Annotated in this window: 109 protein-coding genes and 8 pseudogenes (2 of these 117 cut by a window edge); 75 read left to right on the forward strand and 42 right to left on the reverse strand. The window is 57.9% G+C overall.

What is annotated here, in order from left to right; genetic code table 11:
• The 13 genes from FX984_RS02890 to FX984_RS02950 form a co-directional block, all read left to right on the forward strand.
• On the forward strand, nt 1–1,439 hold the 3' portion of the coding sequence (locus FX984_RS02890; RefSeq protein WP_027606652.1) for a methyl-accepting chemotaxis protein. Its footprint begins 187 nt before the window's first position; the window shows 1,439 of its 1,626 coding nt (coding positions 188–1,626); the start codon falls outside the window, past its left edge; the stop codon is at nt 1,437–1,439.
• A 208-nt stretch (nt 1,440–1,647) separates the two neighbouring features.
• Nucleotides 1,648–2,664, forward strand: a complete 1,017-nt coding sequence (locus FX984_RS02895; RefSeq protein ID WP_146476302.1) for an iron ABC transporter substrate-binding protein — start codon at nt 1,648–1,650, stop codon at nt 2,662–2,664.
• Nucleotides 2,665–2,667: 3 nt separating this feature from the next.
• Complete coding sequence (locus FX984_RS02900; RefSeq protein WP_391564224.1) at nt 2,668–4,266, forward strand: ABC transporter permease; 1,599 nt, start codon at nt 2,668–2,670, stop codon at nt 4,264–4,266.
• A complete protein-coding gene (locus tag FX984_RS02905) occupies nt 4,263–5,309 on the forward strand; it encodes an ABC transporter ATP-binding protein (protein ID WP_027606655.1) in 1,047 nt (348 codons plus the stop codon). The genes FX984_RS02900 and FX984_RS02905 overlap by 4 nt, the downstream gene beginning before the upstream one ends.
• An 82-nt stretch (nt 5,310–5,391) precedes the next feature.
• On the forward strand, nt 5,392–6,156 hold the full coding sequence (locus FX984_RS02910; protein ID WP_027606656.1) for a COG4705 family protein: 765 nt from the start codon (nt 5,392–5,394) through the stop codon (nt 6,154–6,156).
• 25 nt (nt 6,157–6,181) lie between these two features.
• A complete protein-coding gene (locus FX984_RS02915) occupies nt 6,182–6,613 on the forward strand; it encodes a hypothetical protein (RefSeq protein WP_027606657.1) in 432 nt (143 codons plus the stop codon).
• A gap of 91 nt (nt 6,614–6,704) precedes the next feature.
• Complete coding sequence (locus tag FX984_RS02920) at nt 6,705–7,370, forward strand: response regulator (RefSeq protein ID WP_027606658.1); 666 nt, start codon at nt 6,705–6,707, stop codon at nt 7,368–7,370.
• Complete coding sequence (locus tag FX984_RS02925) at nt 7,346–8,701, forward strand: ATP-binding protein (protein ID WP_027606659.1); 1,356 nt, start codon at nt 7,346–7,348, stop codon at nt 8,699–8,701. The genes FX984_RS02920 and FX984_RS02925 overlap by 25 nt, the downstream gene beginning before the upstream one ends.
• The gene (locus FX984_RS02930) at nt 8,698–9,042 is read left to right on the forward strand and encodes a cysteine hydrolase family protein (RefSeq protein WP_223841593.1); all 345 of its coding nucleotides are present in this window, start codon (nt 8,698–8,700) and stop codon (nt 9,040–9,042) included. Before FX984_RS02925 ends, FX984_RS02930 begins: the two co-directional genes overlap by 4 nt.
• A gap of 284 nt (nt 9,043–9,326) precedes the next feature.
• Entirely contained in the window at nt 9,327–10,178 is an 852-nt protein-coding gene (locus FX984_RS02935) for a sugar phosphate isomerase/epimerase family protein (protein ID WP_146476301.1), read from the forward strand.
• A 13-nt stretch (nt 10,179–10,191) separates the two neighbouring features.
• On the forward strand, nt 10,192–11,244 hold the full coding sequence (locus FX984_RS02940) for an isopenicillin N synthase family dioxygenase (RefSeq protein ID WP_146476300.1): 1,053 nt from the start codon (nt 10,192–10,194) through the stop codon (nt 11,242–11,244).
• A 77-nt stretch (nt 11,245–11,321) separates the two neighbouring features.
• Entirely contained in the window at nt 11,322–12,125 is an 804-nt protein-coding gene (locus FX984_RS02945; RefSeq protein ID WP_027606662.1) for an ABC transporter substrate-binding protein, read from the forward strand.
• A gap of 106 nt (nt 12,126–12,231) precedes the next feature.
• Nucleotides 12,232–13,740: an amino acid ABC transporter permease/ATP-binding protein gene (locus FX984_RS02950; protein ID WP_146476299.1), complete on the forward strand. Its 1,509-nt coding sequence runs from the start codon at nt 12,232–12,234 to the stop codon at nt 13,738–13,740.
• 67 nt (nt 13,741–13,807) lie between these two features.
• Here the strand turns inward: FX984_RS02950 and gbdR are convergent, their stop codons facing one another.
• The 6 genes from gbdR to FX984_RS02980 form a co-directional block, all read right to left on the reverse strand.
• Nucleotides 13,808–14,887: a choline metabolism transcriptional regulator GbdR gene (gene gbdR / locus FX984_RS02955; protein WP_146476298.1), complete on the reverse strand. Its 1,080-nt coding sequence runs from the start codon at nt 14,885–14,887 to the stop codon at nt 13,808–13,810.
• Entirely contained in the window at nt 14,884–16,293 is a 1,410-nt protein-coding gene (gene gabP, locus FX984_RS02960) for a GABA permease (protein ID WP_146476297.1), read from the reverse strand. The genes gbdR and gabP overlap by 4 nt, the downstream gene beginning before the upstream one ends.
• Before the next feature lie 164 nt (nt 16,294–16,457).
• Nucleotides 16,458–17,306: an alpha/beta fold hydrolase gene (locus tag FX984_RS02965; RefSeq protein ID WP_065946946.1), complete on the reverse strand. Its 849-nt coding sequence runs from the start codon at nt 17,304–17,306 to the stop codon at nt 16,458–16,460.
• A 12-nt stretch (nt 17,307–17,318) separates the two neighbouring features.
• Complete coding sequence (locus FX984_RS02970) at nt 17,319–18,611, reverse strand: NAD(P)/FAD-dependent oxidoreductase (protein WP_146476296.1); 1,293 nt, start codon at nt 18,609–18,611, stop codon at nt 17,319–17,321.
• A 57-nt stretch (nt 18,612–18,668) separates the two neighbouring features.
• Nucleotides 18,669–19,091, reverse strand: a complete 423-nt coding sequence (locus tag FX984_RS02975; RefSeq protein WP_098479432.1) for a RidA family protein — start codon at nt 19,089–19,091, stop codon at nt 18,669–18,671.
• 35 nt (nt 19,092–19,126) lie between these two features.
• Entirely contained in the window at nt 19,127–20,266 is a 1,140-nt protein-coding gene (locus FX984_RS02980) for an ornithine cyclodeaminase family protein (protein WP_146476295.1), read from the reverse strand.
• Nucleotides 20,267–20,452: 186 nt separating this feature from the next.
• On the opposite strand from FX984_RS02980, the gene FX984_RS02985 reads away from it, so the two are divergent.
• The 5 genes from FX984_RS02985 to FX984_RS03005 all read left to right on the forward strand — a co-directional run bounded on the left by FX984_RS02985 (nt 20,453) and on the right by FX984_RS03005 (nt 24,784).
• The gene (locus FX984_RS02985; RefSeq protein WP_146476294.1) at nt 20,453–21,280 is read left to right on the forward strand and encodes a helix-turn-helix domain-containing protein; all 828 of its coding nucleotides are present in this window, start codon (nt 20,453–20,455) and stop codon (nt 21,278–21,280) included.
• A 146-nt stretch (nt 21,281–21,426) separates the two neighbouring features.
• Complete coding sequence (locus FX984_RS02990; RefSeq protein WP_146476293.1) at nt 21,427–22,173, forward strand: response regulator; 747 nt, start codon at nt 21,427–21,429, stop codon at nt 22,171–22,173.
• Nucleotides 22,170–23,246 (forward strand): ATP-binding protein, encoded by a 1,077-nt coding sequence (locus FX984_RS02995; protein ID WP_092357172.1) that lies wholly within the window; start codon nt 22,170–22,172, stop codon nt 23,244–23,246. Before FX984_RS02990 ends, FX984_RS02995 begins: the two co-directional genes overlap by 4 nt.
• Before the next feature lie 24 nt (nt 23,247–23,270).
• Nucleotides 23,271–23,891 carry a hypothetical protein gene (locus FX984_RS32990; RefSeq protein WP_315898995.1) on the forward strand — a complete coding sequence of 207 codons (621 nt, stop codon included), beginning with the start codon at nt 23,271–23,273 and terminating at the stop codon, nt 23,889–23,891.
• Nucleotides 23,864–24,784: an ABC transporter six-transmembrane domain-containing protein gene (locus FX984_RS03005; protein ID WP_027606673.1), complete on the forward strand. Its 921-nt coding sequence runs from the start codon at nt 23,864–23,866 to the stop codon at nt 24,782–24,784. The genes FX984_RS32990 and FX984_RS03005 overlap by 28 nt, the downstream gene beginning before the upstream one ends.
• Nucleotides 24,785–24,796: 12 nt before the next feature.
• Here FX984_RS03005 and FX984_RS03010 read toward each other — a convergent pair.
• Together FX984_RS03010 and FX984_RS03015 are read right to left on the reverse strand one after the other, a co-directional pair.
• Nucleotides 24,797–24,901, reverse strand: a pseudogene (locus tag FX984_RS03010) (helix-turn-helix domain-containing protein); the annotation flags it as partial.
• Between the two features lie 594 nt (nt 24,902–25,495).
• The gene (locus FX984_RS03015) at nt 25,496–25,696 is read right to left on the reverse strand and encodes a hypothetical protein (RefSeq protein ID WP_154905228.1); all 201 of its coding nucleotides are present in this window, start codon (nt 25,694–25,696) and stop codon (nt 25,496–25,498) included.
• Nucleotides 25,697–25,966: 270 nt separating this feature from the next.
• Between FX984_RS03015 and FX984_RS03020 the strand changes: the two genes are divergently transcribed.
• Nucleotides 25,967–26,278, forward strand: coding sequence for a hypothetical protein (locus FX984_RS03020; protein WP_154905229.1), 312 nt, complete (start codon nt 25,967–25,969; stop codon nt 26,276–26,278).
• Between the two features lie 21 nt (nt 26,279–26,299).
• Here the strand turns inward: FX984_RS03020 and FX984_RS03025 are convergent, their stop codons facing one another.
• From FX984_RS03025 to FX984_RS03050, 6 genes and pseudogenes are all read right to left on the reverse strand, one after another.
• The gene (locus FX984_RS03025; protein ID WP_223841594.1) at nt 26,300–27,838 is read right to left on the reverse strand and encodes an adenylate/guanylate cyclase domain-containing protein; all 1,539 of its coding nucleotides are present in this window, start codon (nt 27,836–27,838) and stop codon (nt 26,300–26,302) included.
• A 10-nt stretch (nt 27,839–27,848) separates the two neighbouring features.
• Nucleotides 27,849–28,160, reverse strand: a pseudogene (locus FX984_RS33095) (zinc ribbon domain-containing protein); the annotation flags it as partial.
• Nucleotides 28,161–28,182: 22 nt separating this feature from the next.
• On the reverse strand, nt 28,183–28,467 hold the full coding sequence (locus FX984_RS03035; RefSeq protein ID WP_223841595.1) for a hypothetical protein: 285 nt from the start codon (nt 28,465–28,467) through the stop codon (nt 28,183–28,185).
• Between the two features lie 257 nt (nt 28,468–28,724).
• Nucleotides 28,725–29,588, reverse strand: a complete 864-nt coding sequence (locus FX984_RS03040; protein WP_154905231.1) for an enoyl-CoA hydratase/isomerase family protein — start codon at nt 29,586–29,588, stop codon at nt 28,725–28,727.
• 26 nt (nt 29,589–29,614) lie between these two features.
• Nucleotides 29,615–30,601 carry an acrylyl-CoA reductase (NADPH) gene (gene acuI, locus FX984_RS03045; protein WP_154905232.1) on the reverse strand — a complete coding sequence of 329 codons (987 nt, stop codon included), beginning with the start codon at nt 30,599–30,601 and terminating at the stop codon, nt 29,615–29,617.
• A gap of 145 nt (nt 30,602–30,746) precedes the next feature.
• Nucleotides 30,747–31,328 carry a TetR/AcrR family transcriptional regulator gene (locus FX984_RS03050; protein WP_154905233.1) on the reverse strand — a complete coding sequence of 194 codons (582 nt, stop codon included), beginning with the start codon at nt 31,326–31,328 and terminating at the stop codon, nt 30,747–30,749.
• A 417-nt stretch (nt 31,329–31,745) separates the two neighbouring features.
• Here FX984_RS03050 and FX984_RS03055 point away from each other — a divergent pair, with 417 nt between their 5' ends.
• The 3 genes from FX984_RS03055 to FX984_RS03065 all read left to right on the forward strand — a co-directional run bounded on the left by FX984_RS03055 (nt 31,746) and on the right by FX984_RS03065 (nt 35,097).
• A complete protein-coding gene (locus FX984_RS03055; protein ID WP_154905234.1) occupies nt 31,746–32,357 on the forward strand; it encodes a TetR/AcrR family transcriptional regulator in 612 nt (203 codons plus the stop codon).
• A 580-nt stretch (nt 32,358–32,937) separates the two neighbouring features.
• Entirely contained in the window at nt 32,938–34,479 is a 1,542-nt protein-coding gene (gene katB / locus FX984_RS03060) for a catalase KatB (RefSeq protein ID WP_154905235.1), read from the forward strand.
• Between the two features lie 75 nt (nt 34,480–34,554).
• A complete protein-coding gene (locus tag FX984_RS03065; RefSeq protein WP_154905236.1) occupies nt 34,555–35,097 on the forward strand; it encodes an ankyrin repeat domain-containing protein in 543 nt (180 codons plus the stop codon).
• Nucleotides 35,098–35,483: 386 nt separating this feature from the next.
• On the opposite strand, the gene FX984_RS32870 is transcribed toward FX984_RS03065, so the two are convergent.
• The 4 genes from FX984_RS32870 to FX984_RS03090 form a co-directional block, all read right to left on the reverse strand.
• Nucleotides 35,484–35,657: a zinc-binding dehydrogenase gene (locus FX984_RS32870; RefSeq protein ID WP_223841596.1), complete on the reverse strand. Its 174-nt coding sequence runs from the start codon at nt 35,655–35,657 to the stop codon at nt 35,484–35,486.
• A gap of 944 nt (nt 35,658–36,601) precedes the next feature.
• Nucleotides 36,602–37,465 (reverse strand): alpha/beta fold hydrolase, encoded by an 864-nt coding sequence (locus FX984_RS03080; RefSeq protein ID WP_154905237.1) that lies wholly within the window; start codon nt 37,463–37,465, stop codon nt 36,602–36,604.
• Between the two features lie 112 nt (nt 37,466–37,577).
• Nucleotides 37,578–38,366, reverse strand: coding sequence for an SDR family NAD(P)-dependent oxidoreductase (locus FX984_RS03085; RefSeq protein WP_154905238.1), 789 nt, complete (start codon nt 38,364–38,366; stop codon nt 37,578–37,580).
• Nucleotides 38,367–38,435: 69 nt separating this feature from the next.
• Complete coding sequence (locus tag FX984_RS03090; protein WP_154905239.1) at nt 38,436–39,530, reverse strand: alkene reductase; 1,095 nt, start codon at nt 39,528–39,530, stop codon at nt 38,436–38,438.
• 183 nt (nt 39,531–39,713) lie between these two features.
• Here FX984_RS03090 and FX984_RS03095 point away from each other — a divergent pair, with 183 nt between their 5' ends.
• The 6 genes from FX984_RS03095 to FX984_RS03120 all read left to right on the forward strand — a co-directional run bounded on the left by FX984_RS03095 (nt 39,714) and on the right by FX984_RS03120 (nt 45,503).
• Nucleotides 39,714–40,295, forward strand: a complete 582-nt coding sequence (locus FX984_RS03095; RefSeq protein ID WP_154905240.1) for a TetR/AcrR family transcriptional regulator — start codon at nt 39,714–39,716, stop codon at nt 40,293–40,295.
• A gap of 46 nt (nt 40,296–40,341) precedes the next feature.
• Entirely contained in the window at nt 40,342–41,340 is a 999-nt protein-coding gene (locus FX984_RS03100) for an AraC family transcriptional regulator (RefSeq protein WP_154905241.1), read from the forward strand.
• 351 nt (nt 41,341–41,691) lie between these two features.
• Nucleotides 41,692–42,774, forward strand: a complete 1,083-nt coding sequence (locus FX984_RS03105; RefSeq protein ID WP_204280803.1) for a zinc-binding dehydrogenase — start codon at nt 41,692–41,694, stop codon at nt 42,772–42,774.
• 85 nt (nt 42,775–42,859) lie between these two features.
• On the forward strand, nt 42,860–43,390 hold the full coding sequence (locus FX984_RS03110) for a 2,4'-dihydroxyacetophenone dioxygenase family protein (protein ID WP_154905242.1): 531 nt from the start codon (nt 42,860–42,862) through the stop codon (nt 43,388–43,390).
• A 33-nt stretch (nt 43,391–43,423) separates the two neighbouring features.
• Complete coding sequence (locus FX984_RS03115) at nt 43,424–44,485, forward strand: alpha/beta fold hydrolase (protein ID WP_154905243.1); 1,062 nt, start codon at nt 43,424–43,426, stop codon at nt 44,483–44,485.
• A gap of 148 nt (nt 44,486–44,633) precedes the next feature.
• Entirely contained in the window at nt 44,634–45,503 is an 870-nt protein-coding gene (locus FX984_RS03120; protein ID WP_154905244.1) for a transporter, read from the forward strand.
• A gap of 51 nt (nt 45,504–45,554) precedes the next feature.
• Here the strand turns inward: FX984_RS03120 and FX984_RS03125 are convergent, their stop codons facing one another.
• From FX984_RS03125 to FX984_RS03140, 4 genes are all read right to left on the reverse strand, one after another.
• Entirely contained in the window at nt 45,555–46,457 is a 903-nt protein-coding gene (locus FX984_RS03125; RefSeq protein ID WP_154905245.1) for an alpha/beta fold hydrolase, read from the reverse strand.
• Between the two features lie 11 nt (nt 46,458–46,468).
• Nucleotides 46,469–47,470 (reverse strand): NADP-dependent oxidoreductase, encoded by a 1,002-nt coding sequence (locus FX984_RS03130; protein ID WP_154905246.1) that lies wholly within the window; start codon nt 47,468–47,470, stop codon nt 46,469–46,471.
• 9 nt (nt 47,471–47,479) lie between these two features.
• Nucleotides 47,480–47,938: a DUF2147 domain-containing protein gene (locus tag FX984_RS03135; RefSeq protein WP_154905247.1), complete on the reverse strand. Its 459-nt coding sequence runs from the start codon at nt 47,936–47,938 to the stop codon at nt 47,480–47,482.
• Between the two features lie 85 nt (nt 47,939–48,023).
• A complete protein-coding gene (locus tag FX984_RS03140) occupies nt 48,024–48,431 on the reverse strand; it encodes a hypothetical protein (protein ID WP_154905248.1) in 408 nt (135 codons plus the stop codon).
• A 194-nt stretch (nt 48,432–48,625) separates the two neighbouring features.
• Here FX984_RS03140 and FX984_RS03145 point away from each other — a divergent pair, with 194 nt between their 5' ends.
• The 9 genes from FX984_RS03145 to FX984_RS03185 all read left to right on the forward strand — a co-directional run bounded on the left by FX984_RS03145 (nt 48,626) and on the right by FX984_RS03185 (nt 59,052).
• Nucleotides 48,626–49,309 (forward strand): TetR/AcrR family transcriptional regulator, encoded by a 684-nt coding sequence (locus tag FX984_RS03145; protein ID WP_154905249.1) that lies wholly within the window; start codon nt 48,626–48,628, stop codon nt 49,307–49,309.
• A 182-nt stretch (nt 49,310–49,491) separates the two neighbouring features.
• On the forward strand, nt 49,492–50,118 hold the full coding sequence (locus FX984_RS03150; protein WP_223841641.1) for a TetR/AcrR family transcriptional regulator: 627 nt from the start codon (nt 49,492–49,494) through the stop codon (nt 50,116–50,118).
• 545 nt (nt 50,119–50,663) lie between these two features.
• Nucleotides 50,664–51,533, forward strand: a complete 870-nt coding sequence (locus FX984_RS03155) for an enoyl-CoA hydratase/isomerase family protein (RefSeq protein WP_223841597.1) — start codon at nt 50,664–50,666, stop codon at nt 51,531–51,533.
• Complete coding sequence (locus FX984_RS03160) at nt 51,530–52,456, forward strand: alpha/beta hydrolase (protein WP_154905252.1); 927 nt, start codon at nt 51,530–51,532, stop codon at nt 52,454–52,456. The genes FX984_RS03155 and FX984_RS03160 overlap by 4 nt, the downstream gene beginning before the upstream one ends.
• Before the next feature lie 39 nt (nt 52,457–52,495).
• Complete coding sequence (locus FX984_RS03165; RefSeq protein ID WP_154905253.1) at nt 52,496–53,956, forward strand: class I adenylate-forming enzyme family protein; 1,461 nt, start codon at nt 52,496–52,498, stop codon at nt 53,954–53,956.
• Nucleotides 53,957–54,016: 60 nt separating this feature from the next.
• Nucleotides 54,017–55,729: a GMC oxidoreductase gene (locus FX984_RS03170; RefSeq protein WP_154905254.1), complete on the forward strand. Its 1,713-nt coding sequence runs from the start codon at nt 54,017–54,019 to the stop codon at nt 55,727–55,729.
• 108 nt (nt 55,730–55,837) lie between these two features.
• On the forward strand, nt 55,838–57,460 hold the full coding sequence (locus tag FX984_RS03175; protein ID WP_154905354.1) for a methyl-accepting chemotaxis protein: 1,623 nt from the start codon (nt 55,838–55,840) through the stop codon (nt 57,458–57,460).
• A 24-nt stretch (nt 57,461–57,484) separates the two neighbouring features.
• On the forward strand, nt 57,485–58,636 hold the full coding sequence (locus tag FX984_RS03180; protein WP_154905255.1) for a hypothetical protein: 1,152 nt from the start codon (nt 57,485–57,487) through the stop codon (nt 58,634–58,636).
• Nucleotides 58,637–58,647: 11 nt separating this feature from the next.
• A complete protein-coding gene (locus FX984_RS03185) occupies nt 58,648–59,052 on the forward strand; it encodes a phosphate ABC transporter substrate-binding protein (RefSeq protein WP_154905256.1) in 405 nt (134 codons plus the stop codon).
• Nucleotides 59,053–59,172: 120 nt separating this feature from the next.
• On the opposite strand, the gene FX984_RS32655 is transcribed toward FX984_RS03185, so the two are convergent.
• From FX984_RS32655 to FX984_RS03200, 3 genes and pseudogenes are all read right to left on the reverse strand, one after another.
• Nucleotides 59,173–59,943, reverse strand: coding sequence for a putative bifunctional diguanylate cyclase/phosphodiesterase (locus tag FX984_RS32655; RefSeq protein WP_223841598.1), 771 nt, complete (start codon nt 59,941–59,943; stop codon nt 59,173–59,175).
• Between the two features lie 61 nt (nt 59,944–60,004).
• A pseudogene (locus FX984_RS03195) lies at nt 60,005–62,062 on the reverse strand (sensor domain-containing protein); the annotation flags it as partial.
• A 13-nt stretch (nt 62,063–62,075) separates the two neighbouring features.
• Nucleotides 62,076–62,936 (reverse strand): chemotaxis protein CheW, encoded by an 861-nt coding sequence (locus FX984_RS03200; RefSeq protein ID WP_154905259.1) that lies wholly within the window; start codon nt 62,934–62,936, stop codon nt 62,076–62,078.
• 308 nt (nt 62,937–63,244) lie between these two features.
• On the opposite strand from FX984_RS03200, the pseudogene FX984_RS03205 reads away from it, so the two are divergent.
• The 6 genes and pseudogenes from FX984_RS03205 to FX984_RS03225 all read left to right on the forward strand — a co-directional run.
• Nucleotides 63,245–63,694 (forward strand): annotated as a pseudogene (locus tag FX984_RS03205) (transposase); the annotation flags it as partial.
• Between the two features lie 75 nt (nt 63,695–63,769).
• A pseudogene (locus FX984_RS33100) lies at nt 63,770–64,549 on the forward strand (MCP four helix bundle domain-containing protein); the annotation flags it as partial.
• Between the two features lie 102 nt (nt 64,550–64,651).
• On the forward strand, nt 64,652–65,407 hold the full coding sequence (locus tag FX984_RS33105) for a methyl-accepting chemotaxis protein (RefSeq protein WP_430713935.1): 756 nt from the start codon (nt 64,652–64,654) through the stop codon (nt 65,405–65,407).
• A 69-nt stretch (nt 65,408–65,476) separates the two neighbouring features.
• The gene (locus FX984_RS03215) at nt 65,477–66,325 is read left to right on the forward strand and encodes an SDR family oxidoreductase (protein WP_154905261.1); all 849 of its coding nucleotides are present in this window, start codon (nt 65,477–65,479) and stop codon (nt 66,323–66,325) included.
• A 131-nt stretch (nt 66,326–66,456) separates the two neighbouring features.
• Entirely contained in the window at nt 66,457–67,134 is a 678-nt protein-coding gene (locus FX984_RS03220) for a Crp/Fnr family transcriptional regulator (protein WP_163909910.1), read from the forward strand.
• A gap of 118 nt (nt 67,135–67,252) precedes the next feature.
• The gene (locus FX984_RS03225; RefSeq protein ID WP_154905263.1) at nt 67,253–68,416 is read left to right on the forward strand and encodes a serine hydrolase domain-containing protein; all 1,164 of its coding nucleotides are present in this window, start codon (nt 67,253–67,255) and stop codon (nt 68,414–68,416) included.
• Between the two features lie 146 nt (nt 68,417–68,562).
• On the opposite strand, the gene FX984_RS03230 is transcribed toward FX984_RS03225, so the two are convergent.
• From FX984_RS03230 to FX984_RS03255, 6 genes are all read right to left on the reverse strand, one after another.
• Nucleotides 68,563–69,747 carry an acetyl-CoA C-acyltransferase gene (locus FX984_RS03230; RefSeq protein WP_154905264.1) on the reverse strand — a complete coding sequence of 395 codons (1,185 nt, stop codon included), beginning with the start codon at nt 69,745–69,747 and terminating at the stop codon, nt 68,563–68,565.
• A 35-nt stretch (nt 69,748–69,782) separates the two neighbouring features.
• Nucleotides 69,783–70,706, reverse strand: a complete 924-nt coding sequence (locus FX984_RS03235) for an AMP-binding protein (RefSeq protein WP_190329698.1) — start codon at nt 70,704–70,706, stop codon at nt 69,783–69,785.
• Nucleotides 70,707–71,001: 295 nt separating this feature from the next.
• Nucleotides 71,002–71,436 carry an acyl-CoA thioesterase gene (locus FX984_RS03240; protein WP_154905266.1) on the reverse strand — a complete coding sequence of 145 codons (435 nt, stop codon included), beginning with the start codon at nt 71,434–71,436 and terminating at the stop codon, nt 71,002–71,004.
• Between the two features lie 31 nt (nt 71,437–71,467).
• The gene (locus FX984_RS03245) at nt 71,468–72,631 is read right to left on the reverse strand and encodes an iron-containing alcohol dehydrogenase (RefSeq protein ID WP_154905267.1); all 1,164 of its coding nucleotides are present in this window, start codon (nt 72,629–72,631) and stop codon (nt 71,468–71,470) included.
• A gap of 67 nt (nt 72,632–72,698) precedes the next feature.
• Complete coding sequence (locus FX984_RS03250; RefSeq protein ID WP_154905268.1) at nt 72,699–74,489, reverse strand: acyl-CoA dehydrogenase C-terminal domain-containing protein; 1,791 nt, start codon at nt 74,487–74,489, stop codon at nt 72,699–72,701.
• Entirely contained in the window at nt 74,486–75,724 is a 1,239-nt protein-coding gene (locus FX984_RS03255; RefSeq protein WP_154905269.1) for a 3-hydroxyacyl-CoA dehydrogenase, read from the reverse strand. Before FX984_RS03255 ends, FX984_RS03250 begins: the two co-directional genes overlap by 4 nt.
• A gap of 81 nt (nt 75,725–75,805) precedes the next feature.
• Between FX984_RS03255 and FX984_RS03260 the strand changes: the two genes are divergently transcribed.
• From FX984_RS03260 to FX984_RS03290, 7 genes are all read left to right on the forward strand, one after another.
• Complete coding sequence (locus FX984_RS03260; RefSeq protein WP_154905355.1) at nt 75,806–76,723, forward strand: LysR family transcriptional regulator; 918 nt, start codon at nt 75,806–75,808, stop codon at nt 76,721–76,723.
• Nucleotides 76,724–77,281: 558 nt separating this feature from the next.
• Entirely contained in the window at nt 77,282–78,556 is a 1,275-nt protein-coding gene (locus tag FX984_RS03265; RefSeq protein WP_154905270.1) for an outer membrane protein transport protein, read from the forward strand.
• A gap of 472 nt (nt 78,557–79,028) precedes the next feature.
• The gene (locus FX984_RS03270; protein WP_204280802.1) at nt 79,029–79,688 is read left to right on the forward strand and encodes a winged helix-turn-helix transcriptional regulator; all 660 of its coding nucleotides are present in this window, start codon (nt 79,029–79,031) and stop codon (nt 79,686–79,688) included.
• A gap of 325 nt (nt 79,689–80,013) precedes the next feature.
• Entirely contained in the window at nt 80,014–81,666 is a 1,653-nt protein-coding gene (locus FX984_RS03275; RefSeq protein WP_154905271.1) for a GMC family oxidoreductase, read from the forward strand.
• Nucleotides 81,667–81,690: 24 nt separating this feature from the next.
• The gene (locus FX984_RS03280) at nt 81,691–82,956 is read left to right on the forward strand and encodes an NADH:flavin oxidoreductase/NADH oxidase family protein (RefSeq protein WP_154905272.1); all 1,266 of its coding nucleotides are present in this window, start codon (nt 81,691–81,693) and stop codon (nt 82,954–82,956) included.
• A gap of 116 nt (nt 82,957–83,072) precedes the next feature.
• Nucleotides 83,073–83,918: an alpha/beta fold hydrolase gene (locus FX984_RS03285; protein ID WP_154905273.1), complete on the forward strand. Its 846-nt coding sequence runs from the start codon at nt 83,073–83,075 to the stop codon at nt 83,916–83,918.
• A gap of 22 nt (nt 83,919–83,940) precedes the next feature.
• Nucleotides 83,941–84,339 (forward strand): helicase, encoded by a 399-nt coding sequence (locus FX984_RS03290; protein WP_154905274.1) that lies wholly within the window; start codon nt 83,941–83,943, stop codon nt 84,337–84,339.
• A gap of 71 nt (nt 84,340–84,410) precedes the next feature.
• On the opposite strand, the gene FX984_RS03295 is transcribed toward FX984_RS03290, so the two are convergent.
• The 4 genes and pseudogenes from FX984_RS03295 to FX984_RS03310 form a co-directional block, all read right to left on the reverse strand.
• Complete coding sequence (locus tag FX984_RS03295; RefSeq protein WP_154905275.1) at nt 84,411–85,256, reverse strand: amidohydrolase family protein; 846 nt, start codon at nt 85,254–85,256, stop codon at nt 84,411–84,413.
• A gap of 28 nt (nt 85,257–85,284) precedes the next feature.
• Nucleotides 85,285–86,588, reverse strand: a pseudogene (locus FX984_RS03300) (MFS transporter).
• Nucleotides 86,589–86,716: 128 nt separating this feature from the next.
• Nucleotides 86,717–87,448, reverse strand: coding sequence for a GntR family transcriptional regulator (locus FX984_RS03305; RefSeq protein ID WP_154905276.1), 732 nt, complete (start codon nt 87,446–87,448; stop codon nt 86,717–86,719).
• A gap of 228 nt (nt 87,449–87,676) precedes the next feature.
• Nucleotides 87,677–88,132, reverse strand: coding sequence for a MarR family winged helix-turn-helix transcriptional regulator (locus FX984_RS03310; protein ID WP_154905277.1), 456 nt, complete (start codon nt 88,130–88,132; stop codon nt 87,677–87,679).
• Nucleotides 88,133–88,229: 97 nt separating this feature from the next.
• On the opposite strand from FX984_RS03310, the gene FX984_RS03315 reads away from it, so the two are divergent.
• Nucleotides 88,230–88,691, forward strand: coding sequence for a MaoC family dehydratase (locus FX984_RS03315; RefSeq protein ID WP_190329699.1), 462 nt, complete (start codon nt 88,230–88,232; stop codon nt 88,689–88,691).
• Nucleotides 88,692–88,750: 59 nt separating this feature from the next.
• On the forward strand, nt 88,751–89,758 hold the full coding sequence (locus FX984_RS03320) for an aldo/keto reductase (protein WP_154905279.1): 1,008 nt from the start codon (nt 88,751–88,753) through the stop codon (nt 89,756–89,758).
• A 341-nt stretch (nt 89,759–90,099) separates the two neighbouring features.
• Here the strand turns inward: FX984_RS03320 and FX984_RS03330 are convergent, their stop codons facing one another.
• From FX984_RS03330 to FX984_RS03350, 5 genes are all read right to left on the reverse strand, one after another.
• On the reverse strand, nt 90,100–90,813 hold the full coding sequence (locus tag FX984_RS03330) for a haloacid dehalogenase type II (protein WP_154905280.1): 714 nt from the start codon (nt 90,811–90,813) through the stop codon (nt 90,100–90,102).
• 114 nt (nt 90,814–90,927) lie between these two features.
• Nucleotides 90,928–91,176, reverse strand: coding sequence for an MFS transporter (locus FX984_RS03335; RefSeq protein ID WP_154905281.1), 249 nt, complete (start codon nt 91,174–91,176; stop codon nt 90,928–90,930).
• Nucleotides 91,145–92,242 (reverse strand): MFS transporter, encoded by a 1,098-nt coding sequence (locus FX984_RS03340; RefSeq protein ID WP_154905282.1) that lies wholly within the window; start codon nt 92,240–92,242, stop codon nt 91,145–91,147. The genes FX984_RS03335 and FX984_RS03340 overlap by 32 nt, the downstream gene beginning before the upstream one ends.
• A 140-nt stretch (nt 92,243–92,382) precedes the next feature.
• The gene (locus FX984_RS03345) at nt 92,383–93,147 is read right to left on the reverse strand and encodes a class II aldolase/adducin family protein (protein ID WP_154905283.1); all 765 of its coding nucleotides are present in this window, start codon (nt 93,145–93,147) and stop codon (nt 92,383–92,385) included.
• 25 nt (nt 93,148–93,172) lie between these two features.
• Complete coding sequence (locus FX984_RS03350) at nt 93,173–93,766, reverse strand: HD domain-containing protein (RefSeq protein WP_154905284.1); 594 nt, start codon at nt 93,764–93,766, stop codon at nt 93,173–93,175.
• 185 nt (nt 93,767–93,951) lie between these two features.
• Between FX984_RS03350 and FX984_RS03355 the strand changes: the two genes are divergently transcribed.
• Complete coding sequence (locus FX984_RS03355) at nt 93,952–94,875, forward strand: LysR family transcriptional regulator (protein WP_163909909.1); 924 nt, start codon at nt 93,952–93,954, stop codon at nt 94,873–94,875.
• A gap of 1,096 nt (nt 94,876–95,971) precedes the next feature.
• On the opposite strand, the pseudogene FX984_RS03360 reads toward FX984_RS03355, so the two are convergent.
• Nucleotides 95,972–97,156: pseudogene (locus tag FX984_RS03360) on the reverse strand (IS3 family transposase).
• Between the two features lie 487 nt (nt 97,157–97,643).
• Here FX984_RS03360 and FX984_RS03365 point away from each other — a divergent pair.
• From FX984_RS03365 to FX984_RS03415, 12 genes and pseudogenes are all read left to right on the forward strand, one after another.
• A pseudogene (locus FX984_RS03365) lies at nt 97,644–98,223 on the forward strand (TetR/AcrR family transcriptional regulator).
• A 238-nt stretch (nt 98,224–98,461) separates the two neighbouring features.
• Nucleotides 98,462–99,211, forward strand: a complete 750-nt coding sequence (locus FX984_RS03370; protein WP_154905286.1) for a hypothetical protein — start codon at nt 98,462–98,464, stop codon at nt 99,209–99,211.
• A gap of 115 nt (nt 99,212–99,326) precedes the next feature.
• Entirely contained in the window at nt 99,327–99,557 is a 231-nt protein-coding gene (locus FX984_RS03375; protein WP_154905287.1) for an AlpA family transcriptional regulator, read from the forward strand.
• A 4-nt stretch (nt 99,558–99,561) separates the two neighbouring features.
• On the forward strand, nt 99,562–100,404 hold the full coding sequence (locus FX984_RS03380) for a ParA family protein (protein ID WP_154905288.1): 843 nt from the start codon (nt 99,562–99,564) through the stop codon (nt 100,402–100,404).
• An 85-nt stretch (nt 100,405–100,489) separates the two neighbouring features.
• The gene (locus FX984_RS32995; protein ID WP_190329700.1) at nt 100,490–100,699 is read left to right on the forward strand and encodes a hypothetical protein; all 210 of its coding nucleotides are present in this window, start codon (nt 100,490–100,492) and stop codon (nt 100,697–100,699) included.
• Between the two features lie 14 nt (nt 100,700–100,713).
• Nucleotides 100,714–102,300 (forward strand): ParB family protein, encoded by a 1,587-nt coding sequence (locus FX984_RS03385; RefSeq protein ID WP_154905289.1) that lies wholly within the window; start codon nt 100,714–100,716, stop codon nt 102,298–102,300.
• Nucleotides 102,297–102,845, forward strand: a complete 549-nt coding sequence (locus FX984_RS03390; protein ID WP_154905290.1) for a DUF2857 domain-containing protein — start codon at nt 102,297–102,299, stop codon at nt 102,843–102,845. Before FX984_RS03385 ends, FX984_RS03390 begins: the two co-directional genes overlap by 4 nt.
• On the forward strand, nt 102,842–104,032 hold the full coding sequence (locus FX984_RS03395) for an STY4528 family pathogenicity island replication protein (protein ID WP_154905291.1): 1,191 nt from the start codon (nt 102,842–102,844) through the stop codon (nt 104,030–104,032). The genes FX984_RS03390 and FX984_RS03395 overlap by 4 nt, the downstream gene beginning before the upstream one ends.
• A 242-nt stretch (nt 104,033–104,274) precedes the next feature.
• On the forward strand, nt 104,275–105,030 hold the full coding sequence (locus tag FX984_RS03400) for a PFL_4669 family integrating conjugative element protein (RefSeq protein WP_154905292.1): 756 nt from the start codon (nt 104,275–104,277) through the stop codon (nt 105,028–105,030).
• Nucleotides 105,027–105,545 carry a DUF3158 family protein gene (locus FX984_RS03405; RefSeq protein WP_154905293.1) on the forward strand — a complete coding sequence of 173 codons (519 nt, stop codon included), beginning with the start codon at nt 105,027–105,029 and terminating at the stop codon, nt 105,543–105,545. Before FX984_RS03400 ends, FX984_RS03405 begins: the two co-directional genes overlap by 4 nt.
• The gene (locus tag FX984_RS03410) at nt 105,542–106,012 is read left to right on the forward strand and encodes a single-stranded DNA-binding protein (RefSeq protein ID WP_154905294.1); all 471 of its coding nucleotides are present in this window, start codon (nt 105,542–105,544) and stop codon (nt 106,010–106,012) included. The genes FX984_RS03405 and FX984_RS03410 overlap by 4 nt, the downstream gene beginning before the upstream one ends.
• Nucleotides 106,013–106,233: 221 nt before the next feature.
• Nucleotides 106,234–108,201 carry a DNA topoisomerase III gene (locus tag FX984_RS03415; protein WP_154905295.1) on the forward strand — a complete coding sequence of 656 codons (1,968 nt, stop codon included), beginning with the start codon at nt 106,234–106,236 and terminating at the stop codon, nt 108,199–108,201.
• A gap of 43 nt (nt 108,202–108,244) precedes the next feature.
• Here FX984_RS03415 and FX984_RS03420 read toward each other — a convergent pair whose 3' ends face one another.
• Nucleotides 108,245–108,502 carry a hypothetical protein gene (locus FX984_RS03420; protein WP_154905296.1) on the reverse strand — a complete coding sequence of 86 codons (258 nt, stop codon included), beginning with the start codon at nt 108,500–108,502 and terminating at the stop codon, nt 108,245–108,247.
• 209 nt (nt 108,503–108,711) lie between these two features.
• On the opposite strand from FX984_RS03420, the gene FX984_RS03425 reads away from it, so the two are divergent.
• From FX984_RS03425 to FX984_RS03470, 10 genes are all read left to right on the forward strand, one after another.
• On the forward strand, nt 108,712–109,053 hold the full coding sequence (locus FX984_RS03425; RefSeq protein ID WP_154905297.1) for a helix-turn-helix domain-containing protein: 342 nt from the start codon (nt 108,712–108,714) through the stop codon (nt 109,051–109,053).
• A 902-nt stretch (nt 109,054–109,955) separates the two neighbouring features.
• On the forward strand, nt 109,956–110,537 hold the full coding sequence (locus tag FX984_RS03430; RefSeq protein WP_154905298.1) for an STY4534 family ICE replication protein: 582 nt from the start codon (nt 109,956–109,958) through the stop codon (nt 110,535–110,537).
• A 71-nt stretch (nt 110,538–110,608) separates the two neighbouring features.
• The gene (locus tag FX984_RS03435; protein ID WP_154905299.1) at nt 110,609–110,866 is read left to right on the forward strand and encodes a hypothetical protein; all 258 of its coding nucleotides are present in this window, start codon (nt 110,609–110,611) and stop codon (nt 110,864–110,866) included.
• 100 nt (nt 110,867–110,966) lie between these two features.
• Nucleotides 110,967–111,461: a RadC family protein gene (radC, locus tag FX984_RS03440; protein ID WP_154905300.1), complete on the forward strand. Its 495-nt coding sequence runs from the start codon at nt 110,967–110,969 to the stop codon at nt 111,459–111,461.
• Between the two features lie 52 nt (nt 111,462–111,513).
• Nucleotides 111,514–112,260, forward strand: a complete 747-nt coding sequence (locus FX984_RS03445; protein WP_154905301.1) for a DUF5983 family protein — start codon at nt 111,514–111,516, stop codon at nt 112,258–112,260.
• Nucleotides 112,261–112,366: 106 nt separating this feature from the next.
• On the forward strand, nt 112,367–112,909 hold the full coding sequence (gene pilL2 / locus FX984_RS03450; RefSeq protein ID WP_154905302.1) for a PFGI-1 class ICE element type IV pilus protein PilL2: 543 nt from the start codon (nt 112,367–112,369) through the stop codon (nt 112,907–112,909).
• Nucleotides 112,906–113,577 carry a tropomyosin gene (locus FX984_RS03455; protein WP_154905303.1) on the forward strand — a complete coding sequence of 224 codons (672 nt, stop codon included), beginning with the start codon at nt 112,906–112,908 and terminating at the stop codon, nt 113,575–113,577. The genes pilL2 and FX984_RS03455 overlap by 4 nt, the downstream gene beginning before the upstream one ends.
• Nucleotides 113,578–113,586: 9 nt before the next feature.
• The gene (locus FX984_RS03460) at nt 113,587–114,306 is read left to right on the forward strand and encodes a TIGR03759 family integrating conjugative element protein (RefSeq protein WP_154905304.1); all 720 of its coding nucleotides are present in this window, start codon (nt 113,587–113,589) and stop codon (nt 114,304–114,306) included.
• Complete coding sequence (locus FX984_RS03465; protein WP_154905305.1) at nt 114,288–114,836, forward strand: lysozyme family protein; 549 nt, start codon at nt 114,288–114,290, stop codon at nt 114,834–114,836. The genes FX984_RS03460 and FX984_RS03465 overlap by 19 nt, the downstream gene beginning before the upstream one ends.
• Nucleotides 114,833–115,343, forward strand: the 5' portion of a protein-coding gene (locus FX984_RS03470) for an integrating conjugative element protein (protein WP_154905306.1). Its footprint extends 5 nt past the window's final position; the window shows 511 of its 516 coding nt (coding positions 1–511); the start codon lies at nt 114,833–114,835; the stop codon falls past the right edge of the window. The genes FX984_RS03465 and FX984_RS03470 overlap by 4 nt, the downstream gene beginning before the upstream one ends.

Raw genomic sequence — 115,343 nt, forward strand, 5'->3', positions numbered from 1 at the left:
TGCATGCGCGCCTTGAGAGTATCCGCATGCTCTCGAGTACCTCCAAAGACGTGCATGATGCGTCGCTGTCAAAGGTCGAAGAGGCCATGCGAACGCTTGAAGCGAAGAGCGCGTTTTATCGTGACAACCTGATCTCCGGCGAACAGGATCAACTGCAGTTTGAGAAGGCCAGCCAAACAATGGATGCCTACATTGAGGGCCTGAAAAAAGTACTCGCCCTCGATCAGCCTGACCATGAACAAGCGATCACGTTCGCCAACACCGAGCAGGCACAGCGGGCCAGTGCCTATCAAGAGCAGCTCACACTTCTACGTGAGCAAAATGCACGCCAGGCGGTTTTGTCGGGGCAGGATGCAGCAGAGGTTTATACCCATAGCGTCAGGGTACTGATAGCTGTGCTGGTGGTGGCTTTTGCGCTCACTACCCTGCTGGCCACGTTGTTCACCAACAGTATTGTGAACCCCATCAGTTCGTCCCTGAAACTGGCGGAAGATATCGCGGCCGGCGACCTTACCCATGACCTGGAAGTCACCGGTTCGGATGAAGCATCCCGCTTGATGCATGCGCTCAATATCATGCAGAAGAACCTCCGGAGCACGATACTGGAAATATCAGGCGCCTCAGCTCAACTCAGCAGCGCTGCCGTCGAAATGATTTCGATCACGGAAAGTGCTGATCGCACCTTGCAACAGCAGAACAGCGAGATAGAGCAGGCTGCCACGGCCGTCACCGAGATGAGCGCTGCTGTCGAAGAGGTTGCCCGCAATGCCAACTCCACCTCGGAAGCCGCAATGCAGTCCAGCCTGGCAGCCGATCTTGGCAATAAAAGGGTCACTGAAACGCTCACGGCCATGCGCGGCCTGACGGGGTTAGTCGAAGTTTCCTCGGAGCAGGTAAAAGCGCTAGCAGGCCAGGCGCAAGACATCAGCAAGGTACTCGGCGTTATCCGGGCGATTGCCGAGCAAACCAATCTGCTGGCGTTGAACGCTGCAATTGAAGCAGCCCGCGCAGGAGAACAAGGCCGCGGTTTTGCAGTGGTCGCCGACGAAGTCAGGGCACTGGCGCACCGCACCCAAACCTCTACCCAGGAAATTGAACAGATGATCTCGACGATTCAAACAGGCTCCTCAGCCGCCGTCGAATCGATGCAGATGAGCACGTCTGAGGTCTACAGCACGCGAGATACGGCGGAGCAAGCCGGCCAGTCGCTGCGCCAGATCATAGATTCCGTACTCGAAATCAACGATCGCAATATCCAGATCGCAACCGCCTCCGAGGAACAGGCTCACGTAGCGCGTGATGTGGATCGCAGCCTGATAAGCATCCGCGACCTTGCCGTTCAAAGCAGCGAAGGCACTCGCCAGACGCTGACGGCAAGTAATGAGCTGTCACGGTTGGCTGTAAACCTGAACGACCTGGTGCTTCGCTTCAGAACTTAGTAATTGCCGTAGCGCGCCATTTCGGGTGAATGACACATGCCTGCAAACACCGTGGGGCGCGCTCGGTAAAACTCACCTTTTTTTCACGTTTTTTTTTCATTCCCGGCTCTACATTCGCCGCGCCTCAGCATGCAAATGATTCCTATTGGTCAGGAATCTCCAGCTATATTCCTCAAGCACACCCTCACCATCAGGAGCTTGCCCTCTCATGACTATCGGTTTTCCGTCGTTCCTTGAAAAAGCCCTGCTGGTCGGCGCGCTGCTCGCCGCCGGGCACGTCTATGCCGCGAGCGACAGCGTTGGCATCGTGGTGTACAACGCCCAGCACGAGAGCCTGACCAAGGCGTGGGTCGAAGGGTTTACCCAGGAAACCGGGATTCCGGTGACCATCCGCAATGGCGATGACACCGAGATGGGCAACCAGATTGTGCAGGAAGGTGCTGCCTCCCCGGCCGATGTGTTCCTCACCGAAAACTCACCGGCGATGGTGCTGGTCGATAACGCCGGGCTGTTTGCCCCCGTGGCGCCGACCACCCTGGAACAGGTCGGTGCAGCCTATCGTCCGGCCCACGGCAAATGGGTGGGTATCGCTGCGCGCTCGACGGTGTTTGTGTATAACCCGGGCGCGCTCAAGGAAGCCGACCTGCCCAAATCCCTGATGGACCTTGCCTCTCCCCACTGGAAAGGCCGCTGGGCCGCCTCCCCGGCCGGGGCCGACTTCCAGGCGATCGTCGCTGCCGTGCTCGAACTCAAGGGCGAGGCCGCCACCCTCGACTGGCTCAAGGCAATGAAAGCCAACGCGAGCATTTACCGCGGCAACAGTGCGGTACTCAAGGCCGTCAATGCCGGCCAGGTCGACAGTGGCGTGATCTACCACTACTACAGCTTCGTCGATCAGTCCAAGACCGGCGAAAACAGCAAGGACACCGCGCTGCACTACTTCAAGCACCAGGACCCGGGCGCGTTCGTCAGCATCTCCGGTGCCGGCGTGCTGGCCTCCAGCACACACAAGGAGCAGGCCCAGGCTTTCCTGGCGTGGATCACCGGCCCGGACGGCCAGGCGATTCTCAAGAGCGGCAATTCGTTCGAGTACGCCGTGGGCCGGAACGCCGAGTCGAACCCCAAACTGGTACCGCTGACGCAGCTCGATGCTCCCAAGGTTGATGCGTCCAAACTCGACAGCAAAAAAGCCGTCGCATTGATGACCCAGGCCGGACTCCTCTGATTGTTGCCTGAAACCCTGGAGGCGGCTGCCGCCCGGTCGATACCCGCGCGACCTTCACAGCGCAGCCACGCGCTTTTTTTCAGGCGTGGCGGCGCATGGGTCACCGGTTTATCGGTGCTGGTTTCGCTGCTGGCCCTGTTGCCCATCGCCTTCGTGATCGGTGTGTCCTGGCAAATCGGCTGGGCACAGATCGAGGCCTTGGTGTTCCGGCCTCGGGTTGCCGAGTTGCTGGTCAACACCGTATTGCTGGTGGTCATCACCCTGCCCTTGTGCGTGGCGCTGGGCGTCGCGCTGGCCTGGTTGACCGAACGCACCGACCTGCCGGGACGCCGTCTGTGGTCATTGCTGGCAGTGGCTCCCCTCGCGGTGCCGGCCTTTGTGCACAGCTATGCCTGGGTCAGCCTGGTGCCGTCGATCCATGGCTTGCCGGCGGGCGTGCTGGTCTCGGTCATCGCCTACTTTCCGTTTCTGTACCTCCCGGTGGCGGCCACGTTGCGGCGACTCGATCCTGCTATCGAAGACGTAGCCGAATCCCTGGGGCTCAAACCCTGGGCGGTGTTCTTCAGGGTGGTGGTGCCGCAGTTGCGCCTGGCGATCTGCGGCGGCGCGCTGCTGGTGGGCCTGCACCTGCTGGCCGAATACGGCCTGTACGCGATGATCCGCTTCGACACCTTCACCACGGCGATCTTCGACCAGTTCAAGTCGACCTTCAATGGCCCGGCCGCCAACATGCTGGCGGCGGTATTGGCACTGTGCTGCCTGGCGATGCTGACGATCGAATCGGCGGCCCGCGGTGCCGCGCGTTATGCACGGGTCGGCTCGGGCAGTGCCCGGGACCAGCGCACCCTGCGCCTGGGCACTCCCATCCGCATCGCCGCCCTTGGTCTGCAAGCGTTCACCTGCGCGCTGGCCCTGGGTGTGCCGCTGATTACCCTGGGCAAATGGTTGGTCGCCGGCGGCGTGGCCGTGTGGCAGATGAATGAACTGCTGCCGGCCCTCGAGCAAACCCTGTTGCTCGGCGCTGCCGGAGCGCTGCTGACCACCTGCGCGGCGGTGCCGATTGCCTGGCTGTCGATACGTGCGCCAGGGCGCTTGCAGCGCATCCTGGAGAGCTGCAACTACATCACCAGCTCTTTGCCCGGCATCGTCGTCGCCCTGGCACTGGTGACCGTGACCATTCACTTCGCGCGACCGATCTACCAGACCACGATCACCGTGCTGCTCGCCTACCTGCTGATGTTTTTGCCCAGGGCGCTGGTGAGCTTGCGGGCCGGGATCGCCCAGGCGCCGGTGGAGCTGGAACACATGGCACGCAGCCTCGGCCGCTCGCCCGCCCGTGCACTCTGGCTGATCACCCTGCGCCTGGCCGCACCAGGTGCAGCGGCCGGTGCCGCACTGGTGTTCCTGGCGATCACCAATGAGCTGACCGCCACATTGCTGCTGGCCCCCAACGGCACCCGCACCCTGGCCACCGGCTTCTGGGCAATGACCAGTGAAATTGACTACGCCGCCGCAGCCCCCTACGCGCTGATCATGATCCTGTTGTCCCTGCCGTTGACCGGCCTCCTCTATCACCAATCCAAACGCACGGCTGGCCGATGAACGCCCTCGAACTCAATGCAATCTGTAAGTCCTTCGGCAGCCAGCGCGCCTTGGCCGACGTCAACCTGTCGGTGCCCACCGGCAGCCGAACGGTGATCGTCGGGCCGTCAGGTTCAGGCAAGACCACGCTGCTGCGGATGATCGCCGGATTCGAGTTTCCCGATAGCGGCAGCCTTGCGCTCAATGGCCAACTGCTGGTCGACGCCACGCACGCCGTCCCGGCCCATCAACGCCAGATCGGTTATGTGCCGCAGGACGGTGCGCTGTTCCCGCATATGAGCGTGGCCGACAATATCGCCTTTGGCCTGGCCGCCAAGGGCCCGCAACGCGAATCACGCATCGCCGAACTGATGGACAGCGTGGCCCTTGACGCCAGCATGGCGCGGCGCTGGCCCCACGAACTGTCCGGCGGGCAGCAACAACGGGTGGCCCTGGCCCGTGCACTGGCGCAACAACCACGCCTGATGCTGCTGGACGAACCCTTTTCGGCGCTGGACACCGGCCTGCGTGCGGCGATGCGCAAGATGGTCGCACGGCTGCTGAGCGACGCCGGTATTACCACGATTCTGGTGACGCACGACCAGAGTGAGGCGCTGTCGTTTGCCGATCAACTGGCCGTGATGCGTCAGGGACGCCTGGTGCAGTCCGGCCATCCGATGGACCTGTACCAGTCCCCCGGCGACCAACAGACCGCCTTGTTCCTGGGCGATGCAGTGATCCTGCCTGCCAGGCTCGAAGCCGGATGGGCCCATTGCGAACTGGGCCGTATCGCGGTCAACAGCCTGGACAATTGTCCCGTTGCACAGATCATGCTGCGCCCCGAGCAGTTGCAGGTCAGCACGGGGTCAGGCGCCGGCTGCCAGGGCGTGGTGACCGAGCGTGATTTTGGCGGGAACACCTGCACCCTGACCGTGGCGCTGCAGCCTGACGATGGCGCACCGGGGCGCGCGATCCTGGTACGCAGTTCGGGCCTGCAGGCGCCCTTGACCGGCAGCACGGTGCAGCTGACGACAATCGGCGTGGCGCATGTATTTTCCGCATAGGTCGCCGGCCCTCAGTCCCGGCTAAGTTTCGTGCCGTACCTTCTCCCCTGCGCCACCACCGCGCACAGGAGAGGTAAACCCGATGAATGCCACAGCAGCCCGCTGGCTGAACAAAGTACCCGAGGTGACCCTGTCATTCTGGGTGATCAAGATCCTGTCCACCACCGTGGGCGAAACCGGCGCGGACTATCTCGCCGTCGATGCGGGCCTGGGTGCCGGCTGGACCAGCATCGGCATGGCCGCCCTGTTGGCCATTGCGCTGTTTTTCCAGCTGCGCACCAAAGCCTACACCCCCTGGATCTACTGGCTGACCGTGGTGCTGGTGAGCATTGTCGGGACGCAGATCACCGACATCCTCACCGATAAACTCGACATCAGCCTGTATACCAGCACGGTGATCTTCTCGGTCCTGCTCGCCCTCAACTTCCTGGTCTGGTACCGCACCGAACGCAGCCTGTCGATCCGGGCCATCGTGACCCCACGGCGCGAGGTGTTCTACTGGGCCACCGTGTTGTGCACCTTCGCGCTCGGCACCGCCGCCGGCGACCTGGCCACCGAAGCGCTGGGCCTGGGCTTCACCCTGGGCGCGGTGATTTTTGCGCTGATGATCGGCGCAACCCTGCTCGCCTGGCGCCTGGGTGCCAATGTGGTCCTGACCTTCTGGATCACTTACATCCTGACTCGCCCCTTCGGTGCCTCCCTCGGCGACTTGCTGACCCAGGCCAAGACCTACGGCGGCCTGGGCATGGGCGCCAGCTGGACCAGCGCGATCTTCCTCTGCGTGATTGTCCTGTTGGTGGCCGTCGCACAAATCGGCGTCGGCAACCGCAGAACCCTGCGCCCATAACTCAATTACCCTCAAGGACCTCATCATGCGCCCTGTTCAAAACCTTATTCGCCGCGCCGCAATCGCCGCTTCGATCCTGTTGTTGGGTATCGCTGCCGGCTGCTCGAAACCTGCCGATAAACCCCAGGCCCCCGTCACGCCAGGTTCGACCAACAGCCAGGGCAAGGCCGCCTCGAAACTGGGCGACCTGTCCGAGTTCCGCAGCATCGCCGTCGAAGTGGCCGGCCTGGTCGACAAAAACGACCTGCCTGGCGCGAAAGCCCGGATCAAAGACCTGGAGTCCACCTGGGACTCGGCCGAAGCCGGCATCAAGCCGCGCGCGGCCAGTGACTGGCATGTACTGGACAAAGCCATCGACCGTGCCCTGTCGGCACTGCGTGACAGCAGCCCGAAACAGGCTGATTGCAAGGCTGCTATGGACGACCTGCTCAAGGCATTCGACGCGATGAAAGGCTGATACCGTCCGGTGCGGACAAATACCCGCGCAGGTGCTTCAATACAGGCGCGACAGTCAGCCCTGCCGCGCCTGTTTTTTTGCGGAGAGGGACATGCGGATACTGTTGGTCGAAGACGATTCGATGATTGGCGATGCTATCCAGCGCGCACTCAGCGACGCCAGCTATGCCGCGGACTGGGTCAAGAACGGCCTCAGCGGCCTGGCCGCACTCGACACCCATCACTATGACCTGGTGCTGCTGGACCTTGGCCTGCCCGGCAAGGACGGCCTCGACGTGCTGGCGACCATCCGCGAGCGTAACAACCCGGTGCCCTTGCTGATCATTACCGCCCGAGACAGCCTGGATGATCGCCTGCGCGGCCTGGATGGCGGCGCCGACGACTTCCTGCTCAAGCCGTTCAACATGGCGGAATTGCTCGCGCGCATGCGTGCCGTGCTGCGCCGCAAGGGCGGCAATGCATTACCCGTGCTCAGTAATGGCGTGGTCTCGCTGGACTTGCTGTCCAAGCAAGCGACAACCGTCGAACTCAGCGATATAGCGCTATCCAGCCGCGAGTTCGCGCTGCTGCAAGCCCTGTTGATCCGTCCCGGTGCGATCCTCTCGCGCTGCGAACTGGAAGAGCGCCTGTATGGTTGGGGCAATGAAGTTGAAAGCAACGCCATCGAGTTCCTGATTCACGCCTTGCGGCGCAAGTTGGGCAGTCATGTGATCAAGAACGTCAGGGGCATGGGATGGATGGTGTCAAGAAACGCTTGAGTGAATCGGTACAACTGCGGCTTTCGGTGGCCCTGTCGCTGGCCATTTTGCTGGTCGCCTTGATTGCCAGCGGGTTTGCATTCGTCTCAGCCTTCGAAGAAGCCCACGAACAGCAGGACGACACCCTGCGCCAGGTGGCGATCCTGTTTGATCGCCAGCACATGACCCTGCAGTACCCGCAAGGCACCACCATCGACGGCGACGACGAAGAGTCCCGGTTGATCATTCAACACCTTGGCGACGGTATCGATCCCTCGGGTCTCACCGATGAGGTCATTCCACTGCCATTCCCGGCCAACTTGGCCGAAGGGTTGTCCACGGTCGAGGTGGCGGGCGAGGCTTTCCGTGTACTGGTCAGGACCACCGCCAACGGCGAGCGTATTGCGGTGGCCCAGGAGTCCGACGCCCGCGACAACGATGCACGAGAAAGCGCCTGGCGCAGCCTGCTGCCGTTCCTGATCCTGTTTCCCGTGCTGTTGCTGGTCGTCGGCGACCTGGTGCGCAAGCTGTTTCGCCCCATCGCCAGCCTGTCGGCGGAAATAGATCAGCGCGCCGAACAGGAACTGCACCCGATACATGAACAGCATCTGCCCACCGAAATCCGCCCGTTTGTGGTGGCCATCAATCGCTTGCTGGCACGGGTTGCCCGGTCCATGGACAACCAACGCCGTTTCGTTGCCGACGCGGCCCATGAATTGCGCTCGCCCATGACCGCCCTGTCCCTGCAGGCCGAACGACTGGCCGCCACGCACATGTCATCCCAGACCCGCGAGCGCTTGCTGCCTCTTTCACGGGGTATCGAGCGCGGACGCCAATTGATCGACCAACTGCTGAGCCTGGCCGCGGCGCAATCGGAGGCAGCCCGGGATCAAAGCGTGGTGTCAGTGCATGAAATCTACCGACAGGTCCTGGAAGACCTGTTGCCATTGGCTGAATGCAAACAGCTCGATATTGGCGTCGAAAGCACCCAGGATGTGCACCTCACCTTCAACCGGATGGACCTGTTTACCCTGGTCAAGAACCTGGTGGATAACGCGATCCGCTATACCCCAGCGGGCGGCCGCGTCGATCTGTCGGTGGCGTCGGTGCCCGGTGCGGTCAAACTGCTGATCCAGGACTCAGGGCCTGGAATCCCCCTCGAGGAACAGGCACGGGTATTCGATCCGTTCTATCGCGGCCTGGGAACCGATGAGGCGGGCTCGGGGCTCGGTTTGTCCATCGTCAAGGCGATCACCGAGCGTACCGGGGCACGCGTCCAATTGTCGTTTACCGATACCGCGCAACAACGCGGACTGAGTGTCACGGTCTGGCTCGATTCAACCCGTACATGAACGGTTGGGGCGTCGACATCAGCGAGGCGATTACCCGGGAAGCCGGCGACATCCTCGTGGAGGGCAAGCGCGGGCTGGACGGTTTTGCTACCACAGGCCTGGACCTGGTGCTGCGCAACAACGGCATCCAGACCCTGGTGGTGGCGGGCTTCCTGACCAATTGCTGTGTCGAAGGCACGGTTCGATCGGGTTATGAGAAGGGCTATAACGTGGTGACCCTGATCGATTGCACAGCGACCTTCACCGACGAACAACAACAGGCCGCAGAACGCTTCACGCTGCCGATGTTTTCCAGGACGTTGCAACACACAGAGTTTCTCGACGGGCTGAACGCCCAGTAGCCATAAAGCAGGAGGCGGCTTTACCGTCGCCTTCAGATTCGCCGTCACCCGCGCGTTACCCGTCGCCCCTCAATAGTTTAGAAATCTCTGAACTATCTATTTGCACTTCCCTATTCTTTCCGCCAAGCGCCCCTCCCTACTATTGGCGGCAACAAAGGAGCCTTTCCACAGAGATGGGGCCCGAAGATTGCCTTTTCTGATTGTCACTGCCGTTTTTTGTGCGTTTCGGTCCACGCCGAAACGCCGCTGTGTCAATCATGCGAAGGCACCTTTGGAGCAGATCGATGAAGTTGGAAGTATTCCGGACGTTGTGGGGCTACACCGCGAGCAAGGCACAAGCGCTCGAAGAGTTGCTTGAGGCCGGGTTCGATGGCATGGAAGCCCGCCTGCCCATGACCACCAGCGAACGCGCCGAGTTCGCAGCCTTTCTACGCGCCAACCATGTCAGCTATATCAGTACCGTCTTCAGCGCCTACGATGTTCTGCCGCAACAATCGGCGAGCGTCGACGAACACCTTCTGGACCTCGATAAAAAATTCGCTTGGGCGGCTGAGTTGTCGCCGCGCTTCATCAACCTGCTGGCTGGCAACGACCGCTGGCCACTGGCACAGCAAGTCGACTTCTTTGGCCGCGCAATGGACGTCGCGCGCAAGCACGGCCAGGTGTGCGCCTTTGAAACCCATCGTGCGCGCTCGTTGTTCAACCCTTGGGTCACCCTCGAGCTGATTCGTCAACTGCCGGACCTGCGCTTCACCAGCGACATCAGTCATTGGGTGGTCACCTGCGAGCGCCTGCTCAACGATCCGGAAGATGACCTCAGCGCTTTCGTCGAGCGCGTTCACCACATTCAAGCCCGGGTCGGTTATGACCAGGGGCCCCAGGTTCCCCACCCCGCCGCTCCCGAGTACACCCAAGCGCTGGCCTTCCATCAGCAGCATTGGGAGGCCATCTGGCGATCCCAGGAAAGTCGCGGCTATCAGGTCAGCACGCTGACACCGGAGTTCGGTGCCGACGGCTACCTGCATCACCTGCCCTTCACCAATGTGCCGGTGGCCGACCTGTGGTCGCTGAATGTGTGGATGGCAAATACCGAGCGCGAGCATTTCCGGCGTTTCAGCGGCGCCTCAACCCGATAAGGAGCGTTACTTAATGCCTGACCAAACGCCAAAGGCCGCCAACTTCAATCGCATTCCGCTGGTGGACATCGCCGGGCTGTACAGCGACGACATCGCACAGCGCCAGGCAGTGGCCGAAGAACTCGGTAACGCCGCCCGCGCAGTGGGTTTTCTGTACATCAAGAACCACGGCATCGAGTCGTCGCTGATCGACGGCTTGCGCCACGCGGCGAAGGACCTGTTTGCGCAATCCCTTGCGTACAAGATGCAGCATTACATCGGCACCTCCCGCAGCCACAAGGGGTTTGTGCCTGAAGGCGAAGAGGTCTATGCCAAAGGCAAGCCGGACCACAAGGAGGCGTTCGATATCGGTTTTGAAGTAGGCGAAGACGACCCGCTGGTCAGGGCCGGAACCCCCTTGATCGGGGCCAATGAATGGCCGGACCTGCCGGGTTTCCGTCCCGCCGTCGAAGCGTACTACGCTGCGGTGTTTGCGCTGGGGCGTCGCCTGTTCAAGGGCTTCGCGCTCGCATTAGGCCTTGAAGAGGACTATTTCGAGGCACTGGTTACCCGCCCACCGTCGAAACTGCGCCTGATTCACTACCCCTTTGACCTGGCCGCCCAAGACGCACCCGGCATTGGTGCACATACCGACTACGAGTGCTTCACCATTTTGCTTGCCGACAAGCCAGGCCTCGAGGTGATGAACGATCAAGGCCAATGGATTGATGCGCCACCCGTGGACGGTGCCTTTGTGGTCAACATCGGCGACATGCTGGAGGTCATGACCGCGGGTACGTTCGTCGCTACGGCTCACCGAGTGCGAACCGTCAGCGAAGAGCGCTACGCCTTCCCACTCTTCTACGCGTGCGACTTCCATACGCAGATCAAGCCACTGCCGCAGTTTCTTGAAGGCGCTAAGGATTACGAGGAAATCACCATCGGTGAGCACATGTTCGGCCAAGCGTTGCAGACCTATCAGTACCTGCGCCGCAAAGTCGAACGGGGCGAACTCAAGCTGTACGAGAAAGCACGCAAGCCATCGAGCTTCGGTCACTTGAAGAGCCAGGCGCAGGACGCGTCCTGATGCAACCCTCAGCCTGGTCACACCGCCCTGTTTAACCACCCGCCCAGCCCTACTTTACCGACGTGGAGTCATCGATGATGCGCAATCCAATCAATCATGCTGTCCGCTTGACCCTGCTGGCCGTCGCACTCCTTGGTGCGGCCGGCGCCCATGCAGCAACGACGGTGACACCCGGCGTACTCAAGGTCGGCATGGAAATCACCTATCCGCCCTTCGAGTCATACGACGAACATAAAAACGTCGTCGGTTCCGACCCCGAGCTGGCGCACCTGCTCGCCAAGCACCTGGACCTCAAGGCCGACTTCGTCGACACCAAGTTTTCCAACCTGATCCTCAGCCTGAACGCCGGCCACTACGACGCGATCATCTCCGGCATGTACATCACGCCCCAGCGGCAGACGCAAGCGCAAACCATCCCGTACGCCAAGACCGGCGCAGCGATCATGGTGCTGAAGGACAGCCCGCTGAAACCGAAAGTACCGGAAGACCTCTGCGGCCTGAAAGTCGGCCTGGAAAAAGGCACCACGTGGGTGACGCAGTTCAACACGCTCTCGACCGACTACTGCACTCCGAATAACAAGGGCGCGATTATGGTCAGCGAGTTCCCGTCCGCACCGGAGGTAACCCAGGCGCTGCTCTCCGGCAATGTGCAGGCTCAGGTGGAGATCGACGGCGCCGCCGGCATGATCGCAGAACGCACCAAGGGCCGCGTCGTGGTGAGCACCGAGCACTCGATCTATCAGCAGACGCTGGGGATTTACGTCAAGAAAGGCAACGACGCGCTCTATCAGGCACTGCTCAAGGCCTTTGAGGCGAGCAAGGCCTCCGGTGAATACACCGCCCTGTTGAAGAAATACAACCTCGAAGAACCGACTAACTGACCCGGTGCAGCCCTGTGGGAGCGCAGCCGCTCCCACAGTCGGCGGCTTTCGCTTGACTGCCCGGCCCAGGTAAAGCCTGTGTCGACGCCAGCAGTTGGAGAGACACATGCAATTTGAATGGCCTTACTTTTTTTCTCTGTTTTCGCTCTCGGACTTCTGGAAAGCCTGCATTACGGTGGTGGAACTCAGCACGCTGGCCTGGTTCATCGGCATGCTGCTGGGCTTCCTGCTGGCTTCGGCCAAGCTTTCGGCCGCGCGTTGGATCAGCGTGCCGGCGTCGATTTATATCTGGTTCTTTCGCAGCGTGCCGCTGCTGGTACTCGTGGTGTTCGTCTATAACCTGCCGCAGATGTTCCCGGTCACCCGTGGCGTCCTGTCCAACCCGTTCTATTCCGGCCTGTTGGCCCTGGTGGTCACCGAAGCGGCCTATATGGCGGAAATCCACCGTGGTGGCTTGATATCCGTGGCCAAAGGTCAAAAAGAGGCCGGCCGCGCGCTGGGCATCGGCCTGATCGGTTTGCAGCGCCTGATCGTGATCCCCCAGGCGTTCCGCATTTCCCTGCCGACGCTGATCAACGAATACATCACCGTGGTGAAACTGACCTCACTGGTCTCGGTGATTTCCTTGACCGAACTGTTGACCGTGGGCCAGCGCCTTTACGCGCAAAACTTCCTGGTGATGGAAACCCTGTCGGCTGTGGCGGTGTATTACGTGCTGATCGTGACCGTGCTCGGCTGGCTGTTTCATTGGCTGGAGCACCACCTGGAACTCAACAACCGCACACCCCGGACGCTGGATGACACCAGCATGGGGCACCTACGCGCATCACAACCCGCCCCTCCTTCGGCAAGCGCTCGGAAAGCCCCCGGGCCTGGCTCGGCACCCGCCCTGCAACTGGTCGACATTCACAAGCGCTACGGCCAGCACGCTGTGCTCAAGGGCATCAACCTTGATGTAAATGTGGGCCAGGTGATTTCCATCATCGGCCCATCGGGCTCGGGGAAAACCTCGCTGATTCGCACCGTCAACGCCCTGGAAAGCATCGACCAAGGCGAGATCATTCTGTTCGGCGAAAGCTATATCCACGCCGGTGACAACACCAACACCCAACAAGTACGCCGTGGGGTACAGCACATCGGCATGGTGTTCCAGGGCTTCAACCTGTTTCCCCATCGCACCATTCTCGACAACGTCACCCTCGCGCCGCGCTATCACGGCCGCGACAAGCTCATCAGCGAGCAGCGCGCCTACGCCCTGCTGGACAAGGTCGGACTGCTGGCTCACGCGCACAAGTATCCGCATCAGTTGTCTGGGGGGCAGCAACAACGCGTGGCAATCGCCCGCGCACTGGCCATGGATCCACATATCATGCTGTTTGATGAGCCGACGTCAGCCCTTGACCCGGAACTGGTGGGCGACGTGCTCAAGGTCATCGGCGACCTGGCCAAAGAAGGCATGACCATGCTGATCGTGACCCACGAGATGGACTTCGCCCTGTCCATTTCCGACCGGGTGATCTTCATGGAAGACGGCCTGGTTGCACTGGATGCGGCGCCTGGGATGATTCGTGCCGATCAGTGCGGCGAGCGAATCAAGGCGTTCATGCGGGTTTGAACCCGGCGTGAGGGGGGCCTGAAATTTGAAACGCAAGCGTCGCTGATCAGCGCCACTCACCGTACTCTCAGCGCCTGGCCTTGAGCCGGACACTGGCAAAGGTCGACTCCCCCCGCGCCTGCTCCAGGGCACTCATTGGCATCGGCACCGGTACGGCGCGAATCATCGGCTTCAACATGACGGCTCGCTCGCCTGCCGTCACCAGGCGCTCGTCACTGGGCGGCACGCCAAAGTACTCGCGGTAGCATTTGGAGAAGTGCGGCGTGGACACAAACCCGCAGAGCAAGGCCAGCTCCACGATCGAAATGGGGGTTTGCTTGAGCAACTGACGCGCGCGGATCAGCCGCAACCGCAGGTAGTAACGCGAGGGCGAACAGTGCAGGTACTTCTGGAACATGCGTTCAAGCTGCCGGCGTGACAGGGCCACGTACTCGGCCAATTCATCCAGGTCGATCGGTTCTTCCAGGTTGGCCTCCATCAGCGCGACGATTTCCTGCAGCTTCGGCTGCTGGGTGCCGAGCATATGCTTGAGCGGCACGCGCTGATGATCCTGCTCGTTACGCATGCGCTCGTACACGAACATGTCCGAAATCGCCGCCGACAACTCATGCCCATGCTCACGCCCGATCAGGTGCAGCATCATGTCCATGGGCGCGGTGCCGCCCGAGCTGGTCAGGCGATCGCGGTCGAGGGTGAACACGCTGGCGCTGAGGCTCACCCGTGGAAAAGCTTCCTGCATGGCCGCCAGCCACTCCCAATGCACGCTGCATTCAAACCCGTCGAGCAGCCCCGCCCGGGCCAATACCCAACTGCCGGTACAAATACCGCCCAGGTGCCTGGAATAACGCGCCTGGGTCCGCAGCCACTTCATCAATTCATCGCTCAGGGTGTGTTGAATACCCGTGCCGCCGCACACCACGACGATATCCGCAGAGGGCGCAGCGGCTATGGAACAGTCCGGCGTGATGGGCATGCCGTCGCTGGCCCACACAGGATGACCGTCGACACTGGCGGTGTGCCAACGATAAAGCTCCTGGCCTGCCAGTTGGTTGGCCATGCGCAGCGGCTCTACCGCCGACGCCAACGAGATCAGGGTGAACTGATCCAGCAGCACGAATACCAAACAGGTGACCGGCCGGGGGGTCATGGGCGCGAAGCCAGGGGGATCGATTTTTGGGTGCGGTCCGGCTGCCGCGCCGTGATCACGCCGACCAGGGAAATCAGCAAGGCCAGGCCGATGGTCGACGACACCTCGAAGCGGTGCTCGGGCGTCAGCAGCATCACCGCCAATGCGCAACAGATGAACACGATGACCACCCAGGTCAGCCAGGGAAACAGCCACATCTTGAACGTCAGGGTGACATTGCGGCGCTGCAGGACCTTGCGCATGCGCAGTTGCGACACGGCGATCACCAGGTACACCAGCAAGGCGATGGCACCCGAGCTGGCCAGCAGAAACTGGAACAATCCGGCCGGCATGAAGTAACTGAGCAAGGTCACGCCAGCCCCGAGGATCGTGCTGGCGATCACGGCGGCCCTCGGCACACTCGCGGCGGAGGTCTTTTTCATCAGCGTGGGCGCATCCCCGCGCTTGCCCAGGGAATACAGCATGCGTGAAGCAATGTAGATGGACGAGTTCATGCAGCTCGCCACGGCAATCAACACCACCACGTCCACCAGTAACTTCGCGTGGGGAATGTTCATCAGTTCCAGGGCGCGCTGATAAGAGCCTACCGACGCCAACAGCGGGTCATTCCACGGCACCACGGAAATCACCACGAAGATCGACAACACGTAGAACACGCCGATGCGCCACATCACCGAGCGCGTAGCCCGGGCGATATTCTGCGCCGGGTTATTGGACTCGGCAGCCGCGATGGTGACGGCTTCCGTGCCGATAAAGCTGAACATGATGGTGATGAACGCCCCGACCACCGCCGACAGGCCGTTAGGCGCGAAACCACCGTGTTCTTCCATCAGGCGACTCAGGCCGCTGGCCTCCCGCTCGGGAATCCAGCCCATCAGCACCGCGCCTCCCAGGCCGATGAAGCCGATGATCGCCACCACCTTGGCCATGGCAAACCAGAACTCGAATTCACCGTACTTGGAGACGCTGAACAAATTGGTGACCACCAACAAAAAGATCGACAACAAGGCGAACAGCCAAGCGTCGATCTGCGGCAACCACTGGTTGAGGATATGCCCGGCGGCCAGGGCTTCGATGGGAATCACCAGCACCCAGAACCACCAGTACAACCAGCCGATCGTAAACCCGGCCCAGCGGCCGATGGCCTGGTCGGCGTAGGTCGAGAATGAGCCGGTGTCGGGGTTGGCCACCGCCATCTCCCCCAGCATGCGCATGACCAGCACCACCAACAGGCCGGAAAACAGATACGCCAGCATCACGGCCGGCCCCGCCGCCGCGATGGCGTGCCCGGAGCCGACAAACAGCCCCGCGCCGATAATGCCTGCAATGGAGAGCATGGTGACATGACGCGGCTTGAAGCCCTGCGCCAGCTGGCCGTTGGAATCCTTGGAAATCAGGCTATTCATCGTTGTTTTTTATTCTCTGTGATCGACGTTAAGACGTACTGACTGGAAGGTCAGGCGATCATCATTTCTTAATGACGGGTCACAGTACGCGGCCTGCGTGCCGCAAAAATAGCCTCATAGCGGCACGCCGGTGCCTGATATCGACATTGGCGGGCAGCCGCCGCTCATTGCCTCGGCGGGTCAAGGTTCGCCAGAAAGCCTGCAATCAGCGCGTTGAACACCGCGCCCTGATCGTCGTGCACATAGTGGCTCGCGTCGGCGACCTCCACCGTCCGCACATGGGGGTTGCTGGCCCTCATCGCCTGCAGCGTCGCCGGCGGCAGGAAGTCCGAGCGACCACCACGAATGAACAGGCTGGGGCAATCCAGCGCGCGCACCGCTGGCCACAGGTCCGTCGGCTCGATACTCAGGCGGGCCTGGGCAATCCCCTGCTGATCATGGCGCCAGCCAATCACACCGTCGCGTTCCTGCATCGAATGCGCCAGCCTCGACGCCAGGCCCTGCTCCGACAACCCTGGGCGCGAAGCCCTCCAGAACCCACGGGCCGCGTCCCAATTGTCGAACTGCAACGGCGTCTGGCCCATCTCGCGACGGATACGTGCAGCGCCATCGCCCTGGGTTGAAGAGCCGGGGCCGATGTCCTCGATCAGCAACCCCAGCAAGCGTCCCGGATGTTGCCGCGCATACTCGAGGGCGTTGGCGCCGCCCAATGAATGCCCGAGCAGGACAAAACGCTGCAGGCCGACATGGGCGATCAGATCCTCAAGGTCCTCGACATAGGATTGGGTGTGATACGTGGAGGGCTCGGCCCAGTCGCTCAACCCACGACCACGCTGGTCGAGGGCATAGATGCAGTAGCCCTCCCCCAGGGATTGCACCAGCGACTCCCAGGTCTGGGCATAGGCGCGCAGGCCGTGCAACAGCACCAGGGGCACGCCACTCGATGCGCCCCAGCGCAAATAATGCAGGCGCAGGCCCGAACGGTTGGTGAAGAAACAGCTGTCTGCAGGCATGGGCTTGCTCCTTTAGAAACGGTCGAAGCGATAAGGGCTTGGGTCAATGATCGGCGCATGCCCACTGACCAGGTCCGCGGCGAGATGACCCGCCGCCGGCGATGTACCGAAGCCGTGCCCCGAGAAACCGGTGGCCACGGTCAGCCCCGGAATCTGCGCGACCGGGCCGATGACCGGGTTGGAATCGGGTGTCACGTCGATAGTGCCGGCCCAGGCCTGGGCGATCCGTGCCTGTTCAAACACCGGCCAGGCGGCCATCAGGTTGTTCATCGCGTCGTTATTGAGCTGCGGGTTGGCCGCCGGATCCTGCACCCTGACGCGCTCGAACGGGCTGACGCTGTCGGCGCGCCAACGCCGCGCCAGGGCCAGGTCATTGATGAACGGCTTGCCCAGCGACACGTTCAGCACACTGCGTTGCGCACGGAACTGCGGCATGTATTGCTTGGCGAGCAGCAGATGGTCGAGGGTCAGGAACGCATCCAACTTGCCCCGTTGGGTAATGATGAAACCGCCGTCCTGGTGCTTGCGAAACGAAAAGTCCGGCGCGCCGACCGCGATCTGCGTCGGCCCCTCCATGGGGTGGGTACGCAGCACCGAGCAGGTCAGGGGCAGGGTCGGCAACGCCACACCGAGGTTGCCCAGAAAGCGCCTCGACCACATGCCCCCCGCCAGCAGCACATGATCACAACGGATTTCGCCCTTTTCCGTGACCACACCGCTGACCGCGCCGCCGGACATCTGCAGCGTACGCACCGCGCACTGCTCGATGATCACCACGCCCCTGTCCATGGCGGCCCTGGCAATCGCGCTGCTGGCCAGCGTCGGTTCGGCACGCGCATCGGAAGGGGTAAAGATGCCACCGGCCCAGTCACCCGTGCCGCCTGGCACCAGCGCGTCGATCTCACGCTTGCTGAGCAGGCGTGAATCCAGCGACAAATGCTCCACCGACTTGAGCCAGCCCTCGTGCATTGCCATTTGCGCCGGGGTGCGCCCGACAAACATGATGCCTTCCTGGCGATACCCGACATCCGCCCCTACCCGCTCAGGCATCTGCGCCCACAAGCGGTCGGCGGCCAGGGCCAGCGGGATGTCGGCCGCGTGGCGGCTGGTCTTGCGCACCCAGCCCAGGTTGCGGGATGACTGTTCGGCGGCGATCCGGCCTTTTTCCAGGACCACCACGGCGATATTGCGCTCAGCCAAGGTCAGCGCAGCCGTGAGGCCGATGATCCCGCCGCCAATGATGACGACGGCGGTCGCGCTGGGAAACACGGTGGAGGTTGTCACGGGCGCTATTGTCGGTGCCATGGTCAGGACTCGGTAAACGAATAAGGGCGGCCAGGCCTGTGCATGGCCGCGTGACGATTATTGCGACAGGCGAATGAGGTCGACCTGCGCCTTCGACGCGTTGCGATACGCCGTCACTTCCAGCTCTACCTTGTAGACCGTCGAGCCCAGTGGCGGGCAGGTCACGGTGCTGGCCGGGTCGACGCCGCGAAACTTCTCGCCGATCAGGTCCATCACCGCCGGCACGTCCTTGGGGTCCTGGATGAACACCCGCGAACACACCACGTCGGCCAGGCTCGAATCGACAGCCTTGAGGGCCGATTCGATGTTGGCGAACACCTGGTGCGCCTGTTCCAGGACATCCTCCGGGATCAGCTTGGTCTGGGGGTTGCGGCCGGCGGTGTTGGACACGTAGATCCAGTTGTCCACGCACACCAGGCGCGAATAGCTGGCCTGGTCTTCGAACGGTGAGCCGGTCTTGAGCTTGGTGATTTTTGTCATGTCGAATGCCTCGTCAAAGTGAATGAAGCTACGGCTCAGCGCAGCTCCGGGGTTTCCCACAGGTTCAAGGTCACGCCGATGCCGTGCTTGACGGCGTTGCGGTACACCACCGTGCCCCAGGCCACGTCTTCGACGGGCATGCCGCCCACCGACATGATGATGATTTCCTCATCGTTCCTGCGGCCAGGCGCGGCCCCGGCGATGATCTTGCCGATGTCTTCGACGTCATCGAGCTGCATCTTGCCTTCGGCAATCATGTCCATGAAGCGCACGCCAATGACCGGCACGTTGTGATGCGCAGGCTTGGGCAATTCCTCGAACCAAGCCTGGTACAGACCGGTGTTGTCGAGCACCTTTCGTACGTCGGGCTGCTCCATTCCCGCGTCGAGGGAGCAAGACGCCGGCATCGCGAGGAAAGCGCCTGGCTTGACCCACTCACGCCGCACAATTGGGTAGATCGAGGGGTCGCCCGTGGCACCGGAGCTACAATAAGTAACAAGGTCCGAGTCGCGGACCACCGCTTCGAGGGTGTCGACCACCTCTATCGTGGTGATCTGCGGATACGTCTGTTCGACCCACGCGATAAAGTTGTCGAGGCTCTGCTGGCCACGGCCCTTGATCTTCAGGGTGTCGATATGCGGGCACACCGCGATGAAGGCCGCCAGGGTGGTCTTGCCCATCACGCCCGGGCCAAGCAGGCCGACGACTTTCGAGTCCTTGCGCGCCAGGTGGCGTGCGCCCACGCCGGGGATCGCACCGGTGCGGTACGCCGACAGCAGGTTGGCCGACATATGGGCCAACGGCGCGCCGGTGTCGGGGTCGTTCAGGGTGAACATCAGGATCGAACGCGGCAGGCCTTTTTCGCGGTTGGCGATATTGGAGCCGTACCATTTCACCCCGGCGGTGCAGAAGCTGCCGCCCAGGTAGGCCGGCATGGCCATCATGCGCCGATCCGCCGTGGGCTTGGGCATGTTCGGGAACGGCGAATCCTGCGGGAAAATCACCATCGCGCCATGGGAATCATTGTTCGGGCCGGCCATGCGGTAGTCACCGGCATACAGCAGGCCGAACATTTCCTCCATGGTGTTCACGCAGGCCAGCATGTCGGTCACACCCGCGCGGATCATGTCCTGCTCGGAGAGGTAGATAAAATCGATTTTTGTAGTTGCAGACATAGTTATTCTCGGGCTGAAGGTGATATCGCTGCGGTAGGCGCAGCTCCACGCTGTCGAGATCGAGTATCGGGCGGGGGATGGCGGCGGTATTGTAAATTTCGGACATACCGTTCAGTCGGGCATGACGATAGTTGGCGCGATTAATGCGTTGATTTTCCCCTGGCGCTGCCTGCCCAAGGAACAACCATGATCAAACCGAGTGTGCCGACTCCCCGGCTCCACACCGCGAACGAACAACCCTGGTTCGTGCTCAACTCTTCACGCTATTCAGTGATGCCGTCCGCGCACCCGGCGATCTCGCATTTCTATGCCTTCGATGTGGCGCAATCGACCAACCTGCTGGCCGTGCCGGATGGCTGTGTGGATATCCTGTTCGACTGTGATGCGACGCGACCGACTGCGCGCATCTGCGGCACCCCGCTGGTGGCCCAGGCGGTCGAACTGCACCAGCACCACCACTATTTCGGCGTGCGCTTTTCGCCGGGTGTGATCCCCGGTTTCGTCAATGTACTGGCCGAAGAATTGACCGAGCGGGAGCTCGATCTGCTGGAAGTCTCCGAGTTTGCCCAACGCCTCTTCGAAAGCATCGTCCAGGCCCCGTTGCTGGGCGACCAGATGCGGCTGTTCAACGACTACCTGACCCCGCGCCTGATGGGCAAGACGTCGCGACTCACCGCCATGATCATCCAGCAGGCGCTGCACCATCGCGGTGATATCCGCATCCAGCAACTCGAAGACCTCAGCGGCTACACCAGCCGGACCCTGCACCGCCAGTTCAACCAGGACACCGGCATGTCACCCAAGGCGTTTTGCCGGATCATCCGCTGCCAGGCGGCCCTGGACACCCTCAATACCCAGCACGATGTATCGTTTTCGCAGTTGGCCCTCGACCTGGGGTTTTCCGACCAATCCCACTTCCTGCGCGACTTCAAGAAACTGGTCAGCACCACCCCCTGCGACTACCAGCGCACCATGACGCAAAACGCCTACAACGACAGGATCAGCTACGCCTGATCACGCTGTTTGCCAATAAGCCCGCGTCTCCATCGTTTCTCCATAAAACCTCCCATGAAAGCGCATGCTCGTGGTGCACAGTAGTCTTCGTCGCCCCAAGGTAATTCGCCATACTGCGATGACCGAACAGCACGACCGAGCCGACCATGACTGAATCACACCCTGTATCGACACCGACGGACCTCGCGGCCCCACGCCAGGCGTTGGTACTGATCGCCGAAGACGAGCCGGAAATCGCCGATATCCTCGCGGCCTATCTCAAGCGCAGCGGCTTCCAGACCGCCCATGCCCTGGATGGGCGCCGTGCCCTTGAACTGCATCAATCGCTCAAGCCCGACCTGGTGCTGCTGGACGTGCTGATGCCGAAGCTGGATGGCTGGATGGTCCTGGCCGAGATCCGCCACCGGGGCACCACACCGGTGATCATGCTGACCGCCCAGGACCAGGACATGGACAAACTCATGGGCCTGCGCATCGGTGCCGACGACTACATCGTCAAGCCGTTCAACCCCGCCGAGGTCGTCGCCAGGACCCAGGCGGTGCTGCGTCGCTCCCTCGATCATGGCTACGGCGCCCGCCAGCGCGTGCTGCGGGTGAATGCCTTTGAAATCGACATCGACAGCCATGAAGTCAGCGTGCAGGTCGGTGCACACACGCACAGGCTCAACCTGACGGTGACCGAGTTCAGATTGTTGGCGCAACTGGCCAAGGCCCCCAAGCGCGTATTCAGTCGCGCCGAGTTGCTGGCCCTGTGTTCGCCCGAGAGCGACAGCCTGGAGCGCACCGTCGACAGCCATATCAGCAAGTTGCGGCGCAAAATCGAAGACCTCGGCCTCCAGGGCGTACCGGCCAGCATCCGTGGGGTCGGCTACCGGTTCGGAAGCCAGCCATGAAGACCGCCAACAGTTTGAGCCGGCAGATCATCGTGTCGATGTCCGCCGTGGTGCTCTGCGTGATCGCCCTGGCCGTGGTCGGCTCCTACGTGTTTTACGCGCTGCTCTGGACGTTCTGGCCGCCGTCGGATCTGGACGTGGACGAATGGCTGCCCACCGGCATGGAGTGGGCCTGGATGGCGCTGATCACCTGCATCAGCCTGGCGGTGGGCGCCGTGGTGGCGATCAAGCTGTCCCGGCGCATTCTGATGCCCTTGAACTCGGTCGCGGCCAGCCTTCGCCGCCTCGCCGATGGTGACCTCGATGCCCGGGCGACGGCGTCCGACCGCTCACTGGCAGAGGCCACCTTGCTGGTGGATGACTTCAACAGCATGGCCCAACGCTTGAAACGCATGGCGCAAGAGCAGTCGTTCTGGAACGCCGCGATTGCACATGAACTGCGCACCCCGCTGACCATCCTGCGCGGCCGCCTGCAAGGGTTGGCGGAAGGCGTGTTCACCCCGGACCAGGCGCAGTTCTACAGCCTGCTGAGCCAGGTCGAAGGCCTGACGCGCCTGATCGAGGACCTGCGGGTCGTAGGCCTGGCGGACAACGGCTACCTCGAAGTGCAGATCCAGAGTGCCAACCTGGCCGAGGAGATCAAGGCCGACGCCTGCCTGTTCGAACCGGGCCTGCAGGCCTGCGGGTTCGTGCTGCACCTGGACCTGCTCGAACGGCCTGTGCAGTGTGATCCGGCGCGGATTCGCCAAGCCTTGCTGGCCATGCTCGACAACCTGAAACGCCATGCAACCCCCGGCAACGTCACGGTGCGCCTGGGCAACCAGGATGGCCTGAATACCTTGAGTGTCGCGGACGAAGGACCGGGGATCGCAGAAGCGTTTGCAACGCACATCTTTGAGCCGTTCCAGCGCGGCGAAAGCTCGCGCTCCCGCGCCCAGGGCGGCAGCGGCCTGGGGCTCGCCGTCGTACGCGCGATTGCCCTGTCCCATGGAGGTCGCGCGACCTGCCGGAACCTCGACAACGGCGGCACCTTGTTCGAGCTGAGCTGGCCCGACCAGTTGGTCGCCATCTAACCCCAACCGCCCCCAGGTGAAGGCATGCGCCTCTGTATTTTCAGGGTCAATCGGTACCGCCACTTTGCCTTGCTCGATGCACAAGGACGCTGCATTGCTTTCAAGAGCTGCGAAGGGATTCCACAGAACGGCGAATGGGTGCAAGTCAACGAAATCAACCTGGCCTGGTTGAACCGCGCGCTGCCTGCGCGCGCCTTGACCAGAGGCCACACACCCGCCTCGTGTAGTCAGCCAGGAATTGCCTGTATGCCTTTCAACTATCGTGATCGAAACGTGATTGACGTGGCACTGCTTGAAGACTCGGTACGGCTCTATAGCGCCAAGCTCAAGCGGTTGCAGCGCTTCTGGATTCCCCTGCAGAAACAGGCGCCACGCCTGGTGTTGTCACTGTGGGTCCTGGGGGTTGTCGCATCGCTGTTCAGCCAGTCCTATTACCACTGGTTATTTACCGCGCCGGCGATTTGCCTGCTGATCACCCTGGAAATCGTGATCGAAGAAGTGCAGATCGACTTGTTACTGATGACCGAGGAAACGCGCTATCTGCTCGACTTCACCCGCGGTCTTTATACCGGGACCCTGAGTTCCCGCCCCCCTACTTTGCGTAAACCAGGTGGCCCATGCCCTCCGTCACACCTCCACTACTGATCGAGCAGAGCCGCAAAATCGGTCAACAATCCGCCAGCCAGACACTCAAGGCGATCGCCAAGGCCTACCCCGGCAAGTTGTCCGGCACCCTGTCGCTGGTGGCGCTGGAAAACGCGCTGCTGCTGGCCTACCCGTTGTTTGCGGGGTTTGCCGTCGACGCGATTATCCGTGGCGACACCGGCAATGCCCTGCTCTACGCCGCCGTGGTCCTCGGGTTCTGGGTGGTGGGCGCCGCCCGACGGGCCCTGGACACCCGCACCTTTACGCGTATCTACGCCGACCTTGCCGTGCCGGTGATTCTTAACCAGCGCCTGCAACGCCACAGCACCTCAACGTCCGCCGCGCGGGTGGTGCTGGCACGGGAGTTCGTCGATTTCTTCGAAAAACACGTGCCCACCATTGCGACGGCGCTGGTCTCGATCATCGGCGCGGCGGCCATGTTGCTGGTAATCGAACCCTGGGTCGGCCTGGCGTGCCTGGTGGCGCTGGGGCTGTGCCTGGTGGTGGTGCCTGGCTTTGCACGGCGCAACCAGCGCTTGCATGAGCGGCTGAACAACCGCCTGGAAAAGGAAATCAGCCTGGTGGAAAAGGTCGGCGCCCCCACGCTGCGCCGCCACTATCAGGTGCTGTCGCGGCTGCGTATCGGGCTGTCGGACCGTGAGGCGGTTGCCTTCCTCACCATCGGCATCCTTGCGGCCCTGCTGTTCGTGGTCGCCATCAGCCAGTTGGCGCTGGCGCCCGCGGTGAAGGCCGGCCATATCTATGCGGTGATGACGTACCTATGGACGTTCGTCAGTTGCCTGGATGAAGCCCCCAGCGTGGTCGACCAATTGGCCCGGCTCAAGGACATCGGCAAACGCGTGGACCCGGGACTGGATGACACGGCGGCCTGACCCTTCGTCTATTCAGCCGATCGCCCGCCGGGTGTGCGAAGGCGACTCGCCAAACAACTCGCGGTAATGGGCGGCAAAGTGGCTCAGGTGGAAAAAGCCCATCGCCTCCGCCATCTTTATACGACAAAGCCCTGATTTTTCAGGGCTTTGTCGTTTCTGCTGTCTGATAAATAACCCCAGCCCACACTCCAGCCCACACCTTGGATGAAGCTTTACTATTCGACCAGCGGCTAATTCTTCGTATGGTCTCTTGCCTGCACCTGCAGCCCTGAAGAACGGGTTTGGAATCAGATTCTGCAGGAAGCGCCGAAACGAAAACAGAGGTGTGATCTCACTGCGACGCAGTCCAACAAATTACGCACAAACAAAAACGCCGCTCAGTGAGCGGCGTTTTTGCGTTTTTGGAGCGGGAAACGAGACTCGTATCTAGCGTCCGATCCATTGAAAATTAAGGGGTTTCATTTCTTCCCGAAGCAAGAAACGACTCAATTCTGGACTTGTTTTGGGGGTGTTTCAAGAGCAAAAAAAGGAGAAATTCCAAGGCAAGCTATTGGGTTCTGCTCATAACCAATCGGGAGTATGTCATTAACCCGAACGCATCAATTACTCAGGTTCAGATCGAGATCCGTCCCCACCGACAAGCCCCCCTAGACGCAACGACCGAAGATTGCCTTCGGCCGCCGCACCAGCTGCGGGCAAAGCCCGCCTGGATCAGTAGGCTTCCAGCTTAAACGGCGCGTCCGCAGAGGCGGCGCAGTCGGCGCTGAGCAGGCCTGCCGCATTTGGCCGCATAAGTATCGTGTAACGGGTCTGTACTTCCACCTCGATACTATCGTCGTCAATCGCCGAGTTATCGGCGTTGAGTGGCAGCTTGAAGGTCGCGTTGGTTTCCAGGTGCGTCTGGCAGTTCATGCAACCTTCTACGTGCCAACGGCTGAGGATCGGCCGGGTACTCTTTCACTGCCTGCGTTCCTATCGATTACGGAATCATCCCAGGCATGTACCCAATTTGACACGATCGCCGTGTTGGAAGAAATTGATGATTCGCCTCTTCTTTTCAACCTGAAATCCTGTGGCTGTATCTGCAACCCAAATTGTCCAACACGATTGATTGGATGTTCCCCAACCGGCCACTGGCCCAGTCGATTGCTGGGTGCCTGGTTTCCTAATAGGAGTGACAAATTGCTGACTCGCCCCGACAAAGATGCGCTACGTGCGATGCTGGAATCGCAAGTTCAAGAAAAGCTACAGCACGCCCCTGATGCGGTAACGACTTATGCAGCACAACCTGAACCCGAAAGAAAGCCATACACCAGTAAGCCCACGGTTCAGGACAAGGCATTTCACAGGGAGCTCGATCAGATGCGTGCGGATGCTGAAGCCGGAGTGATACATAAACAGGTGCGCGAGCCAATGGACGATGGTGAGTCTAGCCTTGCGCTCAATGATTACCCTGGCTTGAAAGAGGCAGGCTCTGCATCAAATCAGTGGTGATGTTTTGGCGCCTGTTCTGCGCTAATCGGTACCTAGCCGCCCTCCTCTTATGCAGTCTGTCGACACTTCCTCCATGAAGAAAGGGTTGCCCTCCGTCTTCTCCAGAATGAGCTGTTTGAGGGGGACGAGGGTGGGATCGTCCCCCAGCAGGGCCGCGAGCAGCCCCTGGGCTTCGGCCGGGCCCAGCGGTTCGAGCCCCAGTTGGCTGCAATGACCCGCGCGCGTCCATACAGGCTGATACTCAGGCCGGTAGTTCACCAGGAGCAGAATCGAAGCATTCGCCACGCGGTCGATGAGGCACATGAGGAATGCTTCGGTCTCGCGGTCCAACCATTGCAGGTCCTCGAACAGCAGTTCGATCGGCTGATCGCGACTCTCGCGCGCCAGAAGTTGCGTAATCGCGTCGAAGATGCGATCGCGCCGGATCTGCGGATCCATTTCCGCGAGCGCCGAATTGCGTTCGCCAATACCCAGCAGATAGAGCAGGTAGGGCACGAGATCCTCGAAGCTGCGCTCGAGCGTCAGGGTCTTGCCCATAACCTTTTCCCGGCACCGCCGCTCGTCGTCCAGGGCAGTGATCTGAAAATAGTTTTTCAGCAGCTCGATGAGCGGAAAATAGGCAAAGGCCTTGCCGTGCGATACCGAGAACGTCTCCAGCACCAGACAGCCGCGCCGCGAGCGTTCCTTGAACTCATGGAACAGTCGCGACTTCCCGACCCCGGCCTCGCCTACCACCGCGACGACCTGCCCGTGGCCCGCTTTGTCCTGATCGAGCGCCTGATGCAGGTGGTCCAGCTCGACCTGGCCGCCGACGAATCTGGCCAGCCCGCGATGTGCCGCCAATTGCAGGCGCGTGCGCAGCGCGCCGAGACCCTGCACCTCGTACACGATGAGCGGCTCGGGAATGCCTTTGACCTGGGTGGGCCCCAGAGCCTTGAACTCGAAATAGCCCTCCGCCAGCTTGTAGGTGGACTCGCTCACCAGGATCGACGATGGCGCGGCGATTCCCTCCATCCGAGACGCAATGTGAATCGTGTGCCCGACCGGATCGTAATCGGTGTGCAAATTGTCCGTGCGAATCGAACGCACGACGACCTCTCCAGTGTGGATGCCGACGCGGATTTGCAGCGGAATGCCTTTTTCCAGACGAATACGGTCGCCATGTATCGCCTCCTGCATTCGCAGTGCCGCATACAGCGCCCGCTGCGGATGGTCTTCATGGGCGATGGGGTCCCCGAATAGCGCGAGGATGCCATCGCCCAGCGTCTTGGCCACGTAGCCTTCGTAGTAGTGGACGGCTTCCATCATCAGCGCGATGACGGGCTCGAACAAACGCTGGGCCTCTTCCGGATCGAGGTCGTGGATCAGCGCCATGGAGCCGGCCATGTTGGCAAACAGCGCCGTGACGGTCTTGCGTTCACCGGCGGTCTCGCCCCGGGCTTCCATGGCCGCCTGTTCGGCGCGGATGCGCTCGGTAAGGTAGTGGGGGCGTGTAAAGAATGGGCGCGGGCGAAGGCTCTGAAACAGGTGGGAGGCGCGGTGAAGGCGTAGCAGGCGCATCGGTCAGCGGTGCGCCGCATTCACTACAGAATTTGGCGGAAAGGCTCGCCTCGTAGCCACAACGCTGGCAGCTGTGAGACAGCCTGTCCCCACACGCGCCACAGAAGCTGGCCCCAGAGAGACTCTCGAATCCGCAGTTTGCACAGCGCATACGACCTCCGCCTTTGCCTGGTGCCTGCTTCTTAACATTAGGCGCCGAACCCGCTGGCGGCACGGATAAGGCACTCTCCCCTAGTACCTGACGTCGATATCCGCACAGAAAGAGGCTGACATATTGCAAACGCCGAAGCTCCCCCCGGCAAAATTCGCCATTCAGAAACATGATGTTCTGTTCTTGCCGGCGCTCATTGCATCAACAGCGCCTCATGGATCTCTATGGAAGGGATAACACCCTCCTTGCGCTTGCCGGCAAGCCAGATCCTTGTTTTGGTCACATCAAAAATCTGCCCCTGTTCCATCAGTGTCAACACGAGCGCATCTGAAACTCTATAGTGACCGCACGCGGGACAATCTCTCTCCTCCCAAGAGCCATGGCACTGAATACGTTCAGCGATACCTGCACAAATAAGACAGTTCATGGGTTCACCATTTTTTAATAGTCTGTACTTGATCCGTAATTTTTCAGCCACTTCCCATCTACTAACCCACCATGTGTACCAGGGTTAATAAGAGCTTATTCGTTTCTGGCTTTTGGAAAAACCTACCGGCCCACACTTCAACCAAAACCTTGGATGAAGTATTGGTCTTCACCGGTAGCTCATTTTGTAATGGTCAACTAATCCTGGACAAAACGCCGCTCAAATGAGCAGGTTTTGCATATACGTGGAACCGGAATGGACTTGACTCTTGTTATGCCCCTTATGCCTAAATCATTTAATTAAAGTCGCTAAGGTTGCAATAACAAGCTTCGCCAGATGAGAGGTGGTTGATTTGTGAGACCAATGTAATACCCCATGCGCGCCTCCACCTCCTCGATCCCTTTTTCAACAATTCGTTGGCGAAGTTGAGGTAATCGCGCCTGGAACCCCGGCCACGTCAGCGACTCAACGTACTCACCATAAGCCGCCAAGAGATCAGCATCCGGTGGTAGTGTTGCTCTGCTGACCTGGGCTTTGGCGGCAACCAGTGCTGACTTGTCGAATGACGCAAGTCGGGACACCATGCTACCCACAAATCGATCCAATTCCTCGTCAGGGATAGATCGCGTCACCCATCCATAGCGTTCTGCCAGATCAGCGTCATAGTCATCGCTGCTCAATATTGCTTCGAGCCCGCGATCACGCCCGATGAGCCGTGGAAGGCGCTCACTGCACCCACCACCCGGCAGAATGCCGACACCAACCTCGGGTTGACCGAACACTCCATGCTCTCGGCTTGCGTAACGCAGATCGCACGCCAACGCCAGTTCGTTTCCCCCGCCTCTCGTCCGCCCACGAATTGAAGCAATACTGATAAACGGCGCTTTGGAAAGTCGCACGACAAGATCAACCCACATCGGCATCCCTTCTACCTCTGGCAGCATCGGAAATTTTCCAGCTTCATCAAGATCGAAATGATTGAAGAAGTAGCCAGAGACGCTGCTGCTGAAAATGACCACTTGAACGTTCTCGTCCTCACTCAGTTCCTTTACGACTTCATGCAACCGAGTGACAGTCTCGGGCACGATCAAATTTGTCGGTGGATTCGAGAACTTGATCTTGCAGACTTTCGGTGTAAGTCGCGCAATGCTGATCGTACTCGGTTGCATCATTTCGCATCCCTTGATGGAGCCTATGGTCATGCGTTGACGTCAACCACTACGCGACCTTGGACTTTGCCTTCGAACATCCGGTCGACCACCTCGGGCACCTCAGCGAGACCAACCACCTGCGTCGTGCGTGCGAGCTTACTCAAGTCGAGATCGCTTGCCAGTCGCGTCCAAGCCTGGAGTCGGGATTCGAGCGGGGCATTGACGGAGTCAATGCCTGAAAGGGTCACGTTGCGCAGGATGAAGGGCAACACCGACCCTGGAAGATCCATACCCTGAGCCAGACCGCAGGCAGTCACCACACCGCGATACTGGGTCTGCGCCAATACGCTCGCCAGCGTATGACTGCCGACCGAGTCCACAGCGCCGGCCCATTTTTCAGTTGCTATCGGTGCTCCTTGGGCAGAGAGCGTTCGTCGGTCGATGATCTGCGCCGCACCTAGACTGGTCAGATAATCTTGCTCCTCAACACGCCCGGTCGACGCGACCACGCGGTAGCCGAGATCGGAGAGAATCGCAATCGCGATGGAACCAACTCCCCCATTAGCGCCAGTGACGAGGACGTCACCGCGAGCCGGTGTGAGACCGCCATGTTCCAGCGCCAGTACCGACAGCATCGCCGTGTACCCTGCCGTGCCGATAGCCATTGCGTCCATTGTCGAGAAGATGTCCGGTAGCTTGACCAGCCATTCGCCTTTTACGCGTGCCTTCTGAGCAAATCCGCCGTGATGGGTCTGACTCAGCCCCCAACCATTGGCGACTACGCGGTCCCCCACAGCGATGCCGGGGTAAGATGAGGCTTCGACAGTGCCGGCAAAATCAATACCGGCAATCAATGGAAACTGCTTGATGACGTCGGCGTACCCGCTAAGGGCCAGCGCATCCTTGTAGTTCACGGTGGAATAATCGATCTTGACGGTAACGTCTCCAGGCATGAGATCTTGCTCATGCATGTCAACGACACTCGCCGAAATTTTATCGCCAGTCTTTGTTGCGAGTAATGCTTTGAAGGTCATCGTCTTCTCCTCTTTTTAGCCGGTGATGGCCGTCGATGCCGCACACTCGAAGCGGCCTGCATCTGATGTAGTCAGCATGGATCTGGGGCTCTCTCCGGCAACTTCAGCGTCCTAGGCTGGGGCCCGCTTAGCGGAGATATCAGCGTCAATGATTGGTGGTACTGAGGTTGTCAATTGCTGCTTCGCGTAATGCATCAGATAGCCGAGGATCATCCACCGCACGTGCAAGTATCAGGGCGCCCACCATGGTCGACATCGTTACCAGTGCCTCCTTGCTAGCGCCTGCCGCTCCCCTGCTGGGTAATACGCGGGCAACGACATTGATCATCTCTTTGATGCCGAACGTAACCTGATGTCGAACCTCGGGCGCCTGTCGCGGCATTTCCGAGCCTAGCGCCACGATGGGACACCCACTCTCAATGCTTTCGAGGTGTTCCTTCGACAAATATGTTTGCACCAACCGTTCTAGCGCCTGCTCAGGCGGAGCGGCAATAGCTACTCGGGCCAGCAGGGCGACCATCTCTGCACCCGCGTGATCGGCGGCCTCGGCCAGCATCGCGTCGCGTGATGCAAAGTGCGCGTAGAACCCGCCATGGGTCAAACCAACACGTTTCATTATTTCAGCGATGCCAATGCCGGCGTAACCGTTACGCCTGATGGCCCGCGCGGCCGCTTCAACAATGCGTTCATGTGTCGCTAATTTGGAGCGAGAGGAATGTATTTTCATATGATTATGATCGTAATCTAAACATATTGGAAGAGCAAGAGAGGACCAGACTATTTGGCGCATGGGCGCAACGTCGAAGTCGGTAGCGTTCTCAAACGGGTCAATTCGCCCCCCCCCCCAAAATCACATCACTGGCGGCGGTATTGTTGGTCAGTCAAACAGCACCATTGCGAACGATTTCTTTTTATAGTTTTAAGCTCAGCGGCATAACGTCGCTACTTTAAAACCATAACAGTGTTATGGTATTGTTGCAATATGATTTCTGATAACTCACCCCTTAATGCCCTGCTCACCTCGTCAAGGCGACAGTCCGCGTGCTTGCGACTATCGGACCATCTGAAGTCAAGCCCCCTTCAGTTCTTTCGAGTGGCGACAGGTACAGCGCCTCAAAACCGCAGATTTACATATAGACAGCCAATGAAAACCACCAAAGATTCCCCTAGCCTAGGCCGCCCCCGTGAGTTCGACATAGATCAGATCCTTGATAAAGCAGCTAAACTTTTTGGCCAACGTGGCTTTCACGGCACGTCTATCGTCAATATCTGCGATGCAACAAATCTCACCTGCGGCAGCCTCTACAATGCCTTTAAGGATAAGCGTGAGGTATTCCTTCGCGCGCTCAAACATCAGTCAGTCAAGCATAGAAGGCAGCTGAAGCACGCAATAGCCAGCGGGCAATCTGGATGGGAAATGCTGCATCAGGCACTTCTTTTCTACGCTGCCATTTCAAGCGGAGAGGACGGTCGAGATGGTTGTCTTATTACCAATGCCATAGTCGAGGTGGGGGGGGTTGACGCTGAAATTGCGGAAGTGGCTTTGGCATCAATGCGGGAGCGGGAGGTACTACTGCAACGGCTCATTGAAGCTGGCATCAACGACGGCTCTGTCGAAACCACGGTAGATAGTGCCGCTACCGCTAAATTCATGCTTTGTCTTCTGCAAGGAGTACGCGTAATCGGCAAGACATCCTCAGGCCTTGACGACATGCAAACTACCGTCAGCCTTGCGATGAAAGTAGTCGCACGATAATCAGCGCCAAAGGGCCTCAATGCTCGTTGATCCCCTGATTTTTGAGTGAGCACCAGTGCAGCAATTCGAGCGTTGAAATCAACCTGCTCGATTAGCCCAGCTTGGCGCATTTCACTTCCAGCGGCATACCATGGTAAAGGGCCGTGTCCATCGCAGGGACCGGCACAAGCACCCGTGCGCGCCTTGGTGAGGCTCGACAATCGCAGCCCGCAGATATGGCAAGTCACGACAGCCACCCCGCGCTATACCTGGCGTGCGTTTGCACCTATGCCGTACGCTCGACGTAGCCATCAAAGGCAGTGGACATCTGCCTCATTTCGGCTCGGCTAAACGGATGATTGGCTCAACAGTCACACCTTGGCAGGTTCGGATTGGTCATGCGAGCGCCAAACAGTTGCCCGGGCAAATGACCACACCACACCACACCACACCACACCACAGTAGAAGCTAGCCGATTGAACCGTTGTCCATCCCTTTATCCTTATCGCACCCTTATATTTTTTCTATTTAGACTTTGAATCACTGGTCACTAGCCTCTGCGTGGCGCATTCGAATGCGCCTATAACCAGAGGAATCTCGCATGACTACCAACATTGACCATGGGGCGTTTTACTACCGACGCATACTCGGCATTCTTGCCGCAAGTCTGCTTTCCCTTTCCGTTCAGGCCGCCACTCTGACCCGTGATAACGGAGCGGCGGTGGGAGATAATCAGAACTCACAAACCGCCGGAGCTAACGGTCCTGTGCTTTTGCAGGATGTGCAGTTGATTCAGAAGTTGCAGCGCTTCGACCGCGAGCGCATTCCAGAAAGGGTGGTGCATGCCCGTGGCACTGGTGCCCATGGTTCCTTCACCGTGACCGATAGCCTGAGCGACCTGACCAAGGCCAAAGTATTTGCTGCAGGCCAAGTGACGCCGGTATTCGTGCGTTTTTCTGCGGTAGTGCATGGTAACCACTCGCCGGAAACACTGCGCGATCCGCGCGGCTTCGCCACCAAGTTCTATACGGCGGACGGCAACTGGGATCTGGTCGGTAACAACTTCCCGACCTTCTTTATTCGTGATGCGATCAAGTTCCCAGACATGGTTCATGCGTTCAAACCCGATCCACGCACCAACCTGGATGACGATTCCCGGCGCTTCGATTTCTTCTCCCATGTTCCGGAAGCCACCCGGACCCTGACCGAGCTGTATTCCGACTCCGGCACTCCGGCCAGTTATCGGGAAATGGATGGTAATGGTGTGCACGCCTACAAGTTGGTCAATGCCAAGGATGAGGTGCACTACGTGAAGTTTCACTGGAAGAGTTTGCAGGGGATCAACAACCTCGATCCCAAACAAGTGCTCGAGGTACAAGGTCGTGATTACAGCCATATGACCAATGATCTGGTAACCCATATCAACAAGGGGGACTTCCCGAAATGGGACCTGTATGTCCAGGTCTTGAAACCTCAGGACCTGTCCAAATTCGATTTCGACCCGCTGGATGCCACCAAGATCTGGCCGGGCATACCTGAGCGCAAGGTTGGGCAGATGGTGCTCAATCGCAACCCAGCCAATGTGTTCCAGGAAACCGAGCAGGTGGCCATGGCCCCGGCCAACTTAGTGCCGGGTATCGAGCCATCGGAAGATCGCCTACTGCAAGGCAGAGTGTTCTCCTATGCCGACACCCAGATGTACCGCCTGGGCGCCAACGCCCTGCAATTGCCGATCAACGCGCCGAAAGTCGCGGTGGACAATGGCAACCAGGATGGCGCGATGAACAGCGGCAGCGCCAGCACCGGGGTGAACTACCAGCCGAGTCGGCTGATGCCCCGTGAAGAGTCGCAAAGCGCGCGTTACAGCCAATTGGCGCTGTCCGGCAGCACCCAGCAGGTGAAGATACAGCGCGAGCAGAACTTCAAGCAGGCCGGGGATCTGTATCGCTCGTTCAGTCAGAAGGAACGTCAGGACTTGATCGAGAGTTTCGGCAGTTCCCTAGCTACCACCGATGATGAGAGCAAGCACATCATGCTGTCGTTTCTCTACAAGGCCGATCCCGAGTACGGGACCGGGGTGACCAAAGTTGCCAAGGGCGATCTGGCTCGGGTCAAGTCGCTGGCAGCGAAGCTGACCGACTAACTGATTGAATCGTACTCAACACGACGTCTCTCCAGTTCTTGGTTTGACGTCGTTCGAAGACAGAGGAGTCGTGCGATGCGTATGTATGCCTTAGTATTTTTAACCTGCTGGTCGCTGAGTGTCTATGCAGACCAGCCAACCGATCCGACGGTTATAAAGAATCAGTTGCAAGATTACTATTTCGACGCTGCACGCCGGGGCGATGTAGAAATACTCAATACCTTTATCGACGCGGGGTACTCGCTCAATACCCAAGACGAAAAGGGTTATACCGCCCTTATCCTCGCGGCCTATCACGGTCATATGCAGGCATTGGAGCGCTTGCTGGCGGCCGGCGCGGACGCATGCATGCAGGACAAAAGAGGCAATACGGCACTGATGGGGGCTATCTTCAAGGGTGAGGTGAAGATTGCCCAACGCTTGTTGGCGACTGATTGCAGCCCAGATCAGCGCAATGGCGCTGGTCAAACCGCCGCCATGTACGCCGGACTGTTCAGGCGAGTGGAGCTGCTTGACGCCCTGGCAAAAAGAGGCGCCGATCTAAATGCTGAGGATCCACAGGGAAACAACGCGGCGCGCTTGATGAATGGTGAAATCCGGACAACTACATTGCACTGACTTCCCGCTTTGCCTAGCGCCATTCAATATCTTGCCCATTTAGTGTGTACTGGCTTCAGGGACAAAGGTGCCGATCGAACCCGACACGAGCGTTTTGTTCAGCATGTTGACTATGGGTAACTATTGGATGTGCAACTCAGTGGTGGCCTTTTCGCTTACAAAGGTCAGTGTCCGGGGAAGTTACCTTCCGAACTCCAGCATTAACGGCGATAGTATCCGCGTAATAGGTAGACACCACTGCCCTAAGCGTTTGGATCAGGAAAGTGCGTACTCCCAGACCGTTACCACGGACATCAGATAGTCATCAAGCTTCGAATCGGACTCCAGAAAGCTCGCGTCGAACTGAGTCTTTGTATAAGCCGGATCGACGATGCATATCTGCGACGTTATTTTACCTTGACGATGACCTTGCCTTTTGCCCGAGCGGTTTCAACATAGGCCAAGGCATCCGGGGTCGATTCGAATGGAAATACCCGGTCCACCACCGGACGTACGACCCCGGAATCGATGAAAGCGGTAAGCTCACGCAATTGATCACCGCTGGCTCCCAGGTGGCACAAACACAGGATTCGCTACTACAGCTCAACAGAAGATCACACCCGACCTGAAAATGCTCATGATGGACCCGCCACCAGTAGTACGGGCGGGCATTCGCGCACTACAGGCTGGCCGCATCAGTGTCGTGCCCGGCGTGATGAACACACTCAACGTGCTCTTTATGTGGACAACGCCAAGCTGGTTGCATCAAGCTGTTTTCTCACGAGTCATGAATCAATAACCGGCGCATTTTGTGTATTGCCAAGCTCTGGAGCCGCAAGCCCGTATTGAAGAGTCAGGGCTTGCCTCGCGCAACTCGGGGTGCGCCCCATGCCGAGCATGTCTCTAGCCAACATGGGCTCCCGGTTGGACGTAACAGCCCTTCCAGGGTTTCTGCGCCTTGCTCTTGACGGGCTTAGGCGGCTGGACCTGGATGTGCTGACTGTCGACCAGATGCTCACCACACAGATCACAACGCACCTCGTTGTGCAAACTGGGGCTGAAATGGTGCTTGCCGTACTTCATCGATGTGACCTCCGGAGGCTGCTTGGTCGTGATCCCGGCTACGTGCGTCATATACGTCGCTGTCACCAAATCTCAACGAACCTCAATTAGAATCATATTAAAACGCTCGCTTGAAACACTGCGCCCTCTCGCTCGGTGGGCGAGACGAATCGGAACGCCAAGGCGAGGGCGACTTTGAGCACGACCGTCAACAGGACGCTCGAATTACCCCAGCCCACTGCTAGGTCGAACACGCCGACGTCCGTGAGCAACAGCGGGATATCGGCCAACCCGGCTACCTGCGTCGTTTCTGCAAGCTGTCAAGATCGAGATTTCGATCGAGCCGCGACCATGCTTCGAGACGAGCCGAGCGCGGTTCAACTGCGCCACGCAACACCGCGTGGCAGTGTTGCAGGCTCAATGCAACCAATTCGGGAATTGATGAAACACTCTAGTCAGGGTGTCAGACATGTAGGAAGGACAGCGCTCTTGACACGAAATTGGCATGATTCTGGAAAATCGCACCATGCCCGGCATCTTCGTAAATGACCAGTTGCGAGTTCGGGATGCGGAGCGCCATATCAGTACTGTGCACAGTGGGCACCATGATGTCGTTATCACCATTGGCGATCAGTACCGGAATCCCGAGGCTGCCAAGATCCTGGGGAGCCTGCTGCCCCCATGCCTTGATCGCCTTCAACTGCCGCAATAAGGCTCTAGGCGTGGGTCCTTTGTCCCGGTCCGCCTTGCGTTCCGTCAGTCGTTTCAGAAAGGCCTTCGCTGCTTGGCGACCATTGGCCGTGGATGTAAAGAACATATAGAACTTCGGATCGCGCAACGTCAGCAAGCCTTTGATCATTAGTGGCCAGGATGCCGCTCCTACCTTGTCAATACCCTCACCACCTGCTGGTCCCGTACCGGTCAAAATCAGCTTGCGCACCAAGTCTGGTGCTTTCAGCGCGATGTCCTGCGCCACGAATCCTCCGAGGGAAAAACCGAGCAGATCAACCTTCTCGAATCCCAGCGCATGGATCAAGGCTATCGCATCCTGCGCCATCTCATTGATGGTCACGGGTGCTGTTCCTCCCGACGCACCGATCCCCCGATAGTCAGTGGCAATGACACGATGCCTACTGGCAAGGCCATCGACGATCCGCGGGTCGAAATTGTCCAACACCGCACCCCAATGGTTGAGAAAAATCAGTGGCACGCCACTGCGAGGCCCCAGGTCACGGTAGGCAAACGCAGTCCCTGCGACATTGATCAAGCGGTTCACGGCACTCGCGTAGGACGTACCCGACCCAAGGTATTTGTCGGCATTGGTCATTACTTACTCCAGATGTCTGGTGTAGACCGGCAATCCTGGGATGGGAGATTCCGGTCTAGTTTGTGGTGATTGAAGGTGATGACGCCCTTACCTCTGCGCGTCTCTGGAGTGTTTACGAGGGCGTGCGATACCGCTCCGCTGCATGCGCCTGCCTGATGTCCGAAAGCAGGGCTAGCCGAGCGACCTGCAGGGCGTCCCAGCGCGCAGCGTCGTGTAATGGCGGGATGGTCACGAGCTCACGCTGATCGAAGCCGACCAGTGCTGCATCCACCAGCTCACCCACTTCCATCATTTCGGGCAGTGTATCGACGTCGATGCCCGCATGCCCCCAAAGCTCCGTGCGAGTTGCGGCAGGAAGCACGGCTTGGACGTAGACGCCCTTGGGCGTGAGCTCCAGACTCAGTCCCTGGGAAAGGAACAACACAAAGGCCTTGGTGGCACCATAAACCGCCATGCCGAATTCCGGCGCCAAGCCAACCACGGAGCCGATATTGACGATCGCGCCTTCGCCGGCCAGCGCAAGCCGTGGGGCGATTGCGCTGGCGAGTCGCACCAACGAGGTTGTGTTGAGCGCGACGAGCCAAGCGACATCGTCGGTCGTCTGCTCGATGAAACTGCCGGACTGGGCAGCTCCAGCATTGTTAATGAGGATCCCGATTCGCGAATCTTCGCGCAGGCGTGTCTCGACGGCGGCCAAGTCGCTGGATTCGGTGAGATCAGCCTGGAGGATATCGACTGCGACGCTGTGTTCCTCGCGGAGGCGAGCCGCGAGCGTTTCCAGTCGCGCTTTGTTGCGGGCAACCAGCACGAGATCATGGCCGCGACGTGCGAAGCGCTCGGCGTAAGTGGCGCCGATGCCGGTGGATGCGCCGGTTATGAGAACTGCGGAACGGGTAGTCATGTATTGGCTCTCTTGATTAGGTGAACCCATATTGGGAAATGCAACGTACAAATCGAGGAGGCGCCAGCGTTACAGGGCGTTGGAGTCAACAAGTGCCGGGTAGTCGATGTATCCCTCGGCGCCACCACCGAAGAGTGTGGTCGGATCGAATGAAGCCAACGGCGCCGCGGTCTTCAGACGTTCCACCAGATCCGGGTTAGCAATGAACGGGCGCCCGAACGCAAAGAGGTCTGCCTTGTCTTCGGTGAGCCGGGACGTAGCAAGATCCACGTCATAGCCGTTGTTGGCGATGTAGGTGTTCTTGAATCGCCGACGCAGGGAGTCAAAGTCGAACGGCGCAACATCTCGCGGGCCGCCGGTTGCACCCTCGACGACATGGAGATAAACGATGCCCAAGGCGTCGAGCTGGTCAACGATGTAGTCGAACTGTGCCTGCGGATCGCTGCTCGAGACACCATTGGTTGGCGAAACCGGAGAGATACGGATACCGGTGCGGTCGGCGCCGATCTCGTCCACCACGGCCGCGGTCACCTCCAGTAGCAGCCGCGCGCGATTTTCGATCGAGCCGCCGTAGGCATCGGTGCGTACGTTGGCTCCGTCCTTGACAAACTGGTCCAGCAGATAGCCATTGGCTCCGTGAATTTCAACACCATCGAAGCCAGCAGCAATGGCGTTAGCCGCGGCCTGGCGGAAATCGCTGACGATCCCCGGCAGTTCGTCGAGCTCCAGCGCCCGAGGCTCCGAGACGTCCATAAAGCTGTTGTTGACGAACGTCTTGGTCGCGGCCTGAATGGCCGAGGGCGCCACAGGGGCGACGCCGTTCTCCTGCAGGTCAATGTGTGAGACACGCCCCACATGCCACAGCTGCAGGAAGATCCGCCCGCCCTTCGCATGGACGGCAGCAGTGACCTCACGCCAGCCATCAATCTGCGCTTGCGAGTAGATGCCGGGCGTATCCTGGTAGCCCTGTCCCTGCTGCGAAATCTGCGTGGCCTCAGCGATCAGCAAGCCGGCCGATGCACGCTGGCTGTAGTAGGTTGCGGCGAACTTGCTCGGAACGAAGCCTGCGTCGGCGCGGTTGCGCGTCAGCGGTGCCAGGACCACCCGATTGGAGAGCGTCAGGGAGCCGAGGGTGTATGTCTCAAATAAATTTTTTTCGGTCATATCTTCTTTTCCTCAACGTTGATTGATGGTCAGGTGGGCGTCGCACATGACCTCAGACCTTCCAAAAATTAGCGAGCCATTATAATGATGATCATAATCTTAACCGTCAACAAATTTGATTATGATTGACATCAATGTATATTGACTACCTGACATCTGGCTGAATCAAAGAGGCATGTGGACATGAGAGTCACCAAAGCGCAGGCACAGGAAAATCGGGCGCGCATTGTCGAAACAGCCTCCGCACTGTTTCGTGAGCGTGGCTACGACGGCGTAGGGGTGGTGGAGCTGATGGCTACCGCTGGCTTCACCCATGGCGGGTTCTACAAGCACTTCCGCTCCAAAGCCGATCTGATGGCAGAAGCGGCTGCGAGCGGGCTCTCGCAGACCCTGGAAAATAGCGGCGGTCTCGACGTTGCCGAGTTCTTCAATCTTTACTTGTCACGGGATCACCGTGATGCCCGGAGCGTTGGCTGCACGATGGCAGCCCTCTGCGGGGACGCCGCGCGTCAATCAGAGGACATTAAGGCTACGTTTGCGGCCGGGATCGAAAACATGCTTGTAGCTCTTGAACGTGAGGGCACTAAGCTGGGTGATGCGGATCAGCACACAGTGCGGACAAAGATGATCGACATGCTGGCCCATGCGATCGGCGCGGTCGTATTGTCGCGGGCCTGTCCGGATGATTCTCCTCTGGCAGATGAGATTCTGGAGGTTTGCCGCGCGGAAATTCTTGCGCCACTGTCGCCGTCAGTGGCCAACTAGCTGGCCGGGCGGCGATCACGCAGATCATGCAGGCCCTTAAACAACTATGACAGATTTAGTAGCGGGCACAGGGCTCCTCCACTTCGCAAGTCTGGTCTCTAGTCTCGGCGGCAACCCCGATGAGTTTCTGCGCGCCCATGGTGTGGACCCGTCGGCAGCCGGTGTCGCTGATCGCCTTATCAGTTACGGGGCGATGGCCACAGTGATCGGCACGGCGGCAGTGGAACTGAATTGCCCAGACTTCGGTATGCGCCTCGCAAAGCGACAGGGCATCCAGATTCTGGGGCCGGTAGCGGTTCTTATCCGTCACGCAGAGACCGTTGCTGACGCGATCGAAGGCGTCTCGCACTATCTTTACCATTGCGCACCACCCGACGTCGCAGAGCTGAAACGCGGGCCAAGATCATCGGTATTCACGTTTGAAATCGCGTTACGGCAACTGTCCTACCGGAACCAGATGATTGAGAAAGGCCTGGTGGTTGCCATGGAAGCCTTCCGTCTGATGCTGGGCGAAGACTTCGTGCCGCTGCGAGTCACGATGAAGCATCATCCCCTCTCTGTACCCGAGACCTATCGTGAAGTCTTCGGTTGCCGGGTTGAGTTCGCAAGTGTCTGTAACTCCATCCACATCCCCAGTAATGCATTGAACCGTGAGATCCGTGGGCGGGATCCCACCGTGCTGGCGCTCGCTGAAAACTATCTCGCCCAGATCGGTCAGATGCTTCCCCTGGTCGAGCACGTGCGAGAGTTGATCCATCGTATGTTGCAGGTCGATCAGGCCGACCTGGTCTCAGTTGCACGAGCCTTGATTATCCACCCTCGAGTTCTCCAGCGCAGGTTGGCCGAATCCGACACCTCTTTCGAGCAGATACTCGATGACGTGCGTCGAGAAATGGCCTGGCAACTGTCGACGCGGGGTCTGCAGGTCGCACAGATCGCGAGCATGCTCGGTTACTCCGAACAGAGCAGTTACTCCCGGGCTTGCCGCCGCTGGTACGGCGAATCCCCACGGCAGCTAATCACACGCCGCCATAAAAGCCCCTGAGCTCCCAATCCCCACATAAGCCCACCATTAGCCTCTCGGTCTTCAAGGTCGGCACGCGGCAAGATGGAAAACCTTGCGCGGCAATTTCTTGAGACCGCTTTAGTCGCCAAATGCCAAATAAAATTCGTGCAATGCCAAGTTTAAGGAGAGGTGATCTGACAGTTTATTAAAACCAATAAAAAAGAGCGGATGCCTTCCGCCATAGAGGATCAAGAAAATGAGGACGAGCACGTTCAGCATTCTTCATGAGTTCGATCACCGCCATATCGAAACCAGCCGATTTGCCAGCGGCTGCTGCCTGATTGCTTTGGCAATAGGTCCCAAGACACCACTCGATGACAGGAGCGGCTCATGAGCATGCGCGCCGTCGTCATGCGCCACGGTAGCCTTGCGCTGACCGAAGCGCCTATCCCTCGGCCTGGCAAGGGCGAAGTTCTGGTCAAAACCCTTGCGTGCGGGATCTGTGGAAGCGACCTGCACTGCGTCAAACATGGTGCCCAGTTGCTTTCGAGCGTGAAGGAGGTCGCCGGCATCGACCTCTTCAATGTTGATGAACCGGTTGTTCTCGGTCACGAAATCTGCGGTGAAGTGGTCGACTTCGGTGCGGACTGCCGCCGGACGCTTTCGCTCGGCACCCGGGCAGTCTCGGCCCCTTTCCTCCTCCGCCCACGACCAGTGACCCTGGGCTTTGGCGGACTCGACACACCAGGCGGCTACGCCGAGTACATGGTGTTGTCAGAGGACCTGCTGATTCCTGTGCCCGAGGCCATCCCCAACGACATCGCGACTCTCGCCGAGCCGCTCGCCGTGGCGCTTCACGCCGTCAATCGGGGCAACCTGGGCGTTGACGACGTGCCGATCGTCATTGGCTGCGGCCCGATTGGACTGGCGGTAATTGCGGTGCTGAAGATGCGCGGAATCGGCCCGATCGTGGCCGCCGACTTCTCGCCGTCACGACGCGCGATGGCCGCGAAGCTCGGTGCCGACGTTGTGGTCGACCCACGGGAAAATTCTCCTTATGACTCTTGGAAAACTATGGCCGGTACGTCGGATCCATCCCGATATGGTCGTCAGACCGGGATGTTCGCCGGGTTCCCCTTCCGCCCCTCAGTGATCTTCGAGTGCGTCGGCGTACCGGGGGTGATCCAGCAGATTCTGGCCGGCGCTGCGCCGTGCTCAAAAGTGGTCGTGGCGGGTCTTTGCATGGAGCGGGACACCTTCTATCCGTCCTTCGCCATCATGAAGGAAATCGATCTCTCCTTCTGTATTGCCTACTCGTTCGAAGAGTTCGCCCAGGCATTCGACCATGTTGCGTCGGGCCGACTCCAGGTCGACGCGCTCATCACCAGCCATGTCGGGCTGAACGGTGTACAGGATGCTTTCGACCGGCTCGCGGACCCGGAACGGGACGCCAAGGTCATCATCATTCCATGAATGGCTGACCCGGCCGGCAAACAACACTGGCCGAAATCAGTCGTCCGGATTCACACAACGCCATAACAATGACAAGGGCTATCCCATGACCAGTACACAGGCTGCAAGCAAGACGCCGGTTTTCTCGCTCCCGCAGGATCGGCTGCTCACACTCAACATAAACGACATTCCGGTCCTCAAGGATGCGGCGGGGCCCGGCGTCAGTTTTCAACCGTTGTTCATTGACCCCGAGCTCGGAATCTGGACCGTCATGGGAATCTTCGCCCCAGGCGCGAAGTTGCCGACTCACCTGCACACTGGGGGTGTCCATGGCTACACGCTGAAAGGTAGCTGGATTTATACCGAGTACCCGGATCAGGTTCAGACAGCGGGCTCCTATCTCTACGAACCCGCTTCATCGATGCACACCTTCTACGTCCCCGATACGAACAAGGGCGACACGGTCGTTTTGTTTATCGTGAATGGAGCCAACATCGGCTTCACCGACGATGGCCAATTTCATTCAGTGCTCGACGCAATCACAGTTCAGAAACTGACCGAGCAATGGGATCAGGCGAACGGTGATGAAGGTGTCCAATACCTGACTGGCGGTACCGCGCGATACGCACACGACTAGGTTCCCGAGCCTGCCCACAATGAAGGTTTTTCAATGAATACCAGCAACTGGGAATCAAGAACTGTTCAAGTCAATGAACAACGTATCCACCTGACCATCGCCGGCTTGTCGGGGCCAATGGTCCTGCTCTGCCATGGGTTTCCCGAATCCTGGCATTCGTGGCGGCATCAGCTGGCAGCCTTGTCGGCCGCCGGATATCGCGCAGTAGCCATGGACATGCGGGGCTATGGCAGATCATCCAAGCCCGGCGACGCGCGCGCCTACCGCATCAGCGAACTGGTCGCGGACTGCGTCGGCGTCGTGGAGGCACTCGGCGAGTCCAGTGCCGTGATCGTCGGCCACGACATCGGTGCGCCAGTGGCCTGGACGGCGGCATGGACAAGGCCGGATGTTTTTCATGCCGTTGTCGGCATTAGCATGCCTTTCGGCGGGCGTGGACTTGCGTGCCTGCCGGGCAATACCTTTGGCAAGGTTCGTCCAAGCATCGCGGAACGGGAAATCGCCGGACCGGACCTGCTGTTCTATCAGGAGTATTTCTGCCTTCCTGATAATCGCGCACTACGCGATGCAGAAAGCGACCTTCCGGGCTGGCTCGCCAGCGTCTTCTACAGCTTGTCAGCTGATCCCCCTCTCCCGCCTGAACTTATCGGTGTTGACCTGACGCAATTGCCCGAAGAAGCACTCACGCAATTCGTACGCGCCACGATGTGCGTACCCCGGTCGGGTCAATTCGACGACTTGCTGGTGAAGCCGGATACGTTGCCAGCCTGGTTCAGTCAGGACGATCTGGATCTCTGGGCAGCTGAATTGGAATACAGCGGACTTGCCGCCCCCCTCAACTACTACCGCAACGCCGATCTCGATTGGGAAGAACTGGGTCAATACGAGGGCAGGACGATAGACATGCCTGCGCTCTTTATCGGAGGGGACCGCGACGTTTCCACCATCTGGAGCCAGCAATCGATCGCCCGAGCCGGTGAGCAATGCACCGACCTGCGTGGGACGCTCATCATCAAAGATTGCGGGCACTGGACCCCACAGGAAAAGCCCGAAGCCGTCAATGAGGCGTTGCTGACCTTTCTGCAAAACCTGTGACCACTCACTGAGTGATTGGTCGGGCCCGGATTGATTGGGCCCTCCCCCTTACTGCGCCACAGCAACTCACCTTGATCCAGGCCTTGAGTGATGGAAAAGGTCGCCTGAAAAAAAGCTAAAAACAACAATAATATAGCGAGTCGATACAATGAGAATTACGACATTCAGAACAGCAATCTGCCTCACTTTGGTACTCGGTTCGGAACACGCCGCAGCGCTTGACCTCGCCCCCGGCGATTATGTCCACCTGCCGGCAGGCACTGTTGCATTGGTGCACTACGCAAACTATGCGACAGGCAGCCAGTTCAAGGACAAAGACGGCAACAAGGTACCCGATTCCAGTGACCGGTTGGCCCTTGGAATAGAGCGCGCGCTCTACTATGGCCAGACAGATGGAATCGACTGGGCAGTGCAAGCTGTCCTGCCATTCGGCAAGATCACCGACGCAAAAATTGGTGGCAACGACCTTTCCAGAAACAACGGAATAGGCGATCTAACGCTAGGCGCCGCGATTTGGGCGCTGCACTCCACGGACCCGACCGGCACCACTCTCGGCTTTACCAGCTACATCACCTTGCCGACCGGTGCGTACCATCCTTTGGAAGCCTCGCTTGGCTCGGGAGCAGTCGCCCTGACGCAGCAGATCGGTTTCAGCCAGGGACTCGGCCATGGCGTCAAACTGGACATCGCGGCAGATGCCAGTTTCCGCTTCGACCACACCAATGACGGTATCCAGGTCAGTCACGATCCCACCTATCAGGTTCAGTCGTATCTCAGCTACAACTTCACACCCGCCACCGCCCTGTCTTTCGGTTATTCGGGCACCTTTGGCGGTAAATCAACCTTGAACGGCATCGATAGCGGTACCCGCACCCGCGAGGATCAACTCCGCGTCTTTGCCAGCACCTTCATCGCGCCAACAGTGCAGATTCAGGGCATGGTAGGCACCGACATCGATGTACGGGGGGGCTTCCAACAAGATGTGATATTCCAGCTCCGTATCGCGACCTTGTTCTAAACCTCACGCCGGAGACGATGAGCACGCCGCCTCCAAGCGAGGCGTCGCGCTTTACGAAAACTTCGATTGCATGGGATGGTTTGCCAAAAATGCGGCGACTCGCTCAATGACCTCGCCCGGCCGAGAATCAGCAAAAAAATGGCCGCCCACTATCGCAGAAGCCTCCATCACGGTGCAGCGATCCGCCCAAGTGGCGGGTAAATTATAGTGCTTGGCCATCGCACCCGAGGCGCCATAGAGAATCAGCGCGGGCGCGGTGATGCGTCGTCCGGAATCGGACAAATCGTCTTCCAGATCCACCGTGAGGGCGGCGCGATAGTCGTTGCAAAACCCAGCGATCGTTGCTGGATCACGCCAGGCTTTCCGATATGCCGCCAGTTGGTCAGCATCGAAATCCTCCGGCCCTGCGGCACCCCAGCCGAATAGGCAGCTCTCGAAAAAGAAATCGGGATCCGCCTCAATCATGCGCTCCGGAAAGGGTGCGGGCTGAGAAAGGAAAAACCAATGCCAGTAACTGTGGCCTACGTCCTTGCGCAGATCTGTCAGCATCACAGCCGTAGGAACGATGTCCATCAGCGTGACGCTAGCCACCACGCCCGGATGATCCAGCGTCATCCGGTATGCAGTGCGCGCGCCACGGTCGTGTCCAACAAGATGGAACCGTTCATGTCCGAGCACACGCATCAGTCCGACCTGATCCGCGGCCATGGCGCGAAATCCGTAATTTGACAGATCCGGCTGAGCCGGCGGCTTCTGCGATGCGCCATACCCACGCAAATCAGCACAGACAACCCGAAAGCCACGCGCGACCAGTCCAGGCGCGATACGCGCCCAGAGCGCCATGGTTTGGGGGAAACCGTGCAGCATCAATACGGGCTCACCTTCACCCGCTGCAACACAGGCGATGTCCATATCGCCTACAGTGATTCTCTGCGTTTCGAAGTTTTCGAACATTGGTCGACTCGTTATTTTACCTTGACGATGACCTTGCCTTTTGCCCGACCGGTTTCAACATAGGCTAAGGCATCCGGGGTCGATTCGAATGGAAAAACCCGGTCCACCACCGGACGTATGATCCGGGAATCGATGAGTGCAGTAAGCTCACGCAATTGCTCACCACTGGCTCTCATGTAAAGGAATGAATAGCTGACACCACGACGTTTGGCTTTTTTCCTGATCCCATAACTCAACAGGCCCATGACCAGTTTCAGGAACCCGGACAACCCAGCGCTTTTCGCAAAGTCCACATCCGGTGGCCCAGAGATTGAGATGAGCTTTCCACCCGGTTTTAGGATGCGTAACGACTTCTCGAGAGTCTCTGTGCCCAGGCTGTTCAAGACCACATCGTAGTCGTGCAGGACCTTTTCAAAATCGTCTTTGCGGTAATCGATCACGATATCGGCACCGAGGCGCTTTACCCACTCGACATTCGCCGTGCTCGTGGTCGTCGCAACGATCGCTCCCAGATGCTTGGCCAGCTGAATGGCCAGCGTGCCTACACCACCGGAGCCCGCATGAATTAACACCTTTTGGCCTTTCTTCACGTCCGCTTTTTCGACCAGCGCCTGCCAGGCCGTCAAGCCAACCAGAGGGATAGAAGCAGCTTCTTCCATCGTGAGATCTTTCGGCTTGATCGCCAGCGAGCCTTGATTGATAGCAATGAATTCGGCGAATGCACCGATTCGATCATCATCTGGCCGCGCATAGACCTCATCGCCCGGCTTGAATTGCTGCACTTGTGAGCCAACCCGCACGACGACCCCGGCCAAATCATTGCCCAGAATAAGCGGCATACGATAAGGCAAAATCATCTTGAACTCACCGTCCCTGATTTTTACATCCAGGGGGTTCACACCCGCCGCATGGATCTGGACTAAAACATCATCCTTGCCCAATTCAGGTTCCGGCATTTCGGTCACCCGCAACGCAACCTTTTTTCCATAGCGATCGATAATAAATGCTTTCATCGTACTTCCTTATTCCTGGCGTACCCAGGTCTGTGAACGCCCCAGCAGCGGCGTGCCAATGTAGCCGCGCACGCTGAGCTTTTTGCCATTGTCGGTCAGGCTGACTTTACTGCTATAGACCTTGCCATTTTCCGGATCGAGGATTTGGCCATCGGTGTATTCATCACCGTCCTTTCGCAAGTTGGTCAAAATAGTCAGGCCGACAATTGGCGCATTTTTGTTCACGCCGTCACATTTGTCGCACTTCGGATTCTGATCTTCGTTGGGGGCGGGAAACACTTTTTCGATAACGCCCTTCAGAGCGCCATCGGATTCGGTGATTCGAATCAACCCCCTCGGCTTACCGCTGACATCGTCGATGTTTTTCCACAGACCAACGGGAGAGTTGTCGTCTGCCCACAGTGCCGATGACATGACTGCTGCTGCTAGGGTGAGTCCGATGACACCTGCTTTTTTCAAAGTGCGCATTGCCTGAATCCTCATGGTTGAGCGTATTTTTATTGTCGACTTGATGCCATTTTGCGGATTGTGAAATGGGTCTTGTGCCTCACGACTATCGAATTGTGCTTCCAGTTTGAAGGTCGCTTTTTGAGGCACGTGAGACGTAAAGGAACGCGAAGATGAGCGCGACTTCGATGAGAACGGCAGACAAGATCCGAAAGCCCGCATGCCCCATAGCCAGTTCAAATACACCAAGGACGGCGAGTATCAAGCAGGTCACGACAAAGCCTGCGATCAAAGATGAGCGCGCCAAGGACGGCCCCGCATTTCTTGCCGAAAAAAACATGACACCTATCCCCGCATACAACGCCGCCCCACGGCGTCCGACCAGCCCGACGGAGTCAGAGAAATCGACGCCCCAGCTTGCCAGCAAAATATTGGGGGCAAACATCCAGGTGAAAGCCAGGGCGAAGAAGAGGAACGCGGACAGGATTGCGAGACTTCTGAAGTTGATTTGCATTGGAAGATCCTAAAGTATTGTTTTTCGTTGTAGATGGACCCGGCGTAGCACCTATTGCGCTTCACCGTCTTCGAGATACGCCCCCGAATGCCCCTGGCATCGATACCCCCCATCAGCCCTGCTTAGGCCTCTAACCGCCTGCTGTATAACACTGTTATTTGATAAATATAACGCCGTTATGGCACTATTGCAACATGACCTTTGATAACTCACTCCCTAATGCCCCCACCCGCCTCGTCGAGGCGACCATCCGCGTGCTTGCGACAAGCGGCCCATCCGAAGTCAAGGCCCGCTCTGTGTCGAGCGAAGCCGGCCTATCAACCATGGGCGTTTACACGCACTTCGGCGGTGTGCCAGAACTTCTTCAAGCCGTCGCCAACGAGGGATTCAAGCGGCTGACTGCCGTCTTCGATCGCGTACCCATTACAGAGGATCCGGTTGCCGATCTCTGTACGATGGTTTTGGCGTGCCGGGACGTCGCACGAATCAATCCTCACCTGTATGACTTGATGTTCGGCCTATCAATAGACGGCAGATACACCCCCTCACGTGGCACCACGACGCCCGTGTCTAATGAACACTCGGCGGAGTACAAGATGACTTACTCTGTTCTGGTCAAAGCGTGCACCCGCCTGGTTGATAAGAAATGCATTCGTAAGGTCGATCCTTCCCTCGTTGCACTACAACTGTGGAGTGCCGCGCATGGATTCATCATGCTTGAGCTCGGAGGTCACTTCACGGATGTGGCTGATCCCCCTTCGGAAATCCTGGTGCCTATGTGCAATAATATTGTTATTGGCTTGGGAGCGAAACGCGAAAAAGTGGAATTTTCCACTGCGGGCGTGATTGCTGGGTGGGCAAGCCCTCTCGAAAGTTGAAAAACCACGCAACCAGTCGGTAGCGCGGTGCAATGGGTGTTTCAGCTCGAGCACGCAGGCGCCGCGTGCAGAATGCGGCCCTGCCACTCTTCACTACCCACCTGGCATTCCCCTACTGGCAAGCTAGGTCATCTCACAATGTGATTTGATAAGTATAACGTTGTTATGTCACTCTTTTGCGCATGACCTATGATCACTCACTCCCCAATGCCCGCATTCGCCTCGTCGAGGCGACCATCCGCGTGCTTGCTACAAGCGGTCCCTCCGAAGTCAAGGCGCGCTCCGTGTCGAGCGAAGCCGGCCTGTCGACTATGGGGGTTTACACGTACTTCGGTGGTGTTTCGGAGCTTCTTCAAGCGGTTTCCGACGAGGGATTCAGCCGGTTGACTGCTGTCTTCGAATGCGTCCCTGTTACCGATGACCCGATTGTCGACCTGTGTACGATGGTGTTGGCGTGCCGGGACTTGGCACATATCAATCCCCACCTGTATGACTTGATGTTCGGCCTTTCGATTGACGGTAGATACAGCTCCTCACGTGGAACCCCGGCGCCCGCTTCAAGCGGGTATTCGGCAGAGCGCAACTCGACCTATTCGGTGCTGCTCAAAGCATGCACTCGTCTGGCTGACGCGAAATGTGTCGATAAGGTAGATCCAGCCCTCATTGCACTTCAACTGTGGAGTGCCGCGCATGGATTTATCATGCTCGAACTCGCGGGTTTCTTCGCTGGCATCAACGATCCTGCTTCGGAGATCCTGGTAGCGACGTGCACCAACATTGTTGTGGGCTTGGGGGCAACGCGCGAATAAAGCTGAAGATACGCCGCTTCAACAAGGTGCTTGAGCAGCCACCGCGATTTCTCGGTGGGTATTCCCATTCTTGCCGCGACCAACTGGGTCAGCGGTTCCTCGATCAACCGAAGAGCTCCCCATAAGCGTCGGCTAATCGGGAATGTGAGCGCCGTTTTTCTACCCCGCGGTGCTGTTCGCGCAGCCGTTTCAAGTCCCCCTCCGACTAGACTTTCAATATCGTATTCGGTGTCGGCGAAGGTCATCGACATCATCAGGAAGCTCGTGCAAGGGAGGTGTATTGCGATCACGGAATAACGGTGTTATGTTGCTCAATAACAGTGTTATTATTTTGAACCGATAGTTATCACCCAAGCAGAGCTGATAGCCGTCAGGCGATGGATATTTCAGATGGAGCGCGGACCTGCTCTCCACGCGTATCACCAGAGGGTCTAATAAAAATGACAAAGACATATACGCCGAGCACGCACCTTGATTTTGAGCCCCGTAGCTCTGTGTTGATTGCACGGCTGGATGGAGGTCCACATGGGCTGATGGGACTGGACATGGCCAACGAGCTATCGGCGCTTTTGGACAAAGTCGAGAGCGATGCCGCAATCAAAGCTGTGGTGCTCATCGGCACTCATCCTGAGCGTTTCATTGGTCATGCAGACGTTCGTTGGCTGCAGGAAGGCGGAAAGAGTATTCCGACAGTCGGGCGGGGTCTCGCTTCGGTGATCGCAAGAACCGCGAAGAATGTTCGCGGTGTTCCACCTTTAGCGGCAGCGGCGTCCATTACACCGCTGGACGGTGGGATGCAGCTTGACAAGCTGCACGACACTTTTTTGCGGATGAACCGCAGTGGCGTCATTTTCGTCGCCGCTCTAAACGGCTCTGCGCTGGGGCTTGGTAGTGAACTCGCGCTTGCCTGCGACGCCCGCCTGATGGCGGACGGCGATTTCTTTATCGGGCAGCCAGAAGTGCTTCTTGGAATCCTTCCCGGTGGCGGCGGCAGTCAGCGATTGCCACGGCTGATCGGCGCCCATCGAGCGCTTATGATGATGCTCGAAGGCCGCCCGGTGTCGCCACACAAAGCCCTCGAAATTGGCTATATCGACGAAGTGGTTGCGCCAGATGCGCTGCTGGATCGAGCCGTCGAATTGGCCGGGTATCTGGGCTCCCGATCCAGGGGGTCTATTGAGGCAATCAAGCGGGCCGTGTACTTCGGCGGATCCAGCACCCTCGATGAGGGGCTGCATATAGAGCGTACCGAATTTATCAAGATCTCACCGACCGAAACTGCTCAATCGCTGATGGTCGAATACCTTGAACGGACCGATCGCGACGGCGGTGTACCGTTCTACAACCCGGCCATTTTCGAGCAAACGCTTGAGCAAGGCTCCTTGCCCCTGTCAAACGAAGGGGGCAAGAAATGAATCAAATGTCACCACTTCCATACACATTTACACGCAAGGACATCCGCTTTGACTCGGGTGAAGCCTACTGTTCGGCCTGGCTCTACTTGCCGGTCGGAGTGAAAAATCCGCCTATCGTAATACTCGGTCACGGGCTTGGTGCGATTCGTGAGATGCGCCTCGATGCCTTTTCTGAGCGCTTCGCTGCTGCGGGAATCGCTACATTGGCCTTCACCTACCGCTATTTCGGTGACAGCGGTGGTCAGCCCAGACAGTTGATGTCGGTGAAGCGCCAACTAGAGGACTGGGATGCAGCGCTGGACTTCGTCAAAGGTTGCGCCGATGTCGACGGGAGCCGGGCTGCCGTATGGGGAAGCTCGTTTGGTGGTGGCCATGCGATTACCGTGGCCAGCCGACATCCCGAGTTACTGGCGGCCATTAGCCAATGTCCTTTTACCGACGGTCTGGCCTCCGCCGCTGCACTGGGCTTGAAGGGTTCGCTACAGGTAGCCCCGGTGCTCCTGCGTGATTTTGCAGCCAAGCTGCTGGGGCGTCCTCCCGTGATGGTGCCAATCGCTGCAGCTCCCGGTAAACCGGCTTTGATGAATGCCCATGACGCCTTGCCGGGCTATCTGGCCCTGATGCCAAAGGGCGTGGTTTTCGTCAATCACGTCGCCGCGCGGGTGCTCCCGGAGATCATGGCTTATCGACCCGGTCGATCCGCCTCGAAGGTGAAATTCCCCATCCTGTTTTGCGTCAGCACCACTGACACCGTCACGCCACCGGAACAGACGATCGCTCTGGTGCGCAAGGCGCCGCATGGAGAAACCAAACTGTATAGCGCTGGGCATTTCGAGTTCTACATGGGCGAGGCGTTCGAAGAACTGGTGTCGGATCAGGTCCAATTTTTGACAAAACACCTACTCCGCCCTTCAGCCAACTAATTAAAACATTTCCGTCATTTTTCGGAGAGAACAACAAAAATGAGCTTTTCCAAACTTCCAGATCTGCGCGCAGCTTCCGAGCCTGATGCGCCGTGCATCGCTGACGATACCACCCAACTGACTAACCAACAGTTCCACTCTAGGGTCCTCGCGGCAGCGGGAGTATTTTCGGATAAGGGGGTCGGCTTCGCGGATGTCGTCGCCCTCATGCTACCCAATCAGGTGGAGTTTGTGGTGGCGATGTTCGCCGCCTGGCGTCTGGGGGCGGCGGTCACGCCTATTAACCCAGGGCTTACCATCAAAGAAGCCACCCATCAATTGGCTGATTCAGGGGCGAAGCTGCTCATCAACTCCAGCGGTGAAACCATAGTCCCGAATCTGCCGACCCTGTCAGCAGCCTCTCTGGAAACTGGGGCGCCCTGCACAGGTATACCGTTCGAAGAGCCTGCCGCACTGGCTTTGTTGATCTACACCAGTGGCACCACTGGTCTGCCAAAAGGTGTGATGCTCGATCATGCCAACATTGAGGCTATGTCGGAAATGGGCCGGCAGTCGCTCAAGGTCTCGTCAGCGGACCATTGTTTAATGGTGCTGCCGCTGTTCCACGTTAACGGCATTTTGGTGAGTACCCTGCTTCCGCTATCCAGCGGAGGTCGGGTTACGATGCGCAAGCGTTTTAATGTCGACACTTTTTTTGATGACGTCGAATCGCTTCAACCTTCGTACTTTTCCGCCGTTCCAACCATCTACGCAATGCTTAGCTCGTTACCTTGTGAGGTCAAACCCGATACCTCCAGTCTTCGGTACGGCATCTGCGGCGCGGCGCCTGCATCGGCGGAACTCCTGCAAAAATTTGAAGATCGCTTCGGTTTTCCGCTGCTTGAGGGATATGGGCTGTCCGAGGGCACCTGCGCTTCGACCATGAACCCCTTCGACGGCCTGCGCAAGGTCGGTACTGTCGGCCTGCCTTTAGCCGGGCAGCGCATCGCAATCGCCGATCCCAGGGGGCTGCATCTGCCACAAGGCGAAATTGGCGAGGTGCTGGTGCAAGGCGCCAACGTCATGCGCGGTTACCTTGGAAAACCTGAAGAAACAGCCAAGACCATCATCGATGGCTGGCTGCACACAGGCGACATTGGTCGGATCGATGAGGACGGTTACCTGGCCATCGTCGGGCGCCTTAAAGAGATGATCATTCGCGGCGGCGAGAATATCTATCCAAAGGAAATCGAAGATGCTCTTTACGAATTCCCCGGGGTTCTCGAAGCCGCGGTGCTCGGTGTCCCCGACGATACTTTTGGCGAAATTGTGGTTGCCTACGTCACGTTTCGTTCGGGATCAACCGGAACCCATGAGGACTTGAACGAGCACTGTACCTACCGGCTCACGCGCTACAAAAGACCTTCCATGATCAACATCATCGACAGCCTGCCAAAGAACGCCGTGGGCAAGGTCGACAAGCTGAGGCTGCGCAAGATGTGGATCGAATGGGTCGATTGACGCGTAATTCCCTGATGGACATTAGACGGCAAGCAGCTGGCACGTAGAAGGGAACACACTATGAAAAACACCGACTTCGACTGGCTGGTGATCGGATCGGGATTTGGCGGCAGCGTCTCGGCACTGCGCCTCGTGGAGAAAGGCTATCGCGTGGGAGTGCTCGAGCGCGGCCGAAGTTATCGCGATGAGGACCTTCCCAAATCGGCCTGGCAGTTCAGCAAGTACTTATGGGCACCCGCATTGGGCTTGAAGGGCATTATGCGAATGTCGCTGTTTCGCCATGTCTTTTTCCCCAGCCAGACGGGTGTCGGTGGCGGCAGCACCGTGTACGGCGGTGTGTTGTATCGCGCCAAGCCAGCGTTCTTCGAAAACGTGCAGTGGCGCGAGCTCGGTCACTGGAACAGTCTGTTGCAGCCCCACTACGATACGGCCGAACGCATGCTTGGCGTAAAAACGGTGCCTTTCGATTCGACTAACCAACAACTAGCTCGAGAGATGGCGCGACACTTCGGAACCGAAGACACCTTCACTCGCGCCCCCACTGGGGTGTTCTTTGGTGAGCCGGGCAAGACCGTCAAGGACCCCTATTTCGGCGGGGAGGGCCCTGACCGTACAGGGTGCACGCGCTGTGGTGCCTGCATGGTGGGCTGTCGCGTCGGTGCCGTAAACTCGCTGGTGAAAAACTACCTGTGGTTTGCGCAGAAGCGCGGAGTGCAGGTCCTGGCAGAGCATGAGGTCGTTGATGTGATCCCGCTCGGGGCTGCCGATGGCAGCGAGGGTTATCGCGTGACCACCCAGCGTCCCGGAGCCTGGTTCGCTCGTGATCGCCAGACCTATACCGCTCGCGGAGTAATCTTCGCCGGCGGGGCGCTCGGTACCAATGAATTGTTAGCCAACTGCAAGCACGGCGGCTCGCTGCCCCGGATCAGCGATCGTCTCGGTGAACTGGTACGCACCAATAGCGAGTCAGTTCTGAACGTGCGCCTGCCTCAGGACCGCAAAACCTGGAACGATGTCACCGCCAGCAGCAGTGTGCACGTCGATCAAGATACCCATATTGAGTTTCTCACCTACGGCCGCAACGCCGACTTCCTGAGTTTAATGAGCACACTGTTGGTCGGTAACGGTAACCGCGTAACGCGGCCACTAAAGTGGATGGGAAATATCGTGTTGCACCCGGTGCGGTGGCTCAAGTCGCTGTGGCCATTTGGCTGGAGCCGAAACATGGTGATGCTGCTGGTGATGCAGACATTGGACAATGCAATCGCACTACGTCCCAGGAAGCGTTGGCTGGGCAGTGGCTATCGCCTCGTCACCGAGCAGAATCGCGACAAGCCAAACCCGACATACATCGAGATGGGTAACCAGGCGGCCCGATGGCTGGCCAGACACACCGGCGGCATTGCCCAAAGTAACGTATTGGAAGCGTTGGGCAATATTCCGACAACCGCCCATGTACTGGGTGGTGCTGTCATCGGCGCAGACGCCAAAAGCGGAGTGATTGACCGGAATCTGCACGTTTTTGGTTATCAAAACATGCTGGTTTGTGACGGCTCAGCGATGCCGGCAAATCCTGGAGTAAATCCTGCGCTGACCATCACGGCACTCGCTGAGTACGCAATGGCGCAGATTCCAGAGGCCAGTCGGAGCAATGAGGAAGGTACTCATAAGCGAGATGCGGTGGTCGCTCCGAGACCCTCCAGTGTCACGCCCAGCCATCCCGATGGCCAGCGCGTGGCCTCGATACAGATTCCGATCCTGCCACCTTTGTAATGGTGCAGGTGGGTTGTACACCCATCCTAATGGTCAATGGAGTTCCGGCTGGCAAGCATTGCCTTGCGCACTCTAAACGTCACTGCTGCGCCTTTGAGAAACCAATCAATGCTAAGTAAAACATCCCTGACATTGAAGTTGTCGGTCATGCCAGCAGTGGCACTTTTGGGACTGCTGGTTTTTGTCGGTTATACCTCTTTGCAGTTGTCAAACACGGACACCCGCTTGTTCGAGCTGGAAAACGGCAGTTATCCAACGCTTGAAAAAGCAGACGCCGTGATCTTCCAGTTTTCCCGCTTGCCGGGTCAACTCAACAGCGCTGTCGCTGCCGGTGAGATGGAGACCCTCAACGAGGGGCGCAAAGTGGTTGCTGAAATTATTGCCAAGCAAGATGAGCTTAAAAAACTTTCCGAGCACCAGCCTGTGCGCAGTCAAAAACTGACGGTGTGGAACGATGCGATCAAACGCTACTCCGATAACGCTTTCTCGACGTCCGAGCAGCTGATTAAGGGCTCCGGTACCTTCGAAAGCTTACGCCCCAACATCGACCGCATGAGCATTGACCTAAAGACCGCCCAAGTGCTGGGTGAAACCTTCCGGACCAATGCCTACCAGGATTTTCAGGCCAGCCTGGTGCAGACCCGCAAGGATAACGCCACCACCACTCGTGCTGGATACATTCTGACGGCGATACTCGTTTTGCTGGTAACCATAGGTTCGGTGCTAATCATTCGGAGGATCATGAACAACGTCCACGGCGTGATTGACTCCCTCACAGCTATTGCCAGCGGCGACGGCGACCTGACACGACGAGTTGATGTGCGTTCGGACGATGAAATTGGAGAAATGATCAAACTGTTCAACAGTTTTCTCAATAAGTTGCAGGCAACCATCCACCAGATAGTTGATGCGGCGAGCCCATTGGGTGATATGTCCAAGCATCTCTACCTGCTGACACAGAGTTCAGAAGAAAACACCAAGTCCCAGCAAGGTCGTATCGATTCGATCAGCAGCGATATCCATACGATGACAGTCAGTATCCAGGAAGTTGCGCAACGCTCCCAACTGGCCTCGCAGGAGGCTAGTGCAGCTTTCAAGCAGGCCGACTCCGCTCGCCAAAATATCGGCGGGCTGTCGAACAACATCAGTGACCTCGGTGTCAGCGTGCTTGACGCCGTGCAGGCTATGCAACAACTGGAAGAGGAAACCCAGCAAGTGGGTTCCGTCCTGACCGTCATCCGTAATATTGCCGAACAGACCAATCTGTTGGCACTCAACGCCGCCATCGAGGCAGCCCGCGCAGGTGATCAAGGACGTGGGTTTGCGGTGGTGGCCGATGAAGTGCGCAACCTAGCACAGAAGACCACGGCGTCCACTGCCGAAATCCAGCACATCATTCAGCGCTTGCAGAGCAGTGCAAACAGAGTACTCAACATCATGGTGCTCAATGGCGACAAAGCCCAAGCCAGCATCGAACGCTCAGTGCAGGCCACCCAAACGCTGGAAGCCATTGCGGGAGCAGTGCACCAGATCAATGAGTTGAATGCAGGTATCGCTCAGTTCACCCATGAGCAAATCGACCTGTCGAACTCTATCCAGCGAGAGACTGAAGTGCTCAAGCTCGATTCACAAACATCGGCTAATGGTGCCGACGCCACTGCTCGCCTTGGCGAACAGTTGGTTGGCACAGGCGATGACCTAAGGGCGGCAACAGCCCAGTTCAGCGTTTAACACAACACTTAGAGAGCAAACCGAATGATCAGTACAAGAGTCTTAAGTATCGCTGCGTTGTGCGTGGCGAGCAGTCCGGCGTTCGCGCTGGATCAAGGCGACTATCGTTTCAATGGCTTTGGTACCTTGGGGGTCACGCACCTGGGCGGTGCGGACGATAGCCATGGTTACGGCATCACCGGTCAGACGACCGATCATTGGCGGGGGGACCAACTGTCGAAGCTGGGTGGGCAACTCCAGTACGGTATTACCGATACTGTCGGCTTGACCGCTCAAGCGATCATCAAGCCACAACAAGATGAGTGGCAGGGGAATCTGGAGTGGCTATACCTGTCATGGCAGGCAACCGATAAATTGAAGTTCCGCGTCGGCCGCCTGGGCGGATCGACTTATATGTACTCGGAAACGCTCAATGTGGGTTACACCAACCCTTGGATTCGTCTGCCAGACGAAGTCTACAGTCAGGTCCAAATCAGCAACTACGAAGGTGCCGACTTTATCTATACCGAGCCATTGTCGTTTGGCTCGCTGACTGTTCAGGTGTCCGGCGGTGTCGCCAACAATCGTAAATTATTCATACTCGATAAGCTTTACGACGCGGACTACAAGAATTATTTTGCCGCTAACGCTACGTTGGCCGTCAACGATTTCGGTTCACTGCGTATCAGCTATGCCGAGACGGATGTGACCTCTAATGACCGCGCGGTTGTCAGCACGCCGTTCGGAATGGTGGACCAGACAATCATTGAACTTGATAGCACCCATACTGCGTTTACCTCGCTGGGTTACCAATACGATAACGGCGTATGGGTCAGCAGCGACGAATTGACTCATCGCACTGTAGCCGGAGCAAGTCCCGTTGACGCAATGTACTTCATGGGTGGGCGCCGCTTCGGCGATTTCCTGGCTCACGTCACCTATGGCCAGATGAAAGATGACTCTGGGCACGAAAGCTCCTGGACCTATGGCCTGAACTACAACGTCACCCCGTCAGTTGTAGTCAAGGGCGAGTTCAAGCGAGTAGACACCCATGGTGGTACTTCAGGTGTTTTCATCAAGACCCCCCAGGAAACCGTCAACAATATTCTGTTTGCCCAGAGTTCTGGCGCTTTCGGCAACCCCTCGCGTAATTTCGACGGTGACATCTTCAGTATCGGCGTCGATTTCGTATTCTAAGGAGAGCAAAAATGAAACTTACCATTAGCGCTCTCAGCGCCTGCACGTTACTGACCTTTGGCTCGTTGGCTCAGGCCGAAGTGGCGGTGATCGTCAACACAGGCGCAAGTTCGACACCCACCCAGTCGGAAGTGGCAAATATTTTTCTCGGTAAGGACAGTTCGCTCAAGGGTGTGGACCAGACTCCCTGGAACCCCACTAAGGACAAGTTCTACAGCGCTGTGACCAACAAGAATGAGTCGCAGCTCAAGTCCTATTGGTCGGGTCTGGTGTTTACCGGCAAGGGTCAACCGTTGCCCAGCGTAGCGGACGACGGAGCCGTCATCACCCAAGTAGCTTCGCAGGCAGATGCTATCGGTTACGTGGATAAATCGGCGGTGAGTGACAAGGTCAAAGTACTGTTCATCTTGCCTTGATCTCTTAGGTTGAATCAAAAGCTTGGTGCCACGCGCCAAGCTTTTTTTTGCGTGCGCCAAGCTGGGTGCGTTGCGCGTAAGTACAACCCGCCTGACTGTCGTGGAGTCGCGCTAGAAGTATCACCGTCCGCGATCCTGGAATAGCAACAGGTTTTCGAAATCCTCTTGCGACACGGGTTTTCCATACAGCCAGCCCTGCGCACTTTGGCAGCCGTAGCGTTGCAGAAATTCTTGCTGGAAATTTTCTTCGACGCCTTCGGCTATCAGCGATAAGCGCAGGCTGTGGGCCATGGAGATAATTGCCTTGACCAGCTCGGCGCTATCGCGGTTGTGTTCAATGTCGTGGATGAAAGAACGGTCTATTTTCAGCGTTTCGATGGGCAAGCGACTCAGGTAACTGAGTGCTGAATAGCCTGTGCCGAAATCGTCGATGGCGATGGCAAGACCCATGGCATTCAGCTGTTCGAGGGTTTCGCGTACGGCAATATTGTTGTCCAGCAACAAGCCTTCAGTTATTTCCAGCGCCAACCAGCCCGATTTGCAGCCGGTGTCCAGCATGATCCTGCGAAATGAGGCAAGCAAGTCGTTCATCTGGAACTGCCGCGGCGACAGATTGACGGCTATTTTCAGTGGCGGGTAGCGATCGCCACGGTTCCAGGCGACGGCACGGCGACAGGCCATGTCCAGAACCCATTCGCCGATGCCGACGATCAACCCGGTTTCCTCGGCAATCGGAATGAACGTGTCCGGCGGTACCTGCCCGTGCTGCGGGTGGTCCCAGCGCAGCAGAGCTTCGGCGCCGATCAGGCGCCCACTGGCCAAGTCGACTTGCGGTTGATAGTGCAACGCCAGCTCGCCGTTGTGCTGCGCACGTCGCAAGCTGGCTGCCAAGGCCAGGCGCTCTGTGGTCTGTGGTCTGTTGGGTCAGGTGCGGCGAATAGAGCTGAACATTGTTTCGGCCGCGCGCCTTGACGTAGTACATAGCCGAATCGGCGAATTGCAAAAGCTCGGCGATGTTATCGGCATCTGTCGGATTGCGGGCGATGCCGAGGCTGCCGGATACGAAGATTTCCCGACTCTGAATCCAGTAGATACCCGTGATGGCCTGCAGAATTTTTCTGCCTATGCTGTCCAAGTCGACTGTGGTGATGAGGTGGGGCAAGATCAGGGCAAACTCGTCACCTCCGAGACGAGCCACGGTATCGATGCTGCGCACGGAATCTCGCAAGCGTTTGGCGACTTCCCGCAACAACTCATCGCCAGCCCCGTGGCCCAGCGTATCGTTTATCACCTTGAAGTTATCGAGGTCGAGTATCCCCAACGCGACCTGGCGAGCACTGCGTTCGGCCTGGAGCAGAGCGTTCTGCAGACGCTCTTTGAACAGTGCACGGTTGGGTAGTTCGGTCAACGCGTCATAGAAGGCCAGAGTATGCAGTCGTTTCTGATAGGCTTTCAGTTTGCTGATGTCCTGGGCGGTACCGAGCATTTGTATCGGTGTGCCATCGGCAGCGTATTCAATACTCAGATAAGAATGCAGATGCAGGTGCTGTTCGCCTACTGCGATGCAGTACTCCAGCATCAGGGATGTGCTGCGCTCAGAGAAGGCTTGGTGGATATGCCCGAAAACCCGCCCACGATCCTCAAGCACGAGTAGAGTGAGAACTTCACTCAGGGACGGCAACCAACCGCAGGGCTTGTTGAGCATGCGACAGAGCTCCGCCGACAGCCGCAAGGTTCCGAGTTGATAGTCCAGTTGCCAGTGCCCAAGGTGAGCCATGGCTTCAGCCTGTTCCAGACGCCTCTCGGTTGCCTTGAGAGCCGATATGTCGCGGGCGATAGTGAGCACGCTGGTGACTTGGCCGTTCTGGTCGAGTTCGGGCACAGCCTGGACATGCTGGACGATCTGCTCGCCATTGGCCTTGATCCAAGTGGCCTCCACTGTGTCGGGTTCGCCACCCTGCAGGATCTTCAGGATGCCTCTGTGATAGTGCCTCGTCATCTCTTCCGGAAGCGGGCTTCTGTGGGTAATGGGAGTGCCCATGACCTCGTCGACAGGAATGCCACATAACCGCTCGTAGGCGGGGTTGAAGTAGACACGCCGGCCTTCGCGGTCAAAGCGCACTATGACGTCCAGCGAGTTTTCCACCAGTGTGCGGAACGCCTGTTCCCTGATCTGCAACTCTTGCTCGGTGTGTCGCAATTGGGTGATATCGCGCCCCACGGCCAACACGCTGACCACCTCGCCGTCAGCAACCCGCTCCGGGACGATGCGGATGTGGCTATTGATCAGGCGACCGTCGGCGCCAGGCCAAGCCAGTTCGTATTCGTCGGGCTGGCCGCTGCGCAGCACCTCCAGCAACACGGCCTCGTAGGCGAGCATCTGGGGGGGGCTGGATGCGTGACTGGGTTTTTTACCGAGCAGAGTCGCAGCGGATACTCCGGCCATATGGGCGAAGGCGGGGTTGGCGTAGGTACGCAGGCATTGGCGGTCGTAGCGGGCGATGGTATCGGGGGTGTTCTCGACCAAAGTGCAAAATGTCAGCTTGTCGCTCAGCAATTGCTGTTCATAGCGCTTGCTTGCAGTGACGTCGCGGGCGATATGAAAGAGGCGTGTAATGGATTCAGCCCCATCTTGCATAGGGATCAGACTGTGCAGGAAGTAACGACGATTGATGGCCAGGTCGAGTTCATACTCGATGTCGATCGGTGCTCCGGTAGCAAGGCAGGTGCGGCTGTCGCTCACTATTCGACAGGCAATAGCTTCAGGCAGCAGCTCATCCAGGCAGCGTCCGAGCAGTCCTGCCCGGTCCAGACCGAGCAGCCGCTCAAACGCCGGATTCACTTCGTGGATGCGCAAGCGGCTGTCTTCACCGAGTTCGTAAAAGGCCAAACAATCGGTATTGTTCTCGAATGCCTTGCGGTAGAGCCGGTGGGCAGTATCCGCTTGCTCCGCGGGCGGGCTGTCGTCGTAAGGGTTAGTAAAGAATGGTTCCGCATTCATGCTTGTCATCTTGTTTTACCGATCAAGAGCGCATCACGAGGAACTCATTCGTCAGCAACCCTCGCCCGATGTCGAGCAAGGTGACCGTACGGTTGTTAACCGAGATCGTGCCGGCGCTGAAGTCGTTGTGGATCTTGCTGTCGGAGGGCGCTGGCGGTTCGACTTCCACCCGGGGAATTTCCAGCACTTTGCCGACCGCATCGACCATCACTCCGATCATTTGCATACGATCGCCGCTGCTCACTTCGAGGATGACGATACGGGTGCTCAAACCAACGTTGATGGGCCTTCCACTGAGGTGCGCCCCCAGGTCAATCACCGGTACCAGAGAGTTTCGCACCCTGATCGCCTGGCGGAGCTTCGGCGATATGCTCGGTTTTATGATGAGTTGAGTAGCCTCGACGATGGAATCGACACTTAAGACGCTCACCGCGAATGGCTCTCTGTTGAGGGTGAAAAAGAGATAGTGCCCGTTTGGTGTTGTGTCGTTGCTGGTCAACAGTCGATCGATGGCTGTACTTGCAAGGATCTGCCTTTTTTCAAGCAGGTGGGAGGTTACCTCGATCAATTGATGCATTTTTTCGGCAAGAGTGTCGAACTGATTGTCACGGGTGATGATAGGCGCCTCTAGACCAACTGTTCGGTCGGCTTTCAAGGCGTTGCTGGTGGATCTGTGCAGAACGGCAGAAATGTACTCGAGCTGCCCCAGTGCACTTTGCTTGATCCGCTCCAATTCGTTGGGTTCAACCTCGACAATGGGCTCGATGGGGGCATTGGGCTCGGCGTTGATGCTCAAGTTGCCCCAGTAAAAAATACCCAAAGCGACGAGCATCACGATGCAGAAAGCTACGGTCAACCACAGCCAGAACGATAGATGGCTCATATTGTAATGCTCATATGTGGACTCTCCATTCGATGGCTGAGCCCTCCGGCAAATGCCGCTGCCAGGCGTCCTGTGTCAAAAACCGGGGGGAGAATATGCGCCTTCCTCATTTTTCTGGATCCTCTGCTGATACGTATGGAGAGCGGATCGGTGCTCCATTTGTAATGTCCATCGCCTAGCGGCTATCAGCTCTGCTCAGGGCACCACCAACCATCGGTTATCGATTCAAATTATATAACATTGTTATTGTGCAGAATAACAGCGTTATAGTATGGTCGCAATACGCCCACTCCTGCTCGAGCTTTCCGATGACGCCGATTACCTTCGCCGATGCCGACTACGACGCTAAGCGCAAGCAAACCCGCAAGGAACTGTTTCTGATCGAGATGGATTGGCTGGTGCCGTGGGAACGCCTGATCGCTCTGGTCGAGCCGTACTTTCTCCAGAGTGAAATTGGCCATACGGCATACCCATTGATGGCGATGCTGCGTATTCACCTGATGCAAGATTGGTTTGGTTACAGCGATCCGGCGATGGAAGAGGCGCTATACGAAACCACGATTCTGCTCCTGTTCACGGGGCTGAACCTGAGGCGTATCCCGGATGAAATCACCCTCCTCAACTTCCGTCGCTTTCTGGAGAAGCACGAACTGGCTGCTGGCATCCAGGCAATGGTCGATGGCTATTTGGGTAATCAGGGGCTGTCACTGCGTCAAGGCACCATCGTCGACGCCACATTGGTCCAGACACAAAGTACGCGTTGCCAACGGTAACTTTTCGGGAATCAGCAGAACGGGTTCTCACTTTAACAATACTGACAGACGATGATAAAAATGGGACCAAATTTGAGCGTAGGGCAGAAGTTGGGGTTAGGATTTTCTTTTGTGCTGGCTCTAACACTAGCCGCTATGCTGCTGGCCATGAGTAGAGTTAAAGAAATCGAGGATACCCTGACGTTAATCAATGACGTCAACAACTTGAAAAGTCGAGAAGCTGTAAACTTCCGAGGAAGTGTGCATGACCGTGCGATACTCTTGCGCGATATCCTGCTGATTGAGAAAAAGCAGGACATCGACTACGAACTCAAAAAAATAGAACAGCTTGGCGCAAACTACGCTCAGGCGACCGTGTCTATGGACAAACTATTTTCGTCCCGCGTTGATATAACAAACGAAGAGTTGGCGGCGCTCGCTAAAATCAAAGAGGTAGAAGCAAGAGCCTTACCCTTGATCGACAAAGTTGTAAGCCTGCGAATGAGCGACCAAGTTCCTCAGGCAACGGAAGTCATGCTTACCGAAGCCCGGCCTGCGTTTGTGGAATGGCTACGGGTCGTTAACCAAATGATCGACATGGAAGAAAAAATTAACCAGAACGCTGCAGCCTATGCCCGGAGCGTTGCCATAGCATTTAATGCACTCATGCGGGGACTTGTGTTTGGGGTAATATCGTTAACAGTAGTCATGGCGTGGCTTCTTACTCGCAACATTACACAACGATTGCGTATGGCTTCAGGGTTAGCCCAGGCTATTGCCGACGGTAACCTATCCGAGACTGTAAACGTCAAGGGTACGGACGAACTGGCAGAACTGCTCAATGCCCTGCTTAGAATGCAATCCAGTCTAAGTAGCACTATCAGGGTTATCTCGACCACAGCAGACAAAGTGGCTGATTCAGCAGAACGCATGCAGACGGCCACGACCAAAAGTGCTGAGCACATGCAGAAGCAAAGTGAAGAAGTGATCCAGGCCGCTGCAGCGGTCAGTCAAATGACGATGGCTGTAGACGATGTAGCACGAAATGCGGTCTCCGCCTCCGACTCATCAATCATTGCCAATCGCTCCTCTCAACAGGGCCGCGACAGAGTCATTGCAACAATCGGTGCAATTAAAAGCGTGGCGGACGATTTGAGCAATACCTCAGTCCTGGTTTTAGAACTGGCTGACAAGAGCAAAGAAGTTGGCCGAGTGTTGGATGTGATTCGTAATATTGCAGACCAGACTAACTTGCTAGCGCTCAATGCCGCCATTGAGGCCGCTCGTGCTGGCGAAAGCGGCCGCGGCTTCGCTGTTGTGGCAGACGAGGTACGGGCTCTGGCTCGCAGAACTCAACTAGCGACGATTGAAATCGAATCAATGATTTCAGGTATTCAAAGTTACGTCGATGGCGCGACACAGTCCATGACTGAGTGTACGAAGCGCGCAGAAAACACCCTTTCGACGGCAAGTTCCGCAGGCAGTGCCCTGGATGAAATAGCTTCTGCAGTTGAGCTAATCACTGAGCGTAATCTCCTCATTGCTAGCGCTGCCGGGCAACAAGCAGAAGTGACTCGTGACGTCGATCGCAACTTGATCAATATTCGTCAACTGTCAATGCAATCTGCCGAAGGTGCAGGCCAGTCTAACGTTGCCAGTGTCGAACTTTCCAAACTTGCTCAGGGGTTACGGGAAATGGTACTGAAATTTTCATTATGAACAGTCCTTTCCTGTCGCGGTATTCCTATTCGAAAACATGAATGTTCATCACGTGAGGAAACCAACAATATGAAACCGCATATCACTGTGGTGCAGAGTAATCGAGCCGCCAGGAATCCGTCCGAATCCCCTCTTCCAGAATGGAGGCCAGCAATCCTCGTCACAGGCGCTGCTTCCGGAATCGGTCGTGCCTGCGCTGAGTTGTTTGCGCAGCGCGGTTGGTTCGTTGGTCTATACGATATAGATTCAGAGGGTGTCGCTGCGGTCGCCGCGACCTTGGGGGAAGGAAACTCCATCTCTGGAGCTCTCAACGTAAGCGATCCTTCAGCATGGGAACGGGTTCTTACGGAGTTCTGGGCGCAAAGCGGCCAGCGGCTTGACGTGCTGCTCAATAATGCGGGGATTCTTACAGCCGGGCAGTTTGAAGCCGTTCCGTTGACCAGACACCATGCAATGCTTGACGTGAACGTTCAGGGAATGATCACCGGCTGCCACAGCGCCTTCCAATACCTGCGAGGGACGCCCTCCTCTCATGTCATCAATATGGCCTCGGCCACCGCAATCTATGGCCAGCCTGAACTGGCCACCTACTCGGCGACCAAGTTTGCCGTGCGCGGATTCACCGAAGGGCTCGACCTGGAATGGAGCAAGTTCGGCATCCGCGTGAGCGATATCTGGCCGAGCTTCGTAAAGACCGCAATGGCTGATGATTACGGTCGTATCCCCAGCGCAAAATCGCTGGGCATTCGGCTCACACCGCACGACGTCGCATCCACGGTATGGGCTTGCGCGACGGCAAAACGACGCAACCACAAAACCCACTGGACTGTCGGCCTGCAAGCCGGATTCCTGGCGATCGCCACTCGTCTCGCGCCGTCAGCCCTCAGCCGCTGGATCGTCCAACGCATTGCTCGATAACGGAGAGGTTTACAACTCTCGAAAACGAACCAGGACGAGACATCCGAAAGCGCGACCGGCCGAGCCCGGATCGACCTCGCTTTCCAACAGGATCCCGATGCACATTGCCTACGATGGAGCTGCCACCAAAAATGAAAGGCTTCAACTGGATCGATGAACTGAGCCCTCAAGTACGGGATACCGTTTTGCGATGTGCTCATCCAAGAACCGTTGCCGATTCGAAGATCCTGTATCAAAACGGCGATCGAGTAACGGAAATTTTCCAGATCGTTTCCGGAGCCATCCGAAAATGCATCCTCACCGAGGACGGCCAGGAAGTTCTGCTCTACGTCTATGGACCAGGCGACATAGTAGCCGATGCTCCCGTGACTGATGACGAGCCCTCCCCCGTCACGCTGACTACCCGGGGAGAAACCAAATTGAGGGTCTGGTCGGCGAGTGACTTGAAACTGCTGCGCGAACAGCACCATGAAGTTGAAACGGCGCTCGCATGCCAGATCAACCGTCGCTTGCGGGGAGCACTTCAGTTGATAGAGGAGCTGCTGACCTTGCCGGTCGCGGCAAGAATCGCGTCCCGCTTTGCTCAACTCAGTGACCTGCAGAAGCCTACTGATCGAGGGATCGACTTGCTGCTTTCTCAGGTAGATATAGGCCTCATGGTCGGAAGCACACGCCAAAGCGTCAATCGAGTGGTCAACGAACTGAGAGGGCTGGGCCTGATAGAGCCGCTCTACGGCAAGATCACTATCAAGGACCTGCCAGGGCTGAACCGTTACGTTCGAGAGCATCACCGCTTGAACGAACGATAGCTTACACAATGCAATCTGGAAAACGTTTCCCCTCAATATCGGAAAGCGTCCGGCCAACGCGCCTGGACGTGCTTGCCGGTATGTAAACCGGGAAGCCTACTTTGAAGAGAGGAACGCTATGCCACATTCATTCTTGAACACACGACTGGACGGTGTGATCCAGCAAGCCATTAATCAACGCCGTATCGTTGGTGCCGTCGTGCTTGTCAGCCAGGATGGCGAACTGGTCTACATCAATGCAGCCGGACAGGCTGATCGTGAAGCCAGTACCTCCATGCGAGAGAATACGATTTTTCGATTGGCCTCCTTCACCAAGCCAGTTGTCTCGGCCACGGTCATGGGCTTGGTGGAAGACGGACACCTTGCTCTCGATGCGCCAGTAACCCGTTATCTCCCGAACTTCCGTCCTCGCATGGCTGACGGAAGTGCCCCAAGCATCACGATTCATCAACTCCTCACTCACACAGGTGGCCTGGGTTACCGTTTCGCGATGCCGGACGCCAGCGATTATCACCGTCTCAATGTATCCGACGGGCTGGATCAACCAGGACTCGGTATTGATGAGAACCTCGGTCGTCTGACTGCCGCTCCACTGCTGTTCGCACCCGGTAAGGGCTGGAACTATTCACTTGCCATCGACGTGCTCGGAGCCGTGATCGAGCGGGTTGAAGGCCGCCGCTTGGGTGAAGTAGTACGTGATCGTGTGACCGGCCCTCTGAAAATGCTGGATACCGGATTTCAGGTCAGCGATCTCGCCCGGCTAGCCAAACCTTATGTGGATGGCGCACTCGAACCGATGGAGATGAACGACGGCATTTCAGTGCCTCTCGACATTCCAGGACTTCAAGGCGCGGTACGCTTCGCGCCGAGCCGTGTCCTGAACCCAGAGTCCTACCATTCCGGTGGTGCGGGCATGGTTGGCACGGCTGGTGATCTGTTGCGCTTTCTTGAAGCGGTTCGTACGGGCGGCACTGGGCTGCTTACATCGCAGACGACGCAGAAAATGATGCAGGATCACGTGGGTATCCAAGCACAAACCCAGGGACCAGGGTGGGGCTTCGGTTACGGTTGGGCGGTTCTGTCCGATGCCAGTAAATCCAATTCACCTCAAGGCCAGGGCACGCTTCAATGGGGTGGCGTCTATGGTCATTACTGGTTCGTCGACCCAATCAAAAAACTGACGGTGGTTTCACTGACCAATACCGCCTTTGAGGGCATGTCCGGCACTTTCCCGTTCGCTATCCGCGATGCCGTCTACGCCTCGGTGAAAAAGACGCTCTGAGATGCAATGGTGTCCACATCTGCATGGGCGCCGGAGTTGAGAAGGTTACCGCTATCAATGGCGTTCGAAAAAATGGGGCGACGCAAAGGGACGTGGCTCCTTTGCGTCACCCCAAAACCTGGAGGTGATGGTCTTTTTAAAACGACCTAGACGACCTCGAATAACCCAGCTGCGCCCATGCCGCCGCCGATACACATAGATACGACTACGAATTTCACTCCTCGACGTTTGCCCTCGAGCAGTGCGTGCCCAACAAGGCGCGCGCCAGTCATACCATAAGGATGACCAATCGATATGCTTCCACCGTTTACGTTGTATAACGCTGGGTCTATATCAAGTTGATTGCGGCAGTAAAGCACCTGGCAAGCGAACGCCTCGTTCAATTCCCACAAGCCGATGTCCGAGACTCTTAGACCGTGCTGTTTCAGGAGCTTCGGAATAGCGTGGATCGGCCCGATGCCCATCTCCTCGGGTGCACAGCCTGCTACGGTCATCCCGCGATAGACCCCCAGAGGTTCCAGCCCCCGACGCTCTGCAAATCGCGCTTCGGTAAGTACACAAGCTGAGGCGCCATCGGACAGCTGACTGGCGTTGCCCCCCGTGATGACTCCCCCCTCAACAACTGGTTTCAGTTGGGAAAGACCTTCATAAGTGGTATCGGCGCGATTACCCTCATCTTTGCTCAACAGCACATCTTTAAAGCTAATCTCGCCCGTGGTCTTGTCCTGAACCTTCACTCGCGCCTGGAAGGGAACGATTTCAGCATCCAGCAGGCCGAGCGCTTGAGCGCGGGCGGTACGAAGCTGAGACTCGAGCGAGTAGCGATCCTGATCTTCGCGAGAAATACCATACTTGCCCGATACGAATTCAGCGGTGAGTAACATGGGCATATAGGCATTCTGGACGTGCGCGACCACTGCTGGATCAGCTTCTTTCAAGCTCCAGTTGAAGTAGTCGTTCTGTACTGCGGAGATGTTCTCCTGCCCACCTGCGATGGTGGCTTCCATACCATCAAAAATGATCTGCTTTGCCGCCGTAGCAATAGCCATCAGCCCCGACGCGCATTGTCGATCCATGGTTTGGCCAGACACTGTCACCGGCAGACCGGCGGCAAACACTGAAGTACGAGCGAGGTTCCCGCCAGCAGTGCCTGCAGAAAGCACCGTCCCAATCACCGCATCCTCGAACACATCGCCTTCCAGTCCCGATCGATCAACAGCATGGCGGATGGCATGTGCCATGAGCGTCGGCGACTTAGTGTCGTTGAACGCGCCTCGAAAGGCACGGCCAATGGGTGTACGGGCAGTCGATACGATTACAGCTTCACGCATTTGAATCACCTCGTGGATTTAGGCTTTCGGTACAGCTATGCCGAGATCGGACCAGACGTTTGCATCAGTCCATAAATTTGCCCGAACCTGCTATATGGAAGTTTTTCCATTGTCTTTATCAGCACGCTGGTCGCCATGGGCGCGGCACTGTAAATGCGGGTATTCAAGCTGGCGCAGGTACGTCCCGACTGCTTAAGTTCTGCGACAAGACTTCTGATCATCGCAGGCACCATGATGCTCAACGTCACTCGCTCTCGTTCGATTAACGCAACTATTTGGGAGGGAACAAAATCATGAATCACGACCAGGCGAGCGCCTACGGCCAAACCCAATGCACCGAGAATAGAACCGGCAATGTGACCATTGGGTAAGCAGAGCAGCACTATGTCATCAGGCCCGATGTCACGGTATGGACTAATTTCTCCCGCTAATAACGCGGCAAGCGGGGCTTTGAAAATGCTATCGCTTGTAAGCTGAACGCCCTTTGGCAGGTCGGTTGAGTCGCAGGTATACACCTGGAGGCAGTCATCGGACGCCTTCATGGTTGGTTTCGCCGCGACAGTAGATTGCTCATCCCGCCACGCCACATAGGCATCGCCAGTGGTAATGATTTGCTCGACAAATGTGAGTTGGGGCCGAATCTGCGAGAGTAACTCTTCGAAATCTGCTCCGATGAACAAGACGCGAGGTCCGCAATCCACTAGCACCTGAGCCACTTCGGATGCCGAAAGGTGAATGCTCAACGGTGTCAGAACAAGATTTGTTCTAGCAGCACCTAGCCAGATTTCGTAGAACTGATCGCTGTGATGATCAAGGATCGCAATACGCTCTCGATCTTCAAGGCCAAAATCCCACAAACCGTTGGCCACCCGGGTGGCGTGCAAGTCAAGTTGCGAGGCGGTCGTTTCTCGATCGCCACACACGAGAACCTTGCGCTCGGGCCGGGGTTGATCAGTCATACGAGCAACGTCAGCGAGAGTCAATCCAATCATTGGAACAGCCTCCGGATAAGCACCTTGATTATTATTGGGTGACACCGTCGAGGCCGATGGTAGGGGACCCAGGCGCTAAACAACGTCGCCCAGAAGACATTGTTAGAGCTTTTTTCTACTCTCACTTAGCTGACAGCTGATCCGAACTGCGACAACAGTCTCTCTCTCTCGGAAAAAGTAGTCTGAACACCGTAAAATCCCGCGTCACCGACCCCCTTCACGCCGACTCGCCTCGAGCAATGCCACATAAAGTGCGGGATTTTCAGTCACGCAGCAGCCGGGCCAGTGCAATGCGCAAGGACTCAGGAATAGGGACAGGACGGTTATTATTGCGGTCGACGAAGACATGCACGAAGCGCCCGGCTGCACAGGCGGAGTCTTCACCCGATTTGAAAATCGCCAGGTCGTATTGCACCGAACTGTTACCGAGTTTACCGACCACCAAACCGACCTCGATCCGTTCGGGAAAGGCGATGGAAGCAAAGTAGTCACAGCCGGAGCTGACCACGTAGCCGACCACTGGGCCGTCATGAATGTCCAGGCCGCCCTCTTCGATTAGCCAGCTGTTCACCGCGCTGTCGAAAAAGCTGTAGTAGACGACGTTGTTCACGTGCCCATAGAGGTCGTTGTCGTGCCAACGGGTTCCGATCATCTGGAAATGACGATAGTCGCAGCGCGAGGGTTGCGTCGGGTTCATGGGTGCTCGATCCATTCGGTAATGAGGGACATCAGTACGCGGCCTGGTAGATCGCCAACGCATCAGACTCGCTAACCTCACGAGGGTTGTTGACCAACAAGCGCTGCTGTTGCATCGCGTCGTGAGCCAACTGCCCGAGCATGGCCTTAGTCACGCCGGCATCGCGAAGGCGACTGGGCAGTCCACAGCGTGGACCGAGCGCCGCCAGCTCGACGACAAACTGCTCGCTCAGGCTTTGCGTATCGCCGGCGCGCAGACGCCCCCCCAACAGCAGCGGTGCCAGTTCGGCATACAGTGGCGCGGCAACAGGCAGGTTGAAGCGCAGCACATGTGGCAACACCAAGGCGTTGGACAGACCATGGGGTATATGAAAATGCCCACCCAACGGATACGCCAGTGCATGCACAGCCGCCACCGGGGCGTTGGCAAACGCCTGCCCGGCCATACACGCGCCGAGCAGCATCGCCTGGCGAGCCTCGCGGTTACCGCCGTTGTGTACCGCTTGGTCGATGTTCGCCGCGAGCAGCCCCAGCGCCTCGCGCGCCAGCAGGCTGGACATTGGGTTGCGCTTGAGCTTGCTGGTATAGGCCTCAATCGCATGTACCATGGCATCAATACCGGTAGCCGCCGTCACCGCCGCCGGCAGCCCCAAGGTCAGGTCGGCATCAAGCAACGCCAGGTCAGGCAGCAACAACGGTGAAACGATGCCCATCTTGGTGGTTTCACCGGTGGTTACAATGGCAATCGGAGTCACCTCAGAGCCGGTGCCGGCCGTGGTCGGCACCTGAATCAACGGTAGGCGACGCCCTTTGGCATTCCCAACGCCGTAGATCGCAGCCAGGTCCTGCTGGCACTCCGGGTGCGCAAGCAACGCGACCAGCTTGGCCACATCCATCGAGCTGCCGCCACCAAAGCCGACGATCAAGTCGGCACCCATTTCACGGGCCTGCTGCACCACCGCAAGCACACAGTCCTGCGGCGGATCGGCCAATACCTCGTCAAACACCGAGACCTTCAACTGCTCGGCAGCAAAACCTGGCAGCAACGTATCGAGTAGACCCAGCCGGGCGATGCCCGGGTCGGTGACGATTAATACCGCGTGCGCCCCGCGCTCGCAGCACAGGCTGGCCAAGCGCGAGGCCGCGCCGGCTTCACTGAGAATCTGGGCGGTAGTGGCAAAGCTGAAAGGCTGCATACGAGAGGTCCTTATTGTTGTCGTCGTTATTCGAAATGCCCGCATCGGTTGATGCGGGTTACTGCCATCAGAACGCGAAATCGTCCTCGGCCATCGACATCAAACAATCCGCGCCACCCAGCAAGGCTTCGCGGTGACCACTGGCACGTGGAAGCACCCGGCGCCAATAAAAATCGGCGGCTTGTAGCTTGGCTCGGTAGAAGGTGGATTCATCACTACCTGCCGCCAACGTAGCACTGGCACGCACCGCGACCTGCAACCACAGGCCGGCCAGCAACACATAAGCGGAGTAGGCAAGGAAATCGACGGACACGGCACCGATCTCCTGAGGATCGCGCCGACAAGCATCGACGACCAAGGTGCCAAGTGCACGCCACTCGGCGAGACGCAGCCCTACCGCTTCGGTCATTTCCCGCAGCGATGCCTGAGTACCCGCCGCTTCGACCTGCACCGTAAGCTCATCGATCAACGCTCCCAGTTCCGTCGCGCCGTCACCGAGAACTTTGCGCCGGATCAGGTCGAGTGCCTGGATACCGTTGGTGCCCTCGTAGAGCTGCGTGATGCGACTATCGCGCATCAACTGCTCCATCCCCCACTCGCGGATGTAGCCGTGGCCGCCATACAGCTGCACGCCAAGACTGGCGACTTCCTGGCCGACATCGGTAAGGAATGCCTTGACGATCGGGATCAGCAGCGCAGCCCGACGGCCCGCAGCCTTGCGTGCCAGAACATCCGGATCGCCGTGTTCAAGGTCGAGTTGAAGCGCTGTATAAGCCGCGAGCATACGACAACCTTCACTCAGGGTCTTCTGCGTCAGCAGCATGCGCCGTACATCCGGATGCACAATGATCGGGTCGGCACTCTTGTCCGGCACCGCCGGGCCGGTTAGGGCCCGTGACTGCAGACGCTCACGGGCATAAGCAAGACCGCCCTGGAATGCCGCCTCAGCGATTCCCAGCCCCTGTAAGCCGACCTGGAACCGCGCGTCGTTCATCATGGTAAACATGCATGCCAATCCCTGATTGGCCTCTCCGACCAGCCAGCCACTGGCCTCGTCGAAATTCATCACGCAGGTGGAGGTGCCCTTAATACCCATCTTGTGTTCCAGCGCACCGCAGCTCAGCTCGTTGCGTGCTTGCAGAGTGCCGTCGACTGTGGCGATGAACTTGGGCACGAGAAACAGGCTAATGCCCTTCACTCCGTGCGGTGCGTCGGGTAACCGGGCCAGCACCAAGTGAACGATGTTTTCGCTCAGATCCTGCTCGCCACCACTGATGAAAATTTTGTTGCCACTGATCCGATAGCTACCGTCGGCCTGAGGCTCCGCTCGAGTACGCAGTAGTGTCATGTCGGTGCCAGCCTGGGGCTCGGTAAGGCACATTGTGCCCGTCCATTCACCACTGACCATTTTGGCCAAATAGGCCTGCTTGAGCTCTTCACTGCCGTGCCGATGCAAGGCCAGCACCGCGCCTTCAGTCAGGCCGGAATAGATGCGAAAGGACAATGAGGCGCCCATCAGCATCTCGTGGAAGCTGGCCGAAATTAGCTGCGGAATACCCTGTCCGTCGTACTCCGACGGCCCAGTCATACTCGCCCAGCCATTGTCGACGTACTGCCGATACGCCTCGCGGAAACCGTCCGGAGTGGTCACTTGCCCCTGGTTGAACTGGCAGCCCTGCTCGTCGCTGTTGCGGTTCAGCGGCGCAACCACCTCGCCAGCAAAGCGGGCAGCCTCTTCCAGTATGCCGTCGATGGTTTCGTGATCCAGGCCGTTGCCCAAGCGCTTGCAGTGGCCTGAAACATCGAACATTTCGTGCAGTACGAAGCGCATGTCGCGCAAGGGGGCCTGATAGGTCATACGCGGCCCTCCTTCACGTCGGCGAAGCGCTTGTCGGCGTTGACCAGGCGCTGGATCAGACTGGCCGGACGCCAGTGGTCACCGAATATCCCTTGCAGACGCTCCAGGCGTATACGCATTTGCCGCACGCCCTGTTTATCGGCCCAACGCATCGGCCCGCCCGTCACTTCAGGAAAACCGTATCCGTTGAGGTACACGCGATCAATGTCATGGCTACTGCCGGCAATGTTTTCCTCAAGAATCTTTGCCCCTTCATTGACCAGCGCCAATAGGCAACGCTCGACGATCTCTTCATCACTGATCTCGCGGCGATAGAAACCCAGGCCCCGAGACACATTAAGCACCAGCGCGTCTACCTCGGGATCATGCTCAGCCTGCCGGCTGCCTTCTGCATAACGGTAATAGCCCATACGCGATTTCTGGCCGAAACGACCGAGCTCGCACAGTTCATTGTCGATCTGCACCAGCGGGTCATTCATGCCCCGCCCAGCCAACTCGCGAGCACGCCACTCCAGGTCAAGACCGACCACGTCGTACATGCGAAATGGCCCCATAGCAAAGCCGAATTTCTGCAGTGCATCGTCCACCTGCTTGGGTATCGCTCCTTCAAGGAGCATTTTGCGCGCCTCGGCCACATAGTTGGCGAGCATACGATTGCCGATGAAGCCGCGGCAGTTGCCGGACACTACCGCCACCTTACCGATGCTCCGCCCAAACGCCAGCGCAGCCTCCAACACCGGCGCAGCCGTTTTTTCGCCGCGCACGATCTCAAGCAACTTCATAACGTGAGCAGGGCTGAAGAAGTGGAGGCCCAGCACCTGCTCAGGGCGACTTGTGACGGCAGCAATGGCGTCGATATCCAAGGCAGAAGTGTTACTGGCCAGGATTGCTCCCGGCTTGAGCGTCTTGTCCACGGCTTTGAAGATCGCCTGCTTGAGTTCGAGGTTCTCATACACCGCCTCAATCACAAGGTCAGCATCCGCGAGTGCAGCGTAGCTATCCACGCTGCGAATCCGTGCCAGATTCTGACTGGCCTCTGCGCTACTGATTCGGTCCTTGGTGACCTGGTATGCCCACGTCTCTTCGGCCGTTTTCAGACCGACTTCAACCATCTGAGGATTGCTGTCCAGCCACAAGACAGGAATACCTGCACTGGCGAGGCTGATAACTATTCCGCGACCCATGGTCCCGGCGCCAATGACGGCGGCCTGCTGCACGTTGAACGGGGTGCTCACGCTTGGCGCTCCTGCTTTGGATGAGAAAGGATTGCCGCCACCCTAAGCAGGCGCCTACTATTTTTGAAATTTCATTTTCATATGCCAGGTATTTACTGTATGAATTTAGCGAGCTTCGACCTCAATCTGCTGCGCGTGCTCGACATGTTGTTGCGTGAACAAAATGTCTCACGGGCAGCGGAGCGATTGGCACTGAGCCAACCAGCTGTGAGCAACTCGCTTTCACGTTTACGCTTGCTGTTCGGGGACCCACTGCTGGTACGCGTCGGCCGCCACATGCAGCCGACACCCCGAGCACTGGCCTTGGAGGGTCCGATTCGCTCGGCACTGCAACAGATTGAGCAGACCCTCAATGCCGGAGAGACCTTCAACCCGCGCCTGAGCCATCAACAGATTCGCATCGCCCTGACTGACTTTGTCGAACAATTATGCATGCCGCCACTGCTGACGCGCCTTCAAGAACTGGCGCCGAACCTGCGCATCGACATCATGCACCTTGCCTCAAGCCTGCCTGCCGAAGCACTGGACAAGGGTGAACTGGATCTTGTGCTCGGTCGCTTCGACGAGATGCCGGCGCGCTTTACCCGCCAGCACTGGCACAGCGAAACCCTCTTGGTAGCAGTGCGTAAAGACCACCCGCAGGTGAGCAACTCGCTTGTGCTGGACACCTTCCTGCAGTTGCGCCATCTCTGGGTACATGGTGGCCAGACACGTGGCATGGTCGACCAGTGGCTGGCCGAACACGGTCTAGTGCGGCAAATTGTCTACACCACACCCAATTACCTGCAAGCCGCGCACCTAGTCGCCTGCTCGGATCTGTGTGTTGTCTTGCCCTGTCAACTGGCGCGTCAGTTCGCAACACTGCTGCCACTACAACTGTTCGATCTGCCCTTCGCCCTTGGGGAGTTCCACCTCGAACTGGTCTATCTGGCGCAACGCCAACATGATCCAGCCCTGGCCTGGCTGATCGACCAGATCCTTGCTATTCGCCCAGCATAGGCGAGGTGTCATTTACGAACCGTGCCTAATCCTGATCTCAGCCACGGCGATCACTGCCGGTGATATATGACCGAATGAAAAATAGCTTACACAATGTCATCTGGAAGACGTTTCCTCCCAATAACGCACCCTACCATCAACTCCGTAAGCGCCATTGCCATAACAATAATCCAGGCGCTACCGGAGATCGCTTATGTATGCATCAACGCTCGTCGCTATCCCTCCCTCCCCGTCCTATCGACGTCTCATCACGCAGCCTATTTGTTCATCCTTAGTGGGCACTGGCTTCGCCGAGCAAGGCCGACGCGCCAGTTCATCCACGCGCACCCCAGAGCGTGACAAGCAAAGTCCTTTTGGTGGAACCGTTGTCCGAAGTCTACCAAGAGCGCCATTGCGGCCATCGCTGATCTAGAATCCCTTGTAAGCCTTGGGCTGCATGAAGATGAGCAATTATTACGGTTACACCAGATCCGCTTCTTTGCACCTAGTGCATGGCGAAAAACGTGATCGCTTCAAAGTGGTGATGAACCACGCTGTCACCCTGTTCGGAGTAAAACAGTGAACAAGATTATTCTCCAAAGCACTTTCGCACTGACCGCCTGCGCGTTTTGCGCCACCGCTGTTGCCAATGGCCTGGCCGTCAACGAGCAAAGCGCGAGCGGTGCCGGCATTGCCTATGCCGGCCGCGCCTCTACGGCGCTGGATGCCAGCACTGTCTATGGTAACCCCGCCGGTCTGAGCAAGCTCAAGCGCACCGAGGTCAGTGGTGGCTTTGCGTTAATCAGCGCCAAAGTCGATATCAGTGACGCCCAGAGCAGTGCCTCGGGCAGCAACAAAGGTGATTCGGTACCACTGACTGCGGTGCCTTTCGGCTACTTTTCTACACCGATCAATCAGGACTTCACCTTCGGCATGGGCGTTTATGTCCCCAACGGCCTGGTCAACGATTATGAACGCAACTTCCAGGGACGCTATCACGGCAGCTATAGCAAGGTACAAGTGATCACCTTGCAGCCAACTCTCGCTTATCGCATCAACGATCGCGTCACCATCGGCGGCGGCCCAACCATTAACCACATAGAAGGCAATCTGCAGAACGATCTGGCCACCGGCGCACTGAATGCCGGCAGGGACACCCAGATCAAGATCAAGGGCGACGATACCGCGCTCGGCTACAACCTTGGCCTGATGGTCGATCTGAGTGACGCTACCACTTGGGGCATTACTTACCACTCCAAGGTCGACTATCACCTCACAGGCCACACTGAAGTGAGCGATTCTCCAAGCATTTTCGGCCTGAACGGCAAGTACAAAGCCTCGCTGGATGCGACCCTCCCGGAGTCGGTGAATACCTCTTTAACTCATCGTTTCAACGAGCGTTGGACCGGTTACCTGGGTTCCACCTGGACGCGCTGGAGCCGCCTATCGAAGCTCGAGGCAAAGAATAAAGGTGTCCCACCGCTCGGGCAGCAACTCGGCTTCAACACCATTGGCGAAGAGCTGAATTGGCACGACACCTTGTCGGTGGCAGTGGGTGCCTCCTATCAGCTTGATAAGCAGTGGGTGCTGCGTGCGGGCTTCGCCTATGATCCTTCACCGACCACCAATTCCGACCGGGAAGTGCGTATTCCTGTGGGCAACCGCCGCGCCCTGACCTTGGGTGCTGGCTACTCACCCAACGCAGACCTCACCGTCGACCTTGCCTACGCCTACCTGTGGGAAAACCGCAGCTCGGTTAGTCAAGCCAATACCTCCGGACTCCAACCAGCCTATAGCGCCAAGTACGAGAACAGCGCCAACGGCTTGGTGGCGCAACTGACGTATCGTTTTTGAGTCCAACGCAACGCTCTATCTGGCATGGGTTTGCTCCTGATAAGCAAACCCATGTCAGCGTTAGCATGCAAAAACACTTCCCATCAAAGGGCACAGATGCCCGTCATCGCTGAAGGCTTGTTCGGCAGGTGAAAGCCGCCCTATGAGCAATAAGTGAAGATGCCTTTCGGAACAATGCCCCCAGCAATCGTCAAACTATATTTTTCGTATAGCGCTTAAACTATATAATACGTATAGTTAAATAATTGGACTTACCCAACAAATTCAGGCAGTGAGCAACACATGAAAACGGCTGTGAGATCAGCGGCAATAGGCACGGAAACGCTGCCCTCTTTCCATTGGGGGGGGGCGCGGTTAGCGGCGCTGCCGGAGGGAAAAATTTCTAGCCTTGAACTGCTGGAGAACTTCCAGCCTGACTATCGGCTACCGCATTCCGCTGCGTATCGGCTGAGCGGAATATGTACAATGAGACATGACAAACAAAACCTACGGTCAAATCTGCCCAATAGCCCGATCGCTCGACGTACTTGGAGATCGCTGGACGCTGCTCTTGATTCGCGAACTCCTGTTAGGTCCGAAGCGATTCAAGGACATGCTCGCGATTCTGCCTGCAATGGGTACAAACCGGCTGTCCGAACGCCTGGCCATGCTGGTCCAGAACGGCGTCATTCAACAAGTCACGCTACGCACGCCTCCTACTACGCCAGCTTACGAGCTGACGGCTTTGGGCGAGCAATTACGCAAACCAGTGCTCGCGTTGGGATTCTGGGGACTGGGTCTGCCGATCGACGAGCGCATCGATCCGGCCAGTGCTCGTGCGGAGCTCATAGCCCTTTGCCTGACAAGCGCGAACGATTCGGCGACGAGCGCCGGTTTGCAGGAGCTGTACGAGTTTCAGGTGGGGGCGGAGGTCTTCCATGTTCAAGTAAACGACGGGACCCTGTTGGCACGGTCTGGGCCAAGCACAGAGCCCACCGACGTCAAGATACAGTGCGACATGGAAACCTTCATCGCGCTAGTCCTGCGCCAGATCACTCCAACGCGTGCGCTTCGCGAAGGGCACGCAAAGCTGCTGCAAGGGGATCGGCCAGCGTTTACACGTGTGTTCAAAGTACTCGAGTACAAGCCCTAAGACCGCAGGCCCTCTACCACTTCCCCTCGCTTCATGAGAATCGGGGGGCCTTGGCTCGACGCCAGCCTCCCACTCGCCTCGCCTTTCACCCTACCAGCTGTCAAACATTTGCTGATCCGTCAGCCGTCCCTATTTTGCCTTTACCTACCTGAATCCGATGTTGCCCGGAGGTGAACCTGCGCCCGTCGCGCGCTCATACAACAAACATCCCATTCAGCAATGCCTGTCCTGTGACTAGTGTCCGAAGCGCCATTACAAAAATAAGGAGACGCAACATGACTAGTTTTTTCACGTATGTACGTAGCGCTTGCCTGAGCCGCACGCAATGAATCCATCCTTCGATTTCGACTACATCGTTATCGGTTCTGGATTTGGTGGCAGCGTGTCCACCTTCCGGTTAACCGAAAAAGGCTATTCCGTCGCCGTAATGGAGATGGGCCGACGCTGGACGGCTGAGGATTTTCCCAAATCTAACTGGGACACGCGTCGCTGGATGTGGCGACCCGGGCTGAAAATGTTCGGCTTCTACAACATGCGTCTGTTCCGCCACGTGATGATCGTGAGCGGCAACGCATTCGGTGGAGGATCCATCACCTACGCCAATGTCTTGCTGACACCGCGCGATAGCGTATGGAGTGAGGGTTCTTGGGCTGGCTTGGCGGACTGGAAACGGATCATGCCGCCGTACTACGCCACGGCGGAGAAGATGCTGGGCGTAACAGAGAGCAAGATCATGGGTGAGGCCGATCTGCGCCTCAAGAAAATGGCGGATTTGCAAGGTATCGGACACACGTATCACGCCCCCCACGTAGGAACCTTCTTTGCTCCCGACGGTGAAGCAGGCGGCAAGACCTACCCGGATCCTTACTTCAATGGCGAGGGCCCGGAGCGCGGGACCTGCACCGGTTGCGGTGGCTGCATGATGGGTTGCAAGCACAACGCCAAGAACACCCTCGATAAGAACTACCTCTATCTGGCGCAAAAGCGTGGCGCCCAGGTTTTTGCCGAGACTAAGGTGGTGGACGTCCGGCCCCTCAATGGCAAAGAAGACGGCAGTGACGGCTATGAAGTCTTCACAGAATGCTCGACCGCCTGGTTCAACAAGCAGCGTCGCAGCTTCCGTTGCCGCGGTGTGGTCTTCGCCGCATCGTCGTTGGGCACGATGGAGTTGTTGTTCCGGCTCAAGCAAAGCGGGTCATTGCCACGCATCAGCGACGACCTCGGAAAGCGTGTGCGCACCAATGCCGAGTCCCTAATCGGCGTGCGTTTTCCTGCCGCGGACAAAAGCATGTCGCCAGGACTGGCGGGGGGGGGTGGCATCTATCTCGATGAGCGCACCCACATTGGCGTCGTGCGTTACCCGGAAGGCTCAGATGCGGTGGGTTTGATGATGACCTTGCTGTGCGGCGGACGTGCCGGGTGGACACGGATTTTTACCTGGCTATGGACGCTGCTCACCCACCCACTGCAAGCAATGCACGTGCATAACCCCATCGGTTTTGCGCGTCAGACCATGTTATTGCTGGTGATGCAGACAGTGGACGCGTCGCTCGACATGCGGCTCAAGCGCCGCTGGTTCTGGCCATTCGCAAAACAGCTCGACAGCGAGGGCGGCCCCATCCCCACCTTCATTCCAGAGGCGAATGCCTTTGCCGAAAAAGGCGCAAAAGCGCTTGGCGGCATACCGACGACCTTTCTGTCCGAGATTTTATTCAACATCCCCACCACGGCGCACTGCATGGGGGGCTGTGCGATGGCGGACTCACCGGAGCGCGGCGTGATGGACGTACAGAACCGTGTCTTCGGCTATCAGAACTTGCTGGTCTGCGACGGTTCGATGCTCAGCGCCAATCTCGGGGTTAATCCAAGCCTGACGATCACCGCGCTGACCGAGCACGCCATGTCGTACATCCCAGTGAAAAACACGCAAACCCAGCGGGTGTCGGCCCCCATCCCGCTGCACACCCTTCAATCTTGAAATAGCCCTTATAGAGAACTCACCATGACCTCCTCCGCGCCTGAAGAAAATCTGCTGAACCAGCCCTTGCAACTCCCGAACGGCAGTGTTTTTCGCAACCGTCTTGGCAAGGCGTCCATGAGCGAAACGCTGGGCACCTACAACAATCACCCGACATTAAAACTGGTCGAGTTATACCGGCGCTGGTCCGCGTCGGGCATTGGTTTGCTCATAACCGGAAATGTGATGATCGACCGGCGTGCACTCGGTGAACCAGGCAACGTGGTGATCGAGGATGAAGCTGACTTGCCTGTGCTACGCCAGTGGGCCCGTGCTGCAACCGAGCAGGGCGCGGCGATCTGGGTGCAGCTTAATCACCCTGGCAAGCAGTCGACCAAAGGCTTGAATGACAGCAACCTCGCGCCATCAGCCGTCCCGTTCCGCGAGGACATGGCCGCACTCTTCGAGACCCCGCGCGAAGCCACTACAGCCGAGATCGAAGACATCATCCAGCGCTTTGGGCGCAGCGCGGCCATTTGCAAGAAGGCCGGTTTCAGCGGCGTGCAGATCCATGGCGCGCACGGTTATCTGATCAACCAGTTCCTGTCGCCACACCACAATCGGCGTACGGATGAATGGGGTGGCAGCCCGGAAAAGCGTCGGCGTTTCGTGCTGGCCGTTTATACCGAGATCCGTCGCCAGGTCGGTGCCGATTTTCCCGTTGGTATAAAACTCAACTCAGCGGATTTCCAGCGCGGAGGCTTCACCGAAGAAGAATCAATGGCGACGATTCATGCACTCGCCGAAGCAGGCATCGACCTGATTGAGATTTCGGGGGGCACCTACGAGGCTCCAGCCATGAGCGGCGGCCTCCAAGAGACTAAAAAAGCATCCACCGTAGCGCGTGAGGCGTACTTTCTTGAGTTTGCTGAAAAGGTGCGCGCCTCGATCGAGGTGCCTTTGATGGTCACTGGCGGTTTTCGCAGTGCCACTGCCATGAACACTGCGCTGCGTTCCGGAGCGCTCGATGTCATTGGCCTCGCGCGGCTATTGGCCATTGATCCCGAAGCACCGGCAGCCCTGCTGCAAGGCCAGGACAGTCAACAGCGTGTAAAACCGATCACCACAGGTATCAAACAAATTGATCAGATGGGGGTCATGGAAATCTTCTGGTACACGCTGCAACTCAAACGAATCGCCAATGGCGGTGATCCACGCCCTAATGAAAGCGGGCTTTGGGCGCTTTCAAAATCGGTGATGAAAAGCGGCTGGGGCACGTTCCGTACACGGCGCATGCGCACGCGGGTATGAGCCCGCAGCTCGCCAAAGATCCAATCGCATCGTTCGCCACTGCGTCTCTATCTGGACCAAGGTTTTGATGGCGATGCATATCAAGACATGACAATAACCACCTGGAAGACTTCAACATGACCGACACCCATTTCACCGCCCCCACCCGCTTCGTGGAAGTCGATGGGGATAAATTTGCCTATCGCCGCTGGGGCAACAATACGACAGGCCTGCCCCCTCTGTTCTTCCTTCAACATTTCCGCGGCGGTATGGATCATTGGGACCCACTCATGACCGATGGCCTCGCTGCAGGGCGCGAGGTCATCCTCTACAACGGTCGCGGGATTGCCTCTTCTTCCGGCAAACCGCGTACCCGGATCGAGCATATGGCCGACGACGCTGCTGCGGTGATCCGAACGCTGGGTCTATCCAAGGTCGATGTTTTAGGTTTCTCGCTCGGTGGTTTTGTAGCTCAGGACCTGACGCGACGCCATCCCAATCTCGTCCGCAAGCTCATGCTGCTCGGCACGGGTCCTCGTGGCGGTAATCCGGACTCAGACCCTGGAGTGCTCGAAACTGCACCGCGCCCCGTTCCGACCCTGGAAGACTTTCTGTTTCTGTTCTTCGGTCGATCCCAGGCGGCGCGACAGGCCGGAAGCGACTTCTGGGGGCGCCGTCATCAGCGCGTCGACCAGGATCCACCAAGTTCTCCTGAAGTGATACAGGCCCAGATCGAAGCACATATGCACTATTTGCCAAAGCTGGACCCGAACGCTCCTTTCAATCATCTGCGCGAAATCAAACAGCCGACGTTCATCCTGAACGGCGTGGATGACGTTATGATTCCAACGGTCAATTCCTGGTACATGGCTCAGAACATCCCGAACGCCCAGCTATTCCTGTATCCAGATGCTGGCCACGGTGCTCAATTCCAATGCCCTGAGCGTTTCCTGAAACACGCCATTCAGTTCCTCAACGAGTAATAACTTACGGAGCAAGCTCACCATGCTGAAGTTTAAATTTTTGTTATGGGCTTTAACCAAGCTATTACAGAGAGCGATCAGAAAAAGTCCTGACTGCGCAAAATTCGTTAAAGATAAGGAGTTGGTCTTTCAAATCCGAACGCAGGGTGGAGTGGGTCGCTACTACACCATTAAAAACGGCAAGATAAAATCCTCTGCCGGCTTAACTGAAAAGCCAAAATTCACCCTGTCGTTTAGAGATGCAGGGAAGGGTTTTGCTATTTTGTCTGCTAAAGATAGTAAAGATGCATTTCTGACAGGGTTGCATAAAGAGGACTTGGTTATCAGCGGTGATTTTGCTGAGGTGATGTGGTTCCAGGGATTTACTGATTACTTGCAGCCCATCAAAAAAACATCACAACTTCACCCTTCAACGCGCTAAGACTTTGATGCAGTGGACCCTGTCTGATCTGGGGCGCCTCAAACCGACAGCGCCCTTGATTTGTTGTTGCTTCAGGCCTCTCCTTCTTCAAACCCGAATAACGCTTGAGGCGCTTCCACTAACAACGAATGCATTAGCGGCGCTGAACATTCCAGTGCTTGCAGTTGTTCGATCACCGTACCGAAACCGACGCTGTCTTCATGTTGTGTATGAGGCCAATCGCTGCCCCACACCAATCGGCGTCGGCCGAAGCTCTGCTCCAGCAGCCGTAATGCCGCCCTGGCGAATCCAAGATTCCGTTGGGGTGTACCGGCCAAACGATAGATGCCGGACACCTTCATCCAGATCTGCCCGCTCTGCCCCAACTCCAGCAGCTCGTCAAATCCTGGCTGGTCGATGCCGGAACGAGCGTCCGGACGACCGAAATGATCGATCACGAGCTTGATGCCGAACGGGATCAGTTGACGAATCAGCTGCGGTAAATCCTCCACATGACGATGCAACTCGACATGCCAGCCCAGTTCAGCGAGATGGCCAAATAAATCTCGCCAGTCTGAGTCGTGAAAGTCAGGTAACGCTTTACCCATCAGGTTCAAACGAACGCCAACCACACCCACTCGAGCCATGTAGTTCAACAGGTCTCGACTGACCTCTCGCTCCAGCACCACCACTCCTCGCAACTGCGCTGGCGCCTGTTGTAGCGCCGCCAGCAGATAACCGTTGTCGGTGCCGAGAAAGCTTGGTTGCACCAACACGCCATGACTCAAGCCATGGGCTTGCAAGTGCTTTAAATACTCCCCAAGCGTGGCGTCAAACGCAGGGGTATAGCGCCGCACAGAGGCCAGGTTCAGTGCGCGGCTGAACACATGAGCGTGGGAATCGATGCCGGAAATCGGCGCAGAACAGGTTTCAGACATGGATTTCATCTATCGAAAGTAATGATCATCAGGCCCGGGCACTCTCGTTGCCATTGACCGTGACGGGCGCTGCCGTGTTCGTGGCTTCAAGGCTGCGACCACGGGTTTCCGGCAGACAAAGGGCCGCGATCACCGCCACGCCATAAGCGATCCCGGCATCGATGCCTATCGCCGAACCCAAGGACATGGAGTCGCTCATATGGCCAACCAGGAACGGGAATACCGCCGAGAGCACTCGGCCAAAGTTGTAGCAAAACCCCACACCGGCGCCACGAACGTCCGCCGGATACAACTCGTTGAACAGCGCACCAAGGCTCGCCGGAATGCCCGCCGCGAAGAAGCCGAGCGGGAAACCGAGAAACAGCATCTGCGTGTTGGTCAGCGGCAGAAACACATAGCACTGCACGGTGACGACACAGCACAGCGCGAACAGCACGATGTTTTTGCGACGGCCAATACGGTCGATCAAGGAGCCGCTGACCACACACCCACACCAGAAAGCAAAGATGATTACCGCCAGTTAGCCGCCGGAATTCAGCACGGACAGATTGCGTTCGGTTTTGAGGAACGTTGGCAACCAGGTCATCACCGCGTGGTAACCGCCGTGGGCGCCCAGGCCTAACAGCCCGCCAAACAGCGTTACACGCAGCAGCTCCGGGCGGAAGATGCCGGCAAGGGATTTGAAGAAGCTTTGCGGGATGGCTTTTTCTTTTTGCAGACGCTGGAAGCTGTCGGGTTCCTCAACATTGCGTCGCACCCAGATGATCAGGAACGACGGCAGCAAGCCGACGATAAACATCACCCGCCAGGCCATGTCCTGCGGCACGAGGGAATAAATCAGCGCGAACACCCCGACCGCCAGGCCCCAACCCACGGCCCAGGCGCTTTGCACTGTGCCCATGACCTTGCCACGGTATTTCGGGTTGATGGTTTCGGCCATCAGCACCGCCCCTGCGGCCCACTCACCGCCAATGCCAAAACCTTGCAGCGCCTTGACGATCAGCAGTTGGTGGAAGCCAGTGACGAACGCGGAGAGAAAGGTGAAGAACGAGAACCACAAAATCATCCACTGAAGTGTGCGCACCCGGCCGTAGCGGTCGGACAACGTCCCCCCTACCCAACCGCCGATTGCCGATTGCCGATTGCCGAGGTAACCAGCGTGACGCCACTGACCAACCCCGCATCGCCCTTGGTCAAGGCGAACGCAGCGATCAACGCCGGAATTGCCAGGCCGAACATTTGTACTTCCAATGCATCGAGCGACCATCCGCCGAAACAGGCCCAAAACGTTTTGCGCTCCCGAGGAGTGACTTGGCGATACCAGCTGAACATGATTCTTATCCTTATAAGTGGAACATGAGGCAGCCGAGAGCGAACCGCACCGCTACAGGGCCAGTTTTGAAAACACATCGATTTGAAATCAGAGGCGAGCGGCTCGCCCCTTTTGCAGTTGTGGGGCGTTAGCGAATATCCACGCTGTAACGGAAGTGCTCAGCGTGCCCTCGTGAGCGACGCCATTCCAATGGCTGACCGGCGTAGTCGCGCGCCAGACGCTCGATCACCACCACCGGGCTATGGACCGGTACCTGCAGCAACCGCGCATGTACGTCATTCACCGATTCGGCGGTCAGGGTTTCTTCGGCATAGGCGATCACCTGGCCGCACACTTCTTCGTAAATCGGATACAGCAATGGCCCCTTGCTGCTCAGGTCGATATCCAGCAACGCCTGGAAACGACTGCGCGGCAGCCAGATTTCTTCGGCCAGCACCGGTTTAACGTCGAGCAGACGCAGGCGGACAATGCGAATTACCGGGGCATCGAGCGGCAGCCTCAACGCCTCGGCTACCGCCGACGGTGCGGTCACCGGCTCGATGGACAGGATGCGACTCTCCGGCACCAGACGTTCGCCGGCAGCGGTTTGAAAACGGAAGAACCGGAACAGTGACGACTGAAACTGTGGCCGACGAATGAAAGTGCCGCGTCCTTGTTGACGTTCAAGAATACCCTCGCTGACCAACGCGTCGACCGCTTTGCGCACGGTACCGGTGGACAATTGGTATTCCGCCGAAAACGCGGCTTCGGTAGGAATAGCCTCCCCCGGACGCCAGCGATTATTGGCGATCTGCTCAGCCAAGTGGTCACGCAGGCGTTGGTAAAGCGGTAGCCGAACATCACTGGAAAGAGAACTCATCGACTTTATTCACCTTGTCATCTAGTCATCTATATGAATATGGGGCAAGTATTTCCCCCCTTGCAGGCTGGCTGTCAAGAAGGGGTAGAGCATCTTACTGACGAATGGCGCGTCGCCACCGAGTCAAGCACGCAGGCGATCACCAGACTCGATTAAAACCTGCAAGCCCCTCTCAAGATGAGACCTCCTGCCTCGACCGAGCCCCCTTGTCAGGAGCGCTCAAGGGGCTTACCCCTCCGATGGCGGGTCAAGATTATCGCCAAGGCATTCGATCCACATATCGAGCATCTCGTGTAATGCGATAACGCTCTCCGGACCGAGGCGCTCATTGAGTGCCTGTTGCGCCAGTTTCCACGCATGCTGACCTTCGGCGCGCTTCGCGCACCCTGCCTCGGTTACCTCGACAAGACGGCTGCGGGCATCGTCTCCCGCGCCAATCTTCAGCCAGCCGTGTGCCACAAGCGACTGCATGTTGCGCGTCAGCGTCGAAGCTTCCATTTGCATGCGCCTGGCGAGATCGCCCGGACGGATAGGCCCCAGCTTCACGACATGTGATAGCAGCGAATACTGCGTGTTCTTCAGCCCCGTCTCGCCGACGTAACGGTCGTAGTGACGCGTCACCATGCGATTGAGCTGGCGAAGCTTCAGATTGGTACATCCCTGCGGCTTGATGGCGTTCTTCATGTGATTTATTGTATCTACAATATTTGTATATGCAATTATCTATGACATAGGCGCTATCGATAAGCGCTCTTGAGACACTCTGACAAAAAGGACGACCATGGACCTCTACTACCTTGATGACCTCGTGCCTGGACAGCGATTTGGCGGGAATGCACGGGTACGCATTGAGAATGAACGGATCAAGTCGTTTGCCTCCGAGTTCGATCCCCAGTCATTTCACCTGGACGAGGGCGCTGCGAGCGCCTCGATCTTCCGAAGCCTGGCCGCGAGCGGTTGGCATACCGCCGCAGTCACGATGCGGTTGCTCGTGGACAGCGATTTCAAGCCTGCTGGCGGTATCGTCGGCGCTGGTATCGATGAATTGCGCTGGCCGCTTCCAGTACGTCACGGTGATGAATTGCGCGTGGAAAGCGAAGTGTTGGAGGTGCGGCCGTCGAAATCGAGGCCGGAGCAAGGGCTGGTCAAGCTACGCGCGACGACGCTGAACCAAGACGGGGCAATCGTCCAGATTTCCGTTAGCAACCTCGTGGTTCCGCGCTACGTGAAGCAGGAGAGCTGATCGGCACAGAGACGACAGACTTTGACAACATCATCCTGGCTTAATCAATGGAGCAAAGTATGAAATACACATCGTTTGGCAGGACTGGCCTGAGGGTTTCACAGGTCGCCCTCGGCACGGGAAACTTTGGCACTGGCTGGGGTTATGGTGCCGATCCCGATGCCAGCAAGGCGGTCTTCAACGCCTATGCCGAGGCCGGCGGCAACTTCATCGATACAGCAGATATCTATCAGTTCGGACAATCCGAAGAGTTCCTCGGTACCCTGCTCGAAGGGCGGCGCGAAAACTTCGTGCTCGCGACCAAATTCACCAACGGTGCAGCCCCCAACGCCGACAGACTGGTCACCGGAAATAGCCGCAAGGCCATGGTTGCTTCAGTAGAGGCGAGCCTCAAGCGGCTCAAGACGGATCGGATCGACATCTACTGGGCGCATCATCCCGATGGCGTCACACCAGCCGAGGAAATAGTCCGCGGTTTCGAGGACCTGGCACGCGCCGGCAAGATTCTCTATGCGGGCCTATCGAACTTCTCCGCTTGGCGGCTCGCCCGCGCGGTCACTCTGGCAGAACTCAGTCGTGCGGTCCCCATTGCGGCAGCGCAGTTTGAGCACAGCCTTGTACGTCGCGAACCCGAGGCTGACCTGTTTCCAGCGTCCAACGCACTCGGGTTGGGTGTCGTCACTTGGTCGCCGCTGGGCGGAGGGATGCTGACCGGCAAGTATCGCGAGGGCGAAAAGGGGCGTGCCGAAGGCTTCGGTGGCCGAGTGTTTCAACCCGAGAACTCGGCACAGCGCACACAGATACTCGACACCGTACTCGCCGTCGCAGGCGAACTTGGCGTCAGCGCAGGCCAGGTCGCCATTGCATGGGCCGGCACGCACGGAGCAGTTCCGATCCTCGGACCGCGTTCCCTAATCCAGCTCACCGACAACCTCGGCGCTCTGTCGCTTGAGCTTTCGGCTGAGCACATCAGTCGGCTTGATACCGTCAGCAGCCTCGTGCCCTCTGCGCCGGCAAGAAAGCCCGTTCTCTGGGCAGTTGATGATGCTGCTCGGATAGTCGCCTGAACCACGCTGGTAGCGATTAGGACATCCGCACAAGGGAGCAAGCGATGAATAGATGCACAATGCTCCTGGCAATCGGAACCTTGGAAACATCACGCAAAGCGCGTGCATCCTTCAAGCCGATTTCAGGGTAGGTACCGAGAGAAATACGCGATCGCTTCTCCACCCAAGAAAGCGGAAATGCCAGTATTTGACACCTTTCGGATTGACGAAAAGAGCGAGGCCGTCGTAGTCAGAAAGGTGTAGTCCTTCGCACAGGGTTTGGCGTTTCGGACCGCGGTATCGGTGAGGGCCATTGTACAGTTTCCGTCTCGTATGGATTTTCTTGTTGCTTAGTCAGCTTCCTAATCCTGCAGCTTATGCCCAAGGTCAGTGAAACTGTTGGCCTGCCAGTCCCAGCTCTGGACATCGCCTGCGTCGGGCGCAGGGGCTCCACCATATTCCATGGGGCGATCGATATAAGCCGTCATCAAACCACAGGCTCTGGCCGCCGCAAGGTCGCTGTGGTGGCACGCAACCAGGCACAGTTGCTGTGGCTCCAGGCCTAGCGCTTGTGCAGTGGTGAGATAGGCAACAGGGTCCGGTTTATAGGTTTGTGCAAACTCCGCCCCCAAAAGGGCATCCCACTGCAAACCGTTGTACCGGTTCATTGCGATCATCAATTCCACATTGGCATTCGACAAGGTCACAATTGGAAAGCGCCGGCGCAGTTGGGCCAGACCTTCAGCCACATCGGGCCAAGGGTCCAGGCGGCGCCAGGCATGGGCAAGCTTCCACAATACATCAGAGGCGATCTGGCTGACGTCCAGGCCGTGAGCCCCCAACAACTTCTGCAGCGTCTCGTAGTGCAACGTGTCCAGGACAACGAAACCTCTCTGGCCGCTGACGCACTCGCGCATTGCCGGCAGATACAACTCGCGCCATTGCAAGGCAAAATCCGCAGGGCTGACTGACGGCAGGTACTCAGACAGGAACGTGCTCGTTTCACGCGCAATACTCGAGTGCCAGTCAACAACGGTACCGAAGACGTCAAATGCCAAGGCTTGTGGAAGCGTCATTGGATTACTCCTCAGGTTATTACCGGGAAACCACTGTATTCAGTAACAGCTGGCTTTTCATTTTTGTAGTGTGATGCGGGTTGCACCGATGCAGCCCAGCGGGCAGGCCGCACGCTAGCGGGGTATGCGCACGGTCAGCGCAGTCCATAGCGCCCCAAGCAGCAGCAATACGCCTATGGCCAGAAAGCCAGTTACCAGGTCCCCGGTCGCCTCGGTCAGTTTGCCGATCAGCACCGGTGCGGCGAAGCCTCCGAGGTTACCCACCGATGCAACGATGGCGATGCCAACCGCCGCGGCCGACGGCACCAGCATGCGTGTCGGAATGGTCCAGCTAAGCGGGCACACCGGCAAGGATACCGACATGGGCGATGCTCAGCCCGATCAACAGGCCTGCCACGTTACCCAGTTGGCTGGCAATCACGGCATAGCCAATGGCAGCCAAAGTAAAACAGGCCGCCAGGTGCCAGCGGCGCTCCCGAGTCCTGTCCGAGTGACGACATATCAGCAACATGGCAATCGCGCCGACCAGATTCGGCACGGCCACTAGCAAGCCAATTTCGGCGCTGGACTTGACCCCTGCCTGACTGAACAGAGTGGGCATCCAGAACGACACGCCATAGCCGCCGCACACCAGTAGGAAGTAGATCCAGGCACTGTTCCAACTCCAGAAATTGAGCAAGCCAGCCTTCACGGAAGTCTTCGGCCGTTCCTGGCTACCCAGGCTGATCTTGAGCACCTGGCGCTCCCGCGCGCTGAGCCAGAGGGCCTGGTCGGGACGATCGGTCAGTAGCAGGTAAATGCCCACACCGACCAGCAGGCAAGGCAGCCCCGTCGCGATCATCAGCCACTGCCAACCCGCCAGCCCCGCATAGCCTTCGAGGAATTCCATGATCGCCCCGCAGACGGGTCCGCCAATCACCCCGGAAATGGCAAGCCCGGTCATGAACAGCGCCATCATCCGCCCGCGATGGGAAGGGGGAAACCAGTAGGTCATGAACAGGACCACACCGGGAAAGAATCCGGCCTCGGCGAAGCCGATAAAGAAACGGATCAGGTAGAACTCCAGCGGTGTAGTGACGAAGGCCACGGCGGCCGTGGCCAGACCCCAAGTGAGCATGATAAGCGGTACCCAACGTCGGGCACCGATACGCTCGAGAATCATGTTGCTGGGCACTTCGAAGAAGAAGTAGCCGATGAAGAACATGCCGGCACCCACACCGAAAGCCACATCATCGAGGCCGAGGGCATGACTCATCTGCAGTTTGGCAAAGGAGATGTTGACCCGGTCAATGAAGTTGATCACGTAGGCCAGGAACAGGATGGGTATCAGCCGCCATGCTGCCTTGCGTACAACGGCATCGATCTCAGCAGGCAGGGCACGGGCATTAGGGACGTCGCTACCCGACGCCGCGGTATCGATCTCGCTCATTTCTTATTCTCCGGAGCGCTGCCGACTGGAGCTGACTACGCCCCGGCCCGCCCACCCTCTCTTGTAATGGGCTGAGCCCCGGAGCCAGGTTCGGTTCCGGGGCATGCAAGCAGGTTGCGTCTCTATGCTTCGAGTCGTTTTCAGCTCTTGTAGCTCGGGTCGAGCCGATCCAGCTTGCGCAGCAGCGCGGGCCAGGCGATATCGGGCCCCATGCCGCTGGTGGCGACTTGGAATACCTCGTCGAGCCCCTGACGAATAAAGGGATCGATCTCGATCAGCTTGCCACCGGTCTGAGCGTCGATCTGGATCCGGCAGGCGTTCTCGAAGGTATACATCTTCAGGAAGGCATCCGGCACGCTACGCCCCACCACCAGCAAGCCATGGTTGCGCAGCATCAGGTAGTTCGCATTGCCCAGATCGGCCTGCAGCCGCGGCTTCTCGTCATCACGCAGGGCAACCCCCTCGTAGTCGTGGTAGGCCAGCGAGTTGAGCACGAAGATGGACTGCTGACTGATCGGCAGCACACCGCACTCTTGCGCACTGACACCCACGCCACTGCGCGTATGAGTGTGCAGCACGCAGTGCGCATCTTCGCGCACGGCATGGATGGCGCTATGGATGGTGAACCCGGCCGGCGTCACTGGGAATGGCGAGTCGCTGAGCTTGTTGCACTCGGCATCTACCCGGATCAGGCTGGAAGCCGTGATCTCTTCGAACAACAACCCGTAAGGGTTCAGCAGGAACTGCTGCTTTTCGCCAGGCGCGACGGGCAAGGGCACGCTGATGTGTGTGAACACCAGGTCAGTCCAGCCGTACAGGGCAACCAGCCGGTAGCAGGCCGCCAAGTCCACTCGCAGGCGCCACTCGGCCTCACTGACCTTGTCTTTCACGGATTCGATTTGCATGGTTCTTTCCTTCGCCACTGATCGTTCAACCCTGTTGTTCGGCCAGATCCATCGCAGCCATGTAAAGGCTCTGCTTGGGCTTGACAAACACTTGGCGCAGCATGGGCGCGAAGAAGTCGAGCGGGAGGATTTCGCCTTCGGGATCGAAGGCGGGATTGTCGTACAGGTCGACGAACTCGCGAGTACGTTCGTAGTACGGATGCTCGGCGAACATCTCCCGCATGTTCCGATCCATGCCGATATAGTGGAAGAAGTTGTTGCCCTGGAACACACCGTGATTCTGGACCATCCAGTGGTTGGCTTCGCTAACGAAGGGTTTGAGGATAGAGGCCGCCACTTCGGGATGGTTGAAGGAACCCAGTGTGTCGCCGAGGTCGTGCAGCAGGGCGCAGACCACATATTCCTCGTCACGGCCGTCGAGATGGGCCAGGGTTGCCGTCTGCAGGCTATGGCTGAGACGATCGATGGGGAAACCGGAGTAGTCGCCATCCAGTAGCTTCAGATGCGCCAAGACCCGATTGGGCAGCTCCTTGGTGAAGTGCTGGAACTCCGCACCGATGATGTCCCAGTCAGCCTGGGTACTCTGGTCCATGCGGGTGAAGGTGGCGTGCTGACTCATGGGGCTGTTCCTCGACGTTAATGCGCCATGCCGGCGCGATGTTGTTGTAGTCGTCGTATCCAGTAGCGGAAGGTCCGCCTGACCGGTAGGCAGGCCAACTCCCGGACGGACGCTGGCGCTCTTGCCGATACACTATTAGCGGCCTATATTCGCGTCTAATGCATTTTTCTCAGGAATCTAATGCGTTGAAGGCATCAATTGACCTGAAGCGTCTACATCATCTGGAGTTGCTGGCCGAGGAATTGAACTTCTCCCGGGCGGCTGACCGCGCACACCTCTCGCAAACAGCCTTCAGCCGCAGCATTCAGTCGCTGGAAGCCGAGTTCGGCCTACGCCTGTTCGACCGTGACACGCGTTCAGTGCGACCGACCCCCGCCGGCCGCTACCTGATCGTCAAGGCAAAGATGCTTCTTGGACGCGCGCGCGATCTGGCGGACGAGGTCTACTACCTGTCCCACGCGGAACGCGGAGAATTGAACTTCGGGGCCAGCCTGCTGGCCATGGGCGGACCGCTGCGTCATGCCCTGATCGAACTGAAACGGCATTGTCCTCGCCTCAGGCTGCACATTGAAGCCAGCCAGACGCCCAACCTGCAACTGCACTTGGAACAGGAACACATCGAGTTTTTCGTCGCCTACCCAGGCGAGTTAGAACTGGACGGTCGTTTCGACCTGACCTGGCTGCCGGCCGAGCCCGCCTCCCTCTACTGCCGACCTGAGCATCCACTGCTTCAGCAGGGTACACCCCCGTCACCGACGCAGGTGCCGGGGTATCCCTGGTCCGCCGTGATGCTCGACAAGTCGCTCGCCCCGCGCCTGCGTGCGATGTTCGGCATGAAACCGAATCAGGCGCTGCCGGTGGAACTGTCCTGTGACAACCTGTCGTTGCTGCGCGACCTGACGTTGTGCAGCGACAACATCCTGTTCACCTGGAGCTCCTGGCTCGATGGCGACGACCGTAACGGCGGCCTGGTGAACCTCGGCTCCCTGCTACGTCCCGGACTTTCGCCATCGGACATGAATATCGAGTGCGCCATCGTGCAACTGGCGGGACGCACCCTGTCACCGCCAGCGCGGCGTCTGGTGGACCTGATCCTGACACCGGCCTGATTGGCCGAAGAGACCGGTTGCGCAGGGGCCATTGCAGGCCCGTCGCGACCGGCCACCGGTAGACTCATGTCAACTCCCGGATCTTGCGGCGCAGATTTTTTCCGCCCCCGGCCGGTCCCGTTTCACCACCTGGACAGCAGGCCTACCATTTTCGGCTCACCGACTATGGCGGCCTGCCGCGCGACAACTGGCGAAGAAATGCCGCCGATATTTTTATCGAGAGTCGTCGCTCACTGCCTGTTTTCAGGAAGTAGTTTATCGTCGATCCTCCCTTTAGCGGGACGACTAGACTTGTTCTCATCCAGTCCACTAGCTTGCGGCGATGAGCAACATGGATCGGGGGTGGCAGAAAAAACAGCGCTGATCAGTGACGTATTTCACAAGTGGATGATCGCTCAGCGTCATTTTTTCTGACGGAACGAACATACCCTTGGGCATTCAACTTGACCTACCAATTGCATCGGATTGGCCAACTCGATTCGTGGAACCTACGGGTCTGAGGAGAAGCGATCAAACTCCCTGATAAAAAATCCCCGACTTCTGCCATCGGCTTCAAGTGGGCTCCACACAAGAGAACCCACCTTGAACCCAGGGTTGCAGATGAGCCTCATGCTGACGTAACTCGTGCTCGCGTTGTTGCGCCTGAAACACGCGATGGTAGTGGAAACACCGCGCCCCTTCACGCACGTCAGGCAAGGCAGCACCCGCTCTTCAAGAAAAATTGCAAACTAACTTTTACTTTCAATCCCAAAAACCATTGGGTAGATCCCATGACGTCATTATCCAGGGAATGCGTGTGCCAATTCCCTAGCACTACATAACTTGGTAATAAAGTGCTTCTCAATGCACGTTCAATCCGAGCCCTCATCCATAGATGAGTGACAAACGTGACGTGCTACGTCGCGTGAAGGGAACGATTCAGGATGCAGGCAGCGAGGAGCACAGCCATGCTGTGCAAGATCGATGCTAACAGCAGATGCGAATTCCGTTAGCCATACAGTGCTGACTCAGAGGCCGAGCGAGTTCTTTCCGTATCTAAGCACACAGACACGAGGGGCTTGGACTTGCCTCTTCAAAACCGGACACCAACTCCCCGTTAAATTGATGCCACTGCCAAGCGCCTGAACTCCCTCGGTGAGCGATAGTTCAAGGCGCTATGCGGATGGTGCTCGTTGTAATGTTCGAAGGCAATAGCCACGTTACGCAGCGCCGTTTCTCGATCCGGCTTGGGCATGTGCGCCACGTAGTCACGCTTGATCGTCTTCACGACGCTCTCTGCCATGCCATTACTCTGTGGGCTACGCACCGGTGTGGTCACCGGCTGCAAGCCGATCTGTCGAGCAAACAGACGCGTCTGTTCGGCGGTGTAGGCCGAACCGTTATCGCTGAGCCATTGCACCGGCGTGGTCGGCAGTTGATCACCGGATATCATCGCCACTGTACCCGGTCGGGCTGGCGACCCAGCCGATGGCCTCGCGATCACAACAGTCCAGGGCGAAGGTCACGCTCAGTTTGGCGCCGTCCTCGCAACGGAACTCAAAGCCGTCTGAACACCAACGCGTATCGCTGGTTTTCACCGCAATACGGCCTTCGTGCCGGCTCGGCACGCCGGGTTGTTTGATCCGGCGTTCAAGCAGCAGGTTGTGATCACGCATCACCCGGTAAACCCGCTTCAAGTTGATCGCGGGTAGCAACTGGGTTTCACGGGCGCGACGCAGCAATCCCCAGACTCGACGGTAGCCATAGCTGGGCAGTTCACTGACCTGCTGTTGGATTTCGATCACCAAATCAGCATCGTTCACAGGTCTGCTTCGCCGTACTTTGGGCGATACCGATTGCTTGATTCGAACCGTTAATTGCGAGCGCGTCACACCGAGACATTCGCTGACCAGCTTCACTGGTCGTCCCCCGGCAACAAGGGTGAGTGCGCAATCCATTTTCGCGATCGGGCGATCTCCACGGCCTCTTTGAGGATTTCTGCTTCCATCGTTTTCTTGCCCAGCATCCGTTGCAGTTCACGGATCTGCTTGAGCGCATCGCTCAACTCGGAGGCAGGCACCACGGCTTCGCCTGCACTGACCGCCGACAGGCTGCCGTCCTGATACAGCTTGCGCCACAGGAATAACTGGTTGGCATTGATGCCGTTGCGCCGAGCCACCACCGAAACGCTTTGCCCTGGCTCAAGACTCTCGCGAACCATGGCCAGTTTTTGCTCTGGGCTCCAGCGGCATCGCCGCTCCTGGCCCAAAAGCTCCCCACTCTTATCGTTGCTATTAGTCATAAACATAACCGTTTGCCTATCCCTTATCGTAAGGGGGAAACGGTGTCCTGTCTTTCATGGGGCTCGTTCACAGCCAAACATCCTTCCCTCGATCAGCATATGGGACGGATAGCTGACCCACTAAATTGCAACGGCTGCCGAAGAACAAAGTGCAGTCGCTGACGATATCAACTGCAACATCACCAGTGTTCGAATGGTCACGCAGGTGCTCAATGACAAAGCCGGGGTCAAACCTGCTTCAGGTCGACTCTGCAACTTTCATCGCCGTCTAGGACTCTGGGGGAAATACGCCGGAGGGTTTGCCTCAGCGGCGATAGACGTCGAAGAAGTAGGTCGGCGCCACCCGCTGGAAACCTGTCATGGCTTAAGCTCTTCCAAAAACGTGCCGGTGATTATGATGTCAATCATAATCTTCAGGCTTTGATGATGATCGACATCAATGTATATTGACCGCCTGTTTGTTGTCGTAAACAAAAGGCAGGTGGATATGAAGGTCAGCAAAGCCCAGGTACAAGTGAATCGGGCGCAAATTGTCGCAACGGCCTCTCTCCTGTTTCGTGAGCGTGGCTATGACGGCGAGGGGGTGGTGAATCTGATGGCGGCGGCCGGCTTCACACATGGAGGGTTCTACAAGCACTTCCGCTCCAAGGCCGACCTGATAGCTGAAGCAACAGCGATCGGGCTTGCGCAGACCCAGGCCAATAGCGAAGTCCTCGACATCAACGAGTTCTTAGATTTTTATGTGTCACGAGATCACCGTGATGCCCGGAGTGTCGGTTGTACAATGGCAGCCCTTTGCGGGGACGCTGCGCGTCAACCTGAGGAGATCAAGGCGAAGTTTGCTGGCGGGCTCGAAAGCATGCTGGCTGCCCTTGAGCGTGAGGGCGCAACCCTGGCCGTGGCGGATCAGCACAACTTACGAGCAAAGATGAATGACATGCAGGCCCATGCGATCGGTGCGGTCGTATTGGCGTGCCTGTCTGGATGACTCCGCCCTGGCGGATGAGATTCTGGAGGTATGCCGCGCGGAAATTATCGCGCCCCTCTTGCCGTCGGTGACCATCTAGCTGTCCGAGGTATTCAGGCTTATTAAGTCAACGCCGTGCGCGACGAGGTCCTGACCTATCCGCCTGGCATGAAGGCGTTAAAAATCAAAGGTAGATATTTTACGTAAAGTTAAATGGAATGACCTCATCGAGTAAAAAATCCGAATAACACAGGCACTACCAGCAGTTTTCAGCAGGTAGGCGATGTAGAGATGTTTCGCGGGAGGCCGATCCATAAGGAATGGAGATCCGTTCGCACATGTCTTCAAACAACTTTAACCCGCAGGCTAAAATCTTCTATCGACCCATCGACGCAGCATTGCGTTGGTGCAACCTCATTCGTTACGAAGCGCAGGTCCTGCAGGCTGCTGGGTCCAGCCCGGAGAAGCTCAGGATCCTGTTTCCCCAGTGGCCTTGCCTGCACGCCAATACCGAAAAAATCTATGATGCCGTCCGCCATGGCGAATTACCGTATGGTTATCTCGGTATCTCGGTACCCTTGGGCACTCCCGTGGAGCCTACTTTGTTGACGGTACGACATTCTGATTTGCGTTATTGGATGCAGATCCACTATCCCGATCAGCGGCCCGTTTTTTTGTTCTCGTCAGTCGATGACACTCAGGACAACATCAGCCTGGGTGTTTACTTTGCACTCCAGGCCGAGCGTGATGCCCTCCTTCGAGAGCGCGATGCTCTAAAACGTCAGCTCCAAGATGTCGAAGCTGACCTTCAGGCACTAGGACTTGAACAGGAAAGCCTTAAAACGCTGGTAAAAACGCAGGGACAGCTCAGCGATCGTAGTGAACACACCTACCTGCAGATCATCGGTGCCTTGATCAACACCGTCTTGGACGTGTCGCCCGCAGGTAAACCTCTTTCCGTGTTCAAGAGTCAAGCCGCAATCGTCGATGCTTTGACCGCGCGCCACAATGACATTTCCGGTCTCAGCAAACGAACGCTAGATAAAAAATTCGCGGCAGCCAATCGCGCTCTAAAAAAAACCACCTAAACCAAATCATTGCACTGCAACCCACCGGCTTGCGGTGCAATGACTCTCTCCCATTTCTGCTATTCACTTCAGGTCACTTCCCACCACGCGCCAATCGGCGCCAGGAGTGACCAGCATGTCCAGCCAATCCTCACTCATAGTTGAAGTGCCACAACCTCAAATCGAACGTCACATCATGCGGCGCGACGAGGTGGAGCGAAAAACTGGCTTCAAACGCGCGCACATCTACAACCTGATGAAGGAAGGTAAATTCCCTCAGGCCAAGCGCATCGGTCTGCGCGCGGTCGGTTGGGACTCACTGGAAATTGAGCAGTGGGTCGCTGAGCGCTTAGGCCAGCAGGTCTGATGTGATGCGCGTGGTATCGGTGGTTTCCACTAAAGGTGGGGTAGGCAAAACCACAGTTGCGGCCAATCTCGGTGGACTGCTGGCGGATGTTGGTCTACGCGTCCTGCTGCTCGATCTAGATAGCCAACCCACCCTCTCCAGCTATTACGCCTTGAGTCAGAAAGCTGTTGCTGGTGCATACCAGCTCATTGCACTCAACTTAACAGCGCCTGCGCAGATTGTTTCCAGGACAGTGATTGCGGGGCTCGACCTGATCATCTCCAACGACGATCAAGGCCAGCTGAGTTCATTGCTGCTTCACGCCCCTGACGGGCGATTACGGCTGCGCAATTTGCTCGACAGTTTCCGCCCCCGTTATGACCTGCTTTTGATCGACACCCAAGGCGCACGTAGTGTGATGCTTGAGATGGCCATCCTTGCCTCCGATCTCGCCCTTTCTCCCATCACGCCGGAAATGCTCGCCGCCCGCGAACTGCGCCGCGGCACTTTGAAGCTGTTCAGTGAGCTCGAACCATTCCGTCACCTAGGCATTACACCACCACCGTTGCGACTGCTGCTAAACCAGGTGAACGCCATTCGAATAGACACCCGAATGATCATCCGTGGCCTGCGCGAGACCTTCGCTGGGGCTACCAACATCTCAGTTCTAGACACCGTAATTCCAAACCGAGTGGCGTATCTCAATGCCGCCTCCCTTGGTCTGCCGGTCCACCGAATCGAGGCCCATCGGTCACGCGAACGACGCTCGCCATCAGCGCTGGAAACCATGCAAGCGCTGTCCATCGAACTGTTTCCGGAATGGCGCGAAGCGATCTCGACGGTGAGCAGATACGCGGAGGTTCGATGAGACGAATCGATAAGCCCACATTTCTCGCCAAGTCATTTTGTTTACTCGACCTTGAAGCCAACAGTGTTTGGCAAGGAGTCTTTTGATGTTGGATCAGTTTCCCATCATCGTTCAGCCATCCATTCGACCACTCCACCCACCTTGCGAGGAGTACTGCACCGTGGTCTTCCGTCTGCAGGGTGGGCGCTCGGCCATGGGGTGGTTCCTCGCAGAACTGTCCCAACATTTCGAAAGCTCGGGGACCGCCAAGATCGTCAAGTTCGAAGTCGGTGACCATTTGTGTAACCGGCGTTGACTGAGGTAGTTCCGATGAAGAAGCTCAGTCAGGAGGAGATCACCGACCAGTTGCTGAAGGAGCACTTCCCTAGTGGTCCAGAACTGGAGCGGCTGTCCGATCCACTTACCGATACGCCCATGCTGGTCACTCTGGAGCAGTTGCGGCCCTACGAACACAACCCGCGCTTCATCCGAAATCCGCTTTACGATGATATCAAAGCCTCGATCCGTGAGCGCGGGCTGGATCAACCACCGCCGATTACCCGCCGCCCGGGTGAAACCTGTTTCATTATCCGCAACGGCGGTAATACGCGATTGGCGATTCTCGGCGAGCTGTGGCAGGAAACTCGTGACGAGCGCTTCTTCCGCATTCATTGCTTGTTCCGACCGTGGACCAATGAACTCAGCGTCCTGCTCGGCCATCTGGCCGAAAGCGATCTGCACGGCCAACTCACCTTCATCGAGCGTGCGCTAGCGGTAGCCAAACTCAAAACCATGCTCGAACCAGAGGGAATTGTGCTCTCGCAACGTGAGCTGGCACGACGTCTTGCCGCGGGAGGCTATCCAATTTCGCAGTCACACATCAGCCGGATGCTGGACACCCTCGAACACTTACTGCCCGCCATTCCACAAACCCTGTATGCCGGCTTGGGGAAGCCCCAGATCGAACGCCTGATCGCTCTGCGTAGTCAGGCAGAGCGAACCTGGAACCGTTATCCAACCGCGCCCCTCATGTTCGCCGAGTTTTGGCTCGAGACCCTGAGCTACTTCGATACCGAACCGGAGTCCTTCGATCTTGAGAAAATCCAGGATGAAATGCTCGAACGCATGAGCCGCTTCCTCGGACAGTCCTACCGTATGTTGGCCCTGGAGCTGAGCGATACCCAACGGGTCATCTCGATGCCTGGCGATGTCGTCGTCACGCCCTCAGAGAACAAGCATCTGTCGAGTGTTGATGGAGCTGCGGCGGGACCTACCACCTCCAAGTCCCATCCAACATCAACCGGGACCGGGCTCCAGACCAAAACAGCACGAGAGGAGCTGCTCACACCACCCGAAACAAATGTCGTATCAGCAGTCAGCCCTCCGTCACGTGTCCAACAGATTCGCGAACAGATTGATCGCGACACTGCTACTGAAGTAACAGCAACCGTTGACACCTGCTCGATCGACGACATCTGGATCATCGCACCAACACTGGATACCCCCGAACAACTGCGTTTAGCCATTGCCGGACTGGTACGGGAAATGGCGGTCTATACCGGACACCCCGAAAGCATCATCGATCAGAAGTATGGCTTGGGCTTCACCTTGAACATCGAGCAACTTGATCTTACAGCGCCTCGTGCGACCGGCGTTCATCTACTGCTCCTGGCCCTGTTGCGCGCTCAAGACGACGTGAACTGGGAGGATCGCAAGCAACTCCCTTCAGCCCTGTTCGGTCAGTTGTTGCTGGGGATCTATCAACTCCCTCTGGCAGATCGTCCCGCCGTGGATGTGGGATTGGAGCGACTACCCGACAATCTGTTAATCAAACTCTTTCGCCTGATCCGCCTGGCCCGCCGCCTGATCGACTTAACGCTTACCCCTGCAGACAACACAACGAGGGAACTGCCATGAGCCTGTCCTTCAATGTACTCAACCAAGCCATGCTGACCCAGGTGCTGCATGAGCTGCGCCTGGGTAATCTGCAACGCTGTAAGGCACTCGGACTGGGCGAGGACGACATCTACCTGTTGCAATCCTTACCACCCACCACACTGTCACGCCTTGCCCATGCCACCGTCCCCTGGGTTGAGGTCAAGATTGACTCGCCGGTGCTGCATCGGTTGATCGAACAAGCCGAACGCGACGAGCAGAACGAGCGCTTGATCAACCGAGCGCTCAAGCTCGGCGCCAGCAGCACCATCATGTATCAGTGCTTCGGTTTGGCACATTCGGAAACCGCCTTGCGCCGACGTCTGCTCAAGATAGAAACCCGTAAGGGCCGCCCTCAGCATTTAAGCGAAGCGCAGGAACATGCGCTCTGGCAGCGATGGTGCCAGTTACGAGATCAGGATGGTGCCGAGGATCAGCTCGACGCCATGATGATGCTAGCGGAGGAGCAAAAAATCAGCTTGACCATCGTTTGGCAGCAGATCGACCAGTACAGCAACGGAACATGAACACCGCCCCTTCCAGTCGCTGGCAGCGTGTCCTGCAGCAATGCACCCAGCAGTTGAGTGAACGCTGGCCCTCGCGTCCTACCACTGAGCAACCCTCCAACCAGGCGCTGCAGGCTGGCTTTATATTCAGTGGCCAGTCACACGAAGTCGTGCCGCGTCGGCTGCTGTTGGATAATCGCCTGACGCCATTGGAACGTAATGCCTGGCAGGTGTTTCGACTCATGCTGCAAGGCCAGGCCGTGGTCACGCCGCACTATGAGGATTTGCAGCCTTACCTGTCGAGTGTGCCCTACGGTGCATCAGCTTCCCGTGAAAGCATCGCTCGCGTCTTGATGATGCTCAGACTTACTCGCTGGCTCAGCTTGGTGAGTCGCGGCCGCGATCAGCTCAGCGGACGTCATCAAGGTTCACTGTATGTTCTGCACGATGAGCCGTTAACCCCCGCCGAAGCCATGGAACTGGATCAGGATTACCTGGAGCTGGTCGGACATGCCCTCGCTCATGCCACCAAGGCGGTGCGTATTGTCGCCCATCACGTTGTGGAAGAAGTCCGCCAGGACACGAATATCGATCAGGATCGGTTACCGACGCGGCTCGACAGTTGGGGCGAACATTGGACGCAGCAAGGATTGGATCAAGCAATCGATGAGGCGTTACACGATTCCGAACTGGGAGAAGATCACCACGTTCGGAATCGTGCAGGTCCTCGTTCGGAATCCGAACCGGGCCTGAACGCCAGCATTTCCAGCACCGTTCGGAATCCGAACGCCGCCTGTACTGTATTAAAAGAAAGTATTTGTACTGTACCGCGCGCGACCCCAGCGGTGGATAACCTGCACTGGCCCGATCCGCTGCTCCTGAGCCCAAGCGAGCGTCAGGCTGTCGCCGTGGCGCTGAACAAGCTCAAACCAGCGGATCGGCAGGCGGTGCTCAACGAAGCGGGGGCACGCTGTACGGCAGGAAGCGTCCGCAAGCCAGCGGCCTATCTGATGGGCCTGATCCAGCGTGCGCTGAAAGGCGACTTTCGTCCTTGGGCAGGTCAGGCCGAACCGTCACCCACTGCAGAACCGCCCCCACCAGCACCGTCGCGCCTGCCCCGACAACAGGGCGAACCCGCTTCCGCACTCGCCCAAGCGTGCTTGAATGAGCTGCGCCAATTGCGTGGCAAACGGCCTGGACCTCAGTAGATTTGATGCCACTGGCATCAAATCTACTGAGGTCTACTGTGCGACCGCAACGGGCCGAATCAGCGCAATCCGGACGATACGGCCATCTCCATCCAAGGCAATGATGCCACTGGCATCACTCGCGAACGTCTGCGCAATCAATCCTCTCACACCAAACCGAACAGACGGCATTCAGCTTTTTGGCTGCCCTTGCCCCTCATCTGTCGCAACGTTTCCGTCCAAGCTAATGCGAGGACAACACCGTGGCCGATCACTATCAACTCAACCTGGGTTCATTGCGCAGCAGCATCACCCTGACCCTACACACTCACCACGCCGCCCGGATCTGGCAAGGTCGAGCCGCACGCGAAGGCGTCCACTCGATCATGGGTATGGCCGGCTACATCAGTGTCACCAACCTGATCAAACAAACCGCAGCCCAGGACGATCCCTATGCTGACTGGGCCATCGTGCAACTCGAAGAAAAACTGATGCAAGCCAAAGCTGGGATGCTGGAACTGACCCAACAGCTGGATCGAATCAGACAGGACCTGCCGACACAGATCGACATGAGCGACAACCTCAATATCCACCCCGTCACTTTGCCGTTGTACATCGGCAGCCAGCTGGGTTTTCTTGCGGTCTACCTGTTGACCGACTACGACACCCTGGTGCGTCGTACGCTATTGGCCCATCACACCGCCCTGATTGGCCGCGTCGACATGGAAGCTTGGATCGACGACGGCGCCCATCTGCTGCGCAGCCTGTTCGGCCAGGCCCAGCGCTATCGGCATGCCGGCGTTACCCGTGATGACATGGCGGCGAACAATGCCCGTGCCATAGCGGCCATCGAGAAAATGGGTTTTCCCCCGATGGACATTCTTGAGGGACATCGCCGCTCCCAGTTCGCGCCGCCAATCATTCGTCGTGGTGCGGTGGCAGTGGATGACGCTGACGCGTTGGCAGAGGAAACGGGAGCCCCATCTGCAACAGTGGATAAGCCGGAGGACGAAGCATGAATCACCTGACCTCGGCTCAACCAGTGCCCTTCGAAGCGTTGACACCGGATGCCTATCGACAGCTCGAACACGCAGCCTCTCTAAAAGGCCTTTTAAAGCCCTTTAAGGGTAAGGGGGAGTTGGAACACCTGGCGCAGGTGGCGAGGGAAATCGAGGCGCAGTTAAGTCACCTGATGGAGGCTGTGGTGCAGCAGGCCGGACAACCTCCTTACTCACTGCTGGATATTCGATTGGTGCTGCAGAACACCAGCGCTGGCAGCACCTTTTTGCGTTGGCGCACCCGTGATTTTGCCCGTATGGGGGTTGCGGTCTGGGAACGCCAGGTCTCCAACAAAGCCCTGCCGCAGGCCGTACGCGAGGGATTGCAACGTTTCGAATGCGAGCGCATTGCACTGAACTTGCAGATGAGCGTGGTGCATTCGCTCTACCGCCAGGCCTCAACCTGCGCGATCAAAATGGCCAGTGCCGAACGGTTACTGTGCCAACTCACCACCGCAGTGGAGCTATCACGATGAGTACTTTTTTTGTCGGCGAAGGCAATATAGGCAGTGCGCCAGAGTTTCAAGAGTTTCCATCAGGCAATGACGAGCCACGACGCTTGCTGCGGCTGAATGTTTACTTCGACAACCCCGTGCCACGCGAAGGCAGCTATGAAGATCGAGGCGGCTATTGGGCGCCGGTTGAGCTCTGGCACCGCGATGCTGAACACTGGAGCACGCTGTACCAGAAAGGCATGCGCGTGTTGGTCGAAGGCCGCACCGTGCGCGATGAGTGGGAGGACAGCGAAGACAATGCGCGGGTGACCTTCAAGATCGAGGCCCGTCGAATCGGCATCCTACCTCACCGGGTGCACAGTGTGGTCATGCGGGAACGCTCCAGTGAACCGGCGGCATCTGCGACGCACGTCGGGCAAAACACTGAGCAAGCCAGTTCAGCTACGTCCAAACCCAGAAAGCGCAGAGGACAGGCATCTACGAACTGACTTCGGGCATAAAAATTGCGCCTTTGCGCGAAGTTGCTGGTTGTTATTACTCGCTGTTCGTGTAGATCCACACTATCGTCCACGCTACAATCGGCTAGCGGCCTCGGACCATTTATGCCCGTCCTCACCGACTAATATGAGGAACCTGCCATTCAGGTTTCTCATATCTCGCCACCGCTGTTTCCAACAACGCTGCTCCGAACTCAATCCGGAGCAGTTCCATGCGTCTCTTCCTCTGCGAGAAACCTTCCCAAGGTCGTGACATCGCCAAGGTTCTCGGAGCCACTCGGCGCGGTGATGGTTGCCTTATCGGCACCGTTTCAACCGTCACCTGGTGTATCGGCCATCTGCTCGAGACAGCCCCACCTGAAGCCTATGGCGATCAGTACAAATCCTGGTCGTTGGCTCATCTACCGATCATTCCCACGCAGTGGCAGGTTGAGGTCAAACCCAAAACTGCGGCACAGTTCAAAGTCATCAAGCGCCTGCTCAGTGAAGCCTCCGCTGTCGTGATCGCGACCGACGCCGACCGCGAAGGTGAAATGATTGCCCGCGAGTTACTCGAACTCTGCCGGTATCGAGGTCCCGTTGAGCGGCTCTGGTTGTCCGCACTCAACGAGGCCTCGATTCGCAAAGCACTGTCCTCGCTGAAGTCTGGACAGGAGACCTTCCCGCTCTACCACTCGGCCCTGGCCCGCAGCCGCGCCGACTGGCTGATCGGCATGAACCTGAGTCGTTTGTTTACCCTCCTTGGTCGGCGGGTGGGCTACGACGGCGTACTGTCGGTTGGACGCGTCCAGACACCCACTTTACGTCTGGTGGTCGATCGGGATCGCGCGATTGCCAGCTTCGTCTCGGTGCCCTACTGGGAAGTGGAGGTGCGCCTGTCCTCCATGGGGCAACCATTCACTGCATCGTGGCAACCACCCAGCTCAGGACGAGATGAGGCCGGTCGTTGCCTGCAGCAGACGCTTGCCCGTCAGACGGCCCAAGCGATATCTTGCAGTAAGACCGCCACAGTCCTCTCGCTGCAGACTGAGCATTCCCGCGAAGCGCCACCCCTGCCGTTCGATCTGAGCACACTGCAAGAAGTCTGTTCACGCAAGCTGGGACTAGGCGCCCAGGAAACCCTGAACATCGCCCAGGCTCTGTACGAAACCCACAAAGCCACCACCTACCCGCGCAGCGATTGCCGCTATTTACCAGAGAGTATGTTCAACGAGGTACCCGCAGTATTCGATGCCCTGCTCAAAACGGATCCCGCGCTGCAGCCCGCATTGGGAAAACTCGATCAATCACTGCACTCCCGCGTGTGGAACGATGCCAAGGTCACCGCGCACCACGCCATCATCCCCACCACCGAGCCGGCGAACCTTGCGCGGATGTCCGAACAAGAACGCCAAGTCTACGAACTGATCCGTAGCCACTACCTCGCACAATTTCTGCCGCATCATGAGTTTGATCGGACCCAGGTCGAACTGCAGTGTGGCGAAGAACGATTGACCGCTGTGGGCAAACAGATCCTGGTCCAGGGCTGGAAAGGCTTGCTCTACGAAAACACCGAAGACGATGAGCCCAGTCACAAGTCCCAAGTATTGCCCGTCTTGCTACAAGGTACTCAGTGCGCAGTGGACGACGTCGAACTCAAGTCCATGCGCACTGCCGCTCCCAAACCTCTCACTGAGGGCGATCTGATCAAGGCCATGAAAAATGTGGCCAAGCTGGTCAACGACCCACGCCTGAAACAGAAACTTCGGGACACCACCGGTATCGGTACCGAAGCCACGCGAGCCGGCATCATCAAAGGGTTGATTGATCGCGGTTATTTGCTGAAGAAAAAACGCGCCTTGATGGCCTCCGCAGCGGCCCATACCCTGATCGAGGCGGTACCCGCTGCGATCGCAGATCCAGGTATGACCGCAATCTGGGAACAGGCTTTGGACGAAATCGAAGCGGGACGTCTGACTCTTGATACGTTCGTCGCCAAGCAGGCGAACTGGATTGCACAATTGGTCGAACACTGTGACCCACTCACCTTCGCGGTACCTGTCGAAGCCGGCCCGACCTGCCCCATTTGCAACGCCTCAATGCTCAGGAGAAAGGGGAAATCAGGGCCGTTCTGGTCATGCTCCCACTACCCCGACTGTAAGGGCACTGTGTCGGTCAGTAAAAATACGCGTCGCCCATGACGCACCATTGAAGATCAACATGAATATTGGGGCGATCTACCGGTCAGTGCATCATCAACGGCGACTCATCCCTCTCTAAATCGCTTAGGGGTTGCCCGATCTCACGGGCCAAGGCGATGCCTGTCGAAATCCATATCTGCCCCAGTTCGTTGAACGCTTTCAGGTGAGCAGGATTTTCGTTGAGCCAATGAACAAGGCTATCGAAGTGTTCGGGGTTATCCGGGCAATCATGGATCTTGATGAACAGCTCCAGTGTTCGATCCCAGATCTGATCCATGACGTTCTCGCTCTCCTCTTCCATGCTCAACCATTCCTCAGCTTGGCCCTATCAGACCGTTCACTCTCACTGACCATCCTGGACTCTGATTCCTGGAGGAATAGAAGCCACGTCGCATTACACAGCGATTTGAGCCAATATAACAACCCGACAAGTCGATACTCAACCGATAAGGATGTTCATGTCAATGGGTCTTTGCTCAACCATTCGGGTTGAACTGGAGAACTCATCACTTGGCACATAAACATCCAACCCAAACCCAAATCGGGCGCATGATCGCGAAGCACCGGACCGAGCGTAATCTGACCCAGGAAGAGGTGGCTGAACGCATGGGAATCGGCAGTGAAGCCATATCGCGCCTGGAGCGGGGTGTAGTGGAGCTTTCTGTGGTCAAGCTGATGCAACTGGCGGACATTTTCGACTGCCGGATAGATGAACTGCTGACGGAGTCGAGCAATCGTCCCAATGACCAAGGCCAGATGATCGCGGGTCTGCTGAGCGGACTGAAGGAAAGCGACCGTGCCTTTATCCTGGCGACCGTCGAACAGTTGGCTGCTCATCTCGCCAACAAGTGAGCTCATTCGCTCGCATTCATTATAGGGGCACTGAGGATTGCCCTCTGCCTTGACGTCATCCCGCCCTCTCTGCTGTAGTGCCTCAGGATCATCGCCAACGGCGACCCAAGACCGATGCGCTCCGGGTAGCTCGGTCGGACTCCTTGAGTTCGGAGCCTTCTCTTCTGCAGAATTTTATTCCCGCTTTGTGCTCGACCTGATCGTGGTGGCGGATGACCACTGTTGCCTCTACCAGGCAACAGCGGTCATCCGCTTCGGCGATCGTATTCAGTCCCGGAGCCCGCCGGGGAAACACTGGGCACCCTTTGTGCGCGGATGCGTGCCAGCATGTTCCGACCCAGGCCACGACAAGGGTCGGTTGGCGAATCATGCCGCAGTCAAACCAAGTTTTGCGAGGAGCTTGTCGACTGCGTAAGACCGCCAAAGGTGGCTTTTCTGTTCCTCGCCTGGCACCCGCCAGGCCCACTCTTCACTTTCTTCAGTCCAGTGACTGCCACTGTATTCCGGCCATAAAAAATCGGGTTGCGGCGTCTTGACGCTCCCCTCTGACAGGCTTATACAAAGGGCGTGGTTCGCTGTCGTTGACAGCCCAGCCCAGGTAGCTTGAACCTTCAAGGCTACGCCACATTCGTGGTGGTTTACCCAAGTGCGATCAGCGTTCGGAGGCTCGCACGATTACCGCTTCAGCGGTGATGAATGCCCACTACCCCATGCCTGCGGATCACCACCGCAGACGTTCCTCAGTTGCACCGTTATTCCGCCAGACGCATCGTTCTGATCGTCATTGGCTTGCCGATGACGAGTCGTTCATTGCTCGCCTTCACCTTACCCACCCTGACGGGGGCTCACTTCCCCGTCAGGGGCTGTGCGTCACCGTTTTCCCTTGAAACAGGAGAACCACCATGGCCCACACCAACCATTCCCAAGAAGCGACCCCATACTTCAACCTGCACACCGTCGGTATCGGCTATCTCAACCGTGTTCGTGAAGTACAAGTTCGCCGCGGCCAGCCGTTCATGGCCTGCGATATCGCCGCCCTGCACGGTGCCACCGATGCGGTCGAGTACACCCGCTTCGACTGCAAAGTCGCTGGGGGTGAAGCTGAACGCTTGATTCGTCTTTATATGGACGCGGTCAACGCCGAGAAAAAGGTCTTGCTATCGTTCCGTATCGGCGACCTGTGGATCGATCCGTTTCTCTACGAGAAAGGCGATAAACAAGGCCAACCGGGCGCCAGCCTGAAAGGTCGTTTGCTGTTCATTGACTGGATCAAGGTCAACGGCACGTTCGAGTACAAAGCGCCCGCCAGGCAGGAAGCAACAGCACCTGCTGAGCAAGCGTCAAATAGTGAGCTATCCCCACCATCGGCTGATGCCGAAGCTGAGGAGACCGAAAACTCGGCAGAGGCCCGGATCAAACCTGAATCTCCACCCACTCCCCGCACGGCCCGCCGTGATGCCACCCCTACTGCTCAGTCCGCCTGAACAGTCCACGATGTTCCTCATCAAGGCGCTCCCTCGAGCGCCTTTTCTTCGATCAGCACAGGAGAACCAACATGGAATCCTTCTGGCTTTGCGACGAGTGCCTGTTCGCTGCGGCTTACGAGGACTACAGCACGTTGTCGCTCTACTACACGACGAATGAAATCGAGAAACGCATCGCTGACATCCATCGTGGACTGGTTCGCTTAATGCCCATCAGTGCCGACTTTGATCCCGAAGCCGGCTGGGGAATAAGAGCCTTTTCCCCGTTGCCCTGCGACGGTTGTGGTTCACACCTACACGGTCAACGCCACCGATTCACTCGGCTGTAAACAGCGCGCCATCGGCTAATGCCCGCGACTCTATTTCCACCTCGGGGATACCACTCCCCTCGGGCGTGTACCCCTGATTGTTCCCTTCGGAGGTACTACCATGAGCACCCAACTCACACTGATTGAAACCTCGGATTTCGAGGCTGATCGTATCGTCCAAGAAAACCAGGTGATCGACGAAGCGCTGCATATTCTGGATCGTCGGCTGTTCACCCGCGGCCCTAACCTGACGTCGCCTGACGCCGTGACCTCATACCTAAAACTGCATCTTGCGCAACAAGAGCATGAAGTCTTCGGTGTGATATTTCTCGATGCCAAGCACCGCGTGTTGACGTTCGAAGTCCTCTTTCACGGCAGCATAGATGGCGCCAGCGTTTACCCCCGCCAAGTCGTTAAGCGCTCCCTAGCGCATAACGCTGCGGCCGCCATTTTTGTTCACAACCACCCCTCAGGTTGTACGGAACCCAGCCAGGCGGATCGCGTCTTGACCGCACGGTTGAAGGAGGCCTTGGCCTTGATCGAAGTACGCGTACTGGATCACTTCATCGTGGGTGAAGGTCGTCCGCTCTCCCTTGCCGAACATGGCTGGCTCTAACCCTTACAGGCGTCTTCGGGCGCCTAGTTCATTTTCATTCCGGAGAACCCTCATGAATCTCACACCCCAAGCCGTAGCCCTGCTGGCAGCCTCAAACCCATTTGCTCGCGGTTACGACAACCTTCATATCGAACGGCTGCTACTGATCACCTACGAAAACGACTGCCCTCCCTGCTTTCGACCCGTGCACGACTCACAAGCCCATCTGCCCGACGATGAGCTGCAACTGTTCCCCTGCCTGTTCAATGACGATTTCGCCTTGATCAGCGAAGGCCAATCCATTCCGGATGATTTGGATGAACGCTGCCAGTCCACCGGGCTGGTTCGCCAAGTGATCTACGCCGTGATTGGCGAAATGCTCAACGAGCGCTATCACGTTGGCGACCTGTACTCCCTGGAAGAAGCCCAAGCCATGGTCCATCGCTTGAGCTTCGAAACGGGACACTACAGTCGAGCTTGGGAGATCAGTACCGCACACCTTCCTGAAGAAGCGATGCTCTATCTGGAAGGGTGGATCAGTCACTCCGCTCCGCGACAAACCGGCCTCTTGTTCGAGCTTTTTACGCTGCCAGATTGCTGCGGTATCGGTTGCAAACTGATCGGCACGCCATGGACCGACGATAACCTGGTGAAGATTGAGGGCCGTCTTTACTCATCGCTGAGGCAAGAGCAACTCGATGCCGGTACGCCAGTAGCGTTGATCGAGGTGCTGTACCTCGCGGCATTGGCGGATGTGCGATTGTTGATCTTCGACCCCGACGCTCCCGTTTTGGATGGGCTCGCCATTTTTGATGAATAGCAACGTGTTCAGCGTTAACACGACCCGCCTTGAATCAACTTTCTCACTGAATCGCTCCTTCATCTCATGTCAGGTTCTGCACTGAATCTGACATGAGGTTTTTTCCATGGAGCGTTTTTTCACGCCTGTCTGCCTACTGGGTTTACTGAGCGCCTGCACCGCGCAAATCCCCAACCCTTTGCCGACCAATCCAGAGATAGACAGCAGCCCCAATCGGGCCCAGCTCTCGAGGGGGCCAATCGAAGGAAGCCATCCGGCAGAACTCCGCTATGGTCGCTATACGCTGATCAGCACCGAGCCCACCACGGAACAACGCGATCTTCTTGCCCAAATCATTGACGTGAGCATCCCGTCCAGCCTGAACCCTTCGGTGCAGGATGCATTGCAGTACGTATTGCAGCGCTCGGGCTATTCGCTCTGCCCCGTTACCGCGTCCGTGAGGGTGCTGTTTACTCGGCCCCTGCCCGCGGCCCATTACCGGCTCGGCCCGATCTCTTTGCGCCGCGCGCTACAAGTGCTCGCTGGCCCCGCCTGGCAACTCACGACCGACGAAGTCCGCCGTTCGGTCTGCTTCGAAGAGCAGAAAACGGAGGCCGGCGTCGCGCTGATCACACCCCTCTCGCCCCATCTGTTGGAGGCACGCCCATGAGAGCCTCGACGTTTCAAACCCTCATCATTGGGCTGCTTTGCTTGGCGGTCGCCGGCCTGAGCGGTGGTTTGTATAACCAGTATCAACGCGTGGCCGAACTGCAGAGCACGAACACGCAATACCGACAAACCCTGGACTCCCTGCAACATGATTCAAGCGCCCTCAAGGACGCCCAGGAGAAACTGCAGTACGCGCTGAAAGACCTGAAGCAGATGGTCGATACTGGTGAGCAACAGGCCAATACCCTCGATCCGATGTTGGATCAGTGGGCGCAAGAGATACAGGGACTGCGCGATGGTCTCGCAGCCCGCGCCACCCAGGCAGACCTGACAGCGCTGCGCGCACGCCTTGAGCACGTCGAGCAACAGCTCCCGGAGCTCAAGACCCAGCCATCACCCCCACCACCGACGTCTTCCACGACCAAGCCGAAACAGAAGGCTCGCCCCAAGCCCGTCCCCCTCTCGCCCCCGTTCTCTGTGTTGGGGGTCGAATCTCGTGGTGGTGAGCGCTTTCTGGCAGTCGTGCCTCAAGACAGTCGCTCGCTCAGAGATGTTCGACTGCTGCATAGCGGCGAGCAGCTCGGCGCCTGGCACCTGAAAGTGCTGGAACCGAACTCCGCCATCTTCGCGCTGGCCGCGCAGCCAGACCAGACCGTGCACTTCCCTTGAGACGCGGTCATGAACAGAGCGCTACTACCCACCATTGTCTGTCTCGCTTCGCTACTGGCCATAGGCGCTGCGATGAGTAACCCCGTCACGACACAGTCACGGTTCCGGGACACGCAGTCCGCTCCCCTGGGGCGCTCTGACTCTGAACAGGCTGCGAGCTGGGGTCTGACGGAGCAGGAGTGGACGCGCTTCGAACAGATCCAAGCCGGCCCGCGTGGTTTCTGGAGCCCGAACCTCGATCCGCTGACCGCACTCGGAGTCGAGGCCCAGACCGACCAAGAGCGCCAGCGCTTTGCCGAATTACAGGTAGCGCTGGAAGCCAAACGCGCCGAGCGCGAATTGGCCTACCAAAACGCTTACACCGCGGCCTGGGCCAAGCTGTTTCCCGGGCTGCTGCCAATCCATGGCATGGCATCCCCGTCCCCTGTCAGCTCATCGGTCGCGCCACGCCAGGCCCTGTTTGTGGAGGACCATTGCCCGGCGTGCACCGCTGAAGCGCAGCGTCTGCAAAGCAGTGACGCTGCGTTCGATATCTACCTGGTGGGCAGCCAAGGCGAGGATGACCGCGTCCGTAGCTGGGCTCGGCAAACAAACATCGATCCGGCCAAGGTGCAACACCGGCAAATCACCTTGAACCATGACCGTGGTCGCTGGTTCAGCCTAGGTGCCCCGGGACCATTGCCCGCCACATTTCAACAGGTGAATGGACAATGGCAACGCCTCAACTGAGTGGTATTGCTCTGATGTTGGCGATGCTGGCGGCTCAGGCCGAGGAGCTTCCACCACCAGCCTACCAACTGGCGGCGCATGACGCCGACATCCCTTCTACGGTGCTGTTCACGATTGCCCTGCAGGAGAGTGGTATCCGCGTCCGTGGTCGACTGCTGCCCTGGCCGTGGACCCTGAACATCGCCGGAACACCCTACCGTTTCGCCACTCGCCAGGCCGCCTGTCACGCCTTGCTTCAGGCGCTCGCGGGTCATGACGCCAAGCGGGTCGATGCCGGACTCGGACAAACCAACCTGGGTTACCACGGACAACGTTTTTCCAGCCCCTGCGAAGCCCTCGATCCCTACCGAAACCTAGCCGTGACAGCCTCGCTGTTGCACGAGCATCACGCCGCCACCGGTGATTGGGTATCAGCTGCCGGACGCTATCACCGCCCGGCGGGAGGAATGCCGGCCGCGCGTTACCGCGCCGGATTTTCCCGGCAACTCGAACGGTTTCTGGTTTCCTTCGAACAAGGCACACCACCATGAAGCGAATACCTCTTGCCTGTTATTGCATCCTATTCTTGGCACCTTTTACCCAGGCGCAATTGACCGTAGCCGGGGATCAGCCTAGCGACTTCACCCGACCCCCTTTTCAAGTTGCCAGGCCGTCAATAAACAACAAGATCCAGCCTGATCGGGCCATGCATGCGGACCTGTCCACGTTCTCCGATGAAGCCTGGATACTGCCCGTCCGCAGCTCTCACTTGAGCCCCGGCCAGATCACGTCTCGTGCCCTGAACATGCCGGGCTTGCGGCCCTTTTTCCTGGTGGGTGAGGATCCCCACTCACTGGCTTGGTTGCGTCAACGCGCGGCTGAACTGCAGGAAATGGGCGCGGCTGGCCTCGCCGTCGAAGTGGCCGATACTGAAGCCCTGGGCCGGATTCGAGCAGCCGCTCCGGGCATCACCATTCTGCCGGTCAACGGCAACGACGTCGCCACTCGCCTGCAGATAGAGCACTATCCCGTCTTGATCACTGCCACCTCACTGGAAC

It is taken from the genome of Pseudomonas marginalis, assembly GCF_008692035.1.
GTDB lineage: Bacteria > Pseudomonadota > Gammaproteobacteria > Pseudomonadales > Pseudomonadaceae > Aquipseudomonas > Aquipseudomonas marginalis.

Bases quoted from the DNA above. Each gene is read 5' to 3' on its own strand.
- FX984_RS02895 (WP_146476302.1), top strand. From the start codon at position 1,648: ATGACTATCGGTTTTCCGTCGTTCCTTGAAAAAGCCCTGCTGGTCGGC.
- FX984_RS02905 (WP_027606655.1), top strand. From the start codon at position 4,263: ATGAACGCCCTCGAACTCAATGCAATCTGTAAGTCCTTCGGCAGCCAG.
- FX984_RS02910 (WP_027606656.1), top strand. From the start codon at position 5,392: ATGAATGCCACAGCAGCCCGCTGGCTGAACAAAGTACCCGAGGTGACC.
- FX984_RS02915 (WP_027606657.1), top strand. From the start codon at position 6,182: ATGCGCCCTGTTCAAAACCTTATTCGCCGCGCCGCAATCGCCGCTTCG.
- FX984_RS02920 (WP_027606658.1), top strand. From the start codon at position 6,705: ATGCGGATACTGTTGGTCGAAGACGATTCGATGATTGGCGATGCTATC.
- FX984_RS02925 (WP_027606659.1), top strand. From the start codon at position 7,346: ATGGATGGTGTCAAGAAACGCTTGAGTGAATCGGTACAACTGCGGCTT.
- FX984_RS02930 (WP_223841593.1), top strand. From the start codon at position 8,698: ATGAACGGTTGGGGCGTCGACATCAGCGAGGCGATTACCCGGGAAGCC.
- FX984_RS02935 (WP_146476301.1), top strand. From the start codon at position 9,327: ATGAAGTTGGAAGTATTCCGGACGTTGTGGGGCTACACCGCGAGCAAG.
- FX984_RS02940 (WP_146476300.1), top strand. From the start codon at position 10,192: ATGCCTGACCAAACGCCAAAGGCCGCCAACTTCAATCGCATTCCGCTG.
- FX984_RS02945 (WP_027606662.1), top strand. From the start codon at position 11,322: ATGCGCAATCCAATCAATCATGCTGTCCGCTTGACCCTGCTGGCCGTC.
- FX984_RS02950 (WP_146476299.1), top strand. From the start codon at position 12,232: ATGCAATTTGAATGGCCTTACTTTTTTTCTCTGTTTTCGCTCTCGGAC.
- gbdR (WP_146476298.1), bottom strand. From the start codon at position 14,887: ATGACCCCCCGGCCGGTCACCTGTTTGGTATTCGTGCTGCTGGATCAG.
- gabP (WP_146476297.1), bottom strand. From the start codon at position 16,293: ATGAATAGCCTGATTTCCAAGGATTCCAACGGCCAGCTGGCGCAGGGC.
- FX984_RS02965 (WP_065946946.1), bottom strand. From the start codon at position 17,306: ATGCCTGCAGACAGCTGTTTCTTCACCAACCGTTCGGGCCTGCGCCTG.
- FX984_RS02970 (WP_146476296.1), bottom strand. From the start codon at position 18,611: ATGGCACCGACAATAGCGCCCGTGACAACCTCCACCGTGTTTCCCAGC.
- FX984_RS02975 (WP_098479432.1), bottom strand. From the start codon at position 19,091: ATGACAAAAATCACCAAGCTCAAGACCGGCTCACCGTTCGAAGACCAG.
- FX984_RS02980 (WP_146476295.1), bottom strand. From the start codon at position 20,266: ATGTCTGCAACTACAAAAATCGATTTTATCTACCTCTCCGAGCAGGAC.
- FX984_RS02985 (WP_146476294.1), top strand. From the start codon at position 20,453: ATGATCAAACCGAGTGTGCCGACTCCCCGGCTCCACACCGCGAACGAA.
- FX984_RS02990 (WP_146476293.1), top strand. From the start codon at position 21,427: ATGACTGAATCACACCCTGTATCGACACCGACGGACCTCGCGGCCCCA.
- FX984_RS02995 (WP_092357172.1), top strand. From the start codon at position 22,170: ATGAAGACCGCCAACAGTTTGAGCCGGCAGATCATCGTGTCGATGTCC.
- FX984_RS32990 (WP_315898995.1), top strand. From the start codon at position 23,271: ATGCGCCTCTGTATTTTCAGGGTCAATCGGTACCGCCACTTTGCCTTG.
- FX984_RS03005 (WP_027606673.1), top strand. From the start codon at position 23,864: ATGCCCTCCGTCACACCTCCACTACTGATCGAGCAGAGCCGCAAAATC.
- FX984_RS03015 (WP_154905228.1), bottom strand. From the start codon at position 25,696: ATGAACTGCCAGACGCACCTGGAAACCAACGCGACCTTCAAGCTGCCA.
- FX984_RS03025 (WP_223841594.1), bottom strand. From the start codon at position 27,838: ATGCGCCTGCTACGCCTTCACCGCGCCTCCCACCTGTTTCAGAGCCTT.
- FX984_RS03040 (WP_154905231.1), bottom strand. From the start codon at position 29,588: ATGATGCAACCGAGTACGATCAGCATTGCGCGACTTACACCGAAAGTC.
- acuI (WP_154905232.1), bottom strand. From the start codon at position 30,601: ATGACCTTCAAAGCATTACTCGCAACAAAGACTGGCGATAAAATTTCG.
- FX984_RS03050 (WP_154905233.1), bottom strand. From the start codon at position 31,328: ATGAAAATACATTCCTCTCGCTCCAAATTAGCGACACATGAACGCATT.
- FX984_RS03055 (WP_154905234.1), top strand. From the start codon at position 31,746: ATGAAAACCACCAAAGATTCCCCTAGCCTAGGCCGCCCCCGTGAGTTC.
- katB (WP_154905235.1), top strand. From the start codon at position 32,938: ATGACTACCAACATTGACCATGGGGCGTTTTACTACCGACGCATACTC.
- FX984_RS03065 (WP_154905236.1), top strand. From the start codon at position 34,555: ATGCGTATGTATGCCTTAGTATTTTTAACCTGCTGGTCGCTGAGTGTC.
- FX984_RS03080 (WP_154905237.1), bottom strand. From the start codon at position 37,465: ATGACCAATGCCGACAAATACCTTGGGTCGGGTACGTCCTACGCGAGT.
- FX984_RS03085 (WP_154905238.1), bottom strand. From the start codon at position 38,366: ATGACTACCCGTTCCGCAGTTCTCATAACCGGCGCATCCACCGGCATC.
- FX984_RS03090 (WP_154905239.1), bottom strand. From the start codon at position 39,530: ATGACCGAAAAAAATTTATTTGAGACATACACCCTCGGCTCCCTGACG.
- FX984_RS03095 (WP_154905240.1), top strand. From the start codon at position 39,714: ATGAGAGTCACCAAAGCGCAGGCACAGGAAAATCGGGCGCGCATTGTC.
- FX984_RS03100 (WP_154905241.1), top strand. From the start codon at position 40,342: ATGACAGATTTAGTAGCGGGCACAGGGCTCCTCCACTTCGCAAGTCTG.
- FX984_RS03105 (WP_204280803.1), top strand. From the start codon at position 41,692: ATGAGCATGCGCGCCGTCGTCATGCGCCACGGTAGCCTTGCGCTGACC.
- FX984_RS03110 (WP_154905242.1), top strand. From the start codon at position 42,860: ATGACCAGTACACAGGCTGCAAGCAAGACGCCGGTTTTCTCGCTCCCG.
- FX984_RS03115 (WP_154905243.1), top strand. From the start codon at position 43,424: ATGAATACCAGCAACTGGGAATCAAGAACTGTTCAAGTCAATGAACAA.
- FX984_RS03120 (WP_154905244.1), top strand. From the start codon at position 44,634: ATGAGAATTACGACATTCAGAACAGCAATCTGCCTCACTTTGGTACTC.
- FX984_RS03125 (WP_154905245.1), bottom strand. From the start codon at position 46,457: ATGTTCGAAAACTTCGAAACGCAGAGAATCACTGTAGGCGATATGGAC.
- FX984_RS03130 (WP_154905246.1), bottom strand. From the start codon at position 47,470: ATGAAAGCATTTATTATCGATCGCTATGGAAAAAAGGTTGCGTTGCGG.
- FX984_RS03135 (WP_154905247.1), bottom strand. From the start codon at position 47,938: ATGCGCACTTTGAAAAAAGCAGGTGTCATCGGACTCACCCTAGCAGCA.
- FX984_RS03140 (WP_154905248.1), bottom strand. From the start codon at position 48,431: ATGCAAATCAACTTCAGAAGTCTCGCAATCCTGTCCGCGTTCCTCTTC.
- FX984_RS03145 (WP_154905249.1), top strand. From the start codon at position 48,626: ATGACCTTTGATAACTCACTCCCTAATGCCCCCACCCGCCTCGTCGAG.
- FX984_RS03150 (WP_223841641.1), top strand. From the start codon at position 49,492: ATGACCTATGATCACTCACTCCCCAATGCCCGCATTCGCCTCGTCGAG.
- FX984_RS03155 (WP_223841597.1), top strand. From the start codon at position 50,664: ATGGCCAACGAGCTATCGGCGCTTTTGGACAAAGTCGAGAGCGATGCC.
- FX984_RS03160 (WP_154905252.1), top strand. From the start codon at position 51,530: ATGAATCAAATGTCACCACTTCCATACACATTTACACGCAAGGACATC.
- FX984_RS03165 (WP_154905253.1), top strand. From the start codon at position 52,496: ATGAGCTTTTCCAAACTTCCAGATCTGCGCGCAGCTTCCGAGCCTGAT.
- FX984_RS03170 (WP_154905254.1), top strand. From the start codon at position 54,017: ATGAAAAACACCGACTTCGACTGGCTGGTGATCGGATCGGGATTTGGC.
- FX984_RS03175 (WP_154905354.1), top strand. From the start codon at position 55,838: ATGCTAAGTAAAACATCCCTGACATTGAAGTTGTCGGTCATGCCAGCA.
- FX984_RS03180 (WP_154905255.1), top strand. From the start codon at position 57,485: ATGATCAGTACAAGAGTCTTAAGTATCGCTGCGTTGTGCGTGGCGAGC.
- FX984_RS03185 (WP_154905256.1), top strand. From the start codon at position 58,648: ATGAAACTTACCATTAGCGCTCTCAGCGCCTGCACGTTACTGACCTTT.
- FX984_RS03200 (WP_154905259.1), bottom strand. From the start codon at position 62,936: ATGAGCCATCTATCGTTCTGGCTGTGGTTGACCGTAGCTTTCTGCATC.
- FX984_RS33105 (WP_430713935.1), top strand. From the start codon at position 64,652: ATGCAGAAGCAAAGTGAAGAAGTGATCCAGGCCGCTGCAGCGGTCAGT.
- FX984_RS03215 (WP_154905261.1), top strand. From the start codon at position 65,477: ATGAAACCGCATATCACTGTGGTGCAGAGTAATCGAGCCGCCAGGAAT.
- FX984_RS03220 (WP_163909910.1), top strand. From the start codon at position 66,457: ATGAAAGGCTTCAACTGGATCGATGAACTGAGCCCTCAAGTACGGGAT.
- FX984_RS03225 (WP_154905263.1), top strand. From the start codon at position 67,253: ATGCCACATTCATTCTTGAACACACGACTGGACGGTGTGATCCAGCAA.
- FX984_RS03230 (WP_154905264.1), bottom strand. From the start codon at position 69,747: ATGCGTGAAGCTGTAATCGTATCGACTGCCCGTACACCCATTGGCCGT.
- FX984_RS03235 (WP_190329698.1), bottom strand. From the start codon at position 70,706: ATGACTGATCAACCCCGGCCCGAGCGCAAGGTTCTCGTGTGTGGCGAT.
- FX984_RS03240 (WP_154905266.1), bottom strand. From the start codon at position 71,436: ATGAACCCGACGCAACCCTCGCGCTGCGACTATCGTCATTTCCAGATG.
- FX984_RS03245 (WP_154905267.1), bottom strand. From the start codon at position 72,631: ATGCAGCCTTTCAGCTTTGCCACTACCGCCCAGATTCTCAGTGAAGCC.
- FX984_RS03250 (WP_154905268.1), bottom strand. From the start codon at position 74,489: ATGACCTATCAGGCCCCCTTGCGCGACATGCGCTTCGTACTGCACGAA.
- FX984_RS03260 (WP_154905355.1), top strand. From the start codon at position 75,806: ATGCCAGGTATTTACTGTATGAATTTAGCGAGCTTCGACCTCAATCTG.
- FX984_RS03270 (WP_204280802.1), top strand. From the start codon at position 79,029: ATGACAAACAAAACCTACGGTCAAATCTGCCCAATAGCCCGATCGCTC.
- FX984_RS03275 (WP_154905271.1), top strand. From the start codon at position 80,014: ATGAATCCATCCTTCGATTTCGACTACATCGTTATCGGTTCTGGATTT.
- FX984_RS03280 (WP_154905272.1), top strand. From the start codon at position 81,691: ATGACCTCCTCCGCGCCTGAAGAAAATCTGCTGAACCAGCCCTTGCAA.
- FX984_RS03285 (WP_154905273.1), top strand. From the start codon at position 83,073: ATGACCGACACCCATTTCACCGCCCCCACCCGCTTCGTGGAAGTCGAT.
- FX984_RS03290 (WP_154905274.1), top strand. From the start codon at position 83,941: ATGCTGAAGTTTAAATTTTTGTTATGGGCTTTAACCAAGCTATTACAG.
- FX984_RS03295 (WP_154905275.1), bottom strand. From the start codon at position 85,256: ATGTCTGAAACCTGTTCTGCGCCGATTTCCGGCATCGATTCCCACGCT.
- FX984_RS03305 (WP_154905276.1), bottom strand. From the start codon at position 87,448: ATGAGTTCTCTTTCCAGTGATGTTCGGCTACCGCTTTACCAACGCCTG.
- FX984_RS03310 (WP_154905277.1), bottom strand. From the start codon at position 88,132: ATGAAGAACGCCATCAAGCCGCAGGGATGTACCAATCTGAAGCTTCGC.
- FX984_RS03315 (WP_190329699.1), top strand. From the start codon at position 88,230: ATGGACCTCTACTACCTTGATGACCTCGTGCCTGGACAGCGATTTGGC.
- FX984_RS03320 (WP_154905279.1), top strand. From the start codon at position 88,751: ATGAAATACACATCGTTTGGCAGGACTGGCCTGAGGGTTTCACAGGTC.
- FX984_RS03330 (WP_154905280.1), bottom strand. From the start codon at position 90,813: ATGACGCTTCCACAAGCCTTGGCATTTGACGTCTTCGGTACCGTTGTT.
- FX984_RS03335 (WP_154905281.1), bottom strand. From the start codon at position 91,176: ATGTCGGTATCCTTGCCGGTGTGCCCGCTTAGCTGGACCATTCCGACA.
- FX984_RS03340 (WP_154905282.1), bottom strand. From the start codon at position 92,242: ATGAGCGAGATCGATACCGCGGCGTCGGGTAGCGACGTCCCTAATGCC.
- FX984_RS03345 (WP_154905283.1), bottom strand. From the start codon at position 93,147: ATGCAAATCGAATCCGTGAAAGACAAGGTCAGTGAGGCCGAGTGGCGC.
- FX984_RS03350 (WP_154905284.1), bottom strand. From the start codon at position 93,766: ATGAGTCAGCACGCCACCTTCACCCGCATGGACCAGAGTACCCAGGCT.
- FX984_RS03370 (WP_154905286.1), top strand. From the start codon at position 98,462: ATGTCTTCAAACAACTTTAACCCGCAGGCTAAAATCTTCTATCGACCC.
- FX984_RS03375 (WP_154905287.1), top strand. From the start codon at position 99,327: ATGTCCAGCCAATCCTCACTCATAGTTGAAGTGCCACAACCTCAAATC.
- FX984_RS03380 (WP_154905288.1), top strand. From the start codon at position 99,562: ATGCGCGTGGTATCGGTGGTTTCCACTAAAGGTGGGGTAGGCAAAACC.
- FX984_RS32995 (WP_190329700.1), top strand. From the start codon at position 100,490: ATGTTGGATCAGTTTCCCATCATCGTTCAGCCATCCATTCGACCACTC.
- FX984_RS03385 (WP_154905289.1), top strand. From the start codon at position 100,714: ATGAAGAAGCTCAGTCAGGAGGAGATCACCGACCAGTTGCTGAAGGAG.
- FX984_RS03390 (WP_154905290.1), top strand. From the start codon at position 102,297: ATGAGCCTGTCCTTCAATGTACTCAACCAAGCCATGCTGACCCAGGTG.
- FX984_RS03395 (WP_154905291.1), top strand. From the start codon at position 102,842: ATGAACACCGCCCCTTCCAGTCGCTGGCAGCGTGTCCTGCAGCAATGC.
- FX984_RS03405 (WP_154905293.1), top strand. From the start codon at position 105,027: ATGAATCACCTGACCTCGGCTCAACCAGTGCCCTTCGAAGCGTTGACA.
- FX984_RS03410 (WP_154905294.1), top strand. From the start codon at position 105,542: ATGAGTACTTTTTTTGTCGGCGAAGGCAATATAGGCAGTGCGCCAGAG.
- FX984_RS03415 (WP_154905295.1), top strand. From the start codon at position 106,234: ATGCGTCTCTTCCTCTGCGAGAAACCTTCCCAAGGTCGTGACATCGCC.
- FX984_RS03420 (WP_154905296.1), bottom strand. From the start codon at position 108,502: ATGGAAGAGGAGAGCGAGAACGTCATGGATCAGATCTGGGATCGAACA.
- FX984_RS03430 (WP_154905298.1), top strand. From the start codon at position 109,956: ATGGCCCACACCAACCATTCCCAAGAAGCGACCCCATACTTCAACCTG.
- FX984_RS03435 (WP_154905299.1), top strand. From the start codon at position 110,609: ATGGAATCCTTCTGGCTTTGCGACGAGTGCCTGTTCGCTGCGGCTTAC.
- radC (WP_154905300.1), top strand. From the start codon at position 110,967: ATGAGCACCCAACTCACACTGATTGAAACCTCGGATTTCGAGGCTGAT.
- FX984_RS03445 (WP_154905301.1), top strand. From the start codon at position 111,514: ATGAATCTCACACCCCAAGCCGTAGCCCTGCTGGCAGCCTCAAACCCA.
- pilL2 (WP_154905302.1), top strand. From the start codon at position 112,367: ATGGAGCGTTTTTTCACGCCTGTCTGCCTACTGGGTTTACTGAGCGCC.
- FX984_RS03455 (WP_154905303.1), top strand. From the start codon at position 112,906: ATGAGAGCCTCGACGTTTCAAACCCTCATCATTGGGCTGCTTTGCTTG.
- FX984_RS03460 (WP_154905304.1), top strand. From the start codon at position 113,587: ATGAACAGAGCGCTACTACCCACCATTGTCTGTCTCGCTTCGCTACTG.
- FX984_RS03465 (WP_154905305.1), top strand. From the start codon at position 114,288: ATGGCAACGCCTCAACTGAGTGGTATTGCTCTGATGTTGGCGATGCTG.